The organism is Aquirufa regiilacus (assembly GCF_032470275.1).
GTDB lineage: Bacteria > Bacteroidota > Bacteroidia > Cytophagales > Spirosomataceae > Aquirufa > Aquirufa regiilacus.
On record NZ_JAVNWW010000005.1, the window covers coordinates 1 to 115343 of the forward strand.

At 42.2% G+C, this 115343-nt stretch carries 94 protein-coding genes and 1 riboswitch (1 of these 95 running past the window's edge); of the genes, 33 read left to right on the forward strand and 61 right to left on the reverse strand.

The genetic code is table 11. From position 1 onward, the window contains the following. Positions 1-247: 247 nt before the first annotated feature. From PQG45_RS09685 to PQG45_RS09715, 7 genes are read right to left on the reverse strand one after another with little or no spacing between them, the layout of a single operon-like run. Complete coding sequence (locus PQG45_RS09685) at positions 248-949, reverse strand: NUDIX hydrolase (protein WP_315577037.1); 702 nt, start codon at positions 947-949, stop codon at positions 248-250. Then, positions 950-1591 carry a GDSL-type esterase/lipase family protein gene (locus PQG45_RS09690; RefSeq protein WP_315577036.1) on the reverse strand — a complete coding sequence of 214 codons (642 nt, stop codon included), beginning with the start codon at positions 1589-1591 and terminating at the stop codon, positions 950-952. Further along, positions 1584-2579, reverse strand: a complete 996-nt coding sequence (locus PQG45_RS09695) for a Gfo/Idh/MocA family protein (RefSeq protein WP_315577035.1) — start codon at positions 2577-2579, stop codon at positions 1584-1586. The genes PQG45_RS09690 and PQG45_RS09695 overlap by 8 nt, the downstream gene beginning before the upstream one ends. 18 nt (positions 2580-2597) lie before the next feature. Continuing rightward, entirely contained in the window at positions 2598-3674 is a 1077-nt protein-coding gene (locus tag PQG45_RS09700; RefSeq protein WP_315577034.1) for an aminotransferase class V-fold PLP-dependent enzyme, read from the reverse strand. A 1-nt stretch (position 3675) separates the two neighbouring features. Further along, positions 3676-5586 (reverse strand): phosphoglycerate dehydrogenase, encoded by a 1911-nt coding sequence (gene serA / locus PQG45_RS09705; RefSeq protein WP_315577033.1) that lies wholly within the window; start codon positions 5584-5586, stop codon positions 3676-3678. Between the two features lie 12 nt (positions 5587-5598). After that, entirely contained in the window at positions 5599-6546 is a 948-nt protein-coding gene (locus PQG45_RS09710) for a YheT family hydrolase (RefSeq protein WP_315577032.1), read from the reverse strand. Beyond that, the gene (locus PQG45_RS09715; protein WP_315577031.1) at positions 6546-7370 is read right to left on the reverse strand and encodes an SDR family oxidoreductase; all 825 of its coding nucleotides are present in this window, start codon (positions 7368-7370) and stop codon (positions 6546-6548) included. Before PQG45_RS09715 ends, PQG45_RS09710 begins: the two co-directional genes overlap by 1 nt. A gap of 106 nt (positions 7371-7476) precedes the next feature. Between PQG45_RS09715 and hemA the strand changes: the two genes are divergently transcribed. From hemA to PQG45_RS09735, 4 genes are all read left to right on the forward strand, one after another. Beyond that, positions 7477-8748 (forward strand): glutamyl-tRNA reductase, encoded by a 1272-nt coding sequence (gene hemA / locus PQG45_RS09720; RefSeq protein WP_315577030.1) that lies wholly within the window; start codon positions 7477-7479, stop codon positions 8746-8748. Positions 8749-8751: 3 nt separating this feature from the next. Then, the gene (locus PQG45_RS09725; protein ID WP_315577029.1) at positions 8752-9213 is read left to right on the forward strand and encodes a regulatory protein RecX; all 462 of its coding nucleotides are present in this window, start codon (positions 8752-8754) and stop codon (positions 9211-9213) included. A 156-nt stretch (positions 9214-9369) separates the two neighbouring features. Continuing rightward, positions 9370-10545: a pyridoxal phosphate-dependent aminotransferase gene (locus PQG45_RS09730; RefSeq protein ID WP_315577028.1), complete on the forward strand. Its 1176-nt coding sequence runs from the start codon at positions 9370-9372 to the stop codon at positions 10543-10545. Beyond that, the gene (locus PQG45_RS09735) at positions 10535-11395 is read left to right on the forward strand and encodes a prephenate dehydrogenase (RefSeq protein ID WP_315577027.1); all 861 of its coding nucleotides are present in this window, start codon (positions 10535-10537) and stop codon (positions 11393-11395) included. Before PQG45_RS09730 ends, PQG45_RS09735 begins: the two co-directional genes overlap by 11 nt. Positions 11396-11428: 33 nt before the next feature. On the opposite strand, the gene PQG45_RS09740 is transcribed toward PQG45_RS09735, so the two are convergent. The 10 genes from PQG45_RS09740 to yidD all read right to left on the reverse strand — a co-directional run bounded on the left by PQG45_RS09740 (position 11429) and on the right by yidD (position 32226). Next, the gene (locus tag PQG45_RS09740; RefSeq protein ID WP_315577026.1) at positions 11429-13372 is read right to left on the reverse strand and encodes a M1 family metallopeptidase; all 1944 of its coding nucleotides are present in this window, start codon (positions 13370-13372) and stop codon (positions 11429-11431) included. 24 nt (positions 13373-13396) lie between these two features. Continuing rightward, positions 13397-15157 carry an acyl-CoA dehydrogenase gene (locus tag PQG45_RS09745; RefSeq protein ID WP_315577025.1) on the reverse strand — a complete coding sequence of 587 codons (1761 nt, stop codon included), beginning with the start codon at positions 15155-15157 and terminating at the stop codon, positions 13397-13399. A 137-nt stretch (positions 15158-15294) separates the two neighbouring features. After that, on the reverse strand, positions 15295-16353 hold the full coding sequence (locus tag PQG45_RS09750) for a DUF4249 domain-containing protein (RefSeq protein WP_315577024.1): 1059 nt from the start codon (positions 16351-16353) through the stop codon (positions 15295-15297). Further along, complete coding sequence (locus tag PQG45_RS09755) at positions 16353-18857, reverse strand: TonB-dependent receptor (RefSeq protein WP_316070784.1); 2505 nt, start codon at positions 18855-18857, stop codon at positions 16353-16355. Before PQG45_RS09755 ends, PQG45_RS09750 begins: the two co-directional genes overlap by 1 nt. Next, on the reverse strand, positions 18854-20332 hold the full coding sequence (locus PQG45_RS09760; protein WP_316070785.1) for an FG-GAP repeat domain-containing protein: 1479 nt from the start codon (positions 20330-20332) through the stop codon (positions 18854-18856). Before PQG45_RS09760 ends, PQG45_RS09755 begins: the two co-directional genes overlap by 4 nt. Then, on the reverse strand, positions 20332-23625 hold the full coding sequence (locus tag PQG45_RS09765; protein WP_316070786.1) for a VCBS repeat-containing protein: 3294 nt from the start codon (positions 23623-23625) through the stop codon (positions 20332-20334). The genes PQG45_RS09760 and PQG45_RS09765 overlap by 1 nt, the downstream gene beginning before the upstream one ends. Before the next feature lie 9 nt (positions 23626-23634). Beyond that, complete coding sequence (locus PQG45_RS09770) at positions 23635-26937, reverse strand: VCBS repeat-containing protein (protein ID WP_316070787.1); 3303 nt, start codon at positions 26935-26937, stop codon at positions 23635-23637. A gap of 100 nt (positions 26938-27037) precedes the next feature. Then, positions 27038-28507: a RagB/SusD family nutrient uptake outer membrane protein gene (locus PQG45_RS09775; RefSeq protein WP_316070788.1), complete on the reverse strand. Its 1470-nt coding sequence runs from the start codon at positions 28505-28507 to the stop codon at positions 27038-27040. Between the two features lie 57 nt (positions 28508-28564). Then, a complete protein-coding gene (locus tag PQG45_RS09780; RefSeq protein WP_316070789.1) occupies positions 28565-31564 on the reverse strand; it encodes a SusC/RagA family TonB-linked outer membrane protein in 3000 nt (999 codons plus the stop codon). A 452-nt stretch (positions 31565-32016) separates the two neighbouring features. Further along, positions 32017-32226: a membrane protein insertion efficiency factor YidD gene (yidD, locus tag PQG45_RS09785; protein ID WP_315577017.1), complete on the reverse strand. Its 210-nt coding sequence runs from the start codon at positions 32224-32226 to the stop codon at positions 32017-32019. A gap of 98 nt (positions 32227-32324) precedes the next feature. Between yidD and PQG45_RS09790 the strand changes: the two genes are divergently transcribed. Further along, positions 32325-33584 carry a serine hydrolase domain-containing protein gene (locus PQG45_RS09790; RefSeq protein ID WP_315577016.1) on the forward strand — a complete coding sequence of 420 codons (1260 nt, stop codon included), beginning with the start codon at positions 32325-32327 and terminating at the stop codon, positions 33582-33584. Between the two features lie 11 nt (positions 33585-33595). Next, positions 33596-34114: a nuclear transport factor 2 family protein gene (locus tag PQG45_RS09795; RefSeq protein WP_316070790.1), complete on the forward strand. Its 519-nt coding sequence runs from the start codon at positions 33596-33598 to the stop codon at positions 34112-34114. A gap of 242 nt (positions 34115-34356) precedes the next feature. Here PQG45_RS09795 and PQG45_RS09800 read toward each other — a convergent pair whose 3' ends face one another. Together PQG45_RS09800 and PQG45_RS09805 are read right to left on the reverse strand one after the other, a co-directional pair. Next, positions 34357-34827 carry a DUF3592 domain-containing protein gene (locus tag PQG45_RS09800; protein WP_315577014.1) on the reverse strand — a complete coding sequence of 157 codons (471 nt, stop codon included), beginning with the start codon at positions 34825-34827 and terminating at the stop codon, positions 34357-34359. Positions 34828-34847: 20 nt separating this feature from the next. After that, positions 34848-35099 (reverse strand): hypothetical protein, encoded by a 252-nt coding sequence (locus tag PQG45_RS09805; RefSeq protein ID WP_315577013.1) that lies wholly within the window; start codon positions 35097-35099, stop codon positions 34848-34850. Positions 35100-35133: 34 nt separating this feature from the next. Between PQG45_RS09805 and PQG45_RS09810 the strand changes: the two genes are divergently transcribed. Next, on the forward strand, positions 35134-36321 hold the full coding sequence (locus PQG45_RS09810) for a nucleoside permease (protein ID WP_316070791.1): 1188 nt from the start codon (positions 35134-35136) through the stop codon (positions 36319-36321). Here the strand turns inward: PQG45_RS09810 and PQG45_RS09815 are convergent. Both PQG45_RS09815 and PQG45_RS09820 read right to left on the reverse strand, forming a co-directional pair. Next, positions 36318-37115 carry an SDR family oxidoreductase gene (locus PQG45_RS09815; protein WP_316070792.1) on the reverse strand — a complete coding sequence of 266 codons (798 nt, stop codon included), beginning with the start codon at positions 37113-37115 and terminating at the stop codon, positions 36318-36320. The two genes, PQG45_RS09810 and PQG45_RS09815, sit on opposite strands and share 4 nt — an antisense overlap. A gap of 82 nt (positions 37116-37197) precedes the next feature. Continuing rightward, a complete protein-coding gene (locus PQG45_RS09820) occupies positions 37198-38274 on the reverse strand; it encodes a homoserine O-acetyltransferase family protein (RefSeq protein ID WP_315577138.1) in 1077 nt (358 codons plus the stop codon). 7 nt (positions 38275-38281) lie between these two features. After that, a riboswitch (SAM riboswitch) is annotated at positions 38282-38397 on the reverse strand. An 80-nt stretch (positions 38398-38477) separates the two neighbouring features. Here PQG45_RS09820 and PQG45_RS09825 point away from each other — a divergent pair. The 6 genes from PQG45_RS09825 (at position 38478) to PQG45_RS09850 (ending at position 41895) form a co-directional block, all read left to right on the forward strand. Continuing rightward, positions 38478-38837 (forward strand): hypothetical protein, encoded by a 360-nt coding sequence (locus PQG45_RS09825; RefSeq protein ID WP_315577010.1) that lies wholly within the window; start codon positions 38478-38480, stop codon positions 38835-38837. Between the two features lie 100 nt (positions 38838-38937). Continuing rightward, positions 38938-40023, forward strand: coding sequence for a F0F1 ATP synthase subunit A (atpB, locus tag PQG45_RS09830; RefSeq protein WP_316070793.1), 1086 nt, complete (start codon positions 38938-38940; stop codon positions 40021-40023). A gap of 39 nt (positions 40024-40062) precedes the next feature. Then, positions 40063-40308, forward strand: coding sequence for an ATP synthase F0 subunit C (gene atpE, locus PQG45_RS09835; RefSeq protein ID WP_130894949.1), 246 nt, complete (start codon positions 40063-40065; stop codon positions 40306-40308). Between the two features lie 130 nt (positions 40309-40438). Beyond that, positions 40439-40933, forward strand: a complete 495-nt coding sequence (gene atpF / locus PQG45_RS09840; protein WP_315577008.1) for a F0F1 ATP synthase subunit B — start codon at positions 40439-40441, stop codon at positions 40931-40933. Between the two features lie 11 nt (positions 40934-40944). Next, positions 40945-41481 (forward strand): ATP synthase F1 subunit delta, encoded by a 537-nt coding sequence (gene atpH, locus PQG45_RS09845; protein ID WP_315577007.1) that lies wholly within the window; start codon positions 40945-40947, stop codon positions 41479-41481. Between the two features lie 42 nt (positions 41482-41523). Further along, positions 41524-41895, forward strand: a complete 372-nt coding sequence (locus PQG45_RS09850; RefSeq protein WP_316070794.1) for a DUF423 domain-containing protein — start codon at positions 41524-41526, stop codon at positions 41893-41895. Here the strand turns inward: PQG45_RS09850 and PQG45_RS09855 are convergent, their stop codons facing one another. The 5 genes from PQG45_RS09855 to PQG45_RS09875 are packed head-to-tail and all read right to left on the reverse strand — an operon-like array spanning position 41896 to position 47531. After that, the gene (locus PQG45_RS09855) at positions 41896-42918 is read right to left on the reverse strand and encodes a hypothetical protein (protein WP_316070795.1); all 1023 of its coding nucleotides are present in this window, start codon (positions 42916-42918) and stop codon (positions 41896-41898) included. After that, positions 42918-44135, reverse strand: coding sequence for an MFS transporter (locus tag PQG45_RS09860; protein ID WP_316070796.1), 1218 nt, complete (start codon positions 44133-44135; stop codon positions 42918-42920). Before PQG45_RS09860 ends, PQG45_RS09855 begins: the two co-directional genes overlap by 1 nt. 1 nt (position 44136) lies before the next feature. Then, positions 44137-45408 carry a rod shape-determining protein RodA gene (gene rodA, locus PQG45_RS09865; protein WP_315577003.1) on the reverse strand — a complete coding sequence of 424 codons (1272 nt, stop codon included), beginning with the start codon at positions 45406-45408 and terminating at the stop codon, positions 44137-44139. Between the two features lie 17 nt (positions 45409-45425). Then, a complete protein-coding gene (locus tag PQG45_RS09870) occupies positions 45426-47291 on the reverse strand; it encodes a penicillin-binding transpeptidase domain-containing protein (RefSeq protein WP_316070797.1) in 1866 nt (621 codons plus the stop codon). Between the two features lie 54 nt (positions 47292-47345). Further along, complete coding sequence (locus PQG45_RS09875; RefSeq protein WP_315577001.1) at positions 47346-47531, reverse strand: AtpZ/AtpI family protein; 186 nt, start codon at positions 47529-47531, stop codon at positions 47346-47348. A 92-nt stretch (positions 47532-47623) separates the two neighbouring features. Between PQG45_RS09875 and porW the strand changes: the two genes are divergently transcribed. The 3 genes from porW to PQG45_RS09890 are packed head-to-tail and all read left to right on the forward strand — an operon-like array spanning position 47624 to position 53496. Next, complete coding sequence (gene porW / locus PQG45_RS09880; protein ID WP_316070798.1) at positions 47624-49708, forward strand: type IX secretion system periplasmic lipoprotein PorW/SprE; 2085 nt, start codon at positions 47624-47626, stop codon at positions 49706-49708. Positions 49709-49714: 6 nt separating this feature from the next. Next, a complete protein-coding gene (locus PQG45_RS09885) occupies positions 49715-52012 on the forward strand; it encodes a penicillin-binding protein 1A (protein ID WP_316070799.1) in 2298 nt (765 codons plus the stop codon). An 8-nt stretch (positions 52013-52020) separates the two neighbouring features. Then, the gene (locus PQG45_RS09890) at positions 52021-53496 is read left to right on the forward strand and encodes an FG-GAP repeat domain-containing protein (protein WP_315576998.1); all 1476 of its coding nucleotides are present in this window, start codon (positions 52021-52023) and stop codon (positions 53494-53496) included. On the opposite strand, the gene PQG45_RS09895 is transcribed toward PQG45_RS09890, so the two are convergent. From PQG45_RS09895 to PQG45_RS09905, 3 genes are all read right to left on the reverse strand, one after another. Continuing rightward, positions 53485-56970 (reverse strand): VCBS repeat-containing protein, encoded by a 3486-nt coding sequence (locus PQG45_RS09895; RefSeq protein WP_316070800.1) that lies wholly within the window; start codon positions 56968-56970, stop codon positions 53485-53487. The two genes, PQG45_RS09890 and PQG45_RS09895, sit on opposite strands and share 12 nt — an antisense overlap. 79 nt (positions 56971-57049) lie before the next feature. Then, on the reverse strand, positions 57050-58813 hold the full coding sequence (locus tag PQG45_RS09900) for a RagB/SusD family nutrient uptake outer membrane protein (RefSeq protein ID WP_315576996.1): 1764 nt from the start codon (positions 58811-58813) through the stop codon (positions 57050-57052). Positions 58814-58845: 32 nt separating this feature from the next. Continuing rightward, a complete protein-coding gene (locus PQG45_RS09905; protein WP_315576995.1) occupies positions 58846-62082 on the reverse strand; it encodes a SusC/RagA family TonB-linked outer membrane protein in 3237 nt (1078 codons plus the stop codon). 520 nt (positions 62083-62602) lie between these two features. Here PQG45_RS09905 and uvrC point away from each other — a divergent pair. Beyond that, on the forward strand, positions 62603-64420 hold the full coding sequence (gene uvrC / locus PQG45_RS09910; RefSeq protein ID WP_315576994.1) for an excinuclease ABC subunit UvrC: 1818 nt from the start codon (positions 62603-62605) through the stop codon (positions 64418-64420). On the opposite strand, the gene nuoK is transcribed toward uvrC, so the two are convergent. Genes nuoK through PQG45_RS09930 form a run of 4 tightly spaced genes read right to left on the reverse strand, consistent with a single transcriptional unit; the run spans position 64417 to position 68956 of the window. Next, a complete protein-coding gene (gene nuoK, locus PQG45_RS09915) occupies positions 64417-64722 on the reverse strand; it encodes an NADH-quinone oxidoreductase subunit NuoK (protein ID WP_315576993.1) in 306 nt (101 codons plus the stop codon). The two genes, uvrC and nuoK, sit on opposite strands and share 4 nt — an antisense overlap. Further along, positions 64715-65224: an NADH-quinone oxidoreductase subunit J family protein gene (locus tag PQG45_RS09920; protein WP_315576992.1), complete on the reverse strand. Its 510-nt coding sequence runs from the start codon at positions 65222-65224 to the stop codon at positions 64715-64717. Before PQG45_RS09920 ends, nuoK begins: the two co-directional genes overlap by 8 nt. A gap of 5 nt (positions 65225-65229) precedes the next feature. After that, entirely contained in the window at positions 65230-66546 is a 1317-nt protein-coding gene (locus PQG45_RS09925) for a 4Fe-4S binding protein (RefSeq protein ID WP_316070801.1), read from the reverse strand. A 1-nt stretch (position 66547) separates the two neighbouring features. Beyond that, on the reverse strand, positions 66548-68956 hold the full coding sequence (locus PQG45_RS09930) for an alpha-ketoacid dehydrogenase subunit alpha/beta (protein ID WP_315576990.1): 2409 nt from the start codon (positions 68954-68956) through the stop codon (positions 66548-66550). Positions 68957-69120: 164 nt separating this feature from the next. Between PQG45_RS09930 and PQG45_RS09935 the strand changes: the two genes are divergently transcribed. Then, the gene (locus PQG45_RS09935) at positions 69121-69498 is read left to right on the forward strand and encodes a DUF1573 domain-containing protein (protein ID WP_315576989.1); all 378 of its coding nucleotides are present in this window, start codon (positions 69121-69123) and stop codon (positions 69496-69498) included. Between the two features lie 51 nt (positions 69499-69549). On the opposite strand, the gene PQG45_RS09940 is transcribed toward PQG45_RS09935, so the two are convergent. Beyond that, the gene (locus PQG45_RS09940) at positions 69550-71397 is read right to left on the reverse strand and encodes a hypothetical protein (RefSeq protein ID WP_316070802.1); all 1848 of its coding nucleotides are present in this window, start codon (positions 71395-71397) and stop codon (positions 69550-69552) included. 4 nt (positions 71398-71401) lie between these two features. After that, the gene (locus tag PQG45_RS09945) at positions 71402-73201 is read right to left on the reverse strand and encodes a family 16 glycoside hydrolase (protein WP_316070803.1); all 1800 of its coding nucleotides are present in this window, start codon (positions 73199-73201) and stop codon (positions 71402-71404) included. Between the two features lie 138 nt (positions 73202-73339). On the opposite strand from PQG45_RS09945, the gene PQG45_RS09950 reads away from it, so the two are divergent. Both PQG45_RS09950 and PQG45_RS09955 read left to right on the forward strand, forming a co-directional pair. Next, positions 73340-74404: a sensor histidine kinase gene (locus PQG45_RS09950; RefSeq protein WP_315576986.1), complete on the forward strand. Its 1065-nt coding sequence runs from the start codon at positions 73340-73342 to the stop codon at positions 74402-74404. A 4-nt stretch (positions 74405-74408) separates the two neighbouring features. Continuing rightward, positions 74409-75170: a LytR/AlgR family response regulator transcription factor gene (locus tag PQG45_RS09955; protein ID WP_315576985.1), complete on the forward strand. Its 762-nt coding sequence runs from the start codon at positions 74409-74411 to the stop codon at positions 75168-75170. Here the strand turns inward: PQG45_RS09955 and PQG45_RS09960 are convergent, their stop codons facing one another. Beyond that, positions 75171-75626 (reverse strand): hypothetical protein, encoded by a 456-nt coding sequence (locus PQG45_RS09960; RefSeq protein WP_315576984.1) that lies wholly within the window; start codon positions 75624-75626, stop codon positions 75171-75173. An 86-nt stretch (positions 75627-75712) separates the two neighbouring features. Here PQG45_RS09960 and PQG45_RS09965 point away from each other — a divergent pair, with 86 nt between their 5' ends. The 5 genes from PQG45_RS09965 to PQG45_RS09985 all read left to right on the forward strand — a co-directional run bounded on the left by PQG45_RS09965 (position 75713) and on the right by PQG45_RS09985 (position 79992). Further along, complete coding sequence (locus PQG45_RS09965) at positions 75713-77215, forward strand: lipopolysaccharide biosynthesis protein (RefSeq protein WP_315576982.1); 1503 nt, start codon at positions 75713-75715, stop codon at positions 77213-77215. 1 nt (position 77216) lies between these two features. Further along, on the forward strand, positions 77217-77546 hold the full coding sequence (locus PQG45_RS09970; RefSeq protein WP_315576980.1) for a hypothetical protein: 330 nt from the start codon (positions 77217-77219) through the stop codon (positions 77544-77546). Beyond that, a complete protein-coding gene (locus PQG45_RS09975) occupies positions 77543-77833 on the forward strand; it encodes a cell division protein ZapA (protein ID WP_315576979.1) in 291 nt (96 codons plus the stop codon). The genes PQG45_RS09970 and PQG45_RS09975 overlap by 4 nt, the downstream gene beginning before the upstream one ends. A 53-nt stretch (positions 77834-77886) precedes the next feature. Beyond that, the gene (gene rny / locus PQG45_RS09980; RefSeq protein WP_315576977.1) at positions 77887-79467 is read left to right on the forward strand and encodes a ribonuclease Y; all 1581 of its coding nucleotides are present in this window, start codon (positions 77887-77889) and stop codon (positions 79465-79467) included. Between the two features lie 84 nt (positions 79468-79551). After that, complete coding sequence (locus PQG45_RS09985) at positions 79552-79992, forward strand: GNAT family N-acetyltransferase (protein ID WP_315576975.1); 441 nt, start codon at positions 79552-79554, stop codon at positions 79990-79992. Between the two features lie 10 nt (positions 79993-80002). Here the strand turns inward: PQG45_RS09985 and bioB are convergent, their stop codons facing one another. From bioB to PQG45_RS10000, 3 genes are all read right to left on the reverse strand, one after another. Further along, complete coding sequence (bioB, locus tag PQG45_RS09990; protein WP_315576973.1) at positions 80003-81025, reverse strand: biotin synthase BioB; 1023 nt, start codon at positions 81023-81025, stop codon at positions 80003-80005. Positions 81026-81036: 11 nt separating this feature from the next. After that, a complete protein-coding gene (gene sppA / locus PQG45_RS09995; protein WP_315576971.1) occupies positions 81037-82812 on the reverse strand; it encodes a signal peptide peptidase SppA in 1776 nt (591 codons plus the stop codon). A 76-nt stretch (positions 82813-82888) separates the two neighbouring features. Then, entirely contained in the window at positions 82889-83506 is a 618-nt protein-coding gene (locus tag PQG45_RS10000) for an inorganic pyrophosphatase (protein ID WP_315576969.1), read from the reverse strand. Between the two features lie 148 nt (positions 83507-83654). On the opposite strand from PQG45_RS10000, the gene def reads away from it, so the two are divergent. Together def and pheT are read left to right on the forward strand one after the other, a co-directional pair. Continuing rightward, positions 83655-84227 carry a peptide deformylase gene (def, locus tag PQG45_RS10005; protein ID WP_315576967.1) on the forward strand — a complete coding sequence of 191 codons (573 nt, stop codon included), beginning with the start codon at positions 83655-83657 and terminating at the stop codon, positions 84225-84227. Between the two features lie 9 nt (positions 84228-84236). Then, the gene (gene pheT / locus PQG45_RS10010) at positions 84237-86672 is read left to right on the forward strand and encodes a phenylalanine--tRNA ligase subunit beta (protein WP_316070804.1); all 2436 of its coding nucleotides are present in this window, start codon (positions 84237-84239) and stop codon (positions 86670-86672) included. A gap of 19 nt (positions 86673-86691) precedes the next feature. Here pheT and ffh read toward each other — a convergent pair whose 3' ends face one another. Together ffh and purU are read right to left on the reverse strand one after the other, a co-directional pair. Beyond that, entirely contained in the window at positions 86692-88026 is a 1335-nt protein-coding gene (ffh, locus tag PQG45_RS10015) for a signal recognition particle protein (RefSeq protein WP_315576963.1), read from the reverse strand. Between the two features lie 46 nt (positions 88027-88072). Further along, positions 88073-88906 (reverse strand): formyltetrahydrofolate deformylase, encoded by an 834-nt coding sequence (purU, locus tag PQG45_RS10020; RefSeq protein WP_315576961.1) that lies wholly within the window; start codon positions 88904-88906, stop codon positions 88073-88075. 130 nt (positions 88907-89036) lie between these two features. On the opposite strand from purU, the gene PQG45_RS10025 reads away from it, so the two are divergent. Beyond that, positions 89037-90266: an isocitrate dehydrogenase (NADP(+)) gene (locus PQG45_RS10025; protein WP_315576959.1), complete on the forward strand. Its 1230-nt coding sequence runs from the start codon at positions 89037-89039 to the stop codon at positions 90264-90266. 57 nt (positions 90267-90323) lie between these two features. Here PQG45_RS10025 and PQG45_RS10030 read toward each other — a convergent pair whose 3' ends face one another. The 5 genes from PQG45_RS10030 to PQG45_RS10050 form a co-directional block, all read right to left on the reverse strand. Next, positions 90324-92474: a sialate O-acetylesterase gene (locus tag PQG45_RS10030; protein WP_315576957.1), complete on the reverse strand. Its 2151-nt coding sequence runs from the start codon at positions 92472-92474 to the stop codon at positions 90324-90326. A gap of 85 nt (positions 92475-92559) precedes the next feature. Continuing rightward, complete coding sequence (gene rplI / locus PQG45_RS10035; protein ID WP_315576955.1) at positions 92560-93003, reverse strand: 50S ribosomal protein L9; 444 nt, start codon at positions 93001-93003, stop codon at positions 92560-92562. Between the two features lie 38 nt (positions 93004-93041). Continuing rightward, positions 93042-93293, reverse strand: a complete 252-nt coding sequence (gene rpsR, locus PQG45_RS10040) for a 30S ribosomal protein S18 (protein WP_315576953.1) — start codon at positions 93291-93293, stop codon at positions 93042-93044. Between the two features lies 1 nt (position 93294). Continuing rightward, a complete protein-coding gene (gene rpsF, locus PQG45_RS10045) occupies positions 93295-93657 on the reverse strand; it encodes a 30S ribosomal protein S6 (protein ID WP_315576951.1) in 363 nt (120 codons plus the stop codon). 94 nt (positions 93658-93751) lie between these two features. Continuing rightward, positions 93752-94729: a hypothetical protein gene (locus PQG45_RS10050; protein ID WP_315576949.1), complete on the reverse strand. Its 978-nt coding sequence runs from the start codon at positions 94727-94729 to the stop codon at positions 93752-93754. Between the two features lie 91 nt (positions 94730-94820). Here PQG45_RS10050 and PQG45_RS10055 point away from each other — a divergent pair, with 91 nt between their 5' ends. Beyond that, positions 94821-95498 (forward strand): YggS family pyridoxal phosphate-dependent enzyme, encoded by a 678-nt coding sequence (locus PQG45_RS10055; RefSeq protein ID WP_315576947.1) that lies wholly within the window; start codon positions 94821-94823, stop codon positions 95496-95498. Between the two features lie 43 nt (positions 95499-95541). On the opposite strand, the gene greA is transcribed toward PQG45_RS10055, so the two are convergent. Next, complete coding sequence (gene greA, locus PQG45_RS10060; RefSeq protein WP_315576946.1) at positions 95542-96015, reverse strand: transcription elongation factor GreA; 474 nt, start codon at positions 96013-96015, stop codon at positions 95542-95544. A gap of 207 nt (positions 96016-96222) precedes the next feature. Here greA and fmt point away from each other — a divergent pair, with 207 nt between their 5' ends. Next, the gene (gene fmt / locus PQG45_RS10065; protein WP_315576944.1) at positions 96223-97140 is read left to right on the forward strand and encodes a methionyl-tRNA formyltransferase; all 918 of its coding nucleotides are present in this window, start codon (positions 96223-96225) and stop codon (positions 97138-97140) included. Here fmt and PQG45_RS10070 read toward each other — a convergent pair. Genes PQG45_RS10070 through PQG45_RS10085 form a run of 4 tightly spaced genes read right to left on the reverse strand, consistent with a single transcriptional unit; the run spans position 97130 to position 100317 of the window. Then, the gene (locus PQG45_RS10070) at positions 97130-98068 is read right to left on the reverse strand and encodes a M15 family metallopeptidase (RefSeq protein ID WP_315576942.1); all 939 of its coding nucleotides are present in this window, start codon (positions 98066-98068) and stop codon (positions 97130-97132) included. The genes fmt and PQG45_RS10070 overlap by 11 nt on opposite strands. Then, a complete protein-coding gene (locus PQG45_RS10075; RefSeq protein WP_315576940.1) occupies positions 98068-98682 on the reverse strand; it encodes a LysM peptidoglycan-binding domain-containing protein in 615 nt (204 codons plus the stop codon). Before PQG45_RS10075 ends, PQG45_RS10070 begins: the two co-directional genes overlap by 1 nt. Positions 98683-98684: 2 nt before the next feature. Continuing rightward, positions 98685-99173, reverse strand: coding sequence for a 5-(carboxyamino)imidazole ribonucleotide mutase (gene purE / locus PQG45_RS10080; protein WP_315576938.1), 489 nt, complete (start codon positions 99171-99173; stop codon positions 98685-98687). Positions 99174-99183: 10 nt separating this feature from the next. After that, the gene (locus PQG45_RS10085; protein WP_315576936.1) at positions 99184-100317 is read right to left on the reverse strand and encodes a 5-(carboxyamino)imidazole ribonucleotide synthase; all 1134 of its coding nucleotides are present in this window, start codon (positions 100315-100317) and stop codon (positions 99184-99186) included. 81 nt (positions 100318-100398) lie between these two features. Here PQG45_RS10085 and PQG45_RS10090 point away from each other — a divergent pair, with 81 nt between their 5' ends. Beyond that, positions 100399-100974: a DUF6580 family putative transport protein gene (locus PQG45_RS10090; RefSeq protein WP_315576935.1), complete on the forward strand. Its 576-nt coding sequence runs from the start codon at positions 100399-100401 to the stop codon at positions 100972-100974. A 45-nt stretch (positions 100975-101019) separates the two neighbouring features. Here the strand turns inward: PQG45_RS10090 and PQG45_RS10095 are convergent, their stop codons facing one another. From PQG45_RS10095 to rsmH, 7 genes are all read right to left on the reverse strand, one after another. Next, on the reverse strand, positions 101020-102294 hold the full coding sequence (locus PQG45_RS10095; protein WP_315576933.1) for a metal-dependent hydrolase family protein: 1275 nt from the start codon (positions 102292-102294) through the stop codon (positions 101020-101022). A gap of 113 nt (positions 102295-102407) precedes the next feature. Then, entirely contained in the window at positions 102408-103655 is a 1248-nt protein-coding gene (locus PQG45_RS10100; protein ID WP_315576931.1) for a 3-phosphoshikimate 1-carboxyvinyltransferase, read from the reverse strand. 13 nt (positions 103656-103668) lie between these two features. Beyond that, positions 103669-104853, reverse strand: coding sequence for a phospho-N-acetylmuramoyl-pentapeptide-transferase (mraY, locus tag PQG45_RS10105; protein WP_315576929.1), 1185 nt, complete (start codon positions 104851-104853; stop codon positions 103669-103671). 66 nt (positions 104854-104919) lie between these two features. Next, complete coding sequence (locus PQG45_RS10110) at positions 104920-106380, reverse strand: UDP-N-acetylmuramoyl-L-alanyl-D-glutamate--2,6-diaminopimelate ligase (protein ID WP_316070805.1); 1461 nt, start codon at positions 106378-106380, stop codon at positions 104920-104922. A 3-nt stretch (positions 106381-106383) separates the two neighbouring features. Next, on the reverse strand, positions 106384-108519 hold the full coding sequence (locus PQG45_RS10115; RefSeq protein ID WP_316070806.1) for a penicillin-binding protein: 2136 nt from the start codon (positions 108517-108519) through the stop codon (positions 106384-106386). Between the two features lie 2 nt (positions 108520-108521). After that, complete coding sequence (locus PQG45_RS10120) at positions 108522-108896, reverse strand: FtsL-like putative cell division protein (RefSeq protein ID WP_315576921.1); 375 nt, start codon at positions 108894-108896, stop codon at positions 108522-108524. A gap of 1 nt (position 108897) precedes the next feature. Then, positions 108898-109812, reverse strand: coding sequence for a 16S rRNA (cytosine(1402)-N(4))-methyltransferase RsmH (gene rsmH / locus PQG45_RS10125; RefSeq protein ID WP_315576919.1), 915 nt, complete (start codon positions 109810-109812; stop codon positions 108898-108900). A 108-nt stretch (positions 109813-109920) separates the two neighbouring features. Between rsmH and PQG45_RS10130 the strand changes: the two genes are divergently transcribed. Together PQG45_RS10130 and PQG45_RS10135 are read left to right on the forward strand one after the other, a co-directional pair. After that, complete coding sequence (locus PQG45_RS10130; protein ID WP_315576917.1) at positions 109921-111132, forward strand: peroxiredoxin family protein; 1212 nt, start codon at positions 109921-109923, stop codon at positions 111130-111132. Next, positions 111122-111799: a phosphatase PAP2 family protein gene (locus PQG45_RS10135; RefSeq protein WP_315576915.1), complete on the forward strand. Its 678-nt coding sequence runs from the start codon at positions 111122-111124 to the stop codon at positions 111797-111799. Before PQG45_RS10130 ends, PQG45_RS10135 begins: the two co-directional genes overlap by 11 nt. Here the strand turns inward: PQG45_RS10135 and nhaD are convergent. The 3 genes from nhaD to PQG45_RS10150 all read right to left on the reverse strand — a co-directional run. Further along, positions 111796-113055, reverse strand: a complete 1260-nt coding sequence (nhaD, locus tag PQG45_RS10140) for a sodium:proton antiporter NhaD (RefSeq protein WP_315576913.1) — start codon at positions 113053-113055, stop codon at positions 111796-111798. The two genes, PQG45_RS10135 and nhaD, sit on opposite strands and share 4 nt — an antisense overlap. A 71-nt stretch (positions 113056-113126) precedes the next feature. Next, positions 113127-114329, reverse strand: coding sequence for a pyridoxal phosphate-dependent aminotransferase (locus PQG45_RS10145; RefSeq protein WP_315576912.1), 1203 nt, complete (start codon positions 114327-114329; stop codon positions 113127-113129). 83 nt (positions 114330-114412) lie between these two features. Beyond that, positions 114413-115343, reverse strand: the 3' portion of a protein-coding gene (locus PQG45_RS10150) for an ABC transporter ATP-binding protein (protein ID WP_315576910.1). Its footprint extends 899 nt past the window's final position; the window shows 931 of its 1830 coding nt (coding positions 900-1830); the start codon falls outside the window, past its right edge; it ends in the stop codon at positions 114413-114415.

Consider the following 115343-nt stretch of genomic DNA (forward strand, 5'->3'; position numbering starts at 1 on the left):
GCTCGTATCGAGCAGTTGTCTTTGATTACAGCTTCAACACATTGAAGCCTAAACTTGTAATCATACTTGTTTCTTTTGTTCATAAAAATGCCCCCAATAAGTGTCTAACTTTTTGGGGGCAGTCTACCGTCAGCTGACGGATGGCCTTTTTTATTGTATTCTGTTTCCGAATAGGAAAAAACCCTTTTCCCCTTTAGCTTTGGCAAACCTCAAAGGATTGCCAAAGCTAAAGGGGGGATTAAAGCGATTATTTTTTCAAGCGGTACAAGTATGGTGCTTTATGCGCCCCACCTGTATATTTCTTTTCGATGCGCTCCAAAATTTCCAAGCTCAATATCTTCCGCTGAAAATTCGTCCGAACCAAGCGTTTACCCAAGATCGTTTCGTAAACCATTTGCAATTCTGACATCGTGAAGGTATCACCCAACAATTCAAAAGCCACCAATTTCTCATCCAAATTTCTACGCAAAGATTCAAGGGCTTTAATCACAATACGATTATGATCTAGAAATAATTTCGGCAATGCACTAACATCCATCCATTCAGAAGCATCCGACAAGCCACTGGGATTGACCTGCACCTTTGAGTAATCAACCAAAGCATAGTAGCCAATCGTAATGTAGCGCTTCGATAACCAAGAAACATCTTCATCCGAACGACCCATCGCAGCATTCACATCCCGATGCTCCTCCGTCGCCCGGTAATTGCGTGCCAAATCACCGAAGGTATAAAATTGCTCCAAATAGATATCCGTTAAGCCCGTTCGCTCCTCCAAGATCCGCTGTGCTGCTTGATCCACATCCTCTTCCACCCCCACAAAGCCTCCCGCCAAAGCCCAAACAGGGCTCTTCTTGAATTTCAACAAAAGTACTTTCAGTTGGTTCTCATGAAATCCGAAAATCACACAATCCACTGAAATACCCGGCAACCATTGCGCTTCGACACCCATTTACTTAATGTTTTTAATCATAAAATCTTGAATCTGCTTCGCGAAAATCACGTAGCCCTTTTCATTTAAATGCAACTTATCTGCAACAAATATATCTTGCATCAAGGTCCCATCAGCCAAATAAAACGGGCTATGCATATCAATGAAATAACCTCTTTTGGCCTTAATCAATGCATTTAATTCCCTTTGCTTATCGACCAAGGCTGTCCGAGCTAAACTAGGTCTTGCCGCCACAAAAACCAATTTAGCACCCGGTACTTGCTTGGCTAATCGACTCACAAATTCATCATATTCGGCCGCAATGACTTGAGGACTCTTCCCACGCGCAATATCATTATCCCCCTCATACATAATCACCCACTTCGGTTGGTATTTCACCACCATTCGATCGAAATAATACAAGGCATCCGCTAAGGTTGAACCACCGAAACCACGGTTGAAAGCAGCTGGCATCCCTTTCATGTCGGCATCAAATGTCTTCCACAAACGAAAACTGGAGCTACCCAAAAACAATACCTGGCCTTTGGTCGGCATCGAAAGGGAATCTTGTTTTTCATAGGCCAAAATCTCCTTTTCAAAAGGGTTTTGCGCCAACAAATTTGTGCTTACGAAAAGCAATAAAGCAATAAGTATCTTATTCATTTGGATATGTTAAACCGATTTGAGCACGTATTTCATCTAATAATCCCATCAATTCCTGACTGAACTGATGTGTCATCCAAGTATTTTCGGTCAGACCGGCCCACAAATCTTCCTGCACCGCATCCGCCTCGTAACTATATCCCCAACCCTTGCGTTCCGTTTCAAATACCGTTTCCGCTCCATCATAAATGGTTAGCGTCATTCCCTTCGTTTCATGAAAGCGTGGATGCATGTAAATCTTTCCTAACGTTCCATAGACTGTACAAGTCGTATCTGTTTGAGCCGCAAAAGTAGAGAACAAACTCGCCGTCGCACCCGACGCGTACTTCGTCGCAATCGAACAATTCATATCTACACCCGAAGGTGCCATCACACCCGTCGCTTTCATTTCCAGCGGCTGGCCTAATAATAGTTTCGAAATGAATAAGGGATAAATTCCGATGTCCAACAAAGACCCACCTGTTAAATGCGGATTAAACCAACGTGCCTCCTCATCATATTCCGCCTTAAAGCCAAAATCTGCTACAACATGTTTGATGTCGCCGATAAGTCCTGAAGCGATAATTTCTTGCAATTTGGCTACGGAAGGATGGAAGCGGGTCCACAAAGCCTCCATCAAGAAGAGCTTTTTCTCACGCGCTTTCGCGATCATCGCATTAACCTGCTTGCTGTTGATGGCAAATGCCTTCTCACACAAAACATGGACGCCTGCTTCCAAACAAAGCATCGTATGTTCATAATGCAAACCATGCGGAGATGCAATGTAAACGACATCGATTTCGCCACTCGCCAACATCTCCTCGTAAGAACCATAGGCCTTCACATCTGCTCCATAATTGGCCGCAAATGCCTTGGCACGACCTAAATCACGCGAAGAGACAGCCGATAAATATCCATTTTTTGCATGTACGAGGTCATCTGCAAATTTTGTTGCAATGCCGCCGCACGCCAATATACCCCAACGAATGGGCTTTCCAGTTTGAATCATAGGTTTAGACAATTGTACTTATAAAGATCCTAATGTAGCAATTAATGCTTGTACTTGCTCCTCATTCACAGCAGGAAAATTCGCAATTCGAATTTGTGTTTCCTTCATCTTGCCGTAACCCGAGCCTAAAATCATATCTGATTTCGCCTGCACTTGCTTGATGACATCTCCTGCCAATCCTTTGCAATTCAAGACCACAACGGTCGCAGAACGATGATTCGGATTCTCCACAAAAATCTCAAAATTCGCAGATTTGTCGGCAAAATCGTATAATGCCTTCGCCTTGCGATCTGTTTCTTTGCGCATCACATCGACCCCAATTTTATTGAAATCTTCTGCGACTTTCCCCAACACATAAATCCCCATCACGTTCGGCGTTTCAGGCGTTTCGAACTTCTTGTAATTTTCCCAAAGACTTGGCAATGAATGATAAGTTCCTACGATGCCTTCATGCAGTTTCATGCGCTCCGACTTCTCAAGCATCTTTTCATTGGCCAACCAAACGCCTAATCCAGCCGGCATACCAAATGCCTTCTGAACAGAGAACATGGCTGAATCAACTAAGTTGAAATCCAAGTTGGTATACGGTGCCGAAGAAACCATATCGACCATCATCAATTTATCTTTGTTGGCCTTCTTGATTTTATGAATCTCAGCCGCCTTCATTTGAACACCCGAACTTGTTTCGTTCGCTGTGCAACAGATTAATTCCGCGTATTCGGGCACTTCTACTTCCGAAGCATCGAATCCCTCACCGAAAGGTTTGTGCATCGCATGCGCAAACTTGTGTAACTCTTTAGAGAAATCGTAAAATTTCTTGGAGAATGAGCCATTCACTAAATGAAAACTTTCATGCTCCACGGTATTCATAATCGCACGCTCCCAGATTTCCGTTGCAGAGCCCGTAAACAAGACTGCAGTCTCTTTTGGCAAGCCAAAAAGGATACGCAATTGCTCATCGGCATGTTGGTAAATCTTACGAAATGCCGCCGAACGATGGGAAATTGAACCTATGTTTTGGCGAAAAGCCTCCGCATAATGTGCCTCCACCGTGGGAAATAAAGCTGCTGGACCTGGGGTAAAAAAAGTGCTCATATTAATATAACATTCTAAATTTGATCGTATTGTCGATCAACTTCAATTCATTCACGATATCCTCCGCGTATTCCTTCGCCACATCCGTAATCACATAACCAGTCTTCTCCGTCGTTTTCAAATATTGTCCAATGATGTTGACATGGTATTTCGCAAACACATTGTTAATCTGTGCCAAAATACCCGGAACATTGTGGTGAATATGCAATAAACGGTGTGCATTTTCCAAAGGCGGCAATTGCAATTCAGGGAAATTCACTGAACCATACGTACTACCATTGTTCATGAATTGCAACAATTTCGAAGGAACAAACTCACCGATGTTGGCCTGCGCCTCCTCCGTACTCCCCCCAATATGCGGCGTCAAAATCACATTCGGCAAGCCACGCAATTCATTGATAAATTCTTCATCATTCGTTTTCGGCTCATAAGGGAATACATCGACTGCTGTTCCCCAAACTTTACCGGATTTAATCGCATCAACCAAAGCTGGGATTTCAACCACATGTCCACGGGAAAGATTTAAGAAAATTACATTGTCTTTCATCCAAGCAAACTCTTGTTTCCCGATAATGTTGGTATTCGATTTCCGACCATCCACATGTAAACTCACGAAATCAACAGTTGACAATAACTCTTTCATGCTATTGCACTTCTTCGCATTACCTAAGGCTAGTTTATCGACGATGTCAAAGAAATATACTTCCATACCTAAAGCCTCCGCAATCACAGAGATTTGTGTACCGATATTTCCATATCCAACTAAACCGATTTTCTTTCCCCGAATTTCGAATGAATTCGTAGCCGATTTATCCCAAACACCTGCGTGCATTTTGGTCGACTTTTCGAAAATATTACGCGTTAACATGACCATCAAACCGATCGATAATTCCACGACACTTCGCGTATTGGAATAAGGCGCATTGAAAACAGCAATCCCGCGATTCTCACATTCCGCTAAATCGATTTGATTGGTACCGATACAGAAAGCACCCACACACATCAAACGAGCAGCATTCGGATGTTCCAATACTTTCTTTGTCAAATTTGTTTTCGAGCGTAAACCGATGATCGATACATCCTTGATTTTTTCAATCAATTCGTCCTCATCTAAGGCACCCTTCAACAATTCAACTTGAAAACCTTCTTTGGCAAATAGAGCAACGGCTGCTGGGTGAACGTTCTCTAATAATAAAACTTTGATCCGTGATTTCGGATAAGACTGCGCACGACTCAATCCATTGATGTATAAAAACTCATCTAACGATGGAACGACGAAATCAGCTTTATCTGTCACCGCTTTGCGCGATACATTCTCCGTAAAGGCAAAGAACTTATTAGCTAATCCAGCTTCACGTAATTCATAATCCGTATATCCGTCACCGATCACAAATACCTCCCCTTCCAAAGCCAAGGACTGCAATAAGCGAACCTTTCCCTTGTCCTGAGACAATAAATTCGTGTGATCGTAACCGGTAATATTTCCTTCGCCGTCATAGGTAAAGGTATTCGCATGCACATTTTCAGCAGCGATACCCATATCCGCAACCACGGGAACAATAAAGTCTTTAAATCCACTCGAAACAATCAAGATACGATCGGCATGCTCACGAATGAATGCTTTGTTCCGCTTGAATGATTCGGATATTTTTCCTTTCAAAAAGGCTATCAATTGGTCAACATGCAATTGATTCGCAGGCAACAAGGCCACACGCTCCCGAAGCGAATCAGCAAACGAATATTCACCCGTCATGCCTTTATCGGTGATTTCACGAATTTTGCCAACAATCTCCGCTTGTTTCGGATTGCCTTCTAAGGCGATGCGCGCGAGCTCATCTAATCCCTCAACTTTCGTAAATGTGCTGTCAAAATCAATGACGATGGTTAATTGTTCTAGCTCTTTGGTCGACATGTTATTCAATTTTCAATTTCCGTTAAACCATGCAGCGGCTCTTTGCTCAGCCCAAGTTTGTCCCCGATAATTCCTCGGATAAAACCCGCAATGCCCTCCTGAATCTGGTAATTCGATTTGAACAAAGTCCGAATCAATTCGCTCAGGCAGGCATTCCTGCGATAAAAATGGATCATTCTTAGCGTTCACAATTAAGGTTGGCACCTGAATGTCTGCTAAAAAATACAAGGAACTATTACGCTCGTAATAATCCTCCGCATCCTTAAATCCATGCAAGGGACCCGTTATCACATTGTCAAATTCATACAAACTGCGAATAGAGGTTAACATAGTCGGCGTAATATCCATAGGATATCTGGCCGACTTTTCGGTAACTTTTTCTAATAGCGTTTGTAAGAAGCGATGTGTGTAGAGTCTGTTTTCCCGGCGAGTCAATTGCTGACTACTGCTGGAAAGATGCAAAGGTACAGAAAATGCTACAGCTTTTCGAACGAATTGCGATGCTTTTTTGCCATTTTCTCCTAACCATTTTAAACTTAAATTTCCGCCTAAACTAAAGCCGGCCAAGTAGATATCTTTCACACCTCGAGCAATGGCTTGTTGGATCACAAAGTCCAAATCATCCGTCGCCCCACTGTGGTAAAAACGCAAATTCCGATTGGGTTCCCCCGAGCAACTCCGGTAATTCCAAGCCAAGGCATTGAACTCCGGCATCGCACGAATGAGTCCGGTGACATAATGCCGCCGACTGCTTCCCTCTAACCCATGCGAAACAATCAATAAAGGTCTATCAGCAAGTTTTTCAGCACGCATGTGTAAATCCACATCCAGAAAATCGCCATCCGGCAATTCCCAACGCTCGGCATAGGTATGCGTTAATGGTATCTTGCGAAACAAAGCCGGATAAATGCTTTGACTATGACCGTCCGGTAGCCAAAAGGGCGCGCGATAAGCTTGCATTAAATAAAAAAATCGGGGATTAAAGATTTGGGATCTACTGTGGAATCTACTTGATAGGGCGCAAAATCCGTTATACCTGCCTCAGCTAACACAGCATCGTCGATAAAATAATTGCCGGTACAAACCTTAGCATCACGTTTTAATATCTCAAAACAGGCATCCGCCATAATATCGGGTTTTCGAGCTAATTTAAACATCTCTGCACTACCTATCGCGAATTCAATTGCCGCTGTCGCAATAATGGTCCGGGGCCACAAAGAATTGAAGGCGACTTTCCCTTCAAACTCAGCGGACATCCCTAAGGTAACTAAAGACATACCAAATTTGGCCATCGAATACGCCACATGGTGCTTAAACCAACGCGCTTCAAAATTCAATGGCGGAGATAATGTCAAGACATGTGGATTTTCCGACTTCAATAAATGCGGAAGACATGCACGAGAAACCAAATAAGTACCCCGGGCATTGACCCCATGCATTAAATCAAAACGTTTCATCTCGGTTTCGAGGGTACCCGTCAACTGGATAGCCGAGGCATTATTGATCAGTACATCAATCCCACCGAAGGTCTGTACTGCTTTATCGACAGCCTCTAAAACCTGATTTTCGTCACGAATGTCGACAACACAGGGTAGCACTCGCCCACCTAATGCTTCGATTTCGGCTGCTGCGGAGAAAATAGTACCTTGTAATTTGGGATGAGGCTCCGCAGTCTTTGCTGCGATAACAACGTTTGCGCCCTCGGAAGCAAGTTTTTTGGCAATTGCTAAACCAATTCCGCGCGAAGCACCTGTGATGAAAACCGTTTTGTTTTTGAAGTCCATGTCGTTCTAATTAAACTTTATCTAAATTACGATTTTATTACAAAGACTTGTCAAATTTTAATTTTTGCGTTGTACTTTTGTAAACTAGTTTAGTCCACTACCATTAATGATCACACCGTTTAAGTCAGTCAGTATTTCTCACCGCAGTGCGCCACTCACCATTCGTGAGATGGTGGCCCTCAATGAGGACGAAAGCAAAGCTTTTACACTCAAGTGCAAAGACCTATTTGGCTTACAAGAATTGTTGATCGTCTCCACTTGTAATCGGACGGAACTCTATTTCACCACCCAGGAAGATATTTCAGAACAATTAATCAAAGCCTTGTTGATCGAAAAAGGATTAACAAACACGGCCGATTATGTGAATTATTTCATCCAAAGGAATGAAACCAATGAATCACTCCAACATTTGTTTGAGGTGGCTACGGGTTTACAATCGAAGGTGGTAGGTGATTTACAAATCCCAAATCAGATTAAAAAAGCGTATCAATTAGCAGCTGACCATAACATGGCAGGCCCCTATTTGCATCGTTTAATGCATACGATTTTCTATTCCAACAAACGTGTAGCGCAGGAAACTTCGTTCCGAGATGGAGCGGCATCTGTATCTTATGCGACCGTTGCTTTAGCTGAGGAATTATCCCAAGCATTAGCAGCACCGAAAGTCCTTATTTTGGGCTTAGGTGAAATTGGAATCGACGTTTGCAAAAACTTCGAAGACAAAGATTTTGCAGAAGTGACGGTGATGAATCGTACCTTAGAAAAAGCAGAACGCATTGCGCAGGGGAAAAATTTCCGAGTAGCGCCGTTTGAGGATATGTGCAAAGAGGTTGAAGCGGCAGACATCATTATCTCTTCGGTTCGTACGGATTCTCCTATCATCACACAGGAAAAATTGAAAGCGATGCAATTGCTTTCATTTAAGTATTTCATTGACCTTTCGGTTCCACGGAGCATTGAAGAAGGCGTTGAAAAAGTTTCAGGCGTATTGTTGTATAACATTGATTCCTTGAAAGAACGTGCGGACGAGGCCTTGGCCTTACGCATGGCATCTATTCCGGATGTAAGAAATATCATTACCGAAAGCATTGATAGCTTTAATGATTGGTCGAAGGAAATGGAAGTTTCCCCTACGATCCATAAACTTAAAGGTGCCTTGGAACAAATCCGTAAGGAGGAAATCAATCGCCACCTCAAAGGACTAAGTGCAGAGGAAGTAGAGAAGTTGGAAAAAATCACGGCTTCTTTGGTACAAAAAATCATCAAACAACCCATCATACATTTAAAAGCCGCCTGCAAGCGCGGGGATTCGGATGCGATGGTGGATGTGTTAACTGATTTATTCAACCTCGAGCAATTCGAAGAGCACGAATCCTAATCCATGGACAGCGCATTACTGAATAAATTGGCCCGCTATTGCGCCTATCAGGAACGCTGCATCTCAGAAATCAAACAGAAAATTCACGAATTAGATCCTTTGGCCGAACAAGCGATTTATATCCAATGGCTGCAGGAGAACAATTACCTGAATGAAAGTCGGTTCGTGGGACTATTCATTCGTTCCAAATTCAACCAAAAGAAATGGGGGCGTGGCAAAATCCAATTTGAATTACGTAAAAAAGGCATATCTGCTTCGGAGATACAGGCACATTGGAAAGAAATCGCGGAGGAAGACTATTCAGAGGCATTGAAAAACCTGTTAACCAAAAAAGCAGAATCCTTGAAATCGGGAACTTCGGCAGAAAAGTACCAAAAGTGTTACCGAACCGGATTATCCAAAGGATTCGAACCTGGACTTGTTTCCCAAGTATTAAAGGGACTTTTCCCTAGAGGATTTGCATAAAATCATTTTTTTCATACCTTTGAGACATGGATTTCAAATCGACTACCTATTACGCAGGTTATTATTACGCAGGATATTACGTCTGCGCGTAACCGGTTTGATAGGTTTTTGATGTTAACTTATTTTCGCCGGCCTGTGAGTCGGCATTTTTATTTTATGAGCTTTTCTATTTCACCCGCTTCGCGTTTAAAGTCCGTTGAAGAATATTATTTCTCCACGAAACTCAAGCAAATCGCTGCCTTGCGCGCGGCCGGCATTCCTGTCATCAACCTAGGTATAGGTAGTCCAGACCTCGCTCCTTCTCAAGAAACGATCGAAGCCTTGACTTCATCTGCAGCAAACCCTGCGAACCACGCCTACCAAGGGTATCAAGGAATACCTGCCTTACGTGAGGCTTTTGCTGCATTTTATGCCAAGCACTATGCGGTGACGGTAGACCCAACAAATGAAATTTTACCCTTGATTGGTTCCAAAGAAGGCATCATGCACATTGCCATGGCTTATTTGGAAGCGGGCGATGTGACACTAATTCCCAATCCGGGTTACCCCACCTATCAAGCGGCTTGTTCACTTGCAGGTGCAACGGTTCATGCGTATGAGTTAACCGAAGCGAATGGCTGGTTACCCGATTTAGATGCACTGGACAAACAAGATTTATCAAAAGTGAAAATTATGTGGGTGAATTACCCGCATATGCCTACAGGTGCCAAAGCAGACCTAGCATTTTTTACCAAACTGCGCGACTTTGCAATTCGCCACTCGATTCTATTGGTGAATGATAATCCGTACAGTTTTATCCTCAATGAAAATCCAATAAGCTTGTTGGCCGTACCTGGCATGAAAGATGTCGCAATCGAATTAAACTCCCTTTCCAAATCCCATAACATGGCCGGTTGGCGCATCGGTGCGGCATTCGGTCGGGCGGAATTATTAGCACCGGTTTTGAAATTCAAGTCCAACATGGATTCGGGCATGTTTTTACCCTTACAAGAAGCAGCGGCGAAAGCATTATCGGCCGATTCAACTTGGTTTGCTCGGCAGAATGAAATCTACAAATCCCGCCAGAAAAAGGTATTTGAATTGATGGATTTATTGAGTTGTGTATATGACCCCGCGCAAACAGGGATGTTTGTTTGGGCGAGGATACCGGCAAATTTCGAGTCGGGCTATGCACTCTCCGACAAAATCTTAGACGAGAATGCGGTATTCATTACTCCAGGTGGAATTTTTGGATCACAGGGAAATGGGTATGTGCGAATTTCACTGTGTGCAAAAGAAGAGGTATTTCAAACAGCGATCGATCGCATCAAAAATCACAACAATGGAATCTAAGAAAGTAGGAATTATTGGTATTGGGTTAATTGGTGGGTCCATTGCAAAAGCCTTACGCACATCGAGTTGGGCAACTGAATTAATTGGAATTGACGCAAATCCCGAGCACGCCAAGAAAGCACTATCCTTACGCTTGGTGGATGAAATATTAACGCTTGAAGAAGCCATGGAACGGGTCGATGTGTTTGTTTGTGCAACGCCGGTAGACATTTTGGTACAGATCATTCCGAATGTATTAGACCAATTAAAACCTGGTCAAATCGTCATCGAAGTGGGTTCCACCAAAACGCCGGTATACGAGGCCCTAAAAAATCACCCCAAACGCGCGCAATTTGTATCAACGCACCCGATGGCAGGTACCGAATTTTCCGGACCGGAAGCCGCAGTAGAAGGTTTGTTTCAAGGAAAGCGAGGCGTTATCTGTGATAAGGAATTGAGTTCACCTGAGGCCGTTGCAACGATTGAAAGTTTATATCGCGATGGTTTGGGAATGAATTTAATTTACATGGAATCAATTGACCATGACGTACACACCGCCTACATTTCCCATATTTCCCATATCTGTTCTTTTGCCTTGGCAAATACCGTTTTGGAAAAAGAAAAGAATGAGGAACGCATCTTCGAATTAGCTTCCACGGGTTTTGAATCAACGGTACGTTTGGCCAAATCGTCCCCGGAAACGTGGTCGCAGATCTTCCATCAAAACCAAGATAATTTGATGGATGTTTTGGATGAATACATCAACACCTTGTTGAAATACAAGGGCCTGATGTTGTCAGGTAGTTACGATAAACTGAAAGAGGAATTAGGGAAAGCCAACGATATTGGTCGGATCCTGAATAAACATTAACAAAAAGCCCCGACTCACATCGGGGCATTTTGTTTAGTTACCTTTCGGAGCCTTGTAAGCAACCGGCTTCCATGTATTATTTTTTCCGTTGATGTCAGGGAAGACATGGTCAGGATCGATAGTTACCGATTTGATTGGTAGGTTGGTAGCAGTTTTGAATGTCCAAGAACCGCCACGTTGCCAGATTTCCACAGGGAATGTAAAACGTTCTTTGGAACCGCCAACAAGTTCTACCTCGACAATCGCCGGCATGGCCATCTTGTCTACATTTTCAATCGTGATTAAAGCGCCTTTTGCAGGATCTTGTTCGATGTAATCAACATCTTTTACTGATTGATCCAATTTCCACAATTCATAGAACCAGGCTCTCCAGAACCAACCTAAGTCCTCTCCTGCACCATCTTCCATCGAACGGAAGAAATCACGTGGCGTAGGATGTTTAAACGCCCAGTTTTTAATGTATTGTTTGAATGCATAATCAAAACGATCTGCGCCTAAAATGTTTTCACGCAAGATGCGTAAGCCAAAACCCGGTTTGTTATAAGCTTCCCAACCTAAGTTGCGCGCTTGAATGACATCCGGGATGGACATGATTGGATCTGCCTCCGCACGGAACATGCGAGGTGCGATTTGATGCAAATCAAATTTTTGATTCTTGTATTCTCCTTTGTTGAACGCATCTGTCGAATAGAAGTTGATGAATGTATTGAAACCCTCATCCATCCAAGCAAATTTACGTTCGTTATTTCCAATGATCATTGGGAACCAGTTATGGCCAAATTCGTGATCCGTCACACCCCATAAAGAAGCGGTTTGATCGCGGTAGCCACAGAAAATAATCCCTGGATATTCCATACCCGAAACGATGCCAGCGACATTCGTAGCTACAGGATAGGTATATTCATATAGCCAATTCGAATAATGTTCAATCGATGCTTTCACATATTCCGTTGAACGCGCCCACGCCTTTTCACCATCCGATTCAATCGGGTAAACTGATACAGCTGTTGCTTTTTTACCACTTGGCAAATTGATCATCGCCGCATCTTGAATGAATGCTTTTGACGTAGCGAAAGCAACGTCACGCGCATTTTTACATGCAAATTTCCATGTCAAACGATCTTTGGCTGGACGCGAAGATGCATCAGTTACTTCAGCTGCAGAACGGATAATCACCGTTTTTTCGGATGCCTTAGCAGCAGCCCAACGCTTCATTTGCTCAGCAGTGTAGACATCTGCAGGATTCAACAATTCACCAGAACCAACCACGATGTGTGTAGCAGGTACATTGATGGAATATTCGAAATTGCCATACTCTAGATAAAACTCACCTGCACCTAAATAAGGTAAGACATTCCATCCTTCGATATCATCATAGACACACATACGTGGAAACCATTGTGCCACCGTGTAGATGTCGCCGTTCTTCGTTTCTTGGATACCCATGCGGTCGGAACCGTTTTTAGGTGAAGTGAACGAATAAACGATTTTGATTTTCGCGATACCTGCTTTCTCTGCAAGCGGAGATGCTAGGCGAATCTGCATCCGTGTATCTTCGATAATGAAATTTGCTGGTTTCCCGTCTACCGAAACACTTTCGATTTTATACCCACCATCAAAGGCTACGTTTCCAAAACGACCACCCAAAACAGGCGTCGTTTTACCCCCACGTGATTGTGTATTGAACGAATTTTGGTCTAATTGTAACCAAAGGAAAGGCAATTTATCAGGCGAATAATTCTTGTAGGTAATTTCTACATCCCCTGAAATCTTGCGATTGGTATCGTCCAAAGAAGCCGAAATTTTATAATCTGCTACATTTTGCCAATAATTTGGACCCGGAACACCTGCTGCCGAACGCGCCGGAGAAACAGGGCCATAATTCCACAATGGGTGAAATAATTCGTATGCATTGTACTGTGCAAAGACTTGTCCAGAACAAAGCAATAAACTTAAGGTAATTAGTTTTTTAAACATTAGGATGAAGTTATAGATAATACATTATTCAAAAATGGTTAAAATCTCGTCATCAAGCAAACGTTTTGTCAATCCCAAGGCTTTCGGCACCTCATAATGATAGAAAAACTTCATCGTATGGATCTTGTCTTGATAAAATGATTTTTCAGAGGATTCAAGATTGCGGACGGCGACATTCCCTTGCTTCAACCATTGCCATGCCACGACAACCAAACCAAATAATTCCATGTAAAGTGTCGAATCAGCCAAGAAAACATCTGGCTGGCTGGCCTTACTCAATTTATGCATTGTTACCTTATTGAGGCTGGCTAATTCATTGGCCAACATCTCCGCATAGGGTTTCGTTGTTTCATGCGTCATCCCTTGCGCGATATCTGCTTGAATCAATTTGACCAAAGCCTGAACCGCTTTTCCTTGTTCACTTGGAATACCACGACCCAATAAAGTTAATCCGTGAATACCCGTTGTGCCCTCATAGATGGACATAATCCGTACATCGCGCGCCATTTGTTCCAAAGGAAAATCTTCAGTATACCCGTATCCTCCTAGCACTTGAAGTCCCTGATTGACAGCTAAAGTTCCTTGTTCTGCCGGATAGGTTTTTGCCACCGGGGTCATTAAATCCAGAAGCATCTGCGCTTCTTTTTGCTCATCCCCCGTAAGGCATTTGGATAAATCTTCCCAAAGAAAACATTGGAATAATAAGCCCATGGCGCCTTCCATGATCGACTTTTGGTAATACAACATGCGTTGTACATCCGGGTGATTTTGAATGAGTGTCGGTGGCGTCTCTGGATCTTTGTTGGTCAATTTTCGACCTTGGCTCCGCTCAGACGCATATTGTTTTGAGAAATGATAAGCCGCCGAAGCGATGTAAGCGCCACCCATGCCCACACCCAGGCGGGCTTCATTCATCATTTGGAACATGTACATTAAGCCTTTGTTGGGCTCCCCGACCAAATAGCCAATGGAATCCCCTTTGTCCCCAAAGGAAAGGTGTAAGGCCGGTGTCGCTTTTTGACCCATTTTATGGTAAAGTCCCATCGAGGTAACTTCGTTCGAAACCCATTGCCCATTTTCTTGTCGGCGCTTAGGGACCACAAAAAGTGAAATACCCTTCGTTCCTTTAGGTGCACCTTCCAAACGGGCTAAAACCAAGTGAATAATATTTTCCGAGAAGTGATTATCGCCACCGGAGATAAATACTTTCTGCCCCTTAATCGAATAAGTCCCATTGCCCAAATCCTTTGCAGTCGTACTTACATCATTCAACGAGCTACCCGCTTGCGGTTCGGTCAAACACATGGTGCCTGTCCACTTTCCTGCAAGCATGTTAGGGACAAACGCTTGCTTCAATTCTTCGGATCCAAAACTCGCGATAAGGTGTGCTGCTCCGTTACTTAATCCCGTAAACATCACGATGGAATTATTGGCCGCTCCCCGAATAAATTCATGCGCACCGCCTACAATCGAAGGCAATTGCTGGCCTCCTTTTTCATAGGAAAACGTAGCACCAATCATCCCCGAATCACCCATTTCCTTGACATAAGCTTCCACGGAATGATGGACCTGCACAGTACCATTGACTAATTCTGCCTGTTTGCGATCGGCATCCACAAAATGCGGACGCAAATGGCGCTCAGCAATTTGTTCGGCAGAATCCAAGACCATGTCAAACATGTCTGGAGCATAATCAGCATAACGGGGATATTGGCACAAAGCACCATAATTGAAAACCTCTTTCAGAATGAAGTCGAGGTTGCGACGGTCATATTCTCTCGGCATAATTTTTCAGTTTAGATGGAAGCAAATTTGCAGAGAAAAAAACTATTATGCAAGCATACTAGTTTGCTACTTGCCCAGCTACCTTTGGCAAACCTGGGAGGATTGCCAAAGGTAAGGGTAGAACACGAAAATTTTGATCAGTAAACTGGTAAATTCAGGCCCACATTGTAGGGTACCCATGCGGCCTTCCGACAATCCCATAAGGGGGATTCAGCATAGCGCATTTTTTTAAAGTCAACGTAATTAACAAGCTTTTGATAAGATGCTGCAGGTATACCATTGTAGCGATCAATGAACAATCGTTGTTTGCTTTTACCTGCCACCATGAAGTAACCAAGAACCTGGCGCTCCGGCTTATTCAAGCATGTCAAATTACCAATAATCTGCGCAGGAACTTTATCAAAAATCCCACCACCCAATGTCCGCTGATCTTCTTGACGCTTCCAAAACTGATGGGTCGATTGGTCGACATGATACACTTCCAATTGCACAAACCATTCCGTAAAGTCATCATAGGGAACAGATGCTAAGAACAATGCAATTTCCCGACCATCCAAAAAGGCATCATCAGCTAAAATCGGCTGGGTGTTTTGAACAGCTTGCCAACATTTATTGTAACAAATTGGCACCGGAGCTGGCGGCGCAGGAGGCGTCGGACAGGTGGTCAAAAATTGAATGAAATCTTGTCGTTTGACTAAATAATAATCATTCTGTCCTCGTGAATCTTGAACACTTGCCCGCACGTTAAAATGCATTTCCTCCACTTTCTCAGCATTGGAATAAGTGGATTCAAACGACTTTAAATCAACGGGCTTCGTTAACTCTTGCCAAGTTGATGCAATGGCTAAACCATCCGGCGTCATGATTTTCAATTGGTATTTTTTACCCACTTGCCCTTTAAAAGTGGCAGGCGTCTGGTACATACCCTTTTGAATTTCCTTCAAGCTGATGGCTGCACCTGACTCATCCACAATGCGAACATCAGCCCCTGGGATTGATTGCCCCTGAAATTGAGTCGGATCAAAGGGCGAATACCCAGATGTATAATTAATCCGAACGGTATAAGGTCCAGCCAAATTTGACATCTCCCCATAGACCACCACGGCATCACTCAAATTCTCTGTTTTGAAATCCGTAATTTCAGTCTCACAGGAGAACAAGCCCAACAAGCCAACAAATGCCAATATCCTCCTCATCAAAATTTAAAATTATAGGTTACAGATGGAATTGCAGCTCCCAAAACTGATAATTGATATGTTCTAGCCTGATTAATCAAGCCCGTAGATGATCTAAAAAAGATCGAATAAGCGTTCTGTCTAGACAATATATTGTAGACAGAGAAATTCCAACTTCCCTGCCAGCGTTTTCCTTCCTTAGGCTCAATCGTAAATCCAATATCCATCCGCATGTAAAATGGAATTCGCTCTTGGTTACGCAATGTGAAACTTGGACTCGAATAGCCATCCAATAAGGGCTGAATCGTCGTATTGGTCAAATAGGTATTGTTGGATCCTCCATAGGTATACGTCGTAGGCGTCAAACCCGGCCGCGGGAAAATACCATTTGCATACCCGTAATCATACAAATCATTAAAGGCATAAACCTTGTAACGTGCATTAGGATAGGTGATAGGTCGACCAGACGTGTATGTAAAATTCGCATTAAACGAAATGCGCTTGGTCAAGCGATTATTCAACACAAACTTAAAATTATGTGGCATATCAAAATTGGCCGGAAATTCCTTGCCAAAATTTGCTGCCATTTGGTTTTCATTGGCTTCAATCAAACGAAATGACCGCGCATAGGTATACGAAACCCATCCCGTCAAACGTATACCACGCGCCTTTTTCAAGAAAAATTCTGCCCCATAGGCACGTCCTTTCCCAACCAGCAATTGTGTTTCAACCGTCGGGTTTAAATACAAAGCAGCCCCATCGATGTAATCAATCACATTCGATAAGCGCTTGTAATAAAACTCAGCCGAGGCCTCGAATACTGCATTTTGGTCGTTGGTGAAATTCTTAAACAAACCAATCGAATACTGATCCGCCACCTGCTGCGGCAAATAAGGATTCGAATTTTTCCAAATATCCACCGGCGAAACGGCCATCGTATTCGACAACAAATGCATGAATTGTTGCATCCGATTAAAGCCTAATTTAACCGATGTGTTTGTATCCAACTTCACCGCCAAAGACAAGCGCGGTTCAAAACCCCCATAGGCTAGAATGACATCACCACCTTGATATTGTACAGTATCAACGATGGTATTTAAGGCTCGAGGCATGCCTGACTTGTATTGATAAAATGTTTGGGCACCCAATAACTGATAATAGGCATAGCGAAGTCCATAATCCAAACTAACTCGCTTTCCCAATGGCAGACTATGTCCCACATAAACCGACATTTCACGGGAATTTTCCGCTTGCATGGGGAAGGTATTGACGACGGATTTTTCCGAGCTAGGCTTAAATGTACCCGCATCATTTCGGTAAGCATTGAATTCTGCCCCTAAATCGACACGACCCAATTGTTTTAAATCAAGACTTAGATCTTCGCGAAGGGTCTTTTGAGCAATCGATGGCTTCCAAGCAAACTCATAACCCGATTTTAATCCATCAATTCCATAGGCATAATCACTCGCAAATGCGGTGAAATGATGTGACCAATTCTTCCAAAGGGCATGGTGCTGAAAACTCAAAGTCTTCGTCTCCCAAGAATATAAAGTATCCGAAGCGAATTTGAAACCATCATGACTGATGTAGCCAGACAAGGAAATACGTTGGTTTTCGCTCAATTTATGCGTCAACTTAAAGTTTACATCGTAGAAATCAGCTTTGCTTTTCTGTAATGCGGGATTCGGAAAATAACCTAGATAAAAATCCGACATGGAGCCACGTGCACCCAGAATCAACGACGTTTTCCCTTTGACCAAGGGGCCATCCACCAATAAGCGACTGGAGATGGGGCCTACCCCACCTTGGATTCCCCATTTATCAAAATTACCTTCTTTGACGCGAACATCTAAGACGGAAGACGCCCGACCGCCATACATACTCGGGATACCGCCCTTGTACAAACTTAAATCCTGAACCATGTCGGCATTAAATCCCGTAAAAAATCCAAATAAATGGGACGTATTGAACAAAGGGACACCATCCAATAAGACAAGGTTTTGATCCACATTTCCTCCGCGCACATTAAATCCGGAAGCGCCTTCCCCGACCGTGGAAACGCCAGGCAATAACATGATGCTTCGTATTACATCGGCCTCCCCCATCAAATTGGGAAGCTTTTTTAAGGTCTTGCTGGACATTTTTTCCACCCCCATGATGGTACGATTGACATTGGCATCCGACTTCTCTGCCGAGATAACGACCTCATCTAGAATCTGTTCCGACTTCTCCAAGAAGATTTTTACCTGGGCATTTTCCTTTAAATCTATTCGACCCGTCTTGAATTTATACCCCAAGCTGCGATAAACCATTTGATAGGAACGTGAGGGCAAAGTGACCGAAAAATGACCACTAGAATCTGTCCGTGCACCGATCGACAAGCCTGAAAATAAGACAGATGCCCCCTCTAAAGGAGCTTGGGTTTCAACATCCTGAATGGTTCCTGAAAAAATAAAGTAGCCTCTTTTTTGACCCAGCGAAGCGAAGGACAAGAGCAAGCAACACATAAGCAATACCTGCCTCATCGTTTTTTGTTTCGTAAAATTAAAATTCCTTTAGCAGTCTTCCAGGCGGGATCAAATCCGCCTGCAGGGAACTTCGCCACGGCATGACTGCCTAAAACGACATCCAAATCCCCATCCCCTTCAATGTCGGCAATATCCATCACCGACCAGCGCCCCAAATGATTCACTGGAATGCTTCGTTGATTAAACGCTTTACCTGTATTTTCAAAATAAATCAAGCCTTCCGCAGGACGATTTGCTACGTCTGGAAATAAGGCAATCGATATTATGTCTTGATCCCCATCGGCATCCAAGTCAGCTAACATCACCTTAGTCGCACCATTTTGTGGATAAAATGCTTGTTGCTTGAAGGTCATATTTCCTTGATTCGTGTAGACGTAGACCCCGTGATAAGGCTTTAAAATCGTTGAGAAATCAGCATTATCACCCGCTGTACAAACGATATCCAAATCGCCATCGCCATCCACATCACCCATATCAAAGGAACTCGTTCCATAAATCGACGGAAAGCGTAAGAGGCGTGTTTCTTCAAAATTTAAGCCTCCTTTATTCGTATAAAGCATGATACGTTCGTCTCCTTGGGCAAATAATGTAACGATATCCAATCGTCCATCGCCATTAAAATCGCGGACATACACATGCGTCGCACCCGTCTGCGGATTTAAGGTTTTCTTTGTCCAGTTGGTTCCTTTTTTCTTCCATACCGACATCCCTCCTTGCATGAATCCAAATTCACTGCTGATTAATTCGTCCTGACCATCTCCATCCAAATCACGAGCCTTTAATTCAATGGGGCGATTTAACCCTTTGATGAGCATGTTTGGCTCTCCAGAAGTGTATGCTTTTATTGAGCCATTCACATCCGGATTTGCCTGCGTAGTAGTCCCAATAAATGTAAAAAGGTATTGCCCTTTCCAAGGTTCGATGTAGGTCAATGCATCTTGGTTTTCCAATTGCTGTTTGGGTTTTCCTGTGGCATCCAATACCCAGATAACCCGATTGGATTGATCACCCGCGACAATTTGATGCTTCAAAGCATCGATTCGTACCGCAGTAAAATTTGGAATCGTTGCATTTGCTTTGGAAACAGCTAAATCTTCAATGGCGAATAATTCATTTTCCTCTGGCAATGCAGGGTAAGCTGGCATGGCTAATTCTTTGGGAGCCTCCGTAAGATAATATTCCTTGATTTTTTCCCAATCCTCATCCGGAATCATTTGAGACGCCGGTCGCATGATGGCATAATCGGAAAGCGGTTTTTCCAATTGGTCTATCTCATGCGAAACGCCCAACATAATTCCCATATAGGGAAGCGTCGAGTATTTCCATACATTTTGTGGCAACAAAGCTGGGCTGGGTAGCATGTGACAAGACGCACAGTATTGTTTGGCCAATTGCTCGCCTTCCTTTACATCACGTTTACAAGACGCAACCGCAATGCCTAGAAATAGTAGCAATCCGAGGATTTTCCGCATTAATTCAGCTTTTTAAAGATTTGCATCGTAGCCGAGTTACGCGTCACAAAATACAATGGCCCCTTGGGTGTATTGATAATCTTCATATCCCGCACATCACCATCTTGTAAAAATCCGGTTTCCGTCGGAATCATGGGACTAAATCCGCCTTTCCCATTTCCTTTAAGAATCAATCCAAAGAAAGCATCATAACGGGCCTGGTACATCGAAGCCCCATTGAAATTACCTCCCAATAGAACGTCCAAATTGCCATCCTTATCCACATCTTCCGTACGCAAAACCATCACTTTCGAAACCTGAGCCAATGCTGGCAAGAAGTGCATCTCAAACTTCCCTTTTCCTTTGTTTTCGATATACACGGATTCAAAAGTATTTACCATGCGCTCCGTGGCTCCTTTCAATTCACTATCACCGAACAAATCCTCAATCGTATTCCCCGCAAACTCGTTGTACTTCGTGTATTTCTTGCTGATGATGCTTGGGATTTGTTTGCCCATCTCATCTTTGCTGTTAATCGGATACCAATCATCCCCGCGATTGTACGAGATGATGTGCTCTTCTGTATCGTTTTTGTCAATGTCTTTGATCAACATACGTAATTTCCCATCGACTTGCTTCCGCAATTTGGTGTTCGTTCCTAGATTACCTACCACAAAATCCACATCGCCGTCTTTATCAAAATCTCCTGCGGTTAAACCACCCCAGAAACCGGTAAATTCTTCCAAACCATTCTCAACCAAGGTCAATTTCCCTTTTTGGTTTTCATATGTTTTAATCGGCATCCAATCCCCTACGACTGTTAAATCTTGGTCACCATCCCGGTCGATATCTGCCCAAATGGCTTCTGTCAACATACCCGCTTCACGAAGGTCAGGCGCTAAGGCCTGCGTACGATCGCTGAATTGACCCTTACCATTATTGACCAACAGATACGACTTAGGTGAATAACCGTAATGATAACCCACGACACGTCCACCTACGAACAAATCGATATCCCCATCCCGATCAAAATCGGACGGACGAACAACGGATTTATTATCATACATCGCAGGTAAGGCTTTGGCATCACGTGTAAAATTACCTTTGCCATCATTTTTGTATAAGCGATCAAACTGCTCAGGCATTTTATCAAAAAACTCATTTCCGCCCGTTACCACATATAAATCCAAATCCTTGTCACCATCGGCATCGAAGAATAAGGCATCCACATCCTCATACAAACTATCCACTTTGAACGAAGCCTGAGGAGAAAGCGCAAAACCGTTTGGCTTTTGAACATATAATTGTCCCGCTTGGTATTTTGCTCCGCCCACATAAAAGTCTTCTAATCCATCACCATTCACATCACCTACGGCCATTTTAGGCCCCTCGATGGATACTTTGAATGGAACTAATAATTCCCGATTGAAATCGAAATAGGTGTTTTCTTGATGTAAATAGGGAATAGTAAATGCATTAGTCACTTCCTCGAAAAGAGCTTTGGTTTGCGTGAAGAATTGAAAATCCTTGACAAGCATTTGTGCATTCTTCTGATCGAGTGTCAACAGCTCATTGATTTTGGGATTTTTGATAATCTGCATCTTCTCATTTTCCCAAATCACAATCATCGAATCCACTTGGCTCAATTGACCGATACCGAACAAAAGCATAGGCTCCACTGAACTCATAAAACCTCGTGTCGGCATCATCTGCTGAAGCTGTTGGCCGTCCTTCGTTTTCAAGATCACCTTCGCTCCAATACCGAAGGTATTCATGCCTTCGCCCTTGAATTTAACTTTCACAAAATTGTTCTTCAACAACTCACGCGAATGATTTTCGTAAATACCCGCCGGCTCATTTAGGTTATTGGAAATCAAATCCAAATCGCCATCATTATCTAAATCGGCATACGAACTACCATTTGAAATTCCTTCTTCTTCAAATCCCCAAGCCAATGATTTATCCTTAAAGCGCAAATCCTTCGATCCCTGATACAAGTAATTATGCACCTTACCGCTAGGCATCAAATCGATAGCTTCTTGATCCAATTTATGTGAAGTGGGTAATCCGTAATGCAAGGAATCACCAATGACGAATTTCAAGTAATCCAAGTCATTCGGGCGGCGCAAGATTCCATTCGAAATAAAAATATCTTTCAAACCATCCCCATCATAATCTGCCATTAATGTGCTCCAGCTCCAGTCCGTAGCCGCCACACCGGAAGATGCCGCGATATCCGCAAACTTCTGGCCACTCATGTTAAGTTGCAAACAGTTCCGACTGTATTGATTGAAATAGCCAAACTGCAATTTGTACATGTAGATATCCAAAGGGTCTTCCCCAACAGATGATTTCTCTACTTTTTCATCTTCAGGATACATATCCAAAGTCATGACATCTTGGTAACCATCGTTGTTGATGTCAGCAATGTCTGAACCCATCGAGAAACGACTTAGGTGCTTAAAATGCTCCTTGATTCCCTCTTTGTAGGTACCATCTTTCTGATTGATGTAATAATAATCGTCTTCGTGGAAGTCATTGCTGACATAAATATCCAACCAACCATCATTGTTCAAGTCGGCAACCGAAATCCCTAAACCATAGCCCATCGCCGCTTGGTAAATACCCGACTCTGCCGAGATATCCTTGAATTTGCCCCCATCGTTTCGATAAAGATAATCGCCTGCCTCGTTGTCCTTCAACATACGCGTATTCACGCGGTCGTAAGAACGCGTGTTATGTACAGCATGATTCAACAAATAGCAATCCAAATCGCCGTCTTTATCATAATCAAAAAAGGCTGCCTGCGTGGAAAATCCAGTAAAATCCAAACCAAATTCATTGGCTTTCTCGGTAAATGTATTGTCACCATTATTGATGTACAATTCATTCGAGCCTTCCATGCCTTTAAAATTACTCACAGCACAAACATAAATATCCAAGAAGCCATCGCCGTTGACGTCGGCCATGGTAACACCCGTTTTCCAGTCGGAGAACCCTGCCACACCCGCCTTTTCGGAGATGTCTTCAAATTCCATGTTCCCCTTATTGAGGTATAATTTGTTTTTCCCTTGATTGGAGGTAAAAAACAAATCAACTAGGCCATCATTATTGATATCGCCTGAAGCAACACCACCCCCATTGTAAAAATAAAGGTAATCGAGGATGTTAAAATCGGGCGTTTCCTTGATTTGATTCGTAAAATCGATGTGTGTTTTCGAGGCGGGTAATTTCTCGAACAATTGCACATCATCACCTGATTTACACGCTAGGAAACCAATGGATAAAATGAAAAATGCGAGATACTTATTCATATACGACTATTATTTAACTTGAAACACTTGTGCTTTGTCATTGTTTTTAGCGAGGACAACAAAATTCCCTCCTTTTCCTTTTGCAATCGCCATTTTACGAACTTGGCCACGGGTCTGAAAACCTGTGTCGTTTGAACGTTTAGCAGCAAATTTTCCTTGCCCTAATCCTTTGAGCATCAAACCATACAAGGCATCGAAACGTCCCCATTCAGGCAAAGAATCAAAGAAATTACCTGCTAAAAGGATATCTACTTTACCATCGTGATCAAAGTCGGCCACTTCAATTCCACGGATCGGCGAAAATTGCGCTTCATAAGGCAAAGACTGCAAACTAAAGTTTCCTTTGCCATCATTTATCAAAAACGCTGACTCAGTAGTCGTGATTTGGCGAAGTACCATCTCAGCACGTTGATCATCCGAATACAATTCCTCTACCGACTTATTCGCATAATCCTTGTACTTGATGAATTTCTGTTTGATCGCTGGTGTTGCGCGCTGTAATTCACCCTTCAGCACCATTGGGTAGGTATTACCATCTTCCGTTACGCAGGAAATAATCTGTTCGACCGTTCCATTTTTATCAAAATCATTGACCGATAAGGTAGCAGGAAATTCCGTAGATGCTTTGATTTTTGAATTAAGGCCAAAGTTTCCTGCCACAAAATCCATATCGCCGTCACCATCAATATCAGCAGGTTTCAAACAGCCCCAAAGACCTTCTGATCCTGGAACCATTTCTTGTTTGACTAATTTTCGACCAAGTTCGTTTTTAAATACCACGATTCCGCCCCAGTCTTGTGCCACAACTAAATCAGCATAGCCATCTTTATTCACATCAGCCCATTCCGCATCGGTCACCATGCCTAATTCACCAATCTCCGGCATAAATCGTTTTGAGTAGTTTTTGAAACCGCCCGTACCGTCATTGATGTACAAATTACTACTTGGGCTCATGCCATATTTGGCAGAAAGCATCCGAGAACCCACGAATAAATCTAAATCACCATCATGATCCATGTCGGCGGCCGTAGCACATGATCCATTTTCAAAGATGGTTGGGAAGCGTAAATCACGCTTAAAATTCCCTTTACCGTCGTTCAAATACAACAAATCATGCAATTCAGGCGCATTGATATCAAATTCATTACTTCCCGTTACGACGAATAAATCCAAGTCTTTATCACCATCAGCATCAAAGAAAATAGCATCCGTATTTTCTGTCGTTTGGTCTAAGTTAAAATCAGATTGAACACTTTCCTTAAATTGACCAGAGGCTTGCTGGATGAATAATTGCTTCTTCTGTCCTGCCGAACCCCCTAAGTAAAGATCATCCAAGCCATCGCCGTTGACATCACCTACGGCCATCGCGGGACCTTGGGTAGACAGCTTTTGCTTTAATAACACATCGCGATCCCAATCATTGAACATGCTTTCTTGATGTGTATAATTCAATTTCGATGCCGTCACGTCAGCGAATAATTGCTTGGCAACAAATGGCATAAACTTAAATGTAGAAGATGCGTTTGCATAATCAAGCGTTAAAACCTGATCTACCTTTACATTCTTCAATGTCTGCATGCGATCGTCAGGCCAAATAATATGCAATGAATCGATCTTCGCATTTCCCCCTAAACCAAAGACCATTTGGTGATCACTTGAGGATTGAAATCCCCGATTCGGCATTTGCTGTAATACTTTAATTTTTCCTTGTTGGAACAAAGTCACCTTCGCCCCGATACCATTTAAATTACGACCTGTACCTTTCAAATGAATGGTCAGATAATGGTTTTTCAACTTCTCATTGGTCTTATTTTTATACACCGAAAGCGGTGCATTGACATTATTAACGACAAGATCCAAATCCCCATCATTGTCTAAGTCTCCATAGGCCGAACCATTGGAGAAACCTGGTCCTTCCAATCCCCACGATTTCGCTTGGTTAGAGAACTTTAAGTTCCCTTCATTTTTATAAGCATAATTGGGAATGGGCACAGATGATATCTTATCCGTGAATTCTTTGTAGTCGAACTTCTTCCCGTTCAACATTTGTTGCATGGTGTTTCGGTCTCCGAGAAAATCGACAAAGTCTTGATCTGTCAAATCCTTGGCAATACCATTGGCAACGAAGATATCTTTTTGACCATCGTTGTCCATGTCGAAGATTAATGCCCCCCAAGACCAGTCGGTGGCATGTACGCCGGCCAACTGACCCACCTCGCTAAAGGTGCCGTCACCATTGTTCAACTGCAGGTTATTGCGCATGTATTGATGCCAAAAACCACGTTTCAATTTCAAGTCTACCAGGTTATAGCCCTCGAAAATAGATGTTGTTTTTAAGCGGCGATCGTCTCCAGGAAGCATATCGGTCACGAAAATATCGAGGTTCCCATCGTCGTTGATATCCGCAATATCCGCCCCCATGGAGCTTAATGAGATATGCGGCATTTGCGCTTCTAAATCTTCTTTAAATGTTCCATCGTGCTGATTGATGTATAAATAATCACGCTCGTAGAAATCATTTGATATGTAAATATCGGGCCAATTGTCATTGTTGACATCCCCGATTGTAATACCTAAACCAAAACCAATTAAGCTGCCGTAAATGCCAGCTTTCTCGGACACATCCGTAAACATGATGCGCTTACCATCGGGACTGTCGTTGCGAAACAACTTATCCCCTCCTAACTTATCGCGCATATCGCGCAAATTTGTGTAACCTAATTTATCGATGGGTGTAAAACTGTTGTTCAACAGGTACATATCAAGATCCCCATCGCGATCGTAATCAAAAAATGCGGCGTGTGTAGAAAGTCCTCCATCTGCTAAACCCGCTTCCTGTGCCATTTCTTTGTACGTTGGAACCCCTCCCTTAACACCTTGATTGATGTATAATTGGTTTCCTCGTGCATCCCGAGAACCGGAATTACACACATAAATATCCATTAATCCGTCACCATTAACATCGGCAAAAGTTACGCCAGTCGACCAGAATTTCTTTCCAACAATCCCGGCTTGTTTGGTAATGTCTTCAAAATGCATTCCCCCTTTATTGAGGTAGAGTTTATTGTCTTCGAAATTTGAGGTGACAAATAAATCGGAAAGCCCGTCATTATTGACATCACCGATTGCGACACCACCTCCATTATAGAAATTACGGTAGTTGAAAATATTGAATTCCTTTTTCTCCAAACTTCGATTAACGAAGTCAATACCTGTTTCGGAGGCAGGTAATTCTTCGAAGAGGGTGTCTTCTTTGGATGAACAGGCGAAGGTTAAAAATGCAACGCTACAAAGGAGTACAAAATGCTTCATGGACGAATCAAAATAGACTGCAAAAATACAAAAAAGGGACTGTTTATAAAATAAAAAGGCAGAACCAATAGCTCTGCCTTTTTACTAAATTCAGTACGAATTAATACCCAGGGTTTTGTTTCAACAATGGGTTAGCATCGATACGTGGTTGTGGAATTGGGAACAACTCACGAGTCTTATCTAATTTCTTCATGAACTTACGCTCTAAAGAGAATGTACCGAAACGAATCATATCGTTACGTCTCCATCCTTCCCAAGCAAACTCACGACCACGCTCAGCTAAGATATTAGCTGCAGTGATTTCAGTTAAAGCATCAACACCTGAACGCTTACGGATTGTGTTCAAATCAGCTAACGCTTCAGCAGTTTTTCCTAAACGGAAAGCAGCTTCAGCACGCATCATGATCGCATCAGCCAAACGGAATACTACGTAGTCATTTGATTGATCCCCGTTCGGGTTGTTCTTTTGGATCTCATATTTTTGAGAACGGATACCTGCAACTTGGAATTCTGGATCTGCATCCGTCATTTGGTCCTTGTTGAAGTCAGCGATAAACGCTAATGGAGCACCTTTAGCATCTTTCAATGCAGCACCAGAAGCAGCATATTGCTGACCTTTGATCCACATTGAATTACGTAAATCTTTCGACTCGAATGAGTTGTAGAAATCCGCTAAAGTACAGAAACCGTTCCAAGGTGAGTTACCCAAACCATACGTTTGTTGGTTAGCATAGTGCAACGTTCTCATTTGGAAGTTCATACCACCTGCTTTGAAGCTATCGTAAGGGATAGTCCAGATGTTCTCTCCTGATCCTTCGTTAGCAACGATGAAGTTAGAAGCTGTAGAAGAAGATAATGAATATCCGTTTTTCGAATTGATTACCGCGTTAGCAGCATCATAAGCACCTTGCCAATCAGCAGTACCTGAATAAACAGCAGCATTCAACTTCATTTTAGCTAACAACATACGTGCAGCATCTTGCGTCATACGAGAATATGCTTTTCCTGGCAATAAGTTAGGAATAGACTCAGTCAATTCCTTAACAACGAAAGCATAAACTTCAGCACGTGTTTTTGTTCCACCTGCAGAAGCGTTATCCGTTACGATTGGGACGTTTCCAAACGCATCAACAGCCATGAAGTAATAGAAAGCACGTACAGCACGTAACTCATCTACTGCTTTTTGGTTTGTCTTAACAACTGGGATCAATTGGTTAATCTGAGAGATGTTACCAAAGATGAAACCCCACATACCGTTGATAGGACCGTGTTGTGGAGTCCATGTGTGGCGAGAATAAGCCAACCAGTCACCACCATCATACCAGTCACCACCACGTGTAGGAACGATCAACTCATCCGAAGATGCTTCACTTGGATTGAACCAATCCCATGTGATACCACGAAGACCACCGTAAGCAGGTCCTAGTGCCGCAGCAATCTGAGCATCCGTTTTCAAGAATTGATCCGCTGGGATCGCATCATAAACTGGCTCAGTTAAATCTGTACAAGACGATAGGGCTAACGAAGCGAAAACACCTACTGAAAGTACTTTATAGATATATTTTTTCATTTTATTAATAATTTTATTTATTCGATTATTTAACTAATTGAATACGATTTTGTTTGATTAGAACGAAAGATTTACACCCGCTGTAATCGCACGAGTTTTGTAGTAAGTCTCACGAACGTCAATACCCGGAGCAGCAGAACCAATTGCTAAGTTTTGGCTAATCTCTGGATCAACACCTGTGTATTTAGTAAATACAGCTAAGTTGTTACCTGCTACGTAGATACGAGCACGCTTGAACACGCCTTTCACTGGTAATGTATAACCGAATGAAGCGTTATTGATACGTAAGAAATCACCTGACTCAACATAGTAATCCATTGGGATTGTACGCTCATCGTTGATGATTGAAGTCAATGCAGATTTCAATGCACCTGATTCAGCTAAACGACCATCTTGACGACCTAACAACAAGCTGTTCGTGTTAACAATCTTAGCACCTAATTGGCTTGTCAATTGGAATTGCAAGTCAAATGCTTTGTAACGGATGTTTGTAGTCAAACCACCAACGAAAGTTGGGTTAGGATTTCCAATATACGTACGGTCAGCAGCGTTAGGATCTACAACACCATCTCCGTTCAAATCTTGGAATACGTATTTACCGTTTTCGATTTTAGCGATTTTAGCACCATAGAATTCACCTACTGGGTGACCTGCTTGTAATACTGAGAAGTTAACAGCAGATGTACCACGGATGAATGAACCTAAAGAAGTAGACAAAAATACTTGGTCTGGAGCTGCGAATGAATCATTTTTCAATGAAACGATTTCGTTTTTGTTGAAAGAAGCAGCTAACGTAGTAGCGATGTTCCAATCAGTGTTCTCTAAGATTTGGTAAGTTAATGACAACTCAACCCCTTGGTTTTTCATCGATCCGATGTTAGCCAACATTGTTGGGTATACATAACCTTTCTCTTGTGGTACGTTTACTGTGTATAACAAATCTTTTGTTGTACGTGTGTAAACATCCAAGTTACCAGTCAATTTACCTTTTAATAAAGAGAAGTCGATACCACCACCGATGTTTTCGTTAATCTCCCATTTCAAGTTAGGGTTCGGGTTAGATTGGATTGAGTATGCAGGCAAGAAATCGTTTGCAGCACCATCAAAGTAAGAACCTGAAGCTCCGTAGAACGATTTAGATAACAACGGACGGATACCTTCCGAGTTACCAGTTTGTCCCCAGCTAACACGCAATTTCAAGTTATCGATTGTTGAATTACCTTTCAAGAAAGCTTCTTCAGATAATGCCCAACCAACTGAAACTGAAGGGAAAACACCCCACTTGTTGTTATCACCAAATTTCGTAGAACCGTCACGACGAACGTTAACAGTTGCGAAATACTTATTCAATAATGAATATTGAGCACGCGCTAAGAATGAAACCAATTTGTATTCGTTCTTGTATGAGAACAACAAGTTGGGATTAGTACGAATACCTAAACCTGAACCTAAGTTGTTCGCTTCGAATGCATCTGTTAAAAAGTTATTATTTCCCGCACCGAAACCATCAGCAACGACATCTTGGTAAGTGTAACCAGCCAAAACGTTCAATGTAGAAACATCGTTCAACTTCTTTGAGTAGTTCAACGTAGTCTCTAATTGCTTATCCGTAATCGAGTTCAATTGACGGTTTGCAGCGTTACCACCTACAGTAGCTAATAAGTTACCTGGAGTAGATTTCGCGAAGTAAGAACCATCAGCTGTTTGCGTACGCAAAGTTCCTGATACGTTAAATACTAAACCATCTAAGATTGTATAACCTGCAGAAGCATTGAACAAGAAATCGTGCAAACGTTGTTTGTTTGATTTGCTTTCAATTGTAGCTAATGGGTTAAAGTTTGCGAATGTACCTGGGATTTGGAAATAAGTTCCATCTGCATTGTACACGGGATCTGTAGGACGCATGTTCATTGCGAAACCTACTGCACGGTTATCAGTAAATTGGTTGTTCGTTTGAGAAGCAGACATATTTACTTTCATCGCCAATTTACCATCGATTGCTTTCGCATCTAAGTTCAAACGACCTGTCAAACGCTCTTTACCTGAACCTTTCAATGTACCTGTTTGGTCTAAATAACCAACAGATGCACGGTAAGATACATTTTCAGAACCACCTGACACACCCACGTTGTGGTTTTGTGAGATAGCTGTTTGAGTAATAACATCTAACCAATCTGTGTTAGCTCCTAAATCGTCAAATTTTTGACCGTATTTAGCAGCAGCAGCACGGAATTCAGCACCGTTCAACAATTCAGGACGTTGTGAGATAGACTCAGAACCAGCGTATGCTGAATAATCAACCGTAGGAGTACCTGATTTACCACGTTTTGTGTTGATCAAGATAACACCATTCGCTCCACGAGAACCGTAGATCGCAGCAGAAGATGCATCACGTAACACGTCCATCGATAAGATATCTTCTGGAGCAATGTTTTCGATAGGCGCACCAATCACACCGTCAATTACGTATAATGGCTCAGAACCTGCGTTCAATGAACCCGTACCACGTAAACGAACTGTTGGACGAGCATTTGGATCACCAGAAGCCTGTGTGATAACCAAACCTGCAACTTTACCTTGTGCAGCAGCTAATGGATTCGTTACAACACCGGCGTTGAAATCACGAGAACCTAAGCTAGTTACTGTTCCTGAAATTTCTTTACGCTTTTGCGTACCGTAACCAACAACCACAACTTCTTCCAAAGATTTGTTGTCAGCAGCTAAAGAAACGTTTACAACAGATTTAGAACCTACTGCAACTTCTTTACTTGTGTAACCTACAAAAGAGAATACCAACGTCGCGTTCGACCCAGCATTAACTTTATAAGTACCGTTTGCATCTGTTTGAGCACCACGAGTGGTACCTTTTACAGCTACAGAAACACCTGGGATACCTGAGCCATCAGCGGCATCAGTTACTTTTCCCGTTACCACATCTTGAGCAAAAGCACCCAAGGAAATTAACAGTGCCACAGCAACACTAAAAGCTTGTTTGAAGCCTAGGTTACTTACACTTGATCGCACAAGGCGACCCACTCTTTTGTAAGAATGAATCATAAGTGAAAAATTAAGGGTTAAAAATGATTAATGATTCTTTGTGATTTTGTTTCAACCAAAAACTGCTATGTAAACGTTTAGAGTCCAAGGCTAATTTCAAAACCAAGGCAAAAAAAGGAAGAATAAATTGAATAAAAAAATGATTTTAATTAATGAATCAAGGATTACGGCCTAGTAAATTGTACATAAATTAGATTTTCTTGAAAAGTAGCACAGTATAGGACAGGTTCTCGAAATAATCTAATTTATACCTATATAGATGCTGTTCGGTATATTTAAGTCCTGAAAGTGCCCAAAACAGCCCAAAAGCGATTGTATTTTTTCAATAGAATTTTTTTTCAAAAAAAAATCAAATTATTTATCGGTAAGGAATTACCTGTGAAGGAATTATCGTAAAACGGAATAATCCAATTAATTGTATATTTTGGACAGTGCTATGCTGTATATCAAAATTAAGGTAATGGATCGTAACCACTTCCGCCCCAGGGATGACAGGATGAGAGACGCTTCACCGTCAATCGAAACCCCTTCAAAAACCCGTATTTAATAAATGCTTGCTTGGCATATTCAGAACATGTAGGCTGATACCGACAAGCGTTTGGCAAGAAGGGCGAGATTAATCCTTGGTAGAGGCGAATTAAGAAGATGAATATGTATTTCATAGGAATTTCCAATTGAACCCCCGAATGTAAGCAATCAACCTAAATAAAGATGAATCCTCACTTGATTAAAAACTCGATTTACAGTAAATTGCTTTGAAATGAACCGCTTTATCCATTACATGTTGAATTTACCCAAAGGCCCTAAGATTATTGGCGCATTAACCATCTGCACGCTCATTGGCTTACTGATTTCATCGCACCCGACGAAAAGTTTCTTTCATGTTAAGACAAGCACCGAGAAACGCAATGATAGCCTAGCTAATTTATACAACCCCGAAATTGCCAAACAGAAATCCATCAAACTTGACACCTTCTTCTCGAAGCTTCAAGCAAAATCGGGATTCAACGGCGCCGTTCTCGTTGCCCAGTATGGGAAGATCATTTACAAGAAAGGGTTCGGTTATGCCAATTACTTCACAAAAAGCAACATCAATACACATACGCACTTTCAATTAGCCTCCGTATCCAAACAATTTACGGCCGTTGCTATTATGCAATTGCACGAAAAAGGCTTACTGAATTATGATGATGCGATCTACAAACATATTCCAGGTTTCCCATATGATTCAAGCCTAACCATCCGGAGTTTATTGACGCACAGATCAGGTCTTTCGGACTATGCCTACAACATGGATAAAGTCTACGATAAAAAAATTCCTCTAACGAATCAAAAAGTTGTCGAAATGATGATTCGCTTGAAACCGCATATCGACTACAGACCTAATGCTAAATTCAGCTACAACAATACCAACTACATGTTGCTAGCCTATATCGTTGAGAAACTCAGTGGCATGAATTTCAGAGAATATGCCAAAAAGAATTTATTCGAACCCGCAGGCATGTCGGAGTCATTCATCTACGATCCCATGCATCCCGAAATGCTGCGCACAGCGGCTACAGGTTATGTACCTCGCCGCGGCGGACCCGTGGTGTCGGAATTCAATCACTTAGATGGCGTAACAGGAGATAAAGGTATTTATTCAACAGTAGAAGATTTGTACCACTGGGACGTCGCACTCAATGAAGAAAAGCTTGTGAAATTCACGACATTAGAAGAAGCATTTACACCCCAACATACCTCCCCGAAAGTATTGGCTAAAAACTACGGGTTCGGTTGGCGCCTAGCTCAATTGGATAACGGCGAGTGGCTAACTTACCATACCGGGTGGTGGCATGGATTCAAAAACTATTATTTACACAATCCAAAAGACAACTCTGCCATTATCATTTTAGGCAATATGGCAAACCATGCATTGGGACGCGTCAATATTGTACAGTCTATTTTATATCCAGAAAAGGCTAACTTGTTCATGAAAGGTGAACCCTTGCCGACAGAATTTGTCCTTGGAGGCAACTAAATCCAACAACTATGAAAAAAATCATCACACTAAGCATCTGCCTGCTAATGACGAGCACGCTTACCTTTGGCCAAAGTACAGATGAGGCAATCAAAGCAACGGTCAATAACTATTTCGAAGGTTTAACGACAGGCGACACAGCAAAACTCGGCAAGGCATTTCATTCCTCTGCGATTTTACGTACCGTGAACGCGAGCACAGGAAAGATTCAAGACTTCCCGATCAAAACCTTTATTTCCAAAACTCCAGCAGGTGGCGTTAAAGCAACAACTAAATTAATTAGTTATTCGTATGCGGGAATATCAGGTTTAGCGGCGGCTGAATTACAATTCGCCGATTTTAAATACATCGATTTGCTGAGCCTCTTACAAGTAAATGGTGAATGGAAAATCGTAACTCGCGTTTTCAGTCGGGTAGAATTAGACGTAAACCTCAAAGGAAGTGGAGCTTCAAGTCCCAAAGTGGCAGCTCCCGCGGCAGCGAAAAAAAGCCCAGCAAACATTAAACCCAAGAAGGATGATGGTTGGTAGGTCTTAGCCCCTTTGGCAAACCTTGTAGGATTGCCAAAGTTTGAGGCGTATTTCACGCCGATTAAATTACCTGAGCGAACAAGATAACTAAAACTTTTGTAGAGGCGCGAAGTGGGAACTGCACTCAAAAAGTTGGACAACTTATTGGGTGCAGCTCATTACATCGTCTTTTTCTATTAACCCGACAAAAACAAAAAAAGACGCAAACGCGTCTCCAAAGTCCAAAGTCTAATGTCCAACGTCTATCTGTGCAACAGAGATAGCGCAATCGAACTCAACAACATCAATATCCCCAGCACAAAAAAGACGGTTGGGTTCAAAACAGGAATTGTAGATTCATTCAACGAAGCCTCATACGGATTTTCAGTCAGATAACGTACAGGAACTTCCTGACCCACCTCACAATTTTTCGCTAATCCTTTATCCGCCTCCCGACGAAATTCGCTTCCATTGACATGGTAAGAGACGATGGGAAAATATATTGGGAATCGACCCGAATGATCATCGCGCGCATAGCGCTTCGAGATTTCGACGATTTTGCCATAGGTCATTTTAGAATGTGCAATCCACTCCTTCCGCTTTTGGTAAAGAATTACCCCCACGCCTATCAATGCCAAAGCAATAAATGAAAATAGCACCAAGAACAAGGTCATCGAACCTTGAAACGAACCCGTAGGCCTTCCTGATATTAATAAAACACTTGCTAAATTCATGGTATAATAAACACTCCGGGCTACCTGCCTTTTAAATTTTCATCAAAAAACGGATAAATATTACTGAAAATCAAATACTTAGCCTTTGCAACTAAAAGCCCATCAAGTTGCATTTTGAGGGCAGAAAATGGCATTTTTGCAAAAATCGAAAAAATAGGATTCCATTTTGACCCATTCTTTGAAAAAATAGGAGAATTATTGGATTTTACCTTTCCAAAATCATCCCAAAAGCCCCAAAAATATATTTTCCGAAAATTTGATATTTCTTTCAAATTCGTATTTTTGACCTGCAAGAAACCTATAATGATGAAAAATTCGACTAAAATTCAACTCATGACCATGATGTTCCTTATGTTCTTCGGATGGGGAGCATGGTACGGCCAAATGAGTAAATATTTATTAAGCACACTGCATGCCACCGGTGACCAAGTAGGAAATGCTTACCTCACCTTCGCGCTTGCGTCACTCGTTGCTCCATTTTTCGTAGGATTAATTGCCGACCGCTTTTTCGCCGCACAGAAAGTGATGGGGGTTTTAAACATCATCGGTGGTGGACTCTTGTATCTATTAAGTCAAACGACTGACCCAGAGGTTTTCTTTTGGTACATATTAGCCTATACACTCTGCTTTGCACCGAATCTAGCTTTATCCAATTCCATCGCGATGAAACAAATGCAAAACCCAGAAAAGGAATTTGCTAATATTCGCGTAACCGGAACGGTTGCTTGGATTGTTGTCACCAATATCATCGGATTCTATGCTTTGGGTGATCATGTGGCGATTTTCCACATTGCCATGTATAGCTCTTTCGCGCTCGGAATCTATTCCTTTTTCTTGCCAGATACGCCACCTAAAGCCGACAAGAACGCCTCCATCGCTCAAATTGTAGGACTCGATGCCTTAAAATTATTCAAAGACAGATCGTTTTTAATCTTCTTTATTTCATCCATTCTCATTTGTATCCCACTCTCCTTCTATTACGCCATGGCTAATCCATCCTTAACGGATTCCCACATGAGCAATGTAGAAAACAAAATGTCCTTAGGCCAGGCTTCCGAAGTTATCTTCATGCTGTTGATCCCTTTTGCATTCACACGCTTAGGCGTCAAAAAAATGTTAATTGTTGGACTAATTGCCTGGATAATCCGTTTCATCTGCTTCGGATATGGCGACGGTTTATCAAGTGAATGGATCCTTTATATTGGAATTATTCTACACGGCGTTTGCTACGATTTCTTCTTTGTGACGGGACAGATATATACCGACCAAAAAGCAGGTCCGCATATCAAAAATTCAGCGCAGGGCTTAATTACACTGGCCACCTACGGCGTAGGCATGGGCATTGGATCGAAACTTTCCGGCATTGTTCTAGACATGTATACCTCAAACGGAATACACGATTGGCAATCCGTTTGGATGGTCCCAGCTGGAATTGCCGCATTAGTATTGGTACTATTTATGCTCTTCTTCCACGAACGAAAACAGGCCGCTTAAGTATTCTTGATTTTTCGTAACATCCAAGGCATGATGCTTGGAGCCAATTGCTTAACAAATAGGCCAAAACGCTCCAAGGCCCCGCCGACAAAAAACTCATTTTTACCTTCTGAAACGGCTTCAACGATCTTTTGTGCTGCGACCGCCGGATCAAGTCCTTTGGCCTGATTAGGATCCATTTTGCCATATTTTTCCCCATGCTCGTTCATCGCATGCAATGAAATCTCGGTACGAATATACCCAGGTAAAATGGTGCTAACTTGAATTCCATGCCCATGTAACTCCGCTCGAACAGAATCAAAAAAGCCAATAAGCGCATGCTTAGACGCCCCATAAGCCGCTCTTCTTGGTGTCGAAATCCGACCCGCCACAGAGGCAATCGGCACAAAAATACCCGCTTGTTGCTTTTGAAAAACAGGAATAACCTGTTGGACCAAATGAACAATCGAAAAGAAATTGATTTCAAACAACCGACGGTACACATCAAATTGTGTATCCAAGACGAAGGACCTTTGGCTAACGCCCGCATTCAAAACTAAGACATCAATGCGACCAAATGCTTGAATAACGGCCTCAACTTGTTGCGCATGAGTAGCAAGGTCGACCATGTCAAAGGGCAAGACCAACATGCTACCCCCATGTGACTCGCAAGCCTGGGCAACGCGCTGCAATTCCGCTTCTCTGCGTGCCGACAAAACCAAATTAGCGCCTTTTGAGGCATATTCATAGGATAAAGCTTCGCCGATACCGGAAGATGCGCCCGTGATCCAGACAATTTTGTTTTTGAAATCCATAGGTTAAAGGTAAGAAAAATACCTCCGAACATTCAATATACTAACCCCAGGTTTTAACCTGGGTACCCCTAGAAGCCTAGGGCTATAAACGCTCTAACTCCCGAAAGAACTCGGCCATGGGATTCACTTCTAATAGCTGTAATTTCTGCCACAGTCGAATCGCTTTCGTCATCAAACCACTTTCAATTAAAAATCCATCATGCCCATACAAGGAATCAATCACTTGAAAAGATGCACCCGGAATATGTTTAGCTAAGAATTCCTGCTCCACGATGGGAAACAAGGCATCGGATTTAATCCCGATAACCAGTGTATTCGACTTGATTTGCTTTAAGGCAGGAATAATTCCTCCCCGATTCCGACCCACATCTTGTGAATCCATCATGTTGGAAAGGATGTAATAAGAAAAGGCATTAAAGCGTTGGGCCAACTTCTCTCCTTGATAACGCTGATAGGACACGGCTCGCAAGGTTTTCTCGAGTGAATGATCCTGGCGCGCTTGTGTAATTTGATACGTTTCGTAGTTACGGTATGAAATCAAGGCCGTAGCACGAGCTGCCTTCATCCCGTCAATTCCCGCCTTTGGATGGGATTCTCCCCAAGTTTTGTCCAACTCGATCGCCATTCGCTGGGACTCGTTAAACGCCACTCCCCACGGCGAATGAACGGCATTCGTTGCAACCAAAATCAAGTTCTGAATTAAGTCTGGATTAATAATCCCCCATTCGACAGCCTGTTGACCGCCCATCGACCCACCGATACAAGTCTTGATGGTATGAATTCCTAAATCTTGACGAAGCAATTCAAAAGCATTGACGACATCGCGGATTGTTACATCAGGAAACGCATGAAAATAAGGTTCGCCGGTTTGAGGATTCGTTGACAATGGCCCCGTAGAACCATAATGAGACCCTAAAATATTGGCACAAACAATGAAATTATTCTCGGGATTAAACAATTTACCTGGTCCTACAAGCCCTTGCCACCAGTCGGCGACATCCTGACTTCCAGTAAACGCATGGCAAATCCAAATCACGTTATCACCAGCTGCATTCATTTGGCCCCAGGTTTGGTAAGCCAAATCAATTTCAGGAAGCGACGTGCCGCTTTCTAGTACAAATGTATGGGGATAGTGATAGTGTCTAAATTCTGCTTGCATCATCAAAGCTTTATATTTCCCTAAACAGACAAACGCCTGGGGTAGGAATTAGCACCGGGGTCAAATTTTGACGGGTTGCCAGAAGATCAATGAGCCTAGTCTCTCCCTTCTTCTTTATAATTCAATGCTTCACAGCGACTGAATGAGGGCACAAAGTAAATCAGGAAATCAGGATTTTCCAAAATTCTCTTGATATTTGCCCTATGAAACACCTAATACTATTTTATATAGGCTTCGCCGTAATTCTTTATGCGATTAGCCAAAGCGCATTGGTATACTTACTGCACCCAAACGTTTCCTTCATATTTACCTTTTTGGCATTTCAGTCCTATTTAACTTATAGCATTGCACAAATCGGACTAAAAGATGGAAAAGAAAAATTCATCCAATTTCAGATGATAAACTTGACCATACGCTTCATATTAAGCCTTTCGTTCATTGGATTCTTCGCCTATTCAGGCACCCCGGAAATATTCTTATTTGTAATCAACTTTTTTGTACTCTATTTATGTAGCGCAAATTTTGAAATAATTGGCTTGCTTCGTAACTTGCGACGTTTTTAGAAAAGACTGAATTTATTTTTCTTTTTTTTCTGCTTAAAACAACGCTAATCAACGAATTAGCAAATCATTTGAAAACAAAATAGTAAAAGCAAGAATTACGATGCCGATTAAGACTTTTTTAAAGAAAATGTATTTTTCAAATATAATCCTCGGATTATTATTCAGTTTTTCAAGCTTTTCGCTGCTTGCGAATGAAGAGGCTGTAGCACATGACTCAACGCAAGCACATGCGGCAACTCCTGCTGCGCACGAAGCAGAATCAACGAAATTTGATCCAGGTAAGTTAATCTTGCACCACATCGCAGATGAGCACGATTGGCATTTCTTCACGGTTGGGCATTTCCATGCGACATTGCCATTGCCTTGCATCGTATATACGGCATCACGTGGCGTAGTGGTATTTTCATCGGCCAACTTTAAAAACGAACACCACGAAGAAATTCCTTACAATGGATTCCTATTAGAGCACGGAAAAATACACGCAGAGAATGGAGAGAAAGTTTATGATTTCTCTATTACGAAAAATGTGGCTTCATTGATGCTTTCAGCAGTATTATTGCTAACAATCTTCATCGGAATCGGTAAGCGTTACAAGGAAAATCCACACCGCGCACCGAAAGGCATCCAATCGATGTTCGAGCCGATTATCATCTTCGTACGTGATGAAATTGCAAAAAACAATATTGGCGAAAAACACTACCGTCGTTTTATGCCATATTTATTGACGGTCTTCTTCTTTATCTGGTTCAACAACATGTTGGGCTTAGTTCCAGGCGGTGCCAACTTAACTGGTAACATCGCGGTTACGTTAGTATTAGCCATCATCGCATTCTTTGTAACGAATTTCAATGGCCGTTCGACATATTGGACACACATCTTCGCGATGCCAGGTGTACCGAAATGGATGTTGGTTATTTTAACTCCTGTTGAGATCGTGGGTATTTTCATGAAGCCTTTCTCGTTAATGGTTCGTTTGTTCGCAAACATCACAGCGGGTCACATTATTTTATTGAGTTTAGTTTCCTTGATTTTCATTTTTGAAAATGCAGCATTGGGTCTCGCAGTAGTTCCTTTCTCACTATTCATGAACGTGATCGAGCTGATTGTTGCCTTTATTCAAGCGTTTATCTTCACCATGTTGGTTTCAACCTACATCGGAGCGGCGGTTGAAGAGCATCATCATTAATAATTTGTATTTTTTTTAATTTATATAAACCCAAATCGTATGTCTATTTTATCGATTTTATTAGAAGTTTCTGTAGGTCTTGGTCTTGCAGGTATTGGTGCTGGTTTAGCTGCTTTAGGAGCTGGAATGGGTATCGGTCGTATCGGTGGTTCTGCAATGGAAGCTATCGCTCGTCAACCAGAAGCTTCTGGAAAAATTCAGGGTGCGATGTTGATCGTTGCTGCCTTCGTTGAGGCGGTTGCGTTATTCGCTGCTGTAATTTGTCTATTGGTAACTTTGAAATAAGATACCAATCGAATAAGCCTGAGGGATAGCCTTTGAATCCTTATTCAAAACATTTAAAACGCAATTTGGAATGCGATAGGCGCCAAATTGCGTTTTCTAAAAAACGAAATACTGTAAATATTTATATATTATGGAGTTAATTACCCCAGACTTTGGACTTATCTTCTGGCAATTACTTGTCTTTGGAATCTTATTTTTCCTTCTAGCCAAATTTGCTTGGAAACCCATCATTCAATCGTTAGCTGAACGTGAGCAATCCATCGACGAAGCGATCAAATTATCAGAAACAACACGTGCTGAAATGGCCGATTTGAAAGCTGGTAACGAACAATTAATTAATTCGGCACGTGCTGAGCGCGATGCATTAATCAAGCAAGCAAAAGAAGCATCTGACGCGATGATTGCGCAAGCGAAATTAGATGCACAAACAGCCGCTAACCAAGAAATCGAAAAAGCACGCGTTGCATTCGAACAAGAAAAAGCGAGCGCTGTAGCAGCCATTCGTAAAGAAGCAGCTAGCCTATCGTTAGACTTAGCGGAAAAAGTGTTAAAAAGCCAATTAAAAGACAAAGCAGCTCAGGAGAAATTAGTTACTGAGTGGATGGCTGACGTTAAATTATCTTAATCGAATAGACCATGTCAGAATTAATTGTAGCTCACCGTTACGCTAAATCTTTGCTTGACTTCGCCATTGAAAAAAATGCCGTAGAAGCAGTAGCAAAAGATATGATCGATTTCGCAGAGACTTGCGAAGGAAGCCATGAATTAGTCTTAGCACTTAAGAGCCCAATCATTAAGCATTATACGAAATTAGCTATCCTAGCGAAGCTATTTAAGGATAAATTCAACCCTGTTACTTACGGCATCTTTGTGATTATCACAAACAAGAACCGTGAGAAAATTCTTCCTGCCGTGGCAAAAGAATTCATCTCGATGTACACAGATTACAAAGGAATACAAAAAGCAACTGTTACTACAGCTTCTACGCTGACTGCAGATCAAAAAGCTACGGTTTCTAAAATCGTCAAAGATTACACAGGCAAAGAGGTAGAATTGATCGAAAAAATTGATGAAAGCCTTATCGGTGGTTTCATTTTGAAAGTAGGCGACCAACAAATCGATGATTCGATTAAGCGGAAGCTGAACGATCTGAAAGTTTCTTTAGCATCTTAATCAAAAGGCCTTGGGAACAAGGCCTTTTTTTATCCCCCTTCCATGAAAAAATTCTCCTTATTTACGGGTTCTCTTATTGCCGGAATTTCGGTTGCCTTAGGCGCATTTGGCGCACATGCATGGAAAGATTATTTACGCGATATTAACCGTTTGGAGACCTTTGAAACGGCAGCGCGCTATCAAATGTATGGGGGAATCATCTTATTGATTTTAGGGGTTTGGCAGATGCAAATCTCCAATAAATACCTTAAAACAGCCGGCTACATGATTTTTGCAGGTGCCATCATCTTTCCAGGGGCACTATATATGATTTGTATCACACAAAGTGTGCTGTGGGGAGCCGTTGCTCCAATCGGAGGTTTAGCCTACATGACAGGGCTCGGCTTGATGGCATATGCTACACTGAAACAATAATTAGTGACGCATGACCAGCTCTAGGCTGTTCCAAACAATTTCTCCCATCGTTTTGCAAGCCAAGAAGCGCGCATCATCGTAATGCTTCGCTAGTTCTGCTTTAAGTTGCTGAATATTTTCTTCGGGTGCAATGTCATCTTTCGACATAACGGTCATTAAATCGGAGACACGCTGGCTTTCCGACTTCAAGCGACTCGCAATCATTGAGCGCTCCTCAATTTGATACTGCCAAACCGATTCAGGCGTCATGTATTTCATCCCTAATTCAATCAATGCATTATTTTGCTTGAAATATTGGGGCATGTACACCGACTTCTTTCCCTCATAACATTGCTGGTCAAAGTCAATCGGGCGGATTCGGTAATAAATCTCTTCAAAATCCGGATTGGTAATAATCACAAAATTGGCACTGTGCATATCCCCTAGCAACTGAACCAAGCAACGTTCATTGAACTTGACAAACTCCTTTGCCAAACGAATCGGGGATTCCAAATCTTGTTCCAAATCCTGTTTCAAGAAAGCATCGCCTGGAATTCCTGCAATATGTTCTTCAACGAGCGTGTTATCATAAGTCACGTAATTGATCCGGTTCGGAGACAAAATATGCTCTAATTCCAAGCCGTACACACGCGAAGCATCTGCAATTTTGATGTAGAAATAATCGAAATTATCATTCACCCGATTCACAATACGAATACGAAAAGGATGCGTATTGCCGTAAGTACAGAAATCCACTCGGTCAATCACCAAGTGCTTGATAACCTCCTCATTCCCATCCGTTTTTAAGTCGGCATAGATCTGCTTCAACGACTCATAAACCTCTTCTTGATCAGAGGGCGAATAAAAGACGGTTTCCCAAAGTGTATCTAGCCCATTCTTGTCATACAACACAATCGCATTTTCGTAGCGCAATAAATCCTGGTAGGAAATATTCATCGCATGCTCCCGATTGTATTTGTGCAGGTAGCGACGCAATTGGTTATTAATTCGAAAAGGAGATTTTTTCTTTGAGATGAGCGCCATTATTCGGTATAGTCTAGAGATTTACCAAAGGTTTCCTTCAATTGGGAAACCGCGAAAATGGATAAGGCAAAACATAAAATACCCACATAGGCGGCTGCGTGAATCAAGCCCACCGAAGGAATCAAAAACTTAAAAAGCAAGGAGATAGGAATTAATGCCCCGCGTACAAAATTCGGAACCGTCGTTGTCACAGTCATACGCACATTCGTTCCAAATTGCTCGGAGGAATAGGTTAAAAAAACAGCCCAATAACCGCCAAAGAAACCGAGCAGCGTGATTATTAATTTGGCTTGGGCGGTGGAAACTTCTGTAATCCCAAATAAGTAATAGACACATAGGACAACTGCAATAAACAAATAAGTTAGCACAGCCTTTCCGCGACTCTTCAGCCATTGACTCAATGCCCCGGAAGCAAAATCCCCAATCGCCAAACCGAGGTAACAATACATAATCGCATCGCCTGCGTTCACCTTCCCTTTTAATATCTCGGGTGCCGAAAAAACCAAAATACCGATGATGTACCAAATCGGCAATCCCATAAGTATGCAATACAAGTATTTCTTAAATCTTTCGCCAGATGAAAACAATTGGAAAAAATTCCCTTTCTGCACACCAGCATCCATGTGGGAATACATCGAGGACTCAAACGTACCCAAACGTAGAAGCAACAAGGCAAGGCCCATACCTCCACCGATAAAATAACAAGAACGCCACCATTCCGGATCCGAACTTAGCCCCGCAATAATAGGTGCAAAAACGGCGCCTGCGGCGCCAACACCCGCAATGATTAAGGTCCCAATACCTCTTTTAGATGGCGGCAAGGTCTCATTGACCAAGGTAATTCCAGCACCTAATTCTCCCGCCAAACCGATACCCGCAATAAACCGTAGAATGGCATAGGTATTTAAATCTGTCACGAAGCCATTCAAGGCATTCGCAAGCGAGTAGAGTAAGATTGAGCCAAACAACACAGACTTACGCCCTTTCTTATCGCCATAAATACCCCATAAGATACCGCCAATGAGCATCCCACCCATTTGGACATTCATCAAATTCAAACCTTGATTCAGAAGCTCTCCTCCTTGCAATCCCAAGCTTTTTAAACTTGGGTTACGCACAACTGAGAATAAGATTAAGTCATACACATCCACAAAATAGCCCAGAGCAGCTACGGCAATTAACATTTTGGCTTTGGAAGAAATTTTTTCGTTTTCCATATTAGCGAGAAAGCATATCCGACCGGTGAGAGTCTAATTTTAAAAAGATAAACAGCAAAATGGTAAAGGACCATAAGGATGAACCTCCATAACTAAAGAAAGGCAAAGGAATTCCCATGATCGGCATTAAACCAATCGTCATCCCAATATTAACTAAAAAGTGAAAGAATAGAATTCCCACAACCCCAAAACCATAAGCCCTTGCAAAGCGTGAACGCTGCAAATCAGCCAAGTACATAAGTCTCCAGAGAAAGACCATAAACAAGATGATGATCCCAGCTACTCCGATAAAGCCAAACTCCTCGCCAATCGTACAAAAGATAAAATCCGTACTCTGCTCAGGCACAAAATCAAACTTCGTTTGTGTTCCGCCTAAATATCCTTTCCCCCAAAAACCGCCGGAACCAATCGCAATTTTTGACTGCGTAACTTGATAGCCTAAGCCTCTTGGATCAAAGTCGGGGTCCAACAATACCTTAATTCGATTTCGCTGGTGTTCCTTCAGTACATTATTCACGACCCATTCGACCAACATCGCCAGGGACATGACCACCGAAATACCCAAAGCTATTTTCACATAGGTCTGATACATCCGTTGGAGGTAAATCGGCATCAATAACACCAACATGCCCGCCAAAATAACCAGCAAAATAAAGATTGTCAGCGGCTTTAATATCAAAGCACTCACAAAAAGGAAGATTCCACCCAAGAGTAAACCTGGATATTCGCCAGGTAATCCCTCGCGGTAAAGCAAGATAATAAACGACACAAACACCAAGGCAGAACCTGTTTCATTCGAGCCAACAATCAATAAAATAGGCACGAACATGATCAAAGCCGCCTTCCATTGATTGCGAAAACGTGTTAAACTTACTTGGGGGTCATTGAGGTATTTGGCCAACAAAAGTGCGGTAGCCGTTTTGGCAAATTCGGCAGGTTGAATCGTGACAGTTCCGATTTTAAACCAAGAATGAGAACCATTAATCGTGACTCCGAGAAATGGAACCAAGATCAATAAGAAAATGAATAGCCCATAAATCATAGGAGCAAAAGATTCAAAGAATCGAAAATCGAGGGCAAAAATGAACATGATGAGCACAAAACTCGTCCCAATCCAGATTAACTGCTTCCCTGCGTTCGAGGTGTAAAAAGCTGCATCAAATAAACCAAGAGGTGCTTCCGGATTATATACCGCCGAATAGATGCTCATCCATCCCATGAGGACAAAAAGCGCATATAAACCTACGCTCCACCAGTCTAATCGACTTGCCATATATCCCGATGTTTGACTCATTTTCGTAAACTATCGCTTGTGACTTTTTTGACGGGCCGGTTATACGTAACGTTCGCCAAATAACTCATATTCATAAATTTCGTCTCCACATCCTTCCGATCTACACGACCTTTTAAATATTTTTCAATGATCAAAGAAGCAATCGGTGCAGCGGCAAATCCACCAAAACCAGCATTCTCCACAAAAACAGCTATCGCAATCTTGGGATTATCCTTCGGAGCAAAGGCAATAAAAATCGAATGATCTTTTCCTTTTTTATTTTGGGAAGTCCCAGTTTTCCCACACATGGTGATATCCGGAATGCGACCATCAGCCCCCACCGTTCCATGCAAAACCGCATCCTGCATGCCCTGAATGACCACGGGGAAATATTTGGCATCCACACCTACCGAAACAGGATTCCGATAAAAAGGATCCATCGTTCGTTTCTCCCCTACCCCTTTGACTAAATGGGGTGGAATGTACCAACCGCGGTTCGCGATGATCGCGGCAAAATTGGCCATTTTCAAAGGACTCACAACCAATTCCCCTTCGCCGATACTCAAAGAATAAATATTGGAGAACTTCCAGGTATTCTCCCCTTTGTAAACTTTATTGTAATAATCGACCGTTGGCAAATTCCCTTTTTTCTCATTACTGACATCGACGCCCAACTTCCTTCCAAAACCAAAATTTGCGACCAATTCCGACCAGCGTTGTAAGCCTTGAGCTGAACGCTCAAAGGTATTACCGGTTGTCCCATCATATAAAATCTTACGAAAGGCATGGTAAAAATAAGGGTTACAAGACCATTGAATCGCATTATGCAAATCATTGTGCGAAGTATTGTGCGCGTGACATTTGACGGGAGCACCCGCATGTCCAAAAACAGAACCCGCCGAAAGAATTCCTAATTGCTGGCCTACAAGTGCCTGTACCAACTTGAACGTAGACCCCGGACGATAATAAGCAGAAGGCGGACGATTGATCAAAGGCTTCAACGGATCGAGGGCCAATTTCTGATAATATTTGGAAAAATTCCGACCGGCCAATAAACTTGGATCGTAAGACGGGGCCGAAACCATCGTCAGAATTTCACCGGTAGACGGCTCTATCGCAACCACACTCCCTACCTTATGCATCATCAGGCTATCCGCATATTCTTGCAAACGTATATCGATGCTCGTGTACAGGTTCTTACCTGCGACGGGATTAACATCCAGCTTTCCCTTTTTGTAATCTCCTTTCTCAACCCCATTGCTGTTGACCATGCGGTATTTAACTCCACGCTGTCCTCGCAAAACATCTTCGTAATAAGACTCAATCCCTGAAATTCCCACATAATCCCCTTGGCGATAATAATCATCTCGTTGGTCTTTCAACGAGTTTGGATTAATCTCAGCCACATAACCTAAGGCATTCGAAAACGCGATCGATTGATAGGTCCGAAAAGCTGTCGTCGTGATCGAAAAGCCTGGGTAATCCACCATGGCATCTTGAATGCGCGCAAAATCCTCTTTGGTCAAATGCTTTAAAAACAAGGAAGGTTTTACCCGTGAATAAGCACGCGCTTGCTTCGTTACGGTATCAAAATATCCCCGTGTCACGCCAAAAAGCTTACAAAAGCGATTGGTATCTTGCACCACAGCTTTCCGAGGGGTGATGTAGACATCGTAAACCGGGGTATTGTACACGATCAATTTCCCCTTACGGTCATATACTTCGCCACGAAATGGCACTTGAATGATTTTACGAATGGCATTATTATCCGCCGCCTTCTCATAGGTATCATCAAGCAACTGTAAATAAAACAGCTTCCCGATGAACACCAACCCGATGCTCACAAAAACAAGAAATAGAATTAATCGGCGACCTTCGAACACGCTAGCGCGAGTTTAACATGAAAAATAACAGCAATTTACGGAATATTTTGTAAATTATTTGGGGAGACTTTTGATCAAAGCAATCATCGCAAAAACAATCGATCCCAAGGAAAAACCCAAGGTAAACCAAGGCGTGTGGGTATGGAAATACCCGTCCAAATAACGACCTAAATAGACCCCTCCCAAGATTGTCACCAACATTTGAAATGCCGCCCCAATAAATCGCTGATATGATTGCATAATTTTAAAAATAATCCTTCGACCACACACTAAATTTATGGCTTTTTCATTTATATATATTGTAAATTTGAAAATTGTATGCGTCACAAATTATGATTCGGATTCTCTCGGTTGTTTTGGTGTTATTGGTCACATGGAGCTGCTCCCAGCACAGTACCAAACCGGCTGCCGTTACTTTTCATAACATCAACGCAAAATACAATGCCATATGGCAAGCCGACCGTCTGTTAATAAGCCTTCACAATCAACTTGTGCTTGAGCGCGTAGAAAACTTTGCCAATGAATTGCCCATCTTCGCGCCGGTGGATTCCGCATTTGGCATCAGCCATAAATTAGAAATCGGAAACCTGATTCGAAAAGCATCTTTGGTTATTGATCGCCACCAAAATTCAGCCTATTTGGACGATGCTTACCTCCTCATTGCAGAAGGTCGCCTATTACAAAAAGACTATAAAAATGCCGTTGAGACGCTTAAATACATCAATACACTCACGCCAGATACTAAGACGCAAACAAGAGCCTTAACCTTGCTGTACCAAACCTACTTAATCCAAAACGACTTCGAATCAGCCGAACAAGCGGAGGCATTTTTAATCGAAAACGAGCTAACTGGAACAGATTACGCGTTGGCAAAAGCCTTTGAGCATCAACAAAAAGGTGAAATTACGGCCAGCATCAACGCCCTAAATCAAATGGCGGGGAAGATTAAAAACAGAGGAGAAAGAAGTCGGATGTATTTTATTTTAGGCCAACTAAATGAACGAATCAATCAAGGATCTCAAGCTAAAGAAGCCTACCAAAATAGCATGAGACAAAAGTCAAATTATGAATTGACTCTCCGCGCAAACATCGCTTTTAAATCCCTTGATCAATCCATTCCTGCCCTTGAAAAAATGTTGGCCGACCCGAAAAATGAAGATCAAAAATCTGAAATTTATGTGTCCATTGGAAAGATTTACCTCGAGCAAAAGGATTTAGATCAGGCAAAAATCGCGTGGGAAAAAGCAACGAAAAACAATCCAAACAAAGGTGAATTGTATTACCAACTAGCCAACTTATTTGCGAATCAAATCAAGGATTATCCGAAGGCCTCGGCATATTTTGATTCGGCCGCCATTAGTTTATCCAATACACATCCCAGCTATGTGAAGGCACAGAAATTGAAAAAGGATTGGAATAAATACGTGGAATTAGCTAGTAAAATTCAACATGAGGACTCGTTGCAAAAGCTAGCCAAAATGCCGCTGAGCGACTTACAAACACTTTATAAACAGACGCAAGCAAAAAAGAATCAACGGAGTGATTCACTTCAAAAAATTCAGGCTCAACCTCAGAAAATGGTTGTCACATTTACACGCAGACCCGCAAGTTCGGACCAGCAAAGCTTTTATTTTTACAATGAACAAGCACGCATCAAAGGGGAGCAGGAGTTTAGCATGAAGTGGGGAATTCGGAATTTAGAAGACTTCTGGAATCGAAAAAACAAACAAAACACAACGATTTCGACGAATACAAACCAAACGATTGAATTAACGGAAAAAAGTAATATCCCGAGCGCTAGTTTGCAAATGGACTCCATGGATATTTGGTTGAATAACATACCGACCACAGAAGCAAAATTATTGGCATCGAATAAAACCAAAGAACAGGCATTATTCGAATTAGGTAAATATTGCAAGACCCAAATGGGCGAAAATGCTTTGGCTCGCCAACAATTAAAACGACTATTGAACGAGTTCCCCTATTCAAGTTTTGAAGCGGAAGCATTATACCTGCTTTACCTAAGTGCCGAAAACAGACAAGAGAAGCCAAATACGCGAAATGTATTATTTGACAGATTCCCCGATTCGATTTACAAACTTACCATCCTTCAATTGGAGACAGGGACCCTTTCAGATACGAAAGAAGTACAAGCAGAAAAAGCCTACGAGTCCGCATACCTTCTTTTCAAGTCAAATGAATTTGACGCGGCTTTGCGCGCCTGCCAGCAATTACGCATCAATTATCCCGGTAGCAAATCGGAAGATAAAATCGTATTTTTAAGTGCCTTATGCCAAGCGGGCCTAAAAAATACCGTAGAATACGAGAAAACATTAAAACAATTTGTTCAGTTATTCCCCTTAAGCCCATTAAAAGCCGAAGCGGAAGGAAGGATCAATGCCATCCCCAAAAAATAGATAAGTATGTTTGAAACTGGGAAATACGAGAAAATCATTCGATTCTTATATCGATTCTTTATAGGGTCGACCCTTGGAATTATCTTGTTGATTGTGGCGGTCAACTTCAATTTCTTGTGGTTATTCGGCGGTATGCCGAGTTTATATGAATTGGAAAACCCAAAATCTCAAGTTGCCTCGCTAATCATATCTGAAGATGGCCAAGAAATAGGCAAATATTTTCGAGAAAACAGAAACCCCTTGGAATTCGAAGAATTACCAGACAACATTGTTCATACCCTTATTTCGACTGAGGATGCTCGATTTACGGCACACTCCGGAATCGATATTCGATCCATGTTTCGTGTTGTATTTACCTTAGGAACATCGGGAGGAGGAAGTACCATTTCACAACAATTAGCTAAAAACTTGTTTCATACCCGATCGATGGAATTTGGGGAAGATGACCCTGTTTACATGGGTTTATTGATGAAAATTAATGGAGTGAAAACTGTCGTAGCCAAAGTTAAAGAATGGATTTTAGCCATCCGTTTAGAGCGTCGCTATACTAAACAAGAAATCATGGCCATGTACCTGAACGAAGTAAGTTTCGGGAACAATGCCTACGGAATTCAAGTTGCCTGCAGAACCTATTTCCAAAAAGACCTTAAAGACGTCAGTCTAACCGAAGCCGCAACGTTAATTGGCCTACTTCAAAATCCTTCTCTGTATGATCCTCGAGTACGGCCTGAGCGCACATTGGAACGTCGGAATGTAGTATTAGGCCAATTAGCCAAATATGAATTCGTCACCGAAGAAGATTTGCCTAAACTTCAAGCAGAGGACCTCAATTTGCATTACCGCGTGGAGAATCAAAATACAGGTGCAGCCCCCTATTTTAGAGAAGCAATCCGTCAACAGGTTTTATCGGCTATTAAAGAATTAAATAAGGATCGGCCGGAAGACCAGCAATTAAATTTATACACGAGTGGGTTACGAATCTATACCAGCATCGATTCGCGCATGCAAAAGTATGCGGAGGAATCTGTAAAAGAGCATATGCGCGCGGAGCAGAAGTTGTTTTATGACCATTGGCGAGGACGAAACCCATGGGTAAATGAGGAGATGAAGGAAATCAAAGGTTTCTTGAAAGATGCCATGAAGCGCACACAACGCTACCGAGATTTAATGAGTGCCTACAACAATGATGAGTTTAAGGTTTGGGAAGAATTACGACGCCCCATCAAAATGACCGTATTTACTTGGGATGGTGACAAGGATACCACCTTAAGTCCGATGGACTCTTTGAATTATTACAAACGCATCTTAAACTGTGGGATGATGGCCATGGATCCGATGAATGGCCACGTGAAAGCGTGGATTGGGGGAATTAATTACAAGTACTTCAAATTCGACCATATTTCACAAAGTAAGCGCCAACCGGGCTCAACCTTTAAACCCTTTGTTTATGGCGCTGCCATAGAAAATGAAATCGTGACGCCTTGTGATGAATTAGTGGATGAACCGGTGACATTTGGTGAAGAAGACGGATTAAGCGGGGGAACATGGACACCTCAAAACTCTGACGGAAAATACAGCTATCAAAACATGAAGATGCGTCGGGCGATGGGATTATCCATCAACTCGATTTCGGCTAAATTAATGAAACAATTAGGACCGGATAAGATTGCGGAATTTGCCCATAAATGCGGGATTGAAAGTCCTTTACATGAAGTTCCGTCCCTGTGTTTGGGAGCGTCGGAAGTATCCCTTTTCGAACAAGTATCAGGCTATAGCACCCTAGCAAATGGCGGGGAAAAAATAGACCCGATTTTGGTATTGCGCATCACGGATAAGGTCGGAAATGTACTCCGTGAGTATTCGCCTCCTGTCAAAGCAGCTATCAAACCTGAAACGGCATATTTGATGACTTATATGTTACAAGGTGCCGTGCAAGAACCTGGCGGAACCGCGGAAGGATTGAAAAGAACCTCCATCGTATCAGGAAATGAAATCGGCGCCAAAACAGGTACCACATCAAACTATTCAGATGGTTGGTTTATGGGCGTCACTCAAAAAATTGTGGCGGGCGTTTGGGTAGGTGGCGATGACCGAAGCATTCACTTTCGAAGTTTGGCATTGGGACAAGGAGCTAAAATGGCCATGCCGGCCTTTGCCAAATTCATGGAAAAAGTATATGCTGATCAATCCTTGGCCATCGAAGGCTACCGAAAAATGCCATTTATCAAACCCGAAAATTTCGCGTTCGACTTTAGTTGCAATGGCAGAGTGGCCGTTGATTCTACAGCCATCATAGTTCCTTAATCATTGAGATGAAATCCCTGTTATACATTTGCCTTTTTAGTGTCATCTTATTCAGTTGCCAACAAACCCAAGAGGAGAAGGAGGAAGCAATTGCCAAGAAAACCTGTGGTTCATGCCATAAGTTTCCGGATCCAAGTTTATTAGACAAGAAAACTTGGGAGACGGGCGTTTTGCCTGAGATGTCCTATCGATTGGGATTAGGGAATCGCTTCGAATTAATGACGCGAATTTCGGAAGAGCAATTCCAAAGCGCTTTGCAAATGAATACCTATCCGGAGACGCCGAGTATTTCTCAGGAAGAATGGCAAGCCATTGTCAATTACTACACGCGCAATGCCCCAGAGAAAGCAATTCCTCAAAAGAAAAAGGAGCCTGTAACCGTAGAACCCTTTCATTTTCAGATATCCGAATACATTACACCAAACGACATCATTGCAGGAGTGACTTCCATTAAGATTCATCCGTCTAAGCCGGAGGTCTGGGTAGGTATGCGAACACACCAAACGCTTATTCTTGATAAAAACCTGAAGCCCGGCAAACAGATCTCTACAAGAAGCGCAAACGTTTCGACGCAGTTTATTGGTGCCCGTACCTTCTTAACGGGCATCGGAAAAATGTATCCGAATGACCAGAAATTAGGCACACTTTACGAATTACAAGGAAACAAAGCGCAAGTTATTTTAGATTCATTAAAGCGCCCGGTAGACCTACAAGTGGCGGATTTGAATGAAGATGGTGTCTTAGATTATGTGCTTTGTGAATATGGATTTGAACAAGGCCAATTAACATGGATTGATGGAAAAAACAGAAGTATTCATCCACTGAAAATTCAAGCAGGGGCTCGAAATGTAGTCATTCGCGACTTTACGGGCGAAGGGAAGCCCGATCTGATGGTTTTAACGGCGCAGTCGAGAGAAGGTGTATCAATGTTTATCAATAAAGGCAAAGGATTATTTATCGAAAAACCACTTTTACAATTCGATGCGGTATTTGGCAGTAGCTACATGGAAGTCGCAGACATGAATAAGGATGGACATCCAGACCTTATCGTTTCGAATGGCGACAATGCCGACTATTCCTTCTCGAAAAAGGCTTATCATGGGGTACACGTCTACCTGAATGATGGAAGAAATAATTTCAAAGAATCATACTTTTTTCCTGCCTATGGCGCATCGAAAACACTTGCGCGTGACTTTGACCAAGATGGCGATTTAGATCTCGCGATGATTGCGTTTTTTGCGGAAAATGACAAAGGTAAAAACGAAGGATTTTTATATTTCCAGAATCAAGGAAACATGCAATTCAAAGTCAGTAACCTGGGCGTTGCCGAAGGAGCACATTACATCGTAATGGATGCCGGTGATGTGGATAAAGATGGTGACATCGATATTTTATTAGGTAATTACCAATTTGGAAAAAGAAAACCAGGAGATAAAATACCTCCTGGCTTACAAATGCACTACGTCAAAAATCTATTGCACTAATTTGGCACCAGCCGGAATGAATGCTTGCGATTGATTACTCTGGCTCAAATAAGATGCGCCATAGGTCCAAGCGATTCGTTGCTTGCGTCCTTTGTAGACATAGGTAAAATCTTTCCCTACAGGGACGTTAGCTTTTTGCATCGGTGTCAATGGCTTAAATACTTTCATCGAGCCTCTATTTTGTAAAGCTACATAGGCTAAGTCATTCCCTATTTGAATGCCTACCAAGGATTTAGCATCGCCCGGCACTAAAACACCTGAGTTGACAACAGCCTGGAAACCTTTCGGCCCACCTATTAATACCCCGCCATTTGATGCGTCATATCGGCCCATGGCAACTTCATTTCCATAATTATTGCCTACATATACAATGTCTAAATATCCGTCTTGATTCACATCCATGACCTGCATACCATTTAATGCAGAAACTTGTGCCATCACAGGTAATTCGTGTAGGTCAAATTTACCTTGACCTTTATTTTCAATGTACATGGAGGCATTCTCTGTCAGCGTTAATTTATTCGCTTTCTTCTTTTCTGCCTCGTTCAAAAATCCTTCCTGTGTTACCTTACCGAAATCCTTGTAATACACAAAACGAGCACGGGTTGAATTCATTTGCTTATGTGTATCATCTTTTCCGAACAAAGGAGCCGAAATGGGAGTGCCTTCAGCATTTTGGAAATAGACAAAAGGGAACACATCATAGACCCCATTGCCATCCAAATCCCCATGCAATACCTCGACGGGTTGTTTAGTATTTGCGCGAAGTAGGGTGTTCTTGCCCATGTTTCCGGCAACAAAATCCATGTCTCCATCTTGATCAAAGTCCGCAGCGATAATGGAACCCCATAATCCAGCGGCTTGCTCTAAGCCGGTATCGGTCAATTTTTTCAGATGCCCTTTATTATTTTGAAATACCTGAATAGGCATAAATTCTCCCGCAACAACTAAGTCTTGCCAGCCATCTTGATTGTAATCTGTCCAAACCGCATCGCATAACATGGCTTCTTGCAAAAATTCTGGGGCCAACTGTGCAGTTGCATCTACAAATCTGACATTACCAGGTTTCGAATCGTTACGCAATAAGCGGGAAACCGTTCCTTTCGGATATTGGAATGGAACATTCCGACCGCTCACAAACAAATCTAAGTCTCCATCGTGATCCACATCCGCAGCACGAACAGCGGCATTACTTTCTGTAAAATTAGGTAGTGCGCTCATTTGCAGCGTGAAATTCCCTTTGCCATCATTCACATAGATTACATCTTGAGAGGAATTCGACCCCAGCTTTTCTTCTGTACCCCCACGAGCAACGTATAGATCCAAATCTCCATCGCGATCCATGTCAATTAAAAGACTACCTAAGTCCTCCCCTAGTTTTTTAGGGGCATCATAAGCACCCTCCAAGTATTTCTTTGTGAACTTGCCATTAGCTTGTTGGAGATAAAACGTACCCGAGTAAAACTTAGAACCGCCAATAAATAAGTCTTCGCGCCCATCTCCATTAACATCTCCTACAGAGGCCCCTGGTCCTAATTGGGACATCTTATGCGGTGTTGTGCTTTGGAAATTAAAATCAATAAAGTCCATTTCCTTATGTACGTCAGTCAATTGAACCGCTTCACTGATATCAGCGAACATGGTTTTTTCTTGCATAAACAAGGGTTGGTAAGCTTGCTTCGCTTGGCTTATCGTTGCCTTTATGACTTGATTAGACCCCGGATTTTTAATAACCTGCATGGAGTCATTCGGCCAAATCACATGTAATTCCTTGATTTTTTGCTTTGCACCAAGTCCAATGTGGGCTACAGGCTCCACACTCGATAAATAGCCGCGATAGGGGTTGTTTTCGTAATAAAAACGCGTTCCATCTACAAAAACACCTTCAATCCGGGTACCAAGGCCCGCTTTATTCAGCCCTTTCCCTTCAAAACTAACGCGGAGAAAACGCCCTTTTTCTGGCGCTTCTTCCATCGTGTTATTTTTATAAACAAAAGCCTCATCATTAATATTATTCACAACATAGTCTAGGTCACCGTCGTTATCGAGGTCTCCATATGCCGCTCCATTAGAAAAAGAAGGCACATTGATTCCCCAAGCAGCACTTACATCTTCAAATTTTAGTCCACCCTTATTTTTGAATGCATAGTTTTTAACTTTAATCACAGGCATTTGCTCCAGCAAAATGGCATCAGACGCTAATTGCTGCGCGTCAGCCCGATAAGACATGAAGTCTCGGTCCGTGACGTCGCGCGGAAAGCCATTGGTAATCAACAAGTCGCGATAACCGTCATTGTCAAAGTCGGCCAAAGACGGGCACCAACTCCATTCTGTTTCCGATACTCCTGCCAGAAGGCTAACTTCTTGGAATGGCATTGGATTACCTGCAGCATTTTTCCCTGGATTAATTTGTAAGGTATTCCGCATGTATTGATATGTGTATCCGTACAAGTCGGAATTCTGATAAGCTTGGTAGCTATTGGGCGGAGCTAATTGTTTTTTACGCTCATTATCCTTGGGTAACATATCCAAGGCAACAATATCTTGTAGGCCATCATTGTTGATATCCGCCACATCATTCCCCATGGCGCTTAAACTCGTATGTTTAAAATAAGTCTTCGCTTGGTCGGTAAAGGTACCATCGTGGTTATTGATGTACAAAATGTCATCCGAGACATAATCATTTGTCACATAGATATCAGGCCAATTATCTTGATTGATATCACAGATATTGATCCCTAATCCGTATCCCTCAATCGTAATCCCAGCTTCTTTGGATACGTTGGTATACACGGGATGCCCTTTCTCCTTCGAAAAATCACAACGATATAACCTGTCGGTATTCGGATAAGAACCATCCGTCACCTTCGGACGATATAAAGAAGGGAATTGATCGATAACATCCGTCAGCACATACATATCTAAATCGCCATCGCGATCGTAATCGAAGAACGTTGTATGTTCAGAATGTCCTGCGTCATTAACTCCATAGGCTGCACCCATTTCTTTGAAGGAGGGTACACCATTTTTGACTCCTTGATTGACAAAGAGCATGTTCTCCCGGTCCTGAATTGCCGTTTTCATGGTAGCCGAAACATAGATATCCAATAATCCATCACCATTGATATCAACAATGGATACCCCAGAACACCAACGATTCTTTGTATCGATACCCGCTGATTTTGAGATATCTTCGAACTTCATTTCGCCTTTATTGAGATAAAGCGCGCCATTCGCTTGACTACCTGAAAAGAAAACATCAAGCAAGCCATCCTGATTAAAATCACCCATTCCTACTCCACTTCCGTTGTAGAGGTATTCATACTTCAATATATTCAAGGTATCGTTTTCAGCGATTGAATTTGAAAAATGAATACCGGTATCATCACCAGATAATTGCTCAAAAGTGGTTTTATTCTTGCAGGAAGCAATAACAAATAAGATAATGAAGGCAGCTAGTATTCGTGTGTACATAGGGAGGTAAATCTTTGAACTACTAAAATAAAAAAAGGTGGGGACTTCTCCCCACCTTTTTCAAACTAAAATCAAACGATTAATAACCAGGGTTTTGCTTCAATATAGAAGTACCTTGAATATCAATTTGTGCTTGAGGAATTGGTAATAATGCATCCGTATCTGTGTACGACGCACCACCAAACTTAGTTACTAATAACTTAGACTCGTATTTCAAGTAAGCATTCAATGACTTGCTTGCAACACCCCAACGAACTAAGTCGAAGAAACGGTGACCTTCTGTCGCCAACTCCAATAAACGCTCCATGCGAACGATCTTACGAGCGCTTGCTTGGTCGCCTAAAGAAGAATACGTAGAGATTACGTAGTTAGCTTCGTTAGCACCTGTTTTCGAGTTCTTAACAAATCCTGCTGGATTAGCAGCACGAGAACGAACTTGGTTGATGTAACCTAAAGCAGTAGCTAAGCTACCTGCTTCGATTTCAGCTTCAGCAGCCATCAACAATACGTCCGCAAAACGGATAATGTTGAAGTTCATTGTCGCATATCCACGTGTCCAAGAAGATCCATCAGTCAAGGTATTCTCTTGACGCTTGTAGTAGATGTATTTCTTAGGAGAATATGGACCAGCATAAGGCTGAGAACGAATCCAGTTAGCACCTGGATGCTCGATCCAGTCTAAGTATTGGATACCACGACGACCGATCGTATGGTCAATACGTGGATCTAATGGATTAGCATCTTCTTCAAATCCTGCTGAAGAAGCTACACCGTAATCATGCTTAACTGAATTAGCAGCTAAGTTATAATCTGGAGTACCATCAGCTTGCTCTCCTAATAATGGAAGACCATCAGCAGAAACACGGTAAGCATTCGCCATCGAGAAAGATGGTTGGAAGAATCCGCAGCAGTTACCTGGACCATCAGCTCCCGTATTGTATGGGTAGTTCAAGTCATCGAAACCGTTTGCGTTATTCACGTTACCTGTGTTCATCGAAGATTGTACGGCAAAAATAGCCTCTTCGTTGTTGTCATTCTCCGCGTTGAAGATTTCAGCAAACTTAGAAACTAAACCGTATTTCTTACCATTCGTTGTCTTACCGTTAGCAATAACCGTAGTAAAGATCGCTTTTGCATCAGCCATTTTATTGCCTTGATACAAATAAACCTTTCCTAAGTAAGCTCCAGCAGCCCATTTGTTTGCACGACCTGCAGCAGAAGAAGTCTCTGGCAAGTTGTCATAAGCAAATTTGAAGTCAGCTTCGATCTTAGAATACAAGTCAGCAGTAGCTACTACTTTCTCGATACCTTTACCGTAATCCATTGTCTCATCTACGTAAGGAGCAGAACCGAATAAACGCTTCAACTCAAAATAGAAGTGACCACGTAAGAAACGAGCCTCAGCAACAATACGCGTCTTATCTGTAGCAGATAATTCTTTCGAACCATTCGCTAAGTTAATTGTCGCATTTGCACGCGCAATACCTTCGTATTTTGCTTGCCATGTTGAGTTCAAGTCTCCATCATTTGCAGGAACCTCGTAACGTTGCATAACGTTGATGTTTGAGTAATCACCTGGGTCAGTACCCTTGTTACTCTCACCACCACGAATAGAACCCCAAACCCAGTTGGTAGGTGCTGCTAAACGTGAGAATCCTTTACCCGCTAATTGCGCGTAAGTACCAATCAAGGCACCTTCAACACCAGCCTTAGATGATAACTGCGCTTGAGCTAATGAAGCTGTTGGCGGCACCTCTAAAAACTGATCCTTACAAGCGAATGTCAACATAAACGCTGACGCACTAACTAAACTTAATCGCTTTAAAATCTGATATTTTTTCATGTTCTTAATTTTTAAAATTGGCTTTCGCTAAATTAGAAATTCAAGTTGATCGAAGCATTGAATGAACGCGTAACAGGGTAGTTACCTACGTCGATACCAAAGCTTGTATCAGCTGCTCCACCAACACCTGGATCTAATCCCTTGTACTTCGTTAAAGTAAACAAGTTGTTAGCCGATAATGTCAACTTAGCATTCTTAACACCGATTTTCGAAATAACGTTTTTAGGAAGTTTGTATCCTAAAGAGATATTTTGTAAACGGATGTAATCACCATCTTCTACGTACCAAGAGTTCTCAGCAGCTGATGTAGAGATGTTTGATGCTGATTCCCAAATTGGTGCTTCAGCAGCGTTACCCAATGCTGGAGTCCAAGAGTTTTTCGCACGTACACCTTTTCCTGATCCTTCGAAAGTTCCGTAGAAATCAGTAAACCACTTCGATTGGTTCCAAATTTTGTTACCAGCTGAAGCATAAACATACATGTTCAAATCAAAATCCTTGTAAGTCAAACCTACGTTCACACCACCTGTGTAAGTTGGTACCGGAGAACCTAAGTAAGTACGGTCAGCAGGAGTGATCTTGCCATCTCCGTTGATATCCGCATAACGGAAACGACCAACTCCTTTACCTGATTGTTCTGGAGCAGAAGCAACCTCAGCAGCTGAGTTGAAGTATCCCATTACTTGGTAACCATAGAATGAAGATAAAGAACGACCTACTTCCATACGAATTGGCGTAATTCCACGGAATGCACCACCAACTAAGTTCGTGATACCTGGCGCGAAAGCTACAATTTCGTTTTTCAAGAATGAGTTGTTAAATGTCAAATCATACTTGATGTCTGAAGTCAAATTACCACGATTGATGATTTGCATATCGATACCTTGGTTACGCATTTTTGCTACGTTAACTGATGGTGCAGAAGCTGCAGATCCAACAACAGCCGGAAGTGGCACGTTGAATAACAAATCCTCTGTATCTTTTCTCCAGATATCAAATACAACTTCCCACTTACCGTTTAACAAGGTAGCATCAATACCTAAGTTAGATGTTACAGCAGTCTCCCACTTCGCAGCTGGGTTACCGATACGTGAACGATAATATCCTTCATTCGCTCCTGATGATTGACCATCGATTGGATAGAAAGAGTTTCCACGGTTAGCAGCATATAAAGAGTACTGGTTAGCTGGGTCTACGTTGTTTGAGTTACCCATTGTACCCCATCCACCACGGATTTTCAAATCTGTGATTGCAGGAAGATCCTTCATGAATTCTTCCGAAGTCACACGCCAAGCTGCAGAGAATGCAGGGAAGATACCGTAACGATTCTCAGAACCGAAACGAGATGATCCGTCACGACGAACAACACCCGTGAAATAATATTTCTCGTTGAAGTTGTAATCTAACTTACCGAATACTGAATAGAAATTCACACCTGAGTATAAGTTAGAGTTAACTACTGGAGATTGTACCGAGCTCATCGTTACGAAATCCAAGTCCATTGAGAAAGGATTGATACCTGAACCATTGATCGAACGACCTGCTCCTGTATTCAATGCCTCTAAACCAGCTAATAATTTAACACCATGTTTTCTCCATTGGTATTTGTAGTTTGCTGTATTTGTCATTACCCAAGCAAAAGAATACGCTTGACCTTCTGAGAATGAGTTCGAAGCTTCTGGCTCTGAATCTCCCAAATAACGGTAATTGTAGTTCTTGTAAGCAGAAGCGTTGTATTGACCACCAATACTTGTACGCAATGTCAAGTCTTTGATTGGCTCATAATCAACATAGATATTTCCTACTGCATTTGCATTGTAGTTGTTATCATTCGAGTTGTTACGAACAATTTGACGAACTGGATTACGTGGGTTGTTAAAACCAGCAGCTTTCGTAGATGCATAAGCACCAAACTCATCAAATACAGGTATAACCGTTGGCATACGGTAAGCAGACAAGATTACTGACTCATCACCTGCAACACCTAAACCATTATTACCACCTGCTTGACCACGAACGGAACGGTAAGTAAACTGTAAGTTCTCTCCGATTTTCACTTTTTTGCCTAAGCTAAATTCTGAGTTAAAACGTGCAGAATAACGCTTGAAATCATTTTGAATCAAGATACCGTCTTGTTGCTGACCTGACAATCCTAAGTAGAAACGGCCCGTCTCAGTACCGCCTGAGAAACCTAATGAGTGACGTTGAGTTGCTCCTAAACGAGTAATCTCATCATACCAGTTCGTTCCTGCCTTGTTAGCTTTAATCAAAAATACATTTTCTGGATTTGCAGCACGTGCAGCTGTGATTGCAGCCAAGTCAACGTTATTAACTCCGTTCGCGCCATTTGCATGCAAATAAGTAGGAATAACAGCTTGTGCAGATGAACCGTATTGTGGATGCGAATAAGAAACCGCAGTTCCGTTAGCCGCAGCATTGTTACGGTATGCAACGTGTGTCCAATCTGCTTGCTCTTGTGGAGTCAACATTTTTGGAGCACCAGCTACGTTGGGATCAGTAGCACCATACATTCCATTATATGTAATGCTCAAACCTTTCTTACCACGTGAACCTTGCTTAGTCGTATATACGATTACACCATTGGCAGCACGAGCACCATAGATAGAAGCAGCAGCCGCATCTTTCAATACAGTTGTTGACTCGATATCATCTGGAGATAAGAAATCGGTAGAACCTACTGGAACCCCATCCACTACGTATAATGGCTCGTTACCACCAAAGGCACCAAAACCACGTACACGAATGATTGAGTTAGTTCCCGGCTGACCGTTTGTGATCAAAGTTACCCCTGATACACGACCTTGCAACATTTGCTCAACGTTACCCGTTGGTGCAATTTGCAAATCTGCCGCTTTAACGATCGAAGCTGCCGCTGTAGACTCCTTCTTGTTTGTTACTGAGTAACCTGTTACGATTACTTCGCTCAATTGGCTTACATCTTCATCTAAAGAAACAGCGATAGAAGATTGAGATCCCACTGAAACAGATTTTGTTTTGTAACCTACTGCTGAAATTGTCAAGACAGCGTTACCCGATTTTACTGTAACCGTAAATGCACCATTAGCATCTGTAGTAGCTCCCGTGTTTGTTCCTTTAACAGCAACACTTACACCTGGAATACCTTCAGCGTTCGCATCCGTAACTTTACCAGTTACCTTACGATCCTGCGCAAATGACGAAAAACTCCCTAGCATCACAATCGCGAGCAATAAGAAGCTTCGAAGACTTTGGTAAAAATTGTTTTTCATAATACGTTTTAATTAGTTTTCTAAATAAGATTTAATAATTGTTAATCCAGTTTTTGTTACAATAATGGGTCTCCTTTCTTTTTAAGTTTAATAAATAGGTTTAAGATGTATAAGTTAAAATAGGTTTAAAAGTTCTTCTTAAAATAATACAATAAATAGGTTTAGAAGTCAAACTTCCATTTTATCGGAATCATACAATATCACAACTGTTCTATGCTGTTCCTAGCTTTCAAATATGTATAAACCGATGAACTCTTGCAAACATTTCCTTGATATTTTTTCACTTTTTAAAGCAAAAATGTCATTTATTCCGCAAAATGGCCTTTTGAGCCCCTTATATTATCATATAAATACATTAGAAAATTCAAAAATTCGAAAAAATGGATTGTAAACGATTACAAATCCTGCGACCAAATCGATTAATAGTCCTACAAACAGTCCATAACCTGCGCTTTGTCTAAAATTTACAATTGTCCAAAAAATCCAAATTGATTTCCCGATTTATCCCTAATTTTGGCTTATGTCAAATTTCGACCCCAAAAGCATATTACCTACACTCCCAGATCAACCGGGCGTATATCGCTATTTCGACGAAAATGACACCATCATCTACATAGGCAAAGCCAAGAATCTCAAGAACCGCGTCAGTAGCTATTTTACGAGTATCCAAAACCACAATACCAAGACGAGGCGCCTCGTCCAACAAATTCAAAAAATCGAATTCACGATCGTGCATTCGGAATTTGATGCACTCTTATTAGAAAATACGCTCATTAAGCAGTTTCAACCCAAATACAACATCCTGCTGCGTGATGATAAAACATATCCTTTCATTTGCCTGACAAATGAGCACTTCCCCCGCCTGATCACCATGCGACGCATCGATCATGCCATCGGAACTTTCTTTGGCCCCTTTGCAAATCCTAAGGCCATGAATGGGCTACTCGAAATGGTCCACCAGCTCTACCCGATTCGTACATGTACGCTCGCGTTAAAACCTGCCAACATTGAACAAGGGAAATTCAAGGTCTGCCTAGAATACCACATCGGTAATTGCAAAGGACCTTGTGAAGGACTTCAAAACGAATCCGACTACCAAATATACATTGAACAGATTACCAACATTCTCAAAGGGAATTATCAAAAACCCAAGAGTCTCTTTTTCGAACGCATGCAACAAGCCTCCGCACGCATGGCCTTCGAGGAAGCACAAGAATGGAAAGAGAAATGGGAACTACTCGAAAACTTTCAAGCCAAATCAACGGTCGTTAACCCAGCGATTCATGATGTGGATGTTTTCACCATGGTCTCCGACGAGGCTTTGGCCTACATCAATTTCATGAAGGTAATCAATGGAACTATCCTGCAATCCCAAACTTGGGAGGTCAAGAAAAAACTGAATGAAGATGAATCCGATCTTCTTACGATGTTGATCTGGGAAAAACGGGAACAGTTTCACAGCGAGGCCAAAGAGATCTTAACTAATATCCCGATGGCGATTGAATTTCAGGGAGCCAAAAATACCATCCCACAAATGGGTGATAAGAAAAAGCTTTTGGATATGTCGCTCAAAAACGTTTTGTACTTCCGGAAAGAGAAGGCCGACCGGAAAGCAGCAGAAGAAAGCGGGGGCGACCGAAAAATGCGCGTCATGCTCAAATTAAAAAATGACTTACGCCTGACGCAATTACCTAAACGCATCGAATGTTTCGATAACTCCAACCTACAAGGAACCAATCCGGTCTCGGCCATGGTTTGTTTCATTCAAGCCCAAGCCGCGAAAAAAGAATATCGTTTATTCACCCCGAGAACCGTCGAAGGCCCCGACGACTTCGCCACGATGCACGAAGTAATCACCCGCCGCTATACGCGCCTCTTAGAAGAAGAAGCAGAATTGCCCGACTTGATTATTGTCGATGGAGGGAAAGGCCAGCTAAGCGCTGCGTGTGATGCTTTGAAAGCAATTGGACTCTATGGACAAATCCCAATCATCGGCATTGCCAAAAGACTCGAAGAAATCTATTTTCCAGAGGACAGCCTACCTGTATATATAGATAAAAAATCAGAGTCGCTAAAATTGATCCAACAACTGCGTGACGAGGCACACCGATTTGGCATTACGGCACATCGCAATCGACGAAGTAAAAACTTTTTGGTTAGTCAACTTGAAGAACTAGAAGGCATTGGTAAACTTACGGCACAAAAGCTCTTGAAACATTTCGGTACGATTCGCCAAATGTATGATGCGCCCGTTGAGGAATTAGAAAAGGTAGCAGGAAAAGCCAAAACGCCGATGCTCCGAAAACAAATTAAAATTTGGCTGGATGAAAAAGCCTAGTTTCGAGATTTAAATCGGCCTAAATCAATGTGCTGAAATTGTCTATAAGCCTGAATTACTAATGCCAAAGCCACAGCCATTTCACAAACACCTACCACCAACACGAAAATACCCAATAACAATCCTTGACTCGAAGCATCTTGTCGCGAAAAAGCAATCAAATTCAAGTTGGCCGCATTCAACATCAACTCAACCCCCATCAACACAAAAATGGCATTACGCTTTAGAATCAACATGCTAAAGCCGATGGCGAACAAAAACGCGCCCGCCCAAAGAAACAGAACTAAAGGAATTTCATTCATCTTGCTTCGCGATATAGGTAGCGCCGATCAAGGCAATCAATAAATAAATGCCAACCAATTCAAATGGCATGGCATAATCCGTTAATAAAGAAATTCCGACAAAACTCAATTTGGAATTTGAATCGGCAATTTCCATTCCACCGAAATTTCCCCGCATTAAAATAAGGACCAAGCCAACAAAAGTAGCTAAGCCTATGCATACAGGCCAAAGCCGTGATGATTCCTCTGTCACTAAATTGTTTTGATCTTTATCCCCTCTAGCTTTTTGGTTAGTCAACATGATTCCAAAAAGAATCAAGATTAACACACCGCCCACATAAATCATTAAATGAGAAACAGCCATGATATCAGCATAAGCCAACACGTATAGTCCGGCAAGCCCGAGCATCGTCATAAACATCGCTAAAGCCGCATGCAAAATATTCTTTGTCCAAAGCATTAGCAACGCACTTCCGCAGGTTATGCATACCAAAGCCAAGAAAGCACAAACAATTGGTGTCATTTCAATTATGGATTATCGTTGAATTCTTCAGCATCGGGCTTTGGATTAGCCTTCGGCTTAAAGCTCGGCTTGAACGCGGGCTTGGGTTTAGACGGTAGACTATTAGACGTTAGACTTTGGTCGTTGGACGTTGGACCTTCGGACTTGGGACTATTTTCCTCCGAACTACTCTCTTGACTTGCGACTTTCTTGAAGCTCGGCTTAAACGCAGGCTTGGGTTTAGACGTTAGACTTTGGTCGTTGGACATTGGACCTTCGGACTTCGGACTATTTCCCTCCGGACTTACTACACCTTCGGACTTCGGACTATTTTCCTCCGGACTTACTTCACCTTCGGACTTCGGACTATTTTCCTCCAGACTACTCTCTTGACTTGCGACTTTCTTGAAGCTCGGCTTGAACGCAGGCTTGGGTTTAGACGTTAGACTTTGGTCGTTGGACATTGGACCTTCGGACTCCCGATTATTTTCCTCCGGACTTACTACACCTTCGGGCTTCGGACTATTTTCCTCCGGACTTAGTACACCTTCGGACTTCGGACTATTTTCCTCCGGACTACTCTCTTGACTAGCGACTTTCTTGAAGCTCGGCTTGAACGCAGGCTTAGGTTTAGACGGTAGACTTTGGTCGTTGGACGTTGGACCTTCGAACTTCGGACTTGCGACTGACGACACTTGACTAGTGACTAGCGACTGTTGACTAGTGACTGACGACTCTTGACTAGTGACTGACGACTGTTGACTAGCTGCCTCCTTCATTGCCGCTTTCTCCGCCACAAATTGCTCATATAATTTCCGTTTCTCATCCGCCTCTTCAGCGGTCAAGTTCGCAAAAGCAAAGTTATGTTCTTTGACATCAAACACAGAGAAATCATACTCCGATGTCATCGTCAAACACTCCGTCGGACAGACCGTTGTACACAACCCACAGAAACAACATTTTGACATATCAATGTCAAATTTGGCTGCATATAAGCGAATGGGTGAGCCATCCGATGCATGCCCAACCAAACCCGTTGCTTTTATCGGCTCGATATCAATACAATCAACTGGGCAAACCTTTACACATTTATCACAGACGATGCAATCGTCCATTTCATTGTGCAACTGATAGCGACCATTAACGGATGTTGGAATCTGTAATGAAGGGTATTCCAAAGTCACAATTCCTTCGGACTGCTGAAAATATCCCGCATCTTGAATCTGATGGACAGTCCGCTGCTTACGAGCATCCCAAGCATGCTTCCAAGTCAAAGCCATGCCCTTTCGGGTGCTTTGAACCACCTCGAAAATTTCCTTGAAATAGTTACCTAGCGTAGACATCCTAAAAATAAATAGCTGGGAATAAGGAAGGATCTGATTCCCGCATCATTTCATATACGGTATCAACAACATTTTCCACATTCGGTTTCGAGAAATAATCCCCATCCGAACTATATGCGGGACGGTGTGGACGCGCTGCCAAACAACGTGCTGGACTGTCCAACCACGTGAATGCACCTTGTTTATCCAAAACCTCTTGCATCATGTACGCAGATGCGCCTCCAGGCATATCTTCATCCGCAAATAAGACGCGATGTGTCTTTTGAATCGACGTTAAAATATGGTGAAAGCGATCAAATGGCAATAAGGTCTGCACATCAATTACTTCCACAGATATACCCATCTCCGCCAATGCCTCTGCTGCTTCCATGACAATCCGACACATCGAACCATAGGTTACAACCGTCAAATCATTCCCCTCTCGCAAGATTTCAGGAACGCCTAATGGCACAACAATCTCCTCTAAATTGGTTGGCATCGGTTCTTTCAAGCGATAACCATTCAAGCACTCCACGACTAAGCCCGGATCATCGCCGGCCAGTAAGGTGCGGTACATACCGGCAGCTTGCGTCATGTTTCGAGGCACACAAAAATGAACTCCGCGTAGACCATTCAACAAAACGGCCATCGGACTACCTGAATGCCAAATACCCTCCAAACGATGTCCACGCGTACGAACAATCATAGGCGCCTTTTGCCCACCCGCCGTGCGGTAATGCAAACACGCCCAATCGTCAGATAGAATGGCGAATGGATAGAATATGTAATCTAAATATTGAATCTCAACAATGGGACGCAAACCACGCATCGAAGCTCCTATCCCCTGCCCCACAATACTGATTTCACGAATACCCGTATCCGTTACTTTTAAGGGGCCAAACTTATCCTGTAAACCCGCTAAGGTTTGATTGACATCGCCAATCTTACCCACATCTTCTCCTAAGATAAATACACGCGGATCCTCTAAGAATTTGGCAAAGCTTTTGTTCAAAATCTCCCGACCATCGACTAGGCTAGGCTCTTTTTCATAAGTCGCCTTGACCTCTTGAATCAACAAAGGACTATCCTTTGACTCGCTCATTTGGTGAGAACTGAATCGGCGATGATTGCGCGCTTCTAACTCGGCCAACCACTTACGTAACAACTTAACAGCGGGCCCTTGGAAAAACCGGAACTCGCGCAAAGCCTTGCGACCTGCACGAACTAAATCGCTGAAAATTGGATATTGCAATTCATTTAATTCAGCCAAAATAGGTTCTAATAAACCTGGTTCATTGGTCGAATCATATAGATTTTTAGCAATGCGTAAAAATGACTTTTTATCTACTTCAATCGCAGCCATGTAAGCAGCAAAAGCTTCTTTCTGATACTTTCTGGCTAATATTGTCGACTCGTCATCTATGGCTTTCAACTCCTCCTCCGAAGCAAAACCTTTTGAAAGAATCCACGCATGAAAATGTAGATTGCAATCTGCTTCCTGTTCAAATTGCAGGCGATCAGCCGACTTATATCGCTCATGCGAACCCGATGCCGAATGGCCTTGCGGTTGCGTACATTCAATCACATGTACTAAACACGGCACCATTTCTTCCCGCGCTAGTTTAGCCGCTTTTTGATAGGCTGCAATCAATCCTGGATAATCCCAAGCTTTGACCTGGATAATCTCTAAACCTTTTTCCGTTTCCGTCCGCTGATATCCAGCTAAGGCCTTCGAAATTGATGATTTTGTCGTTTGGTATTCAATCGGAACCGAAATCCCATAACCATCATCCCAAACAGAGAAAACAATCGGCACTTGTAAAACGCCTGCCGCATTGATACACTCCAAATACATCCCTTCCGAGGTAGACGCATCTCCAATCGTTGTAAAACATACCTCTTGCCCACCCTTCGAAAATAGGGCCGCATGCTCAGCTAAATCTGTCCGTTCCCGGTATAATTTAGAGGCATAAGCAATGCCCAAAGCACGTGGAGCTTGGCCCGCAGTGGAAGATATTCCTGCAACAGAATTATAGCGGATCGTTTGATCCAACCATTCCCCTGAATCGTCCAACCAGCGTGTTGCGTGATGATTATTCATTTGCCGACCACCCGAATGAGGGTCGAATTGTATATCGGGATGCCCGTATAATTGGGCAAAATATTGTGGCCAAGTTAAATCACCGATCGCGACACCAATGGTTTGATCCCGGTAATAGCCTGAAACATAATCCCCTGCTTGCATCGAATTCGCTAATGCGAGTTGACACAATTCCTTACCATCCCCATAAATACCAAATTTTGCTCTTCCTGAAAATACTTCTTTGCGAACTAGCAAGCTACAGGCTCTACTTAAAGCAGCCAAGCGGTAATCATCTAACACCTTGGCAGGATCAAATGAAATGTCAGGATCTGAAAAGATATAATGCAAAGCCAACGGTTTCCTGGTAAATTTAACGTGTAAAAATACAACAAAATAAATTAGCCGAATAAAAGCAGCGCTATTTATTTCACAAAAAAACAGAGGCAATTCTTTTGCCGAATCTCCACATTGTTTTAGATTTGCTCAAGTAGTAAACCAAATAAATCATAACCATGAAGAAATTTTTAAGCGTGTTAGCGCTCATCATTGGATTCGCTTTCCAATCTAACGCTCAGGGTGCAATCAAATTCAAGTCGGAAAAACATGATTTCGGCAAAATCGTTGAAGGAACACAAGCTACTTATAGCTTTGAATTCACAAATACAGGAAAAACACCGGTAGTTATCTCGAATGTTCAACCTTCTTGTGGTTGTACTACGCCAGAATGGACTCGTGAGCCCATCATGCCAGGAAAAACAGGTAAGGTTACGGCTTCTTATAACTCAACAGGCCGACCAGGAAACTTTAATAAATCAATCACCGTCGTGAATAACGGAGAAGTTCAGCAAATCCAATTATTCATTCAAGGTACCGTTCAACCAAAAAAATAGGTTGGGATTTTGTTCATAAAAAAAGGGAGGTTCATCGAACCTCCCTTTTTTTTAGTCATGATTTAATAACGCTTTGTTTCGAAGTCCATTAATCCAAGATGCGATCTTCAATACATCCCCCGCAGGCACATGGCTCATCGGAGCCATCTCCGTGGCATAATCTGGCCAGTTCTGCGGATTCGGTTTATAAACTAACGCAAGAATCTGCTTATCCGTATAATTCCGTTTGGCGATATCGGCATAAGAGGGACCTACTACTTTCGCCTCTTTGGCATGGCACGCTAAACACGTATGCTTTTTCAATAAGGCCATCGCCTCCGCATCCGAAATCACCGTTGCTTTTTTAGTTGGCTTCACCGCAACGGCCTTCACCACCACCGCCTCCTCTAATCGATTTGTCGCTTGAACTGCTAATTTACTCCCTGCAGGAATCTGATTCAGCGTGTAATAAGCTGTTTCATGTAACAAGGGTTCACCTGCTTCGTTGCGAATGCCTTCCAACTTAAATTCATGGATAAAATACTGACGAAGTCCTTCGATCACCAGGCGCACCTTACGTTTGTCCGCTGAAACTTCTACCGCCGAAATCTTCAAATTCTTTAATTCAATGATTGGGCTTCCATATTGATGTTGGTATTTATAGATATACGAACGCAAAGCATAAGATGCGGCTTTTTTGACTGAAGCAACATCAACCGCTTGCGTAAAGTTGATTTCAAATCCATCTGATTTCGCCTGAATATCCTGAATTTCAAAAGGCATTTGACCGTTCCACAACAAACGCTGTAAACCGAATTCATCCTTGCCCGTTGATCCCCAGCCACGCGATGTCATCCCAACAAACATTGACCCATCCAAACCAAATCGCTCCCGTAAAATCCCCGACTGAAATCCTTCGCGGTAATTGATACAAAAGCCTTGATAAACGCCATTCACCTTTTCCAAGCCCATGCGCATCACCTTGGATTGACCTTGATCGGCTACGAAATATTGCCCAGGGAAAGGGCTGAATTTACCACGCGTTGTGTCTTGGATAATATCCGAAGTAGAAATCCCCATGATTGCATGTGGAAACCAAACTGCAGGTAGTTTTAAGTTCTTAACTTTTGCCGCAGCTTCGTACATGGGTGCACCATTATCCTGAATTTCCTCCAATGTCAATCGGAAAGGACTGTTAGGTTCTTTGGCCCATTTTAAGCCACCCGGATTACCCGCAAAATCACCCTTCGCCAAATGCGTCACACGGCCTGAGCCCACCCAGTCTCCTTGGTTTTCACCATAAAAAATATCCCCTTGATCATTGATGCTATAACCCGCCGGCGAACGCAATCCTGCTGCAAATGGCTCTAAAGTGCCATCTGGGTGGATTTTCACCAACCAGCCACGCCATTTGGCAAATTTACCTTCGCCAAATCCAACCCAAGCTAGATTGAGTGTCACCAACATATCTCCATTTTTATCAAAAACAGGGCCATATGTATACTCATGGTAATTACCTGAAATATCAAATTGGTAAATCGGCTCATATAAATCCGCCACCCCGTCACGATCTGTATCCGTAATCTTAGTTAACTCTCCGCGTTGTGAGCAGTAAAAGGCACCATCCCGATAAGCTAATCCGAGCACCTCGTGCATACCTGATGCAAAACGCTTGTAATGTACCTGATGATTGGTTTTTTGATACGGGTTTTCGATGATCCAAATCTCACCACGACGCGTACTCACGGCGATTCTGCCATCTGGCATGGTAGCCAAACCTCCTACCTCCAAATAAATTTCTTTGGGAATTGGTAGCGTCTTGATTTCGTAATAATCTTGTTCTGTTTTAAGCGCAGGTTTCTGAGCCAAAGCAAAAAACGAAAGAAGCAATAATGCGATTGTCATTTGTCTATTTTTCATCGGTTTACCAGATCAATTGATATGAAATTCCATTTCCTTGCACCGGAATGCGTTGTTGCTTCAAGCCTTGTTTGGGACTCAAAACGGCACCCGAACGGCCATCCCATTGCACAAAATAGGATTGCCCTTGCAGGCCGATTAATTTGGTGTTAATCGCTGAAATTCCGTGAAAACTATTTCCCAAAACAAGCTCGGCAGCAGATTGCATTGCACTTGCCGACTTAAACGACAAGGTTCTTTCTAACCCCGTTCCCGCTGCATTCGGACGGATATAATCCTCGATGGAGACATTTGCCGCAGGCCATTGGTACATGAAAATCGGTCGGCCATCTTTTAAGCGAAAACCCTTATAAACTAACTCCGTTGAATCCGCCTGTACTTGATGATCCATCACCAAAGGAAATTGACCATCCAAAGCAACTGTTACGCCCAAAGGCTCCGATGTCTGTGGCTCACCCCTGTCTTCCCACATTTGGGTTGCATTTAAGAACGGCCCACGCCAGACTTGAAGCATGGCTCCCTGTTTTAAATCGTATGAATAATGCATGCCTGAAGGATCGCCCACATGAATCACATGCGTCTTTTTCTTTCCCTGATGCATGGCAAATGAGCGCTGAAAAACGGGTTCTGCATTTGCTTTAACCTCAATCATGCCTACAGCTTCTGGATCTAATAAAGAAGTTCGGTCGTGCAAGGCAACGGGATGAGAACCGATTCGCTTCACAAATAAGCCCAAAGCCTGAGGCCCCCATGGAAAATCCTTCACATGAATAACTTCCAAACGGTGCTTACCAGCCGTCAATTGCGTTTGAGTTGATACCATTTCTGAATACCAGTGTGCGCCTTGATTCAATTCCTTGCCATCTACTTTGACAACACCTGACCCTGTCCAATACGATTGAAACTCATAGCTATCGGCTTCAGGAACATCTAATTCTGCTTGGTAATGAATTAAATAGTCGTTTTTATCCTGGATGACCTTGTAGGTCAATTTATCTAATTTCCCTGATTTGATGGGCTTTGCAGCTCCGATAATCGGCTCTGTGAATTTGCCTGTATAATAATCGTATGAAACCTGACCCATACGTACTGAAGGCTTGTCATATGTCTCATAGCGAATGTTTTTAAATGCCACCTGTGTATGATCCCCTTGTATTAAAATAGGTGCCGAGGCCACTTCTTGCAAGGATACAGCGCCGCGTGTAACGCCCAAAACTTCAATATTCTCGTGAATTAAAATGCCATTAAGCACAACTTTTTTGAATACGGCATTTTGGATTTTCTTACCATTCGAATCGAAACGAGGCGCTTGAAAATCGATTTCCATACTCTGCCACAAGCCGGGGGCTTTGGATGCATTCTGCATCGGCGCATAGCCTTCAAATCCTTCCTTCCCCTTGCCTCGCGCATCATCCCAGCGCTCATAAATACCTCCACAATCTCCGTAATTCAATTGTTTCTTGGTCCATGAATCCGCCAATTGAACTTCGTAACGTCCCTGTAAATAAACGCCCGAATTCCCTTTTTTAGGTAGCATGAAGTCAAACATCAAATGAATATCTCCATGTGAAAATGCGAAAGTCAAATCATCTGTTCGTTTGTATTTACCATTGCGAAGGGTGTTGACTAATACACCTTGGCCCGTTGCAACTTGCAAGGAGGTATCCGCATAAGCAGCCTGAACGGCGCCCTCGATGGTCCAATTGTTACTTGGATGCTGAAAAGCAGCCAAATCTTTGAGATTCACCTGTTGTTGGCCAAAACAAGTCCAAGACAACAGCGTGAGCAATAGTATGTTGCGCATAAGCTTAGTTAAATAGGTTCTTCAAGCAAATCTAACAAAATATTATGAACAATTTCATCGGCACAAACAGGATACTCGTAGCATATTTCCCAAGAATATTTTGCAAATTGTTTACTTCGAATCCAAATTCTTGAATTCATGGCTAAAACCAAATTACTTTCAAAGCCCATTTTGCTCCATTTATTATTTTGGGCTTGTTTATTGGCTTTGCCCATTTTATTAGGTCCTAGTTCTCAATCACAAAATCCGGAAGAGGTTCAACGCCATTTTCAATGGAATTTATTTTTCTTCGTATTTGGCCTGACAAACATTCCCATTTTTTACATTAATACGGAAATACTGATCCCAAAGGTGTTAAAGCGCTATAACATTTTAGCGTATTTAGCCCTCTTGGTCATCGGGTATTTTATTATAGTTGGCCTAAACGACCTAATTTTCGACCTATTATTCAAAGATTTATTACCTCCTCAACGACCGCGAGGGGGTGGAGGTGGCATGAAGCGCTTCACCTACTTACGGATCATTTTCCAATACCTTTTCATCATTGCGATCGGTATTAGTTATCGATTCCTTGCCGATAACCTGAAAGAACAAGAGGCAAAAAAGGAAGAAGAAAATGAACGACTAAAATCAGAGCTATCTTTTTTACGCTCGCAAATCAGTCCGCATTTCATGTTCAATGTCCTAAATAGTATTGTATCTCTTTCGCGCAGAAAACCTGAAAGTGTAGAACCTGTGGTAATCAAACTTTCCGAACTCATGCGCTACATGATTTATGAAACGAGCGATTCTAAGGTTGCCATCAGCAAAGAAGCCAATTACTTAGAATCCTACATAGAACTTCAGCGCATTCGTTTTGGGAATGATATTGACATTGACTTTACAACCGAAATATCGGGTGCTGCTGGAAATATAGAACCCATGTTGTTGATTCCGTTTGTTGAAAATGCCTTCAAGCATGGCGTAGGAATGATTGAAAAACCAAGCATAAGTATTCAATTGGTTGGCACGCCACAATACCTGCATTTTGTAGTCAAAAACAAGACAAGCAATCAAGCACAGGAGAAAAAGGATGAAAGTTCGGGCATTGGTTTAACGAATGTTCGTAGAAGACTGGAATTACTTTATCCTGAAAACCATGAACTTCAAATTAGCGAACATGCAAATACTTATGTCGCCGATTTAAGAATCAATCATAGCTAAAACGATGGAAACGAAAGATACATTCTCGGAAATTCCGAATACAATTTTAACCTGCATTGCCATCGATGATGAAAGTTTGGCCTTAGATTTGGTGGAAGATAACATCGCTAAAGTTCCCTTCTTAAAACTTGCGGCGCGGTGTCGCAATGCATTTGAAGCCATCGAATACCTACAAAACAACCCCGTTGATCTCATTTTCCTCGACATTCAAATGCCAGGCTTAACAGGCGTTCAGTTTTTGGAAGGCTTGACGCAAAAACCCATGGTTATTTTTGTTACCGCGTACCAACAATACGCGCTAGAAGGCTTCAACCTAGACGTGATTGACTACGTGCTAAAACCCATTTCCTTCGAACGGTTTTTGAAAGCGAGTCATAAAGCACTTGATTTCTACAAAAGCAAATTGGCCTTGCAGGGTGTATCTACTAAGCAGGATGCGAAGGTGGATTATATTTTCATACATGCCGATTACTCGTTGATGAAAATCATGCTCGAAGATATTTTGTACATCGAAGGCTTAAAAGATTACATCAAAATACATGTACGAAATCAAAAATATCCGATTGTTTGTCGGATGACCATGAAACTCATCAGTGAAAAATTACCTTCTGATGAATTTTTACGCATCCACAAATCTTTCATCGTTTCCTTGAAAAAAATCGAATCGATTCGAAATCAAAAGGTAAAAATTGGGGAAAATCACATCCCATTGAGCGACAGCTATTCAGAGCAATTTTACCAAACCATCGGCTATCAAAAAGAGTAATTACTTCAGTTTGTTTTTGCCAAAATGGTAATTGACACCTAACCAGGCACGCAACAGGCCCGTCTGTACCTTAGAATCTGTATAGGGCGTAAATTCAAAATTCAACCCTAAATGAGGTACGGAAGAAAAAGGATAGGCACGAACGCCTAAACTACCGTAATAGCCCTTCAATAAGGACGATTGATTAAACACATTAGACATCCAACCGATATTCACACCGCCACCCGTATAAAAAACGGCATCTTTGGTCTTGTAAACCGTTAGCATGGGTCCAAGTTCAGATGTAATCGCTGATGTCGCCGAATTCATTTGCATACGAACTTCCGCCCAGGCAATGTTTGTGGGATTCGACGAAACGGCCAACTGTGAATTAAACGGATAATAAGAAATGGATTGTGCTTTTGAAAGCTGTGTAAAAGTTAAAAATAGGCCTAAAAAGGCGATGGTATTTTTCATGTGACGTGTTTTTGATACAAATTTCGCTAGGATACCCAAGGGTCCTAACAAATTATGTAACTTTGAATTTTGGCAAATATACAATTATGTCCATTCTGAAAAAATTAGCAGGTGAAACTCTTTCATATGGTTTTAGTACCATCTTGGGACGATCCCTTAATTTTTTACTTGTTTTTGTGCACACATGGGCATTTCTCCCGGCTGAATTAGGCGTCAATGTAAAATTGTATGGCTACGTAGCTATCGCAAACATTATTTACACCTATGGCATGGAGACGGCTTATTTCCGCTTTGCCAAAGAAGCCCCTGAGAAATATTACCAATTAATCATGACGGCCATCATCGTCACAGCAGGCTGCTTCACCTTATTTTTATTTGTCTTTGCGGACCCCATCATGGTCCAATTGGGCTATCCAGGAAAGGGTATCTTTTTGAATTGGCTCGCATTCATTTTAGCCATAGATGCCATCACGGCAATCCCATTCGCAAGGCTTCGTTTAGAAAACAAAATCCGAACATTTGTTAAAGCAAAGATTGTTTCCATATTGATTAATGTGGGATTAAACCTCTTCTTTTTAATGTTATTAAAGCCCATGCAGGAGGGCGAAATACGCATAGAAGGACCAGGTTTTTTACGTGAATTGTATCGTCCGGAGATTGGTGCTGGGTATATTTTTCTTGCCAATTTAATAGCAAACGCAAGTTTGTTTTATTGGCTTTCGGCAGAATTCAAAGCGTTTCGTTGGCGCTGGGATTGGTCAGAATTCAAAGCGCTTTGGGTTTATGCCTATCCCATTATGTTCATGAGTTTAGCTGCGATGTTCAACTTAATGTTCGACCGATTGTTATTAGAATCATACCTACCTGCAGGATTTTATCCAGGCAAAAGCTCACAAGATGCGTTGGGAATCTATGGCAACTGCTATAAACTTTCCGTGTTTATGAGTTTAGCCATCCAAGCATTTAAATACTCCGCGGAACCCTTCTTTTTAGGTAAAAAAACAACAGAAAACAGCAAAGAGAATTTGGCATTAATCACCCATTGGTTTGTGATTGTATGTACCTTTTTATGGGTTGGCGTTTCCTGTAATTTATTTTGGATAAAGACGCTATTTTTACGGAGAGCTATTTATTGGGAGGGCATGAACATCGTCCCAGTATTATTATTGGCCAATCTATTTTTAGGCATTTATTACACGCAATCCGTTTGGTTTAAGCAGACAAACAAAACCTATTTTGGCACAATCATTACCTTGATTGGTTTGGCCGTTACGCTCGTTGGCAATATCCTCTTCATTCCATTCTATGGTTACATGGCATGCGCTTATGCATTTTTAGCATCTAGCATGGTGATGGCTGGATTGTGTTACGTCGGAGGTCAAAAATATTCGCCTACACCCTACCGCTGGAAAAGTGATTTATTTTATATCTTGTTGGGAGGAATCCTCATTTATGGAGCAAACGCATTAACGCATGTAAGCCCACTTCCGGAATTCATGAATCAGAATTTCGCGGTGCTTTGTTTATTAGGCTATTTACTCATCCGTGAATTTTCATGGAAATCAGGTAAGCCAAAATTGATCGATTAACATGAAGCAAGAATTGAAAACGCAATACCTACATCTCAAACTAAAAGTTAGTTTGATGGTTGCGCGCTTACAAGAAAATGCGGGCAAAATCAAAGAACTGGAAAGGTCAAATAGCGATTTACAAGCAAAGCTTGATGTCAAAACGCGCGAATTGCAAGAAGCACTTAGCCAATCAAAAGAATTGGAGAAAAGCTTTAAAAAATCAGATAAAATTGGTAAACTTGTAGTTAATACAGAAGACACAGAGGCAGCTAAAGCTGAACTGAAGAAAAAGTTAGACGAATATATAGTAAGTATAGATCATTGTATTGAGCAATTACGCAAACCATGAGTACTAAACTACCTTGCAACCTCCTTTTAGGCATACAAAATGTCGCATTAAAGGTTAGTGAACAGGAGGAGTCCTGTGTGCGGAAAGCAGCAAATTTGGTTAACCGCCTCGTAAAGTATTACGAGAAAGAGACAAATAGTTCAGATCCAAGTAAGATTATGGCCCTCGTGGCACTGGATTTAGCTATGTGTGGATTTAAATTCGAGACGGAAACCATATCACTAAACAACAATGTTCAATCGGAAAACGAGCAATTATTAGCGCTCGTAGATGAGTTTCAACTATAAATCCCCTTTCATTCAGTCGTTTTGGAGCCGATGTTCATAAACTAACAATTTATATGACCATTATATCCATTATTATTTCCATCGTTGCGGCAGCAGGTGGATTGTTTATTGGGAAGTCCTTTTCTTCCAAATCAACCAAAAACCACGAAGAAGAAGCCCAACGAAAAGCAGCAGAAATTCTTAAAAATGCTGAATTTGCAGCGGAAAACTTGAAAAAAGATCGCATGCTCGAAGCAAAGGAAAACTTCTTGCGTTTGCGTGGTGAATTCGAAGAAGAGACGCAAGCAAAGAAGGGAATCCTGATCGAAAACGAACAAAAATTACGCGAGAAAGAGCGCGTGTTGACGCAGCAACAAGAACAACAACGTATTGCGGACCAAGAGTTACAATCACAAAAACAAAGCATTCAATCGAAAGAGGAGAACTACCGCAAGAAATTCGAAGAGGTAGAAAAGAAACGTGAAGAGGCGGAGGCGATGCTCGCAACTCAAATCAATCAATTAGAGAAAATTGCCAATCTTTCAGCGGATGAAGCACGCCAACAATTAATCGATGCCTTGAAGGCGGAAGCAGAATCGAAAGCGAGTTCAATCGTAAAACAAGCCATTGAAGAAGCAAAATTAACCGCAACGAAAGAAGCTAAAAAAGTAGTCATTGAAACCATTCAACGTACTGCTGCTGAGAATGCCATTGAAAACTGTGTTTCTGTTTTCAACATCGAATCCGATGACATCAAGGGTAAGATTATTGGTCGGGAAGGACGTAACATCCGTGCGCTGGAAGCAGCCACAGGTGTGGAATTCATTGTCGATGATACGCCAGAAGCCATTATCATTTCAGGTTTCGATCCGGTTCGTCGGGAAATAGCTCGTTTATCGTTGCACCGTTTGGTACAGGATGGACGTATTCACCCAGCACGTATTGAGGAGGTTGTAAACAAGACGAAGAAGAACATCGACGACGAGATCATTGAGATCGGAGAGAAGACAGTGATCGACTTAGGCATTCACGGTTTACATCCTGAATTAATTAAGATGGTAGGACGTATGCGTTTCCGTTCATCTTATGGCCAAAACCTTTTGCAACACTCACGTGAAGTAGCGAAGCTTTGTGCAACGATGGCGGCTGAGTTAGGTTTAAATGCCAAGCTTGCGAAACGTGCTGGTTTACTTCATGATATTGGTAAAGTTTGGCATGAAGAACCTGAATTACCACACGCATTGTTGGGAATGGAATTAGCTCAAAAATACAAAGAGCATCCAGAGGTTTGTAACGCCATTGGAGCTCACCACGATGAGTGCGAAATGACTTCCATGATTTCACCTATCATCCAAGTGTGTGATGCAATCTCTGGCTCACGTCCAGGCGCGCGTCGCGAGATGATGGAATCGTACATGAAGCGTTTACGCGATTTGGAAGATTTAGCAACATCTTTCCAAGGCGTTCAAAAATGCTATGCGATTCAAGCAGGTCGTGAATTACGTATCTTGGTAGATTCAGAGCATGTTAGCGATGATAAAGCATCGAAGCTATCCTTTGATATCTCTCAAAAAATCGAGAAAGAAATGCAATATCCTGGCCAAATCAAAGTAACCGTTATCCGTGAAATGCGTGCGGTCAATTTTGCTAAATAAACTACTTGATAATTTTGAGTCAAGTAATAAACGATTAATTTGCTGACGCTGCCGGAATCATACCCCCGGCAGCGTTTATTTTTTATGGAACTTAGAATCCCACATACGAATGCCGATTGGAAGGCGTATTATGCCCTACGCTTCCGCGTATTGCGCGAACCTTGGAATCAACCCCTTGGATCGGAAATCCTTGCTGATGAACAAGATGCCATTCACATCATGGCCATAGAAAACGATACCGTTTTAGGGGTGGCACGTATGCACGAATCAGCGCCTAATCAAGGTCAAGTTCGTTGTGTGGCAGTGGCAACAGACCAACAAGGTAAAGGGGTAGGAAAAGCCATCATGCGCGCGCTAGAAGAGCAAGCACAGAAGAAAGCTTGGAATGAAATTGTATTAGAAGCACGTGAGAATGCAGTACCTTTTTATAAAAGCCTTGGCTATCACATTGAACAGGAATCCTATCTACTGTTCGGCGAAATCCAACATTACCGCATGAAAAAAGCGCTACCCCTTTCGGAATAGCGCTTCAATATTAATGCTTATGTTCTAGTCCCTGAGCACTCGGGATTTGATTAAATTCAATCCCGGAATTCTTCTCATCCTTGAATGCCTCCTTCGGCTTAATGTTCAGAATTTGAAACAACTCTTTGTCGGACTTCGCATCCGGATTAGGGGTTGTTAATAAGACATCCCCTGAGAAAATCGAATTAGCTCCTGCCATAAAGCAAAATGCTTGACCTTCGTAATTCAATTCCAGACGACCTGCTGACAAACGTACCGCAGATTTTGGCATCATGATACGGGCTGTAGCAATCACACGAACCAAATCCCAAACCGAAGCCGTTTGTTGGTTTTCAAAAGGAGTCCCTTCTACAGGCACCAAATTATTCACAGGCACCGAACCAGGATGTTCAGGCAAATTCGCCAAAGTTAACAACATTCCAATGCGGTCCGCGGCGCTTTCACCCATACCAATAATTCCGCCAGAACATACAGACAATTTAGCCTTACGTACATTCCCTAACGTTTCCAAACGGTCGTCATAGGTACGCGTTGAGATTACATCATCGTAATATTCCTCAGATGTATCGATGTTATGGTTGTAAGCATAAAGACCTGCGTCTTTCAACTTTTGCGCTTGATCTTCCGATAGCATTCCAAGTGTACAGCAAACTTCCATACCCAAAGAATTCACCCCTTTCACCATATCTAAAACACGATCAAAGTCTTTGTTATCACGCACTTCGCGCCATGCAGCACCCATGCAAAAACGGGAACTTCCATTATCCTTCGCACGAACCGCTGCTTGAATTACTTCTTCATAAGGTAGCAGTTTTTGAACCTTTACATTCGTATGGTAACGAGCCGCTTGCGAGCAATACGAACAATCCTCCGGACATCCACCTGTTTTGATTGATAATAAGGTACTAATTTGGACCTCATTCGGATCATGATAAGCACGGTGAACCGTAGCCGCCTGATAAACTAAATCTAAAAAAGGTTGGTTGAAAATCTTTTCAACCTCTTCGCGTGTCCAATTATTTCTAATCTCCATATCTATAATTACTATTCCAATTCCATCATAAACGGCATCAATGCCAAAAACCCTTCACGCTTCTTCATGCGATCTAATTCCCATATCGACTTTGTCCAAGGCATATTACTTTGCACAAAACGTGATTCCATCGAAGACTCAGAAAATGCGGTCGAAATCAATTCATCCAAGAATGACTTTGCCTTCGGATACACCGCAACTTTGTAGCTGGCTGGTGGCAATTTTGCTCGATCTGCCGCGATTTCAATCGCGCGATCCAAACCACCCAACTCATCCACTAATCCAATTTGTTTGGCTTGAACTCCTGTCCAAACCCGACCTCCAGCCAAAGATTGCAACTTTGCCAAAGACATTTTACGTCCTTGCGCTGCTTTCGATGTAAAAGATGCGTAGCCTTGATTAACCATGTTTTGAACAACTGATTTCTCGAAATCCGTCAGCGCACTTGCGGAAGTCATAAAATTAGAATGCGCATGCGTATTCACATGATCCTGTGTAATACCCAATTTATTCTTAAAGAAATTATCTAGGTTCAACCATTGCGCAAATATTCCGATAGAACCTGTAATCGTTGTGGGCTGCGCCACAATCACATCCGTGCCCATCGCCATGTAATATCCACCCGAAGCGGCATAGTCCGACATGGAAGTGATAACAGGTTTCACTTTCTTCGTTAATTCAATCTCGCGCCACATAATATCAGACGCCAAAGAGGATCCACCCGGGGAATCGATACGCAATACAATCGCCTTCACTGACTTATTCTCTCGAAGTTTCTTCAACTCCTTGATAAAATCATCTGAACCGATACTGCCATCCCCGCCTTTTGTCCCCACAATTTCACCCTCAGCAACAAGTACAGCAATCTTATTATTTCCCTCAACAGATGGAATTGGATTTTTGGCATGCAGATAATCTCCTAGGCGTACATATTTTAACTCATCAGAGACTTTTTTGCCCGTCAAAGACTTCAATTTCGCCTCAAATTCATCCAAATAACCTAATTTGACCATGCCCAAACGTTCCGCATTTTTTGGATCAAAGGCCTGCAAACTATCGGCAATTGTATTCAGCTTCGCAGCTGAAATACCCCGACTCTCTGAAATTTTTTGAAAAAGCTCTTTGTTGATTGACTGAATAAAAGACAAAGTCTGCATTTTATTTTCGGGGCTCATATCCTCCCGAATAAATGGTTCCACCGCAGATTTGAACTGACCTACGCGGAAAACCAATGGTTCAATTTCAAGCTTATCAAATGCTTTTTTGAAAAACATGTATTGAACACTTACGCCATTAAAGTCCAAAAGACCCGCTGGATTAAGGTAAACGACATCTGCGACTGAGGCGACGAAATAACCCTTCTCGGAATAAGAATTCGCATAAGCATAGACAAATTTTCCCGACTTCTTAAATTTCGCTAGGGCATTGCGCACCTCGGTCAATTTAGCATAACCGGCCATCGGAAAACTAACATCTAGGTAAACTCCTTTGATGTTCGAATCCACGCGCGCGCGCTCTAAAGCTGATAAAACCTGAATAAGACCCAACTTATCTGTACTCGAAAAGAAAGGATTCGGTAAATCATCCAAAGGATTATCCTCCGTAGAAGCATTTTCTAAGAAAGGGCGATTCAGGTCCAGGTGTAGAATAGACTGCTCTTTAACCACATACTCCTTTTCGTCTCCACCCATCGAGGCGCCTACGCCGGCAAGTAACAATAAAGCAAACACAAAAAATAAGCAAATGCCTACTAGGGTTGCCAACGAATATTTAACAAATTGCCACATAGCTATTAGTTTAGTTGATGCGAAGTTCGCATCCATTCATTCATTTTGGCATTAAATATGACCAGCGGTCATATGTCTATCCAAAGTTTTTACGGTAATCTTCACGCGATTGACGAATAACCTCATGCGCTACCTCGCGTCCATATACGTCATCGATATCCACGGCTGGCGAAGTCGTTTCACCTGGCAACATCTTATAGGTCCAGAAATAGTGACGCAAGCGTTGAACGATATCCTTCGGAGCATCCGAAATATCACGCCATTTGCCGTAAATCGGATCATCTTTCAATACCGCGATAATTTTATCATCTGCCTCTCCCTTATCGATCATTCGAATTCCACCAATCGGAATCGCTTGACATAAAATATCTCCATGCGTGATTGCACGCTCTGAAAGCACCAAAATATCCAATGGATCTCCATCGCCTTGCATAATATCCTTACCTGAATATTTACGAGCTAACTCAGCAATACCATCAGCACAATATGTTTGAGGCAAAAAGCCATATAAAGCAGGAACGATGTTAGAGAATTTTTGAGGACGATCAATCTTCAAATATCCGGTTTGTTTATCAATTTCATATTTGACCGTATCAGTCGGTACGATCTCAATAAATGCAGTTACTTGTTCAGGCATTTGGTCTCCAATTTGGATACCGTGCCAAGGATGTGCTTTAAAAAAGTTACGATTCATATTTTTATCTTGTATAAAAAAACAACTTAGGTTTCATAATCTTCGCAAATTACAAAAAAATAAGGAAACCAAAGGACTCCATTCGCTTTTAAAAATTCCACATTTTCCCGTTTTTTCGTTAAATTTGCCGTTTGATTTTTAATAGACAATGATATATCCCATCATCCCTTACGGCGACCCAGTCTTGCGCAAAGTGGCTAAGCCTGTTGATTTCGGTTCCCTTGATTTAGTCAAGCTTTCGGAAGACATGTTTGAAACCATGTATGCCGCTAGTGGTGTCGGCTTGGCCGCACCTCAAATCGGCATGGACATCCGCTTATTCGTCGTAGACGGTAGACCCATGAATGAGGGTGAGGAGGAAGAGGATATTGACCCATCCTTAATCGATTTCAAAAAGGTATTTGTGAATGCAACCATCTTGGATGAAACGGGTGAAGAATGGGGATTTGAGGAAGGTTGTTTGTCGATTCCAGGCATTCGGGGTGAAGTATTCAGACCCGAATATGTGAAAATCCATTACTGGACAGAAAAAGGAGAAGAAAGAACCGATGTGTTTGAAGGATTTGCTGCGCGCATCATCCAACATGAATATGATCACATTGAAGGGATTTTATTTACAGATCACCTCAATGTTGTCAAAAAACGCATGATCAAAAACAAGTTAAGTGACATTACCCGCGGGAAGGTTTCTGTGGATTATAAAATGAAGTTATCCCGCTAATTCAGCAATATGAAGATTTCGATTAATTGGTTACGTGATTTTATTGATTTGGCTCGTTTACCCCTACAAGGTCAAGCGGAAGAGCTCGATGTATTATTAACAAATACAGGTCTAGAGGTGGAGGGCATCGAAGCACACGAAAAAATCCCTGGCGGATTACGTGGTTTCGTGGTAGGAGAAGTAGTAACCTGCGAAAAATTTGAAGTAAAAGAAAAAACGCTCAGCTTAACGACCGTTGACGCTGGACTCGATGAAAACTTAACCATCGTATGCGGGGCAGCGAATGTAGCAGCAGGCCAAAAAGTAATTGTCGCAACACCGGGTACAATCTTTTACGATAACACAGGTAAAGCCTTATTTACGATTGAAAAACGCAAAGTTTATGGCCAGCCGTCAGAGGGCATGATTTGTGCGGAAGACGAAATCGGAATCGGAACATCGCATGATGGCATCTTGATCTTAGACACAACATTACCCAACGGAACTCCCGCAGCGCAATATTTCCAAATCGACTCAGACCTTGTTTTGGAAATCGGCCTTACGCCAAACCGCGCGGACGCCGCTTCCCATTGGGGCGTTGCACGCGATATTAAAGCAGTAAGTGGCATCGAGGTAAAACTACCCGATGTATCAGGTTTTAAGGTTGCGAATAACGCATTCCCAATCGACGTTAAAATTCAAGACAAAGGCTGTACACGTTTTTGCGGTCTGACGATAGATGGCGTTCAAGTTGCTCCTTCCCCATCATGGCTACAAGAGCGCTTATCGGCCATCGGTCTACGTCCCATCAATAACATTGTGGATGTGACGAATTACATCTGTCATGGTTTAGGCCAACCGATGCACGCGTATGATTGGAATCAATTACGTGGTGGTAAATTGATCGTTGACCAAGCAAAAGCCGGAACGAAATTCACCACATTGGATGGTACAGAAAGAACTTTGTCTGGCGAAGAAATCATGATTTGTGATGCTGAGGGGCCGATTGGCTTAGCAGGTGTCATGGGGGGCGCAGATTCATCGATTCAAGATTCAACGACACGTATCTATTTAGAGGTTGCGTATTTTAAACCTGAACGCATCCGTAAAGCTGCACAAATTCACAGTTTAAAAACGGATGCTTCGTTCCGTTTTGAGCGTGGAACAGACATTGAAGCGAAAGCCTTTGCCATTCAATATGCCGCACTTTTAATTCAAGGGATAGCAGGTGGACAAATCAGTTCTGATTTAGTTGACATTTACCTCGAAAAGCCTGAATTAGCGGAAATCAAGATGACCTATGCGCGCATCAAGCAGCTCATCGGTATTGAAATCGGCGCGGAACGTATCCAAGAGATATTAATCGCCTTGGATTTTGATTTGAAAAATAAGTCGGCAGATGGCTTTACCGCCATTGCTCCCGCCTACCGCGTGGATGTCACACGTGAAGCAGATATTATCGAAGAAATTTTACGTATTCATGGATTGGACAACATTCCGTTGTCAGAGAATCTAAGCGCGAAATTTATCTCGGAATTCCCTGCATTGGATAAAGAGAAAGTTCAATTGAGCATTGGACAAAGCTTAGCAGCCAAAGGTTTCCAAGAAATCATCAGCAACTCACTTACAAAAGGCGAATACCATAGCTTAATTGCCAAAGATCTAACATTCGATACGGTCGAAATATTAAACCGTTTATCGGAAGATTTAGGTGTGATGCGTCAACATTTGGTGTTCCACGGCTTAGAGGTATTGGCGCATAACATCAATCGCCGACAAAAAGACTTGAAGCTTTTCGAATTCGGAAAGACTTACCATAAAAAAGGTGAAAAATTCATCGAAAAACGTCATTTGGCGCTTTATACTTCTGGACTATCGGAAGGAGAAACGTGGTCACATGCGCCGCAAAAGAGCCAATTACATCAAATGTATTCGCAAGTCATTGCGACCATGAAGCAACTGGGCGTCGCGCAATTTGACACAAGGGTCATCGAACAATCGCAGGTATATGCGTATGGTTTAACGATTACAGTCAATAAGAAGTCTGTTGTTTCCTTGGGAATGGTGCATCCGAAATTAGCTCAAAAACTCGATGTGAAGCAAGAAGTCTTCATGGCAGATTTTGACTGGGATTTCTGGGTGAAGCAAGAGAAAGGCAATTTTGTCTATCAAGAGATTTCGAAGTTCCCAGAGGTACGCCGCGATTTATCGTTGGTGTTAGACCAAACTGTCAGCTTGCAAGCGATTCAACGCGTAGCCGAACAAACGGAAAAAAATCTATTGAAAAATGTATCTGTATTTGACGTGTATGTAGGCAAGAACCTGGGCGAAGGAAAGAAATCCTATTCGGTTTCGTTCACCTTACAAGATGAGACACAAACACTGACAGATAAGGTGATTGATGCGACGATGGATCGATTGATCGCGCGCTTTGAGAAGGAATTGGGAGCCTTGATTCGTAAATAGAATCAAGGCTTTGCCAAATTTATCGTTTGAACATGTTTCCTATGTTCGGCATTTTCATTTTACCATCTTGCACTTTGTTCATCATGCGCATCATTTTACGCATGTCTTCAAATTGCTTCAATAAGCCGTTGACTTGTTGGATCGATGTACCCGAACCAGCAGCGATGCGGTTCTTGCGCGTCGGATTTAAGATATCTGGGTTTTGACGCTCTGCCAACGTCATGGATTGAATGATTGCTTCGATCGGCTTGAATGAATCATTCGAAATATCCACATCTTTTACGGCCTGCCCCATGCCGGGAACCATGCCCATCAAATCCTTGATGTTACCCATCTTCTTGATTTGCTGCAATTGTGCGTAGAAATCTTCGAATGAGAAATTATTTTGACGAATTTTCTTATTTAAACGAGCAGCTTCATCCTCATCAAAGGCTTGTTGCGCACGTTCCACCAAGGAAAGTACGTCACCCATGCCCAAAATACGATTTGCCATCCGGTCTGGGTAGAACAAATCCAAGGCTTCCATTTTCTCACCCGTGGAGATAAACTTAATGGGCTTATCAACAACTTGACGAATCGAAAGGGCTGCCCCACCTCGTGAATCACCGTCTAATTTAGTTAAGACAACGCCATCGAAATTCAAACGATCGTTGAAGGTCTTCGCTGTATTCACCGCATCTTGACCCGTCATGGAATCCACAACAAACAAAATCTCGGTAGGACGAATTGCTTCTTTCACCGCAGCAATCTCATTCATCATCGCCTCATCAACTGCCAAACGACCGGCCGTATCGACAATCACGACTTTCTTACCCATTTTACGGGCATATGACAAGGCGTTTTGTGCGATGGAAACGGCGTCCTTATTTTCAGGCTCTGCGTAAACTTCTACGTCTACTTGCTCGCCCAATACTTTCAATTGGTCAATCGCAGCGGGGCGGTAGATATCACAGGCTACCAACAAAACATTTCTGCCTCCTTTTTTAATATGTTGGGCTAATTTACCTGAAAACGTCGTCTTACCTGAACCTTGCAAACCCGCGATTAAAACAACAGCAGGATCACCTTTGAGGTTAATATCTTGTTTGGTTCCACCCATTAATTGGGTCAACTCCTCCTGAACGATCTTAACTAATAATTGGCCTGGTTCAACGGCGATCAAGATTTTCTGGCCCATGGCCTGATCCTTGATACGATCGGTGATTTCTTTGGCAACTTTATAGTTAACATCGGCATCCATTAACGCCCGTCGAATTTCTTTGACAGTCGCGGCTACGTTCACATCGGTGATGCGGCCGTTACCTTTGAGGGTACGCATGGCGGTACTTAACTTGGAACTTAAATTTTCAAACATAGTATGATAAAAAAGGAATGCAATTTAAGCAATTTGAAGCAAATTCTTAATCAAAAATAATCGTCTTATTCTGGTGCATGAATACACGATCCTCGAAAACCATCTTCAAGGCATTGGCTAGGACAATCTTTTCTACATCCTTTCCTGCTTTAGCCATCTCTTTGGCCGAAAAAGTATGATTCACCGCCACGACATCTTGGCAAATGATGGGACCTTCATCCAGATCATCCGTTACAAAATGAGCGGTAGCACCAATAATCTTTACACCGCGATCAAAGGCTTGTTGGTAAGGCTTCGCCCCCACAAACGCTGGTAAAAACGAGTGATGAATATTTATCATACGACCTAAATACTTGGCAGAAAAGGCAGGCGTTAGGATGCGCATGTATTTGGCTAACACGATATAATCCGGGGCATAGGTATCAATTTGAGCCTCGACAAGTTTTTCATGGGCTTCTCGAGACAGACCATCCGCGCTAATGAGATGAAAAGGCATTTGGAATTGGTCACATAAACCAGCTAATGTCGTATGATTACCAATGACCGCTTCAATTCGAAATGGGAGATCCTGAAATTGTGAACGAATTAATAAATCGCCTAAGCAATGATGCTCTTTGGTTACTAATAAGACGACGCGTTTTAATGCGGGCGGAATGATTTCAACCTGGGCATTTTGCGGTAAGACGGCAAAAAGTTCAGCTTGAAGCGCATTAATTTCACAGTTCCCTACATAAGAAATGCGCATAAAAAACTGATTAAATGCCTCATCCACAAATTCATTGGTGCGTGTGACATTTAATAATTTATCGTATAAAATGCCTGTGATTTTGTGCACGAGACCTTTTTCATCCTGACAGGCAATCTTAATAACCGTTTCCATAAAAAATATTGAGTCAATCCTTCAAATTTACCCCAAAATCGTGAATAAAAAAGAATTCCTTATTTACCTTTGCAAGATTAATCGTGCCTAAGCCCGATAATTAGAAAGCTTATAAACAATCTGTATCAAAATGGAAAAAATTAAAGTGGCCAACCCGGTCGTTGAGCTTGATGGAGACGAAATGACTCGCATCATTTGGAAATTTATCAAAGACAAATTGATCTTACCTTACGTGGATGTTGATATCAAATACTACGATTTAGGTGTAGAGTATCGCGATGAAACAAATGACCAAGTAACGATTGAGGCAGCTGAAGCCATCAAGAAATACGGAGTAGGTATCAAATGTGCGACTATCACACCTGATGAGGCACGTGTAAAAGAATTCGATTTGAAGCAAATGTGGAAATCACCCAATGGTACGATTCGTAACATTTTGGATGGAACCGTTTTCCGTGAGCCAATCGTTTGTTCAAATGTACCACGTTTAGTACCTAACTGGACAGCACCTATTATGATTGGTCGTCACGCATTCGGAGATCAATATAGAGCTACGGATTTCGTAACAAAAGGAAAAGGTAAGTTGACGGTAACATTCACACCAGAAGAAGGTGGCGAAGCACAAACATTTGAAGTATATAACTTTAAGGGTGATGGCGTTGCGTTAACGATGTATAACACAGATGAATCCATCAAAGGATTTGCACACTCATGCTTTAACATGGCATTGAGCAAAGGATGGCCATTATACCTTTCTACCAAGAACACAATCTTGAAGAAATACGATGGTCGATTCAAGGATATCTTTGAAGAAATCTACCAAGCAGATTACAAGGCGAAATTTGAGGCTGCGGGAATCGTTTACGAGCACCGTTTAATCGATGATATGGTTGCATCTGCATTGAAATGGAATGGAAATTTCGTCTGGGCATGTAAAAACTATGATGGAGACGTTCAGTCGGATACCGTTGCACAAGGTTTCGGTTCATTGGGCTTGATGACTTCTGTTTTAATTACACCAGATGGAAAGGTTATGGAAGCTGAGGCTGCGCACGGAACGGTAACACGTCACTACCGTGATCACCAAGCCGGAAAACCTACATCTACGAATCCAATTGCATCCATTTTTGCTTGGACACGTGGATTAGAATTCCGTGGTAAATTAGACAATAATGCGGCATTGATTAACTTCTGCCAAACATTGGAAAAAGTTTGTGTTGAGACAGTAGAATCAGGTAAAATGACCAAAGATTTAGCTGTATGTATTCACGGTAACAAAGTGAATCACGGAGAGCACTACTTGTACACAGAAGAGTTCTTAGAAGCGTTGGATACCAACTTGAAAGTAGCGTTAGCTTAAGCTTTAAGTCAATTATAAAAAAGCCATCCGTCGAAAGACAGATGGCTTTTTTTATGATTAGCGATAATCGACTACGATTGTTTTGTATAATAATTCAGTCCCATTCGTTGGCTGAATGGTCAACTTGTAAATGGCAGGAGAAAGACCGCTGACATTGATAACGAAAGCAATCGAATTATCGATGACACCGTGCAACATTTCGCGACCATCAAGGCCGTAAAGCACATACTTAGCACCTACTAAATCATATTTCGACTGAATAAATAATTCTTTGGAAGCAGGATTTGGATAAGCTACGACGCCGTTTCCTGCTGGTAGTTCGTAATTGATTTGATTTGAAAAATCAGAGGTACACGTTGGTCCTTTCGGATAAATGTAGGAAAACTTAGCCTGGTAAAGTCCTGACTGCTTAACATGCAGATTTATCGCATCTGAAGCGACTGGCAGCTTATTTCCGTTAAAAAACCAGGAATAACTTACACCTGTCACACGTGGACCTGTGGTCAGGTAGAAAGGCGACATGGTACTAATTTGAGGATTGGCTGGCAAAGGATAAACTTGGGTAGTTATCGCTTTGGATTCCGGAGAAAAACAGCCTAATTCGTCATACGTTTTCGCTGTAAATAAGCCTGTTTTTGAAACGGTAATATCTTGTGTGGTTGCCCCTGTATTCCAAACATAAGAAATCTTTCCTCCTGTCGCTGATAATTTCACCGAGGCATTTGAACAAAATAAGGTGTCTGAATTTGCTAAAATAGAAGGTGCTTTGGGCAATTTTAATTTCTTGAACTCAATGATTGGGATACTAAACTCCCGACCTAATGAATCAAATAAGTTGGCTTGATAAATACCATAACCTACATTATTATTCTTAAGCGCATCGACACGAACGACACCGTCTAGATCCGTCCAATCTCCACGAATAAAGTCACCCGTGATTTTTTTGATGACCAATGAATTATCAGGCCCACAAGCCGTTTCAATCTTAGGCATATCCCGATAGCTCAAATGTTTCATCCCATTTACGATTGCATCGTCAATGCTTTTGAACCATGCGGAACCGAGGAATGGGAAACCCACTGGTGAAAAATGCACACAATCATAATAAGGCAAGGCAGGATTACGCGGCACTTCAATATCATCGGTATTGGGGCCCTCAAAAACCTGGCTTATTGCTGGATCATGTGCTATGCGCCTTTGGGCGGCACGAATTTCTGGACTTAAAATCACTGTAGCACTATCGCAGCCCCCTCCTCGAGTCGCCTGAGCAACAATCCAAGGTATTGATTGATTTGCGTCTTTTCTTGAGAAATCAATTAGCTCTTCCAGGTAATTATAATATTCATCTTGGGTCATATTAACCCGCGCGTCGGTTTCACCTTGGTGCCACAAAACAGCACGAAAACCCATTTTTTGACCGTAAACCTCCAATGAACGCTTGAAACTTCGGTAAGGAAAATACAGTTCATAATTGACTGCAAGATTCCAGGGATTAGGAGAAGGAACGCCTCGCGCACTTTCAACCCAGTTTCTGATTGATGAACCACCCCAACCCGTATTAATAAAACATACAGGCACATTGTATTTTTTTACTAAGGTATCTCCCACTGCGGGCCAATAATGCAATGAAAGGCCATTGGGACCTATTGTTGAAAATGAATTCATTTGGCTGAATACACCTAAAGGATAATTCAACCCAAAATTCCCAATATAAAAATGTGTTTGACTGTTATTATACTCCGGAAAATGAGCATAAAAATTGGAACAGTTAACCCGATCATCTTCTGCACCTATTTCGATTGGCATACGAAAAGTTCCTTGCGCATTTGATTGACCCGCAATCAAGAAATTTTCACCCACTCCTACCCGGTTTAACTCCGTGGAATCGATCAACTTATCACCTTGAAACGAACGAACTTTCATTCGATACCATCCTCCAGTTACGACAACCTTGCCCTGGTAAATACCTGCATTGGGATTTGAATCAAGCAGCACCCAATCAATCAATTTCCCTTGCCCTTCCTTGACTGGGACAAATGAAACCTGAACCTTATCAGCTGCTTCCGTGCAGTTTCCTAATACAGAGATGGTCGCCTCATTCTTATCATTACGCTGAAAAATTTGACGATTACGCGGAAATGCAACGAACATTTGAGCATTCGCCAAATTTGTAAGTAATATCCCAATACATAAAATCAGTACGCGCATACTTGGTTTAAATGATGACAAATTTACGAAAAAAGTCGTATCGGAAAACCAATACGACTTCAATACTTACTGAACGTTAACCAAATTACTCTCCTACTACAGAAAATGCAATTTTGTGTTTCACATCCTTGTGTAAATCCAAGGTAGCTGTGTAATCACCAGTCGTTTTAACCTCTGAATCAAAAGAAATTTTCTTACGATCTACATCGAATCCTTTCTCTTTCAACATCTCAGAAATTTGTAAACTTGTTACACGTCCAAAGATTTTACCGCTATCTCCTGCTTTTGCAGCGATAGTCAATGCCATTTCGCCGATTGATGCAGCTAAATCAAACGCATCTTGACGGATTTTCTCCACTTTGTGCGCTGCTTGCTTAATGTTCTCAGCTAATACTTTACGATTGGATGGAGTCGCCATCACAGCAAATCCTTGTGGGATTAAGTAATTACGACCGTAACCAGCTTTCACCGCTACTACATCGTTCTTATATCCTAACCCAGCAATATCCGTTTTTAATATAATTTCCATCTTATTTTACAATCAAATGTTTATCAGGTTACCCCAGTTTATTTCAAACCATCTGCCACATATGGCATCAAGGCTAAGTGACGTGAACGCTTAATTGCTTGCGCCACACGACGTTGGAATTTCAAAGAAGTTCCAGTAATACGACGTGGTAAAATTTTACCTTGCTCGTTTACCAACTTCAATAAATAATCTGGGTTTTTGTAATCAATATATTGAATGCCAGCTTTCTTAAAACGGCAATACTTCTTGCGACTACTATTTTTATCTACAGGTTCGTTAACTAATGTCATCTTATGCTTCTGTTTTTTCTGGTTTTCTACCTACTAAACCTTTTCTCTTTTTCTCGTTGTATAATACTGCGTGCTTATCAAGTGCAGTAGTCAAGAAACGAATTACTTTTTCATCGCGCTTGTATTCAAGCTCTAATTTCGCGATTAACTGAGGATCCGCTGCAAATTCAAAGATTTGATAGAATCCTGTGTGCTTGTTTTGGATTGGGTAAGCCAACTTGCGTAAGCCCCAAGCATCGTCATGAACGATTTGAGCACCATTATCTACCAATAATTTTTTGAATTTTTCAACGGCGTCCTTTGTCTGTTGCTCAGACAAAACGGGAGTTAAAATGAACACCGTCTCGTAGTTTTTTAATTGCATACAAAATTGTTGTTTAAAAACTTAAAAAAAATTTGGATTGCAAAAGTATGAATAATACTTAATAATCAAAAACTTAGCCAAAAATAAATTGAAATTAACGCACCTCGAATGTGCCAAGGCCAATTAAAAATCCTTCCGAATAGAGCTCGATTTCGTGCTTACCTTCCCGGTAGGCCGTTGAACGTGCGTAAATAAATTCCACCGACTGGTGATTATTCTCGTAAAATATGCGCTGCTTAGCAGTATAAACTAACTCTTTCCCCTTAAACATCACGGTTCCAGAACCTAAGGCATAGTCGGAAAGGGTATTTCCCGTCGGCTCAATGATGCGTAAATAAATGGTCTTAATTTCACGCGTAGCCAAAGGGTTATTTTGTAAATGGAAAATGACCCGTATTTTATCAATTCGTTTCGCTTTCTGCACCCCCGTTTCTTTCCCACGTGTCGAAATAGCATATACGTTGACACCTTCAGCCCGTAATGCGGCTGCAACTGTTACCTTCTCCGTTAATTCCTGATTCCGCACTTCCAAAACCCGCGAACGCTCACTCAATTCTTTTTTCTCAATCCCAAAAGTCGCACTGGAATCCCGCAACGCCTTTTGAACGTTCGTTAATCCGTCTTGCAATAATTTGGCTTCCCGACTTAATGAATCATTCCGAGCGATTAAGACTACATTTTCCCGACGAAGCTTTTTGATTTCTTGATCCTTCAACCCCAAAAGACGGAGGTAGTAAGCTAATTTCTTTTGGAAGGCTGCCTGTCCCATCTCGGGATGTTCCGCCAATTCTTTTTGATCTCCTTCAATTTGCAAACGGGCCTTTTCAAGTTCATTCACTCGGCCTCCTAAGCGTTTGATTTGAACCATACGCACTTGCAATTGCTGCGAAACCGAATCCAAACGCGCTTGCGCATCTTCCACAAAATCTTCTTGCCCTTGCTCCAAAGCCCAAAAATTAGGCTGGTATTTCTCGATGTAAAGCACCCCTGCCAAAAGAAACACCAAAACGGTCAGTAGATAGACCAGGCGCTCCAATCGCTTTTCTCGAGAACTCATCGAATCTGATTGCATTGTTGTATAAATAATTGATGTGGACTTTCGTACCGCACCGCAGAATCAAAAATAATAAATTAATTTTACATCACAATTTTTTTCCGAACCGATGTCCATAGCACAACAAATCGCCAAAATTCAATTAGAATTAACACCTTATGCAAGTAAATTAATCGTTGTGACTAAAACACGATCAATCGACGAATTGTTATCGGTGCATACATGCGGTACGCTAGATTTTGGTGAAAACCGTGTCCAAGAGATGGTTGAAAAACAAGCCCAACTACCCCAAGATATCCGTTGGCATCAAATTGGCCACCTTCAAACGAATAAAGTTAAATACATCGCACCTTTCGTTCACCTCATCCATTCGGTTGATTCTTGGAGTTTGTTAGCGGAAATCAATAAACAAGCAGCAAAAAATAACCGTGTCATTCCCTGCTTATTGCAAATGTACATCGCACAGGAGGATACCAAATTTGGCTTAGACAAGCAGGAGGCAATCGACATACTTCAAAATCCCGCTTTGACTCAACTCGAGAACATTCAAATTGTCGGACTCATGGGCATGGCGTCTTTTACATCAGATACGGACCAAATCCGACAGGAATTCAAGCTTTTAAAAGGCCTATTCGAGCACTTTAAATCTCAGCAAACGGGCGTTGGTTCTGGCCGAGTGGCTTGGAATGAAATCTCGATGGGCATGTCGGGGGACTATTTACTCGCTGCACAAGAAGGTTCCACCATGGTTCGCGTAGGTTCTGCAATCTTTGGCCCAAGGGCATAAAAAAAACCCCCAAAAGGAGGCTTTCAATACTATCAAAGGAAGTTTAACGTGTCAAGGACATCACTTCAAATTCCAAATGCCCAGCAGGCGCTTGAATTTGAGCTAATTCCCCAACCTTCTTTCCTAATAATCCTTTTCCGAACGGAGACGAAACAGAAATCTTACCCGCACGTAAATCCGCCTCTTCCTCAGAAACAATCGTGTATTTAACTGTAGCGTTGTTTTTCGTGTTACGTATTTCAACAATGGAATAAATCGAAACTTTTGACAGATCAATTGTCGATTCGTCTAATACACGCGCGTTTGAAACCACCGCTTCCAATTTAGAAATCTTAAGTTCTAAAAGACCTTGGGCATCTTTTGCGGCATCGTATTCGGCATTTTCACTTAAATCTCCTTTGTCACGCGCCTCAGCAATTTGCTTGGCCATGTCAGAACGCCCCTGAATCTTCAATTGATGTAATTCAGCCTTTAGTTTGTCGAGCGCCTCAGCGGTATAATATTGAAAATTTGCCATAAGCTATGAAATGTTAGTGCCTGTGTTAAAAAACAAAATAGAACGGCCTCCGACCGTTCTACTTAAATTATTTGTAGTTTTGTTTCGGATTCGGAACTAAAATAAATGTTGCTTTGCTAACACAAAATCAGTTTTCGTAAGCCACAAAGGTAAACAAAAAATGTTTTACAATAACCAAAAAACATTTTCACCTAGCCCCCCACAAATATGCGTATTGTTTTTTTTGGCACCCCCGATTTTGCCGTTGCAAGCCTTGAAGCCCTCATTCAAGCGAATTTCAATGTCGTAGCTGTCGTTACGGCGCCCGACAAACCAGCGGGAAGAGGCCAACAACTACAATCCTCGGCCGTTAAACAATATGCCGAGACGCAGGGACTACCGGTTTTACAACCCATTAAGCTAAAAGATCCCGCATTTGCGGAGGAATTAAGGTTATATAAGCCTGACCTACAAGTCATCGTCGCTTTTCGCATGCTACCAGAAGTAGTTTGGAACTTGCCGCCTATGGGCACGTTTAATTTACATGGATCCTTGCTCCCCAACTACCGAGGAGCGGCTCCCATTCATTGGGCAGTTATCAACGGTGAAACAGAAACAGGTGTCACGACCTTTTTCTTGCAGCATGAGATTGACACGGGCGATTTACTTTTCCAAGAAACGGAACCTATCCACCCAGATGACACGACGGGAGATGTATATGAGCGTTTAATGAAACGCGGTGCTAAATTGGTCGTAAAGACGGCAGAAGCGATTCAAGCTGGAACGACAAATCCCGTCCCACAAGATGAAACCGCGGCCATGAGGCCTGCACCCAAGTTAACACGTGCAACCGGTGAAGTCCATTGGTCCAAAAGCGGAGCTGAAATCTATAATTTGGTTCGTGGGATGTATCCTTTCCCGGGCTCTCACACTACATTCCAAGGTAAAAATTGCAAACTCATTCAGGTTAAATTCCATCCAGAATCAATTCCCGACTTAGGCATTGGCATTTGGGATACTGACCAAAAAACCTTTTTACGTGTAGGTTGCCAGGATGGATACATTGAAATCTTAGAATGGCAAATGGAGGGCAAAAAACGAATGAAGATTGACGAATTTTTACGCGGCTATAATTTTAATTTTTAGTCACATAGGCCCATCGGCCAAGGGAGTAATAATAACCATTGCCCTGGTAAGGTTTGATAAAAACCCGATTTTGAGTCGTATTCACTTCGACGCGTGCAGCATCAACTGCCGACTGATTTGCATTCGGCAGGATGGCTTGTTGGCAAGCACATACCTTCCCCGCTTTTAGGCGATTTAAGGTTATCAATAACGCTTCGGTATCAAGGACCTTATCGACACGCAAGGCATTTTTCCGATATACGGCTTCGTAATGATCGCGGTACTTCTCAAATTCAAAAGCCAATTCAGGATATTTCGCCACCAAGGCAGCACTATTTTTAAATCGCTGAATGTGACCTGGGTCTGGGAAACCAACAAAATCACCTCCCCAATAGATCCCTAAATCCTTCGCCATTTGGCCCATGCGTTCATACCGTGGCGACCGACGTAAATAGCGCCGACGGGCATAAAGACCAACATCAGCGGCCAAATTAAAATTATGAAAAGAGAGTAAAACTTGCGATCGCCCGCTACGATTCAATTGTTGTTGCCGCTGCAAGTTCCGAACAGCTTGTAGGTAGCGCATGGACCAGCGAAGCGCTGAGACCTTGGCCAACAAGCTATCTTTTTGAATGGCAAAATACTTCGTTTCCGCTTGCAACACAGTTGAATAAATTGAATCCAAGGCCGGATAAGTTGACTGTAAACTCGCTAAATACCGTAAACTAGTTGAATCTGTATAAATGAGCTGATTCCCATTTAAAACCACTTGCAAATTTGTCGCGGCTCCATGATGGCGCAAAGTGTCACGCTGGCGGTACATCCACAATAAATCTTGTTGATTAACTAGACTTACTTGTTGGGGCTGGCACACCAATCGCAACGAATCGACTTGCGCGTTGATGGTAAAACAGCAAAAAAAGAAAATTATGCCAACGAATAAACGCATTACTGCAATGGAATTACGAGCTCTTCGCCACGCATCGTAACGTCCTCTTTTTTATGGTTGGCATCCATCAAAGCTTTCTTCGAGATATGGTATTTCTCCGCAACGACACGCAACACATCTCCTTTTCCTACGATATGAATGGCTTGAACTTTCACTTTTACCCTTGAACCGCCCTTTACTCCAGCTGGGTTCATTGCTTTCAATTGATCGACAGTTAAGCCAAAATGTTTCGCAATGGTTTCTGCAGATTCTCCTGGATCGGCTTGGTAGGTAAACGATTTGCCCGAGGGCTCTTCTACCGCAACTTCAGGTACCTTCTCCGCTTCTGCCTCTTTCTTTTGTTGGTCTAAATCAACCGCATCCTGATCGACCGACGTCGTATCCGTTGAGGTCGTATCCCGTATAACGGTGGACGAGACGATATCTTCCATCGGCAATTCGTCCTCGTCTACTTGTACTTTCTCTGCCTTAGCTAGGCTACTCGTTTCGGGTCCTAGAAAATGCTCATAACCCACGAATAATAAGGCAACTACAGTTCCGATTAATACGAACAAAGTAACTAAAGGCAGATTCGAAGATTCGCTTTCTTTCATAAAAGAGAAAGGGTTTTTCATGTTTACTTAATTAAATCGTTGGTTTTTTGGCTCATTTCGGCGACCTTCTCAATCAATTCTAATTTGTATTGATCTAATTTCGACGACAATGTAGCATCGCTGATGGCAATCATCTGTACAGCTAAAAGCCCAGCATTTTTAGCGGCATTTAAAGCCACAGTTGCTACAGGAACGCCATTGGGCATTTGTAAAATGGACAGAATGGAATCCCAGCCATCGATTGAATTAGATGATTTAACCGGAACACCGATGACAGGCAAAATTGTTGCGGATGCAACCATCCCTGGCAAATGTGCCGCACCGCCAGCACCGGCAATAATGACTTGAATTCCGCGAGATTTGGCACTTTGTGCATATTCGAGCATTTTGACAGGCGTCCGATGTGCAGAAACAATATCCACTTCATACGGAATGCCAAAATCCTTGCAAACTTGAATTGCATCTTGCATTACAGGCAGATCAGAGCTGCTTCCCATGATGATTCCTACCATAATTTTCTATTTAACTAACCACACGGATTAGACTTTTTACTTGTTCTGACTTTTCGATAATTTCCTCTTTTGTCGTGCCTAAAATGGTCACATGCCCCATTTTCCGAAAAGGCTTAGTCTGTTTCTTCCCATACAAAAAGGGGTATACCCCTGATATGGCGAGCGCTTCATTGAGCCCTTCGTATTTGACTGGACCGCTAAATCCAGCTTCGCCCAACAAATTTAACATTCCCGATACGCCTTTCGCTTTTGTACTACCTAATGGCAAGCCTGCGATGGCCCGCAAATGCTGTTCGTATTGAGAGGTTTCGTTACCACGTATTGTTTGATGTCCCGAGTTATGTGGCCTTGGCGCTACTTCGTTGATCAAAATTTCTCCTGTTGGAGTTAAAAACATTTCAACAGCTAATAGGCCTACAAGCTCCATTTTATCGATCAAGTCGACCGCAATTTTTTCTGCCTTCGCTGCTATTTCTTTTGAAATGGAAGCAGGTGAAAAAAGAAAATCTACCAAATTATGTTCCGGATGAAAAACCATTTCAACGGCTGGGAAGGCAGAAATTTGCCCCTGTTCGTTTCGTGCAACAATCACCGCTAATTCTTTTTCAAAATCAACCGCTTTCTCCAATAATCCAGGCGAATTAAATCCTTTTGACTGGTCGGCAAGTGAAGCAATCCGTTGAACCCCTTTCCCGTCATATCCCCCTTTGCCCAACTTATGGAAAGCTGGCAAGAAATCAGCATGCTTTGCGATATCGGCCTGGTTTTCAGTCAACACAAAGGATGCCGTTGGGAATCCGTGATCTTGAAAAAATTGCTTTTGAAGACGTTTATCTTGAATCATCCGCAAAATATGCGGCTGAGGAAAAACCTGCTTGCCTTCTTTTGCTAATTGTTCGAGCGCTTCAATATTTACGTGTTCAATTTCGATACTGATCACATCGAAATGCTGACCAAACTGATAAACTGCATCATAGTCCTGAAAGGAACCTACTTTAAAAAAGTGAGCCAATTCGTGACAGGGTGCTTCAGCATCCGGATCTAAACAAGATACCTTAATATCCAAATCGATCGCCGCTTGCAATAACATGCGACCCAGTTGACCACCACCCAAAAGCCCAATCGAAGGCAATGCTTTATACATAAATTGAAATAGAATGGATAAAATTACGGCTTTTGTTTTACCTTTGGAAATTATTTAGCTTCCCAAATCAAGAAATATCAAATGACAAAGCGCACAATGGTCCTGTTGGGATTTTTAGCTCTCGCAGTAGCCAGCCGATTTTTAATTTTACTTAATCCATCATGGGCGAATTTTTCCCCGGTAAGCTCAATGGCATTGTTTGCTGGCACTTATGCCTTAAATCAACGTCAAGCGATTTTATGGTCGATTCTTCCTATTTGGATTTCGAATTTAATTTTAAATAATGTGGTTTATCCGCAGTATTTCGATGGGTTTTCATTTGGCATCGATTTTGTTCATTTAAGTATTTTTGCAGGAATTGCATTCATTGGATCTCGCATTTCAAGTATTAGCTCGTTTGTGGGCGCAAATATTATCAGCGTATTAGGTTTTTTCATCCTTTCAAATTTGGCTGTTTGGGCCGGAGATGCCATCGGATATGGCTTTAAGGTGGGTAACGCAGTTGTTTACGCCAAAGATTTCTCAGGCCTGATGACTTGTTACGCAGCTGCTCTGCCCTTCTTGAAAAATGCAATTGTCAGTCAGTTCTTATTTTCCACTGTTTTATTCGGTGGATTTGAACTCGTAAAAAATAAAGTACCCGCACTTCAGCGCTAGTATCGATTCAAAAAAAATGCCCGAACTAACATTCGGGCATTTTTTTTAGTCTTGTTTGTAGACTTTTCCATCTCGCATGACGAATTTCATCTTCAGGATATCAGCTATATTTTGTGTGGGGTCCCCATCCACAGCAACGATATCCGCTAGCTTCCCAACCTCAATGGAACCAATCGAATCCGATTGACCCAGCAGATCAGCTGCGGCAACCGTGGCAGATTGAATAGCTTCCATAGCTGGCATGCCCGCCTCGTGCATCAGAATAAATTCATACAAATTCTTCCCGTGACCAAATACACCCGCATCTGTTCCAAAAGCAATCTTCACACCGGCCTTGTAAGCCTTACCAAAAGTAGATTGAATAATGGGTCCAATGGATTCCGCTTTCTTCTTCACCATTTCCGGATAGTAATTCGGGATTTTTGCTGAATCAGCTACCGAACGGCCCGCAATAATGGTAGGTACATAATAAGTTCCTTTGGCTTTCATTAAATCCATCACCTCAGGCGTCATATAGGTTCCATGTTCGATGGAACTAACGCCTCCCAAAATCGCACGCTTCATCCCTTCAGCACCATGCGCATGAGCAGCAACTTTAAACCCATAATCTTTCGCTGTTTGAACAATGACACGAATTTCATCCTCGGTAAATTGAGCACCCATGCCATCTTTGGCATAACTCAATACGCCACCCGTAGCCGTAATTTTAATTAAATCCGAACCTTCTTTGTAGCGCTGACGAACCGCCTTTGCCGCATCAGAAAGGCCATTGACAACACCATCTTCGGGTCCTAAATCTTTTTTGAATGTTTCATTTAGTCCATTTGCATCATCAGCATGCCCACCCGTGGAGCCAATCGACACACCCGCGGTGAAAATCCGAGGACCATCTACAATGCCTCGATTGATTGCATTACGCAAACTAATGACAACGTGGGAACCACCTAAATCACGCACCGTTGTAAAGCCAACATTAAGTGTCTTCTTCGCATGTACTAAGGCTTGGTAGGCTACATCACCCGGATTTTTAGTAAACCGATCTAAATAGGCACTTGGATTAGTTTCACTTTCCATGTGCACATGCATATCGATCAGCCCAGGCATAACCGTTTTGTTTTTAAGGTCAATGATGCGGTCTCCTTTGCCAGCGGGAATATATCCAGGTTGAATGCTTTGAATCTTTTTGCCTTCCACGACAATGGTCAAGGCAGTTTGTACTTTTCCGGCCTTCACATCGACCATTTTACCGCAGTATAATAACGTTTTCTGACCCAATAAGGCCAAAGGTGATAAAATTAATAGGACTAAAATCTGCTTCATCGTTTGAGTTGGTTTTGGGGTAACGCTGCCGGGGTCTTCAGACCCCGGCAGCGTTTACAATTCTACGCAAAAAATTGAATTTTAGCGTCCAGGAAACTAATAAAAATGGAAAATTATTCGTTAGTTGATGATTTCAACAACAAATCCACATGATTCCAAAAGCTTGGGTAGGATTTAGCGACTACACCAGGTTCATGAATGACAATCTCTCGCAATAGCCCCACAGGAGCAAAAGCCATGGCCATGCGGTGATCATCATAAGTATCAATTACAGGTACAATGCCCTGAGAAATAAATGAACCTGACACCGTGTAAAGTTCATTGGTTTTCATCTCGCGTAATTCGGCCCCCAGTTTTTTCAACTCATTTTGTAAGGCTAAAACACGGTCGGTTTCTTTCACCTTAAGTGATTCAACACCCGTTAGATGCAGAACGATATTTTTGACTGCAGCCACGACACTAATGGTTTGGGCTAAATCAGGACAATCGGTAAAATCCCATGTCAATTCCGACACGGCTTCGCATTTCGTGAGTAAATAACCCCGACCCGTAAATGTACTTTTTACGCCAAGTGGCAACATGATATCTCGAATCGCTGCATCACCTTGTAAGGATTCTTCCTTCAAGCCCAATAACTCCAAGGAACTATCTTCAAAAGGTGACAAAGCAACCATAGAATACCAATAACTCGCTCCAGACCAATCTGATTCCACGGCAAATGGAGCCGCGGCATATTGTTGAGCAGGAATTTCAATCAACCCTTGGGTCCAATCCACCTCAGCTCTGATGCCAAATTGGGCCATTTGCGCCAAGGTCATTTCAACATAAGGCTTTGAGCCCAAAGAACCCGTTATCTGAAGTGCAATTCCCTCTGGCAATAAAGGTGAAATCATCAAAATAGCCGAAATAAACTGAGAACTTACATCACCTCGAATGGACAATTCCCGACTTCCGGCATATTGAAAGCCGCCTATCTGCAATGGCGGATATCCTTCTTGATTTTCATAGGCAATGGAAGCCCCAAGTAAACGCAAGGCGTCTACTAAAATTCCAATAGGACGCTCACGCATGCGCGCTGTCCCAGTCATCTTTTTCGTTGCCCCAGTGATGGCATAATAAGCCGTCAAAAACCGCATCGTTGTCCCTGCATCTAAGACGTCTGCGATAGGGTTGGCCGAATCTGCTAGGAGACGGATCATGGTTTGCGTATCACGCGCCTCCGCCAAATTTGATAAGTTATCAATATCTCCTCCTGCTAATGCATTAATAATTAATGCACGATTACTCTCAGATTTTGATGAGGGCAAAGGGATAATTTCTTGAAAAGAATTTGAACGAGGGAAAAGGCGAATTTGACTCAAAATAAATATACGATTAACGTAATTTTAAGGTTACTAAAGAAATAACAGCAAGGATAATTCCAACGATCAAAAACCGGGTAACAATCTTAGCCTCATGGTAATTTTTCTTTTGAAAATGATGATGTAATGGGGACATCAAGAAGATGCGTCTACCCTCTCCATATTTTCGCTTGGTGTATTTAAAATAACCCACCTGCATGATGACCGACAAATTTTCAATTAAAAAGATGCCGCATAAAATGGGAATCAACATTTCTTTCCGGATTACAATCGCTAGGGTCGCAATAACTCCCCCAAGCATCAAACTCCCCGTGTCGCCCATGAACACTTGGGCAGGATATGCATTATACCAAAGGAAGCCGATACAAGCGCCAACAAATGCCGCACAAAAAACAGCCAACTCGCCAGAATTCGGAATGAACATAACGTTCAGGTATTGAGAAATCACTTTATTCCCCGACACATAGGCTAAAATCGCTAAAGCGATACCGATAATGACGGAAGTACCTGCTGCAAGCCCATCAATTCCATCCGTGATGTTTGCACCATTTGAAACAGCCGTAATGATAAAAATCACGACTAAAACATACACAATCCAAACGTATTGATCAGGAATAAAACTCGGCAATAACATATTGTAATCAAAAGAATTTCCCTTCATAAAAGGGACTGTGGTCAAGAGCGATTTATGATCTACAAAAGTGCCATCCGCAGCAAATTCACGTACTTTGATATGTTGGTTGAAGTACATCGTTAAACCTACAATGATACCCAAACCCACTTGGCCTACGATTTTAAACTTCCCGGAAAGCCCTTCTTTATTCTTTTTGAATACTTTGATGTAGTCGTCAGCAAAACCGACAGCTCCTAACCAAATCGCGGATGTCAGCAATAAAACAATGTATACGTTAGTAATTTTTGCGAATAATAATGTGGGGATTAGCAAGGACAATAGGATAATGAAACCTCCCATCGTTGGGGTACCCTTCTTTGCCATCTGACCCTCTAAACCTAAATCACGAATTTCCTCACCAATTTGAAGGCGTTGTAAACGATAAATTACGGCCTTTCCCCAGATAGCAGCAATACCTAAGGAGGTAATTACGGCAGCTACCGCACGAAATGTAATGTATTGAAAAACTCCAGCACCCGGAATATTTAAGCTTTTATCTAAGTATTCGAAGAGGTAATAAAACATGCCTTTGGGTGAGTGATGGGTAAAAATTTAAAACAATTGACAAATTTGCAAAAATTTATGGCCAAATCAAACTTTGGCAAAGGCTTCCGAAATGACCTGTTTGTCATCAAAATCATGCTTAACACCTTGAATATCTTGATAGGTCTCATGCCCCTTTCCGGCTACGAGAACAATATCCCCCGTATTCGCTAATTCCTGAATAGCCTGCTCAATAGCCCGTTTACGATCCGAAATTCGAATGACCTTATCAGCGTCAGCGGCTAAAATACCGGCCTGCATTTGATCCAAAATTAATTCGGGATCCTCAAAGCGCGGATTGTCGGACGTCAGCACGACGTGATCGCTATATTGTGCAGCCAATGCAGCCATGATTGGACGCTTTCCTGCATCGCGATTTCCGCCACAACCAACAACCGTAATAATATGTTGATGTTTTTGACGAATAGCTTGAATCGTTTTTAATACATTTTCCAACGCATCTGGCGTATGGGCATAATCCACAATGGCCATTTTATGATTGGGTCCGTGCATTTGTTCAAATCGACCAGTCGCCGTCTTCAAGCCAGAAAGTGCGATTAATACCTCTTCTTTATCTTCCCCTAACAAAATTGCTGTGGCATAGATGGCCAATAAATTATACGCGTTAAACTGTCCAATGAGTTGGGCATGTATCTCACTCCCATCTAACTCCAGTTGCAATCCAGACAATACATTTGCCTTTATTTTTGCTTTGTAATCAGCTGCCTCTAAAATCCCATAACTGGCTTTTTGGGCTTTCGTATTTTGCAACATGACTGTACCGCGTTTATCATCCACATTGGTTAATGCAAATGCCGACTTTGGTAAGGCATCAAAAAATCCTTTTTTGGCTTTGATGTATGCATCGAAGGTTTCGTGAAAATCTAAATGATCGCGCGTAATATTAGAAAAGATAGCCCCTTTAAATGTCAAGCCAAATATTCGTTTTTGCACAACCGCATGGGAACTCACCTCCATAAACACATGCGTGCAACCGGAAGCCAACATCTCAGCTAATAAGGCATTTAAATTCAATGCATCTGGCGTCGTATGGGTCGCCGGAATTACCCGATCTTCAATTTTATTCTGTACCGTTGATATCAATCCACATCGATGTCCCAAAGCCTTGAAGAGCTCAAACAACAAGGTAACACTCGTTGTTTTTCCATTTGTGCCTGTAATTCCAACTAGATTTAACTGTGTGGAGGGATTACCATAAAAGGCAGACGCGACTAGCGCCATGGCTTCGTTTGAATCTCCTACTTGTAGGAACAATATCCCTGCCGGCATTTCTTCAGGCAACTTCTCCACAACACATGCCGAACACCCTTGCGCAAAAACTTGTGGTAAAAATTGATGCCCATCCACCTGAGTCCCTGGAATTGCAAAAAATAACGATCCCGATTTCGCCTGCCGAGAATCAAAACACAAATGACTAATTTCTTGATGCCCCCCAACTTGTTGGATGATATCAATGGACTTAATTAAACTGCTCGAATCGTGGGACATAAATTAATGAAGCTGAATGGTAATGAGTGCATTTTTTTGAATGGGAAATCCTGCCGGTATCGATTGTGACTGAACAAAACCTAAACCTTGTGCACGCACTTTCAAGCCTTGATTTTCTAACACGAATAATGCGTCTCGCAAATTCATCCCAACTACATTGGCAACCTTTTTAGGTGCAAAACTTAGACCATAATTCTTCACTTCCTTTTTATTCAATTGAAATGACAACCAGCGCCCATCTTCTTCAATGCGAGGAAAGCCTAAATTGGCATATAAGATACTGTGATCCAACGGATGGATTAAATGATGCAAAGAGGCATTATTCAAAGAATCGGGCAAGTAGCCTGAAAGCTTGCGCTGAATTTTCATGTCCCTCGCATAAATATGATCCGAGATATCTTTAAATACGGGAGCGGTAACCTGTCGAGCATAAGTACCTTCTGAACTACCCAATGGCTTATCCATTGCTACGAGCATCGTATATTTTGGATTGTTGACAGGGAAATATCCAATGAAAGAAACATAATAGGTCCCTTTAATATAGTTTCCATTGACACGTCGCTGGGCTGTCCCTGTCTTACCAGCAATCCCATAGGGCGTACCCTTCAAGTTATTTCCTGTTCCACTTTCCACAACCCCTTTTAACATAATACGGATTTTATCCAACGTTTCTTTCGAACAAATGGGCTTAGAATCACGCTTCTGCGTTTGTGTATAATCAATCACGACCTCATTTCCTTTCGTCGCGTTTTTCACGATGATTGGTTGTACCCAATAGCCATTATTAGCAATGGCATTGTAAAAAGACAACAAGTGTAATGGTGAGGTGTTAGAAGAATAACCGACCGAAGTCCACATATACGTCAATGCATCCCATTTTGCAGGCACATTGAAATTAGGCTTTCCGGTGACGGGCTTAATTTGAAAATCTAAAGGATCCAACATATGAAAATTTCTCAAATAGTCGTACCATTTTGATGGTTTTGATCCAAAGACACGCTGCATCAACTTGATTGTTCCAATATTTGAGGAATGTTCAATGACACCCTGAGCTGTTAGGGTCCCATAATCATGGGAATCCGTCATTGTCTTATTGTAAACCGTATATTTCCCTCCGGTTGTTACTGTTGCCGTCAAAGGCATATGTGATTCTTCTAGCATAGCCATCATCGCTGGAAGTTTAAAAACAGAACCCGGATCATTTTCGGAGACTTCAATCGCATAATTAACAAATTCCGAATATCCGGTAGGCGATTTTTCGTTCTTCATAAGGTTTGAAATGGCCTTAATCTCCCCGGTTGCCGTCTCCATCACAATCGCCGTTGCATAATTACCCTTGTAGGCATCTAATGATTTCATCAATGCCAACTCAACGATGTCCTGAATATCCACATCCAAGGTCGTGTGTAAATCCAAACCCCGTTGAGGAAGAATTTCTTTATTTCCATCCAATGGGCGCCACATATTCTTATCCATCTTCTCGAAAATTCCATGCCCAGGAACTCCCGCTAATTCCTTATCGAAGGCGCCTTCAAGACCCACGCGCACTTTATCCTTCATATACCCAACGGTCCGATAGGCCGTTTGACCAAATGGCGCATAGCGAACATTGACCTTATCAAAAACAACCCCTGTTTTAATCGGATTTTTAGGGTGCAACTTAAATACAGGAAAGGTTAACACAGTTTTGCGCTCCTGAAAATCAAGCAATCGCATATTAATCAACACATAGGGTTTGCGCTGTTCGAAGCCACTCTTCAATTTATAATAATACTCATCGGCAGTTCGATCCTTATAAAATGCCGACAAATGCTCGGCTAAGGGACGCATATTCTTCTGAAAAACATCCCGCATTTTGGACGTTTTAAATACTGAAAAATCCATGCCCAGACGATATTTAGGCAAAGACGTTGCCAATAAACTTCCATCGCTCGCATAGATATTCCCGCGCACAGCCTCGATAGACCGCTCTTTTAAATATTTTGATGATGCATCCGCCTTCAAGGTAGGTCCATCCACAAAAACAACTTTAAATAAGAAAAACAGCAATAAACCAAAAGCCCCAAGCATAATGACAAAAAAGCCATTAAAGCGCTTGGTGATAATTTGGCGAATATTCTGTGTTGTTGACTTAGCCATACCTATTGCTCTTTTTCTGATTCTGCTACTAATTTAATCGGTGGAGTAAGGCTTACCTCCAACTTGTATTTTTTCATCGAAAGTGCCAAATAACTCTGTTTTCCTACCTTCATATAATCCGCTTTTTGAGTGGTATAGTCAGCACGAATCTCTTCCAATTCCATTTTTGTTCGCTCGATGCGGTGAATTTTACTTTCCGCCATCATGGTATAATAGATGTAAATCATAATTAAAACCGCGATGTAAATAATTTTCTTCAACAAGGCGACGGGTAATTCGCCCCCGGTCATGGAATCAATATTAAACAACAAGTCCATCACCCCAGTTTGTGGCTTACCTGCGGGTTCATTGGATTGATTTTTTACTGCATTTGCCATCTTATATTTTGCTAGCGATTCTCAATTTTGCACTCCTTGAACGTGGGTTCACTTTTAATTCCTCCTCAGAAGCTGTTATCGGCTTGCGAATTTCACTTTCCAACGGCTTATGAACCACCCCAAACATGTCTTTATCTTCTTTCCCAAAACAATCTCCTGTCCGGACGTAATTTTTAACCAAACGATCCTCCAACGAGTGAAAGGAAATCACACAGAGTCGGCCTGCTGGCGCAAGGACCTTGGGTGATTGTTCCAAAAATTCCTCTATCACTTTCAACTCCTGATTCACTTCAATCCGAATCGCCTGAAATGCCTGAGCGAAATAACGAAACTCTTTATTACGAGGAGCTAATTTAAATAAAATCTCCTTGAACTCGCCAGTCGTTTCAAGGGTCTTTTGCGTCCTCGCTTGAACGACAGCTAATGCCAAAGTTTTGGCATTTTTAATTTCACCGTACATCCCAAACAACTTCTGTAAATCCCCCGCTGAATAGGTATTTAAAACCTCCGCAGCACTTGTGGAAGCCGATGGTCCCATTCGCATGTCCAAGGGCCCATCAAAACGTGTCGAAAATCCACGCTCCGCGGCATCCAACTGAAACGACGAAACCCCCAAATCAGCTAATATCCCATCTACTTGCTTGACACCTTGTAATCGCAAATACTTCTCCAAATACCGAAAATTAGCCGTTATCAAAGTCAATCGATCATCATCAATCAAATCTGCCTGCTTCCATGCATCTGGGTCCTGATCAAATGCGTACAATCGACCTTCCGGCCCCAACGCATTTAAAATAGCTTTCGAATGCCCACCTCCCCCAAAGGTTACATCCACGTATATCCCGTTCGGTTTAATCGCTAAACCACTCAAACATTCTTGCAATAAAACCGAGGTATGGTAGGTACTTTCAGACATAATTCAAATTTACAAATTATCTGTCGGCAAGCATAAGCTTTTTTATCAGGATGTCGATTTTTTTGTGACAAGTTTTATCCGCTATCTTTGTCAAAATTATCAATCCCCATGAAATCAATCATTACTGCATTATTATTGATCTTTTTAAGTACTTATAGCTTCGCTCAAAATCCTGCAAGCGGACCTTGGCGTGGGGAAATTGACCACTTAGGAGGCAAACTTCCCTTCAACTTCATCGTAGCAAAAAACAAGCTAGACATCCGAATCCAAAATGGATCCGAAATTGCTACTTTAGGTGATTCCTATTTCCGAGGCGATTCATTGGTGATTCCCTTTGATTTATATGACTCAGAAATGGTGGGATCATTGAAAAACGAAAAATCTATCATCGGATTTTGGCAAAAAAAACGCAATGGAAAAACACTTTTTCGCATACCCTTTCAAGCGCAGGCAGGTAGCTCGGAGCGTTTTCTACAAACGAAACAAGCCAGCGTTCAGGTAAGTGGGAAATATTCTGCCGACTTTTGGTCGGACGAAAGTAATCATAGCTCAGGCGTCTTACTCTTGAATCAAAAAGGAAATCTAGTGACAGGAACCGTACTAAAAACGAGTGGTGATTACCGTTTTCTACAAGGAAATATCAGCGGAGACAGCTTGTTTTTAAGTTATTTTGACGGTAGTGGACTAATGCAATTCCGCTGCAAAGTCAATGGCAACCAAATTGATGGCCAATTCTATTCTGGCCTGGCAGGTAAACGCAATTTTAAGGCAATAAAAGATGACAAGGCCAGTCTTCCCGACCTTAAAAAACTCACGTATTTAAAGCCTGGATTTGATCGTCTTACATTCAGCCTACCTAATCCAGCAGGAAAAACAATCAGCTTGCAAGACGAACGATACAAAAACAAAGTGGTCATCATCGAATTGATGGGATCTTGGTGCCCTAATTGCCTCGATGAATCTCGCTTTCTGGCACCCTATTACAAGAAAATGAAAGACAAGGGCGTAGAAGTTATTGGCCTTGCATTCGAATATTCACCGGAATTAAGTATTTCTGGACCCAAAATTGAAAACTTCAAAAAGCGAATCGGCGTGGATTACGAAATTTTATTCGCAGGCCAACCAAATGACGAAACCATTGCGCAAGTTTTACCGATGTTGCACAAAATCAATGGCTATCCGACAACGTTCATCTTGGATAAATCAGGTAAGGTACGCGAAATACATACCGGCTTTTCAGGACCAGGAACGGGCGTTTACTACACGGATTGGATTCATGAATTCGAACAAACGGTTCAAAACCTCTTGAATGAAAAGTAAAATCTTCAGCATTTTGTTTTTATGTTTGAGCCTACCCAGTTATGCTCAAAAAAAAGCCTGGTATTATGTCGCTGGACTATCAAGTGCGAGTGCTATCCTATATGCTGATTATGCTAAAAATGAACAACAGAAATACTATCAGCATAACCTGATTGGCTTTCATACCTCAGTTGACGATTACCTTCAATATAGCCCTACACTGATCAACATAGGCTTATATCTTGCAGGTCTAGAAGATACTCAAAAACCCAAAGACCTGGTACCCGTATTTATTATTGGCACCGGAACCTATACCGTCATTACTCAGGGACTTAAATATGCCGTTGACGAAACGAGGCCTAACGGGAACGATCACAGCTTTCCCTCTGGACATACGGCCACAGCATTTTTTGGTGCACGCATGCTCGATCGCTCCTTCGGAAAAAAATACCCGGCCATTGCCATAGGCGGATACGCCTTAGCAACTGCCACAGGAGCATTGCGCATGGCGAATAATAAACATTGGGCATCCGATGTTGCCATGGGTGCCGCCATCGGTATTGCCTCCGCCGAGCTAGCAAATTGGGCGTACCCAAAACTCAAGAAATCCTTGGATAAAACTAGTTTGACTTGGGAACCTGTTGTAGCCCCCAACTTCTATGCTGCGCGTGTTCGTTATGCCTTTTAATGGACCAACAAATAGGTAGCCGCCCCAGCAAAATAACCGAGCAAGGCCAGAAATCCGATTCGTTTGGCGTACCATACAAAATCAATTTTCTCCATCCCCATCACCGCAACACCCGCTGCAGAACCGATAATCAGAATACTCCCTCCCGTACCCGCACAGAACGCTAGATACTCCCACATGGCGTGATCCAATGGAAATTGATCTATTGGATACATTCCCATCGTTGCCGCAACTAAAGGCACATTATCAACAACCGAAGAGGCAATTCCAATCACGGTAACAATGAAAAATTGATTCCCTAAACTTCCTTCCAAATAAGCAGCTAATCGGCCTAAATATCCAAAGGATTCTAGTGCACCAATAGCTAATAAAATGCCTAAGAAAAACAATACACTTGAAGTATCAATCTTAGTTAACGCATGCCCAACGGTATAAGGCTTTTTAGCCTCTTCATCCTTGTCGGCATGCAAAAACTCAGACAAAATCCATACCAAACCCAAAGCCAATAAGATCCCCATATAGGGTGGCAAATGGGTCACGGTTTTAAAAACGGGAACTCCCAATAAACTTAAAACGCCCGCAAATAACATGATACGACCATGACGTTCTTCTTCAATTGTCATTGATTTCTCCTGCTGAATCGCACCCAAATGACTCTTTCTCACCCAAAATGCGGCTACTGATAATGGAACCAACAAAGAAACAACCGATGGAACAAACAAACTCCTAACGATTCCCATAGCGGAAATCTGTCCACCAATCCACAACATGGTTGTCGTGACATCACCAATAGGCGACCATGCGCCACCCGCATTCGCTGCAATGACTACAACACCCACATAAAATTTACGTGTGGAACTATCGCTAATCAACTTTCGCAATAATGCCACCATCACAATGGAAGAGGTTAAGTTGTCTAATACAGACGAAAGGAAAAAAGTAACAAAACCAATAATCCACATCAATGTGGCAGGATTTTTAGTTTTAATTAGCCTGCTAACAAAATGAAAACCTTCGTGCGCATCAACTAGCTCCACGAGTGTCATCGCACCTAATAAGAAAAATAAGATTTCCGACGTTGAGCCCAAATGATGGGATAACGATTCTAAATCATGAGGCCCGCGAACTAAGGCGAAAACGACCCACACTAAAACACCGGTCACTAAGGCAGATGCTGTTTTATTAATTTTAATTGGATGTTCAAACGCAATGGCAAGATATCCAACAATAAAAATGATAACTGAAATTATTTCCATGACGTAAATATAAAAAAGAAAGTCAGGGTTTTATGCCCCTGACTTTCAAATATAAATCAATGTAAATCTCCTTATTTCAACTTAGCAACGGCCGATTTAATACGCTCGCAAGCCTCTTCTAATTGCTCATCAGCAGCAGCTGTAGAAATACGCATGCAATCCGGAGCACCAAAACCAGAACCTGCTACCGTCGCAACAAAGGACTCATTCAATAACCAAGTACAAAAATCATCCGAATCATGAATGGTTGTTGTACCATCTGATTTACCAAAATAGTAAGAGATATCTGGAAACGCATAAAACGCACCATCTGGCATATTCACCTTAAATCCTGGAATTTCACGCAACTTACCTACCACCAATTTACGACGGCGATCGTAGGCTGCTTTCATTTCATACGCATGATCCAATGAACCATTAAACGCTGCTACAGCTGCTTTTTGGGCGATAGAATTCGTTCCCGAAGTCACTTGGCCTTGTAATTTCTCTATTCCATCTGCAATCCATTTCGCAGCTGCAATAAATCCAATACGCCATCCCGTCATCGCATGTCCTTTTGCCACGCCATTAACCGTAATCACACGATCCTTAATTTCTGGAATAGAACCGATTGAGAAATGACCTCCTTGTGTAAAGTTGATGTATTCGTAAATCTCATCTGCCAATACAAAGATGTTCTCGTGACGTGCGACAACATTCGCGATGTCACGCAATTCTGATTCCGTATATACCGAACCTGTTGGATTGTTTGGCGAAGCAAACATAACCATTTTCGTCTTCGGTGTAATGGCTGCCTCAAATTGTGCAGCAGTTACTTTAAAGTTATTGTCAAAAGCTCCCTGAACAACGACAGAAACACCATCCGCTAATTTGACCATCTCCGAATAAGAAACCCAATACGGCGAAAAGATAATCACCTCATCACCTGGATTAATTAATGCAGCAATAGCATTTGCCAAAGAATGTTTCGCTCCCGTAGAAACTACGATGTTCTCTGAACCCCACTCTAAACCGTTATCTCGCTTTAATTTATTAGCAATAGCTAAACGCAAATCTGGATAACCTGCTACCGGCGAATATCCGTGAAAACCATCATCAATGGCTTTCTTTGCAGCTTCACAGATGTGTGCCGGTGTTTTAAAATCAGGCTCACCTACTGAAAGGCTAATAACTTTGTGACCTTGCGCAGCTAATTCACGCGCTTTTTTTGTCATTCCCAACGTGGATGACTCTTCTAATGCTTGAATGCGTTGGGCTAATAGGGATGACGACATAATATATAAATACTAAAGTTGAATTCGGGCGCAAATTAGCTATTTGAACGCTGAATTGCTAATAAACTTATGAAAAAGCACGCTTAATATTGTTTGCTTAACTTCGCATAGAAGCCTTTGGAATTCGTTAATAATTCGGTATGAGTACCCCGCTCAACGATCTCCCCCTTATCCACAACTAAAATTTGGTCAGCATGTTGAATGGTACTCAAGCGATGTGCTATCACCAAAACCGTTCGATTCTTCATTAAATTGGTCAGCGCCGCCTGTACCATTTTCTCCGATTCGTTGTCAAGCGCACTCGTGGCTTCATCTAAAATCAAAATAGGTGGATTTTTCAATACCGCACGAGCAATAGAAATTCGTTGGCGCTGCCCTCCCGATAACTTAGAACCTCGATCGCCAATCACCGTTTGATACCCATCCGCGCTTGCCTCAATAAATTCGTGCGCATTCGCAATTTTGGCCGCCTCAATGACTGCTTCCAAACTAGCAACTGTACCAAAAGCTATGTTATTGTAAATCGTATCGTTAAACAACACCGATTCCTGCGTTACAATCCCCATCAAAGCACGTAAATCTTCCAAGGGAATTTGCTTCAAAGGCACACCGTCAACCGTGATTTGACCGGACGTGGCATCATAAAAACGCGGTAGTAAATCAGCTAATGTTGATTTGCCCCCACCTGATGCCCCCACCAGCGCAATGGTCTTTCCTTTGGGAATTTCAAAACTTACGGATTTCAAAACAGGACGCCCGGGTACATATTCAAAACCCACGGCATCAAACCTAATGTTAGCTTTAAATTCGCTCACAGCCTGCACAGGTTCTTCTACCTGAATCTCCGAAACCGTATCCAAAATTTCAATGATCCGATCTGCCGAAGCCACCCCTCTTTGAATGCCGGAAAAAGCATCTGCGATTACTTTGGCAGGGCGCATTACTTGTGAAAATGTTGCGATAAAGGCGATGAAGGTCGAAGCACTTAATTCATTGTCTCCTGCAATCACTAAA

Excerpts from the sequence above, each read along its gene's own strand:
- PQG45_RS09685 (WP_315577037.1), bottom strand. The coding sequence starts at position 949 with ATGGGTGTCGAAGCGCAATGGTTGCCGGGTATTTCAGTGGATTGTGTG.
- PQG45_RS09690 (WP_315577036.1), bottom strand. The coding sequence starts at position 1,591 with ATGAATAAGATACTTATTGCTTTATTGCTTTTCGTAAGCACAAATTTG.
- PQG45_RS09695 (WP_315577035.1), bottom strand. The coding sequence starts at position 2,579 with ATGATTCAAACTGGAAAGCCCATTCGTTGGGGTATATTGGCGTGCGGC.
- PQG45_RS09700 (WP_315577034.1), bottom strand. The coding sequence starts at position 3,674 with ATGAGCACTTTTTTTACCCCAGGTCCAGCAGCTTTATTTCCCACGGTG.
- serA (WP_315577033.1), bottom strand. The coding sequence starts at position 5,586 with ATGTCGACCAAAGAGCTAGAACAATTAACCATCGTCATTGATTTTGAC.
- PQG45_RS09710 (WP_315577032.1), bottom strand. The coding sequence starts at position 6,546 with ATGCAAGCTTATCGCGCGCCCTTTTGGCTACCGGACGGTCATAGTCAA.
- PQG45_RS09715 (WP_315577031.1), bottom strand. The coding sequence starts at position 7,370 with ATGGACTTCAAAAACAAAACGGTTTTCATCACAGGTGCTTCGCGCGGA.
- hemA (WP_315577030.1), top strand. The coding sequence starts at position 7,477 with ATGATCACACCGTTTAAGTCAGTCAGTATTTCTCACCGCAGTGCGCCA.
- PQG45_RS09725 (WP_315577029.1), top strand. The coding sequence starts at position 8,752 with ATGGACAGCGCATTACTGAATAAATTGGCCCGCTATTGCGCCTATCAG.
- PQG45_RS09730 (WP_315577028.1), top strand. The coding sequence starts at position 9,370 with ATGAGCTTTTCTATTTCACCCGCTTCGCGTTTAAAGTCCGTTGAAGAA.
- PQG45_RS09735 (WP_315577027.1), top strand. The coding sequence starts at position 10,535 with ATGGAATCTAAGAAAGTAGGAATTATTGGTATTGGGTTAATTGGTGGG.
- PQG45_RS09740 (WP_315577026.1), bottom strand. The coding sequence starts at position 13,372 with ATGTTTAAAAAACTAATTACCTTAAGTTTATTGCTTTGTTCTGGACAA.
- PQG45_RS09745 (WP_315577025.1), bottom strand. The coding sequence starts at position 15,157 with ATGCCGAGAGAATATGACCGTCGCAACCTCGACTTCATTCTGAAAGAG.
- PQG45_RS09750 (WP_315577024.1), bottom strand. The coding sequence starts at position 16,353 with ATGAGGAGGATATTGGCATTTGTTGGCTTGTTGGGCTTGTTCTCCTGT.
- PQG45_RS09755 (WP_316070784.1), bottom strand. The coding sequence starts at position 18,857 with ATGAGGCAGGTATTGCTTATGTGTTGCTTGCTCTTGTCCTTCGCTTCG.
- PQG45_RS09760 (WP_316070785.1), bottom strand. The coding sequence starts at position 20,332 with ATGCGGAAAATCCTCGGATTGCTACTATTTCTAGGCATTGCGGTTGCG.
- PQG45_RS09765 (WP_316070786.1), bottom strand. The coding sequence starts at position 23,625 with ATGAATAAGTATCTCGCATTTTTCATTTTATCCATTGGTTTCCTAGCG.
- PQG45_RS09770 (WP_316070787.1), bottom strand. The coding sequence starts at position 26,937 with ATGAAGCATTTTGTACTCCTTTGTAGCGTTGCATTTTTAACCTTCGCC.
- PQG45_RS09775 (WP_316070788.1), bottom strand. The coding sequence starts at position 28,507 with ATGAAAAAATATATCTATAAAGTACTTTCAGTAGGTGTTTTCGCTTCG.
- PQG45_RS09780 (WP_316070789.1), bottom strand. The coding sequence starts at position 31,564 with ATGATTCATTCTTACAAAAGAGTGGGTCGCCTTGTGCGATCAAGTGTA.
- yidD (WP_315577017.1), bottom strand. The coding sequence starts at position 32,226 with ATGAAATACATATTCATCTTCTTAATTCGCCTCTACCAAGGATTAATC.
- PQG45_RS09790 (WP_315577016.1), top strand. The coding sequence starts at position 32,325 with ATGAACCGCTTTATCCATTACATGTTGAATTTACCCAAAGGCCCTAAG.
- PQG45_RS09795 (WP_316070790.1), top strand. The coding sequence starts at position 33,596 with ATGAAAAAAATCATCACACTAAGCATCTGCCTGCTAATGACGAGCACG.
- PQG45_RS09800 (WP_315577014.1), bottom strand. The coding sequence starts at position 34,827 with ATGAATTTAGCAAGTGTTTTATTAATATCAGGAAGGCCTACGGGTTCG.
- PQG45_RS09810 (WP_316070791.1), top strand. The coding sequence starts at position 35,134 with ATGAAAAATTCGACTAAAATTCAACTCATGACCATGATGTTCCTTATG.
- PQG45_RS09815 (WP_316070792.1), bottom strand. The coding sequence starts at position 37,115 with ATGGATTTCAAAAACAAAATTGTCTGGATCACGGGCGCATCTTCCGGT.
- PQG45_RS09820 (WP_315577138.1), bottom strand. The coding sequence starts at position 38,274 with ATGCAAGCAGAATTTAGACACTATCACTATCCCCATACATTTGTACTA.
- PQG45_RS09825 (WP_315577010.1), top strand. The coding sequence starts at position 38,478 with ATGAAACACCTAATACTATTTTATATAGGCTTCGCCGTAATTCTTTAT.
- atpB (WP_316070793.1), top strand. The coding sequence starts at position 38,938 with ATGCCGATTAAGACTTTTTTAAAGAAAATGTATTTTTCAAATATAATC.
- atpE (WP_130894949.1), top strand. The coding sequence starts at position 40,063 with ATGTCTATTTTATCGATTTTATTAGAAGTTTCTGTAGGTCTTGGTCTT.
- atpF (WP_315577008.1), top strand. The coding sequence starts at position 40,439 with ATGGAGTTAATTACCCCAGACTTTGGACTTATCTTCTGGCAATTACTT.
- atpH (WP_315577007.1), top strand. The coding sequence starts at position 40,945 with ATGTCAGAATTAATTGTAGCTCACCGTTACGCTAAATCTTTGCTTGAC.
- PQG45_RS09850 (WP_316070794.1), top strand. The coding sequence starts at position 41,524 with ATGAAAAAATTCTCCTTATTTACGGGTTCTCTTATTGCCGGAATTTCG.
- PQG45_RS09855 (WP_316070795.1), bottom strand. The coding sequence starts at position 42,918 with ATGGCGCTCATCTCAAAGAAAAAATCTCCTTTTCGAATTAATAACCAA.
- PQG45_RS09860 (WP_316070796.1), bottom strand. The coding sequence starts at position 44,135 with ATGGAAAACGAAAAAATTTCTTCCAAAGCCAAAATGTTAATTGCCGTA.
- rodA (WP_315577003.1), bottom strand. The coding sequence starts at position 45,408 with ATGGCAAGTCGATTAGACTGGTGGAGCGTAGGTTTATATGCGCTTTTT.
- PQG45_RS09875 (WP_315577001.1), bottom strand. The coding sequence starts at position 47,531 with ATGCAATCATATCAGCGATTTATTGGGGCGGCATTTCAAATGTTGGTG.
- porW (WP_316070798.1), top strand. The coding sequence starts at position 47,624 with ATGATTCGGATTCTCTCGGTTGTTTTGGTGTTATTGGTCACATGGAGC.
- PQG45_RS09885 (WP_316070799.1), top strand. The coding sequence starts at position 49,715 with ATGTTTGAAACTGGGAAATACGAGAAAATCATTCGATTCTTATATCGA.
- PQG45_RS09890 (WP_315576998.1), top strand. The coding sequence starts at position 52,021 with ATGAAATCCCTGTTATACATTTGCCTTTTTAGTGTCATCTTATTCAGT.
- PQG45_RS09895 (WP_316070800.1), bottom strand. The coding sequence starts at position 56,970 with ATGTACACACGAATACTAGCTGCCTTCATTATCTTATTTGTTATTGCT.
- PQG45_RS09900 (WP_315576996.1), bottom strand. The coding sequence starts at position 58,813 with ATGAAAAAATATCAGATTTTAAAGCGATTAAGTTTAGTTAGTGCGTCA.
- PQG45_RS09905 (WP_315576995.1), bottom strand. The coding sequence starts at position 62,082 with ATGAAAAACAATTTTTACCAAAGTCTTCGAAGCTTCTTATTGCTCGCG.
- uvrC (WP_315576994.1), top strand. The coding sequence starts at position 62,603 with ATGTCAAATTTCGACCCCAAAAGCATATTACCTACACTCCCAGATCAA.
- nuoK (WP_315576993.1), bottom strand. The coding sequence starts at position 64,722 with ATGAATGAAATTCCTTTAGTTCTGTTTCTTTGGGCGGGCGCGTTTTTG.
- PQG45_RS09920 (WP_315576992.1), bottom strand. The coding sequence starts at position 65,224 with ATGACACCAATTGTTTGTGCTTTCTTGGCTTTGGTATGCATAACCTGC.
- PQG45_RS09925 (WP_316070801.1), bottom strand. The coding sequence starts at position 66,546 with ATGTCTACGCTAGGTAACTATTTCAAGGAAATTTTCGAGGTGGTTCAA.
- PQG45_RS09935 (WP_315576989.1), top strand. The coding sequence starts at position 69,121 with ATGAAGAAATTTTTAAGCGTGTTAGCGCTCATCATTGGATTCGCTTTC.
- PQG45_RS09940 (WP_316070802.1), bottom strand. The coding sequence starts at position 71,397 with ATGAAAAATAGACAAATGACAATCGCATTATTGCTTCTTTCGTTTTTT.
- PQG45_RS09945 (WP_316070803.1), bottom strand. The coding sequence starts at position 73,201 with ATGCGCAACATACTATTGCTCACGCTGTTGTCTTGGACTTGTTTTGGC.
- PQG45_RS09950 (WP_315576986.1), top strand. The coding sequence starts at position 73,340 with ATGGCTAAAACCAAATTACTTTCAAAGCCCATTTTGCTCCATTTATTA.
- PQG45_RS09955 (WP_315576985.1), top strand. The coding sequence starts at position 74,409 with ATGGAAACGAAAGATACATTCTCGGAAATTCCGAATACAATTTTAACC.
- PQG45_RS09960 (WP_315576984.1), bottom strand. The coding sequence starts at position 75,626 with ATGAAAAATACCATCGCCTTTTTAGGCCTATTTTTAACTTTTACACAG.
- PQG45_RS09965 (WP_315576982.1), top strand. The coding sequence starts at position 75,713 with ATGTCCATTCTGAAAAAATTAGCAGGTGAAACTCTTTCATATGGTTTT.
- PQG45_RS09970 (WP_315576980.1), top strand. The coding sequence starts at position 77,217 with ATGAAGCAAGAATTGAAAACGCAATACCTACATCTCAAACTAAAAGTT.
- PQG45_RS09975 (WP_315576979.1), top strand. The coding sequence starts at position 77,543 with ATGAGTACTAAACTACCTTGCAACCTCCTTTTAGGCATACAAAATGTC.
- rny (WP_315576977.1), top strand. The coding sequence starts at position 77,887 with ATGACCATTATATCCATTATTATTTCCATCGTTGCGGCAGCAGGTGGA.
- PQG45_RS09985 (WP_315576975.1), top strand. The coding sequence starts at position 79,552 with ATGGAACTTAGAATCCCACATACGAATGCCGATTGGAAGGCGTATTAT.
- bioB (WP_315576973.1), bottom strand. The coding sequence starts at position 81,025 with ATGGAGATTAGAAATAATTGGACACGCGAAGAGGTTGAAAAGATTTTC.
- sppA (WP_315576971.1), bottom strand. The coding sequence starts at position 82,812 with ATGTGGCAATTTGTTAAATATTCGTTGGCAACCCTAGTAGGCATTTGC.
- PQG45_RS10000 (WP_315576969.1), bottom strand. The coding sequence starts at position 83,506 with ATGAATCGTAACTTTTTTAAAGCACATCCTTGGCACGGTATCCAAATT.
- def (WP_315576967.1), top strand. The coding sequence starts at position 83,655 with ATGATATATCCCATCATCCCTTACGGCGACCCAGTCTTGCGCAAAGTG.
- pheT (WP_316070804.1), top strand. The coding sequence starts at position 84,237 with ATGAAGATTTCGATTAATTGGTTACGTGATTTTATTGATTTGGCTCGT.
- ffh (WP_315576963.1), bottom strand. The coding sequence starts at position 88,026 with ATGTTTGAAAATTTAAGTTCCAAGTTAAGTACCGCCATGCGTACCCTC.
- purU (WP_315576961.1), bottom strand. The coding sequence starts at position 88,906 with ATGGAAACGGTTATTAAGATTGCCTGTCAGGATGAAAAAGGTCTCGTG.
- PQG45_RS10025 (WP_315576959.1), top strand. The coding sequence starts at position 89,037 with ATGGAAAAAATTAAAGTGGCCAACCCGGTCGTTGAGCTTGATGGAGAC.
- PQG45_RS10030 (WP_315576957.1), bottom strand. The coding sequence starts at position 92,474 with ATGCGCGTACTGATTTTATGTATTGGGATATTACTTACAAATTTGGCG.
- rplI (WP_315576955.1), bottom strand. The coding sequence starts at position 93,003 with ATGGAAATTATATTAAAAACGGATATTGCTGGGTTAGGATATAAGAAC.
- rpsR (WP_315576953.1), bottom strand. The coding sequence starts at position 93,293 with ATGACATTAGTTAACGAACCTGTAGATAAAAATAGTAGTCGCAAGAAG.
- rpsF (WP_315576951.1), bottom strand. The coding sequence starts at position 93,657 with ATGCAATTAAAAAACTACGAGACGGTGTTCATTTTAACTCCCGTTTTG.
- PQG45_RS10050 (WP_315576949.1), bottom strand. The coding sequence starts at position 94,729 with ATGCAATCAGATTCGATGAGTTCTCGAGAAAAGCGATTGGAGCGCCTG.
- PQG45_RS10055 (WP_315576947.1), top strand. The coding sequence starts at position 94,821 with ATGTCCATAGCACAACAAATCGCCAAAATTCAATTAGAATTAACACCT.
- greA (WP_315576946.1), bottom strand. The coding sequence starts at position 96,015 with ATGGCAAATTTTCAATATTATACCGCTGAGGCGCTCGACAAACTAAAG.
- fmt (WP_315576944.1), top strand. The coding sequence starts at position 96,223 with ATGCGTATTGTTTTTTTTGGCACCCCCGATTTTGCCGTTGCAAGCCTT.
- PQG45_RS10070 (WP_315576942.1), bottom strand. The coding sequence starts at position 98,068 with ATGCGTTTATTCGTTGGCATAATTTTCTTTTTTTGCTGTTTTACCATC.
- PQG45_RS10075 (WP_315576940.1), bottom strand. The coding sequence starts at position 98,682 with ATGAAAAACCCTTTCTCTTTTATGAAAGAAAGCGAATCTTCGAATCTG.
- purE (WP_315576938.1), bottom strand. The coding sequence starts at position 99,173 with ATGGTAGGAATCATCATGGGAAGCAGCTCTGATCTGCCTGTAATGCAA.
- PQG45_RS10085 (WP_315576936.1), bottom strand. The coding sequence starts at position 100,317 with ATGTATAAAGCATTGCCTTCGATTGGGCTTTTGGGTGGTGGTCAACTG.
- PQG45_RS10090 (WP_315576935.1), top strand. The coding sequence starts at position 100,399 with ATGACAAAGCGCACAATGGTCCTGTTGGGATTTTTAGCTCTCGCAGTA.
- PQG45_RS10095 (WP_315576933.1), bottom strand. The coding sequence starts at position 102,294 with ATGAAGCAGATTTTAGTCCTATTAATTTTATCACCTTTGGCCTTATTG.
- mraY (WP_315576929.1), bottom strand. The coding sequence starts at position 104,853 with ATGTTTTATTACCTCTTCGAATACTTAGATAAAAGCTTAAATATTCCG.
- PQG45_RS10110 (WP_316070805.1), bottom strand. The coding sequence starts at position 106,380 with ATGTCCCACGATTCGAGCAGTTTAATTAAGTCCATTGATATCATCCAA.
- PQG45_RS10115 (WP_316070806.1), bottom strand. The coding sequence starts at position 108,519 with ATGGCTAAGTCAACAACACAGAATATTCGCCAAATTATCACCAAGCGC.
- PQG45_RS10120 (WP_315576921.1), bottom strand. The coding sequence starts at position 108,896 with ATGGCAAATGCAGTAAAAAATCAATCCAATGAACCCGCAGGTAAGCCA.
- rsmH (WP_315576919.1), bottom strand. The coding sequence starts at position 109,812 with ATGTCTGAAAGTACCTACCATACCTCGGTTTTATTGCAAGAATGTTTG.
- PQG45_RS10130 (WP_315576917.1), top strand. The coding sequence starts at position 109,921 with ATGAAATCAATCATTACTGCATTATTATTGATCTTTTTAAGTACTTAT.
- PQG45_RS10135 (WP_315576915.1), top strand. The coding sequence starts at position 111,122 with ATGAAAAGTAAAATCTTCAGCATTTTGTTTTTATGTTTGAGCCTACCC.
- nhaD (WP_315576913.1), bottom strand. The coding sequence starts at position 113,055 with ATGGAAATAATTTCAGTTATCATTTTTATTGTTGGATATCTTGCCATT.
- PQG45_RS10145 (WP_315576912.1), bottom strand. The coding sequence starts at position 114,329 with ATGTCGTCATCCCTATTAGCCCAACGCATTCAAGCATTAGAAGAGTCA.